Below are 114,432 nucleotides of genomic sequence, written 5' to 3' on the forward strand. Positions count from 1 at the left end.
AAGAGTTCGGCGACGCGCCCGAGGGGTTGACGATTCTGATCAACGGTCGACGCGAAGTTGGTGAAAAGCTCGTGGCCGATCCGCGCTCGAACATCGTCAGCGCGACCGGCAGCACCGAAATGGGCCGTGCCGTCGGCATCGAAGTGGCGCGCCGCTTCGGCCGCTCGATTCTCGAACTCGGCGGCAACAACGCCGGTATCGTTTCGAATACGGCGAACCTCGAACTGGCGCTACGCGGCATTCTCTTCTCGGCGGTCGGTACCGCGGGCCAGCGCTGCACGACGCTGCGCCGGCTGTTCGTGCATGAGAGCGTCTACGACAAGACGGTTGAGCGCCTCAAGACGCTTTACGGCAAGGTGGCCATTGGCAATCCGCTGGAGCAGGGCACGCTGATGGGCCCGCTCATCGACGAGCAGTCGTTCGGCCGCATGCAGGCGGCGCTCGCGCAGGCCAGGGCCGAAGGCGGCAAGGTGCACGGCGGCGAGCGCCACGTCGTGAGCGGCAACGAGGAGGGCTTCTACGTGCATCCCGCGATTGTCGAGATGCCGTCGCAAACGGAGATCGTGCTGACGGAAACTTTTGCGCCGATCCTCTACGTGCTCAAGTACAGCGATTTCGACGCGGCCATCGAGGCCAACAACGCTGCGCATCATGGTCTCTCGTCGTGCGTGTTTACGATGGACATGCGCGAAAGCGAGCGTTTCCTCTCGGCCAGCGGCAGCGATTGCGGTATTGCGAACGTGAACATCGGGCCGAGTGGCGCCGAGATCGGCAGTGCATTCGGCGGCGAAAAGGAAACGGGCGGCGGGCGCGAATCGGGCTCCGATGCGTGGAAGGGCTACATGCGCCGAGCGACCAATACCGTGAACTATTCGTCGGCGTTGCCGCTCGCGCAAGGCATCGATTTCAACATCGACTGAAACCGCTTTTAACCGGTGGTTACGCCGTCTGGCTGTTTTCGCCGGACGGCGGAGTGCCGCCGCTCCCATTCATTCACCGCTTCTTCACCTTTCCCGAACGACGCCATGTACGAGTTCACTTCTCCGTTCCAGCAGCCCTCCGGCTCGCCGATTCGCGAGCTCTTCAAATACCTCGGGGAGCCCGGCATGATTTCGTTCGCGGGCGGCTACCCGGCCAGCGATTTGTTCGATGTGGAAGGCTTGCGGCTCGCGGCGCAGCGCGCTTACGACCCGGCGGTTCAGTGCCTCCAATACGGGCCTACCGACGGGCTGCCGGCGCTCAAGCGTGAAATCGTGGCGCTGATGGGCCGGCGCGGCGCAGTATGCGAAGCCGACGAAGTGATGGCGACCACCGGCTCGCAACAGGGGCTCGATTTGCTGCTGCGCGTGCTGGTCGAACCCGGCGACGTGGTGCTCACCGAAGAGCCTGCGTATCCCGCGACCTTGCAGGCGTTCCGGTTGCAGCGCGCGAAGATCGTGACGGTTCCGATCGATGCGCAGGGGATACAGGTGGAGAAGCTCGCGGCGCTGCTGGAGTCGGGCGCGTGCGGCAAACCGAAGCTGCTGTACACGGTGCCGACCTTTGCGAACCCCACCGGCGCGACACTGTCGGCCGAACGGCGGCGCGCGTTGCTCGCGCTGGCAGTCAAGTACCGCTTCGTGGTGGTCGAGGACGATCCCTATGGCGATCTGCGCTTTGCTGGCGCGCCGCTGCGTTCGCTGCTCGCCGAAGCGGAGCACATCGACGGCGCGCGCGACTGGGTCGTGCATTTCGCGAGCCTCTCCAAGATCGTCGCGCCGGGGTTGCGCGTGGGCTGGATGGTGGGCCCGCGAGAAATCGTGAGGCGTTGCGTGATTGCCAAACAGACGGTCGATCTTTGCAGCTCACCCTGGACTCAGGCGGTGGCGGCCGAATACCTCGCGGCCGGCGCGCTCGAACCTCATCTGCCGAAAATAACGGCGGCATACGGCGTGAAATGCCACGAGTTGTGCGCGGCGCTGCGCGAGGAACTCGGCGACGCCATCGAGTTTCAACAACCCGACGGCGGCATGTTCGTGTGGGCCCGCTTGCCGGGCATTGACGCATCGGACCTGCTGGAGCAGGCGATTGCGCAGAAGGTTATTTTCGTACCCGGCAAGGCCTTCTTTGCCGATGCGGCGGATCGCGCCTCGTTGCGGCTTTCGTTTGCCGCGCCAGGCATGGAGGCGATCAGGGAAGGCGCGCGTCGAATGAAGCGGGCTCATGACGCGGTGCAGAGAGCAAGAAGGCCGTCATAGTGGGTTCTAGCGCATTCGCATAATGTCGTTAGCAGACAGCTTGGTGTCGCACGGCGATAAGGTGTTGTCATATTTCCGTCATATTTTCGTGTGCACGCGCACTCGTCCAGCGCGGAGCCGTCATACTCACGGAGAGAGACTATGCAACGCCGCAAGTTTCTGAACACCATTGCCGTCGCCACCGCGGCCGGTGCGCTTGGCACCCGGGCAGGCGCGGCTGAAGCCGGGAAGCCGACGGCCGACGCGCTAGATCCGGCCCGCTGGTCGCCGCTGAACGCGGCGCGCCTGCAGTCGGTGCTCGACCAGCACGGCGTGAGAAGCAGGCAATACAACCCGAATCGTCGTCCATACGCGGTGTTCGATTGGGACAATACGTGCATCATGAACGACTGCGAAGAAGCGTTGCTGATGTACCAGATCAATCATCTGCAGTACAAATTGACGCCGGATGAATTCGTCCAGGTGATGTGGAAGGACGTGCCGAAGGGTCCGTTCATGAAGGACTATACGACGGTGGACGGCAAGCCGGTGACGATGGAGGACCTCGCCGCCGACGTCGAATCCGATTACCGCTGGCTGCATGCGAACTATAAGGGCCTCGCGGGCGACCAGAGCCTCGAAGCGATCCAGGAAACCGATCAGTTCAAGGATTTCCGCGCGAAGCTGTACTTCATGTACGACGCGATCTGCGATACGCATCCGCTCGAAGTCGGCTACAAGTGGATCATCTACTTCTACAGGAACATGACGCCTGCCGAGGTGCAGGCGATGGCGGCCGCGTCGAACGATCACGGGATCGGCGACGCGCTGCGCAAGGTTGCGTATGAAAGCCCGAAGACGCTGCCAGGCAAGGCCGGTGTCGTGTCGGACAAGCATTTTCACGGCCTGCGCATTCATGAGGAAATTCGTGCGGTGATGCATACGCTGCGCGCGAACGGAATAGAGGTGTATGTGAGCACCGCTTCGCTCGACGACATCGTGCGCGTATTCGCCGGTCATCCGAACTACGGTTACGGCGTGCCGCCGGAGAATGTGATCGGCATGCGTCTGGAGATGCAGGACGGCAAATACACGAGCGATTACAAGCGCGGCTGGTACTTCAACTACGGTCCGGGAAAAACCGCGGGCATTCGCGGCGAACTGCAGTCGAAGAAGGGCTATGGCCCGCTGCTCGTATTCGGCGACAGCGACGGCGACGCGTGGATGCTGCGCGACTTCAAGGACACCGCGGTCGGCGTGATCGTGAACCGGATGAAGAAGGGCGAGATTGGCGCGGACAGCAAGCTCGCGGCCGAGCAGATCGGCAACCCCGACGCGCGCTTCATTTTGCAGGGCCGCGACGAGCGCACCGGGCTGATGATTCCGGATGAGAAGTCGGTGAAGTACGGGAAGACGGAACGGAAGCTGCTGGCGTGATGCATGGCAGTCTGCCCCGGTTATGAAGAGGGGCAGACTGCCGCGATACGGCGTTCGAGGTCGACTACGCGCTCAATCAGATCGAGGCGATTACGCGCGCGCGGTTGAATCAGCGGGGGGCTTGAGCGTCCGTGAGCAAGCGTGATCGGCGGGGCGCCTCGGACGGCCGCGTCGATGCGCGGGCCGTCGACATCGGATTCATCGCGTCGTCCGGCCGAACAGGCGTGGATCCAGCGTAAAGGGTTCGGTGCTGATGACCTTGACGCTTTCCATTTCCGGATGCATCGGGTTCAGCAGCAGATTGAAATCGCTTGGACAAACGACCGACGGCACTCGCATCCCCAGTTGCTCGCCCGCTTCGAGCCATTGCCGGCCCAGCGCTCTTGTTTGCGCGGGTTCGTGCGTCAGGTCCGCCCAGCCTTCCGGCAGCCGGGGCACGAACGCGTTGGCGTAGACCGGGTCCGGCACCTCCAGCGTCACCAGGAAATAGCCGCTGGCCGGCAACAAGCCCGCCATGTGCACCAGCGCCTCGAGCAGTGCGGTCGAGGCATGGCAGCAGGTATAGAGCACCCGCATGCCTCGCGGGTTCCAGCGGCCGCCGGCGAGCGCCGCGCCATTGCCGCTCAGGTCGTCGGCACGGTAATAGCCGCGCCTTTCTTTCGCGAGGCGGTAAAGCCTCATGCAGACACGCCGTGGATGACGCGCAGCAGAATTTCGCGCACGCGGTCGTAGCCGGGCTGCGAGTCGAGCACTTCGAGCGGGCAGAGCCCGCCCAGTTCGGCGTTCGATCGCTGCATCCACTCGGCGGCCAGCGCCGCATCCTCAAACACTTCCATCGCGAGTTGACGCACGTACAGCACGCGTGCGACGCGATCCGACTCGGCGGGCGACAGGCGCTCCTCGCGCGCCATTTTGCGCAGGATTGTCGAACTCGGCAGATTGAGATGCGCGAGCAGCGTCTGGACCGGCACGTGCAGCAGGTTCTTCGCCACGCGCTCGATGATGGCCGCTTCCATCCCTTCGCGGATCTGCCGGCGCTGCTCGAGCGGATCGAATCGGACGAGGAACGTTTCGATATCGTCATGGCGGGCGCCGGCGCGGCCCGAGGCGACCAGCGACTTGCGGGCATGGGTCGCAGCCGGGCGTGCGGCCGGCCGCGTGGCCGCCGGGCGGCCAGAGGGTTGATTCAGGGCCATAAGGTGGTTCTCCCAAATGGGAACGGTATTGCTCCCATTTTAGAATTCTCTTGAACGGAGGTCAAGGAACTCTCATTTGAGAAGCCACTATGCCGGCTGTGAGCGGCGCGGGTGTCCACGGCCTCCCGTGACGCGCCACCGCTGCGTTGCACAAAAATTGACATCGGCGCCGCTACGGGGTTTCCCTTATGCAAAAAAGTATCGGTCTGGCGTCTTATTTTTAGTAGCCGATCGGCATGGGGCCGGGTAATTTTCAGGCATGGCGGTCGCTCGTCGATTTCCTGAGCCACACAACAAAGAACGGATCGCCGCAGGAGGAAGACACATGCTATCCAGGCAGGATGCGATGACACACCGGGATGCGGGCCACGCGCGGATCGACCAGCCCAGGATGGGCCAGCCCGACCTGGAACTGGTCGCGGTTCCGGCCGCCGAGTCGTTCAAGGTTTGGGCGCATGGCTATCCCTGGCGCACGGTGCGCTGGCATTTCCATCCCGAGTACGAGATCCACCTCGTCACGGCTACGACGGGCAAGTACTTCGTCGGCGATCACATCGGCAACTTCGCGCCGGGCAACCTCGTGATGGTCGGACCGAACCTGCCGCATAACTGGGTCAGCAGCGTGCCGCAAGGCGAGTGCGTCGACGAACGTTGCCTCGTCCTGCAGTTCGATACCGCGTTCGTGACGCGCACCTTCGATGCGTTTCCGGAATTCCGGCGCGTGGAGCCGCTGCTCGACGCATCGCGCGGCGGCCTGCTGTTTGCGCCGGAGACCGGGGCCGCCGTCGAGCCGATCCTGCGCGAGATGGTTGGCGCGCAAGGGCTGCGCCGCGTCATGCTGTTCATTGCGCTGTTCGAACAGCTGCTGCGCAGTGCCGAGCCGCAAAAGCTCGCGAGCGCCGCGTATCGCGCCGATCCGGCGCGCTATGCCGGTTCGCGCATCAATCACGTCCTGACGTTCATCGGCAAGAACCTCTCGCAGGAACTGCGCGAGACCGATCTGGCCGCGCTCGCGGGGCAGAGTGTCAGCGCTTTCTCGCGCTATTTCCGCCGGCACACCGGCGTGCCGTTCGTGCAGTACGTGAACCAGTTGCGCATCGATCTCGCGTGCCAGCTGCTGCTGTCCGACGAGTTGAGCATCACCGATATCTGCTATCGGGTCGGCTTCAACAATCTCTCGAATTTCAACCGGCAGTTTTTGCTGATCAAAGGGATGTCGCCGTCGCGCTGGCGCTCGTGGCAGCGCCTGAACGTCGCCAGCGTGGCGAGCGTCGCCAGCGCCGCCTGATGACCGGCTGCATGCGCGCGGCGCCGTGACGGCGCAGGTTTCGTGCAGGTTTGGCGTCTCATTCGCACCGTCCCGCCGGGCCCGCGCGCCCGGCGTGGAAAAGCTTTACCGGTGGTCCACCGGCGCTGCGCCGGCATATGTCAAATCATGGAGACAAGCAATGACCCGACTCTCGACCCATCTGATCGGCGCCGCACTGTCTGGCCTGGCGCTGACCAGTGCGACCGCGTCCTTCGCCGCGCCCAGCGGCACGGTGGCGTTCCTGATGCCCGACCACGCGTCGACGCGCTACGAGCAGCATGATTTCCCCGGCTTCAAGGCGGAAATGGCGAAGCTCTGCGCCGGCTGCAAGGTGCTGTACCAGAACGCGAATGCCGATGCCTCGACCCAGCAGCAACAGTTCAATTCGGTGATCGCGCAGGGCGCGAAGGTGATCGTGCTCGATCCGGTCGACTCGACGGCGGCGGCTTCGCTGGTGCATATGGCGCAAAGCCAGGGGATCAAGGTGATTGCCTACGATCGGCCGGTGCCGTCTACGCCCGCGGACTATTACGTCTCGTTCGACAACGAGGAGATCGGCAAATCGATTGCGCAATCGCTCGTGCAGCACCTGAAAGACGTGGGCGTGGCGGGCGGCAAGGGCGGCGTGCTCGAAGTCAACGGCTCGCCCACCGATGCGGCGGCGGGCCTGATCAGGAAGGGCATACACGAAGGGCTGGAAGGCGGCGGCTACAAGACGCTGTCCGAATACGACACGCCGGAATGGGCGCCGCCCAAGGCCCAGCAATGGGTGAGCGGGCAGATCACGCGTTTCGGCTCGCAGATCGTCGGCGTGGTCGCCGCCAACGACGGCACGGCGGGCGGCACCATCGCCGCGTTCAAGGCGGCCGGCGTCAATCCGGTGCCGCCCGTGACCGGCAATGACGCGACGCTCGCTGGCCTGCAGCTGATCGTGGCGGGTGACCAGTACAACACGATCCTCAAGCCGAGCGAGATCGTCGCGGCTGCCGCGGCCAAGGTCGCCGTGGGCTTCCTTTCTGGCGAGAAGCCCAAGGGCGAAACGACGCTCTTCAACACGCCGTCGCAGCTCTTCAAGCCGGCCGTCATCACCGCGAAGAACCTCAAGGCCGAGGTGGTCGACAAGGGCTTTACGAGCGCGAAGGAGTTGTGCGCCGGGCGCTACGCAGACGGCTGCAAGAAGCTTGGCATCGCGAATTGATTAGCGATGCAGACCGATGGGGGCGCGGTGGCAGCCGTCCCCCGGGCTTTACAGAGAGCAGGCAAGTTCATGACTGAGTCCATGATCGAGAATTCCGGTGCCGCGCGGGGCGAACTCGTGCTGAGTCTGCGCGGCATCTCGAAGCACTTCGGCGCGGTCTCCGCGCTCACGGACATCGAACTCGACGTCCACGCAGGCGAAGTGGTGGCCCTCGTGGGCGACAACGGCGCCGGCAAATCGACGCTCGTGAAGGTGCTGGCCGGCGTCCATCAACCGAGCGCGGGCACGATCACGTTCCGCGGCCAGCCGGTCACGCTGACCGATCCGGCCACGGCGCTCGACCTCGGCATTGCGACGGTGTTTCAGGACCTCGCGCTGTGCGAGAACCTCGATGTCGTCGCCAACATTTTTCTTGGCCGCGAGCTGAGTCCGATGCGCCTCGACGAAGTGCAGATGGAAGTGCGCGCGTGGACGCTGCTCAACGAACTGTCGGCGCGCATTCCCGATGTGCGCGACGTGGTGGCCTCGCTCTCCGGCGGCCAGCGCCAGACGGTGGCGATCGCGCGTTCGCTGTTGCTGGACCCGAAGCTGATCATGCTCGACGAGCCCACGGCGGCGCTCGGCGTGGCCCAGACGGCCGAGGTGCTGAACCTGATCGAGCGCGTGCGCGAGCGCGGCCACGCGGTCATCATGATCAGCCACAACATGGAGGACGTGCGCGCCGTGGCGGACCGCATCGTCGTATTGCGGCTCGGCCGCAACAACGGCGTGTTCTATCCCGATTCCTCGAATGCGGAGCTGGTCGCCGCCATTACGGGCGCCACCGAAAACGCGGTGTCGCGCCGCGCCGGACGGCGGGCAGCCGAGCAGAACGCCAGGCACGACGCGCAATGAAAGGAACGATCATGAGCAAGGAAACACAGGGCGCCACGCCGCCCCCGCTGCTCGACCGCAGCGATGTGCGTGTCAAGCATGCGAGCGGCGTGGGAGAAAGCCTCTCCGCTTTCGTCGACCGGATCCGCTCGGGCGACCTCGGGTCGCTGCCGGTCATCGTCGGCCTCATCATCATCTGGACGGTGTTCACGAGCCTGAACCCGGTTTTTCTGTCCGCCAACAACCTCGTGAATCTGCTGTTCGATTGCTCCACGGTCGGCGTCATTTCGCTTGGCATTGTCTGTGTGCTGCTGGTCGGCGAAATCGATCTTTCGGTGGGGTCGATGAGCGGTTTCGCTTCGGCGCTGCTGGGACTGTTGTGGGTGAACGAGGGCTGGCCGGTGTGGCTGACCATTGCCGCCGCGATCGTCGTCGGCGGCGTGATCGGCGCGCTCTACGCGCTGCTGCTGAACCGCCTGGGCATGCCGAGTTTCGTGTCGACGCTTGCCGGGCTGCTGGCGATACTCGGCATGCAACTCTACGTGCTCGGCTCGGATGGCTCGATCAACTTGCCATACGGCTCGACCATGGTGAATTTCGGTCAACTGATGATCATCCCTGCCGTTGTCTCGCACGGGCTGGCGTTGCTGCCGGGGCTTGCGATGGTGGTGCTCGGACTGCGCACGCGTGAACGCCGCCGCGCCGCCCGTCTCTCGGCTCCGTCGGTGAGCGGCCTGCTCGTGCGTGCGGCGCTCATGACGCTGTTTCTCGAACTCGTGGTGTCCTATCTCGACCAGGGGCGCGGCGTGCCGCTGATGTTCGGCGTGTTTCTCGGGCTGACGGTCGCGATGAACTACGCGCTCACGCGCACGCGCTGGGGGCGCTCGATGAACGCCGTGGGCGGCAATCGCGAAGCCGCGCGGCGCGCCGGCATCAATGTGCGGCGCATCTATACGAGCGCCTTCGTGCTGTGCGCGGCGCTGGCGGCGCTGGGCGGCGTGCTCACGGCGGCGCGCCTTGCCTCGGCGAGCCAGCAGGCCGGCACCGGCGACGTCAACCTCAACGCCATCGCGGCGGCCGTGATCGGCGGCACCAGCCTGTTCGGCGGGCGCGGCAGCGCCTGGTCCGCGGTGCTCGGGATCATCGTGATCCAGTCGATCGCAAGCGGTCTCACGCTCCTCAATCTGTCTTCGTCGCTGCGTTTCATGATCACCGGCGCGGTGCTCGCCATTGCGGTGATCGTCGATTCGCTGGCGCGCCGCTCGCGTGTCACGCACGGCCGCGCGTAATCCCATGCATCCTGGAGAGTCGTTCATGTCTGAATCCATGAAGGGGAAAGTGGCCGCCATTACCGGAGCGGCGTCGGGTATCGGCTTCGAGTGCGCCCGCGCACTGGTCGGGGAGGGCGCAAAGGTCGTGTTGATCGACCGCGCGAAGGACCGGCTGGATGCCTGCTGTGCGGAGCTGGGGCCGAATGCGCTGCCCTTGCAGGTGGATCTGCTGCAGGGCGCCGAGGTGTCGGGCATGCTGCCGAAGATCCTTCAGCTAGGCGGCGGACTCGACATCTTTCACGCGAATGCGGGCGCCTATATCGGCGGCGAGGTGGTGAGCGGCAACCCCGACGAATGGGATCGCATGCTGAACCTGAACATCAACGCGGCGTTTCGCAGCGTTCACGCGGTGCTGCCGCACATGGTCGCCCAGCGCACGGGCGACATCCTGTTCACGAGCTCGATCGCGGGCATCGTGCCGGTCGTGTGGGAGCCGATCTATACGGCGTCCAAATTCGCCGTGCAGGCCTTCGTGCACACCACGCGCCGCCAGGTCGCCAAATATGGCGTGCGGGTGGGGGCGGTCGCGCCCGGCCCGGTCGTCACGGCGCTGCTCGACGACTGGCCGCAGGCCAAGATGGAGGAAGCCCTGGCCGCCGGCAGTCTGATGCAGCCGAAGGAGGTCGCCGATGCGGTCGTCTTCATGCTGACGCGGCCGCGCAACGTGACCATTCGCGATCTCGTGATCCTGCCCAACAGCGTGGATCTCTGAGCGGCCCCGCTCATAGCATCGCTTCCTCACCTCATCGGACAGACCCACTGCAATGACCTCAGCGAACCTGGAGAGTGCGGCATCGGGCGCTGCGCGCGGCGCGCGCTACGTGATCGGCGTGGACGTGGGCACGGGCAGCGCGCGCGCCGGCGTTTTCGATGCGAACGGCGTCATGGCGGCGTCGGCGAAGCACGACATCAGCGTGTTTCATTCGAGCGGCTCGATCGTCGAGCAGTCGAGCACGCAGATCTGGCACGCCGTCTGCAGCGCCGTGCGCGATGCGCTGGCGGCGGCTGCGCTCGCGCCGGACGCCATCGCCGGCATCAGCTTCGATGCGACCTGCTCGCTGGTCGTGCTGGGCGAAGGCGGGCGGCCGTTGCCCGTCGGGCCCACGGAAGACGTCGAGCGCGACATCATCGTGTGGATGGACCATCGCGCCGTCGATCAGGCGCACCGCATCAACGCGACGCGCCACGAGGTGCTGCGCTTCGTCGGGGGCACGATCTCGCCGGAAATGGAGACCCCGAAGCTGCTGTGGCTGCTGGAGCATCGCCCGCACGTGTTCGAGGCCGCGTGGCAGTTCTTCGACCTGACCGATTTCCTCACGTGGCGCGCGAGTGGCGATCTGGCGCGCTCCACCTGCACCGTGACCTGCAAATGGACCTATCTCGCGCACGAGCGGCGCTGGGACGAGAGCTACTTTCGCACGGTGGGGCTGGGCGCGCTCGCCGACGAGGGCTTCGCGCGCATCGGACAGCGCGTGGTCGAACCGGGGACGTCGCTCGGGAGCGGGTTGACGCCGCAAGCCGCAGCCGAGCTCGGTCTGCTGGCGGGGACGCCGGTGGCCGCCGGCGTGATCGATGCGCACGCGGGCGGCATCGGCACGGTGGGCGCCGATGGCGCGCCCGAGGCCTGTCTTGCCTACGTGTTCGGCACCTCGTCGTGCACGATGACCACCACGCGCGAGCCGGTCTTCGTGCCCGGCGTGTGGGGGCCGTATTTTTCGGCGATGGTGCCGCAGACCTGGCTGAACGAAGGTGGGCAATCGGTCACCGGCGCGGCGATCGAGCGGCTCATCGGCATGCATCCGTTGGCGCACGAGATGCAGGCTCGCGCGGCACAGGCCGGCCAGTCGCTGCCCGCCATGCTCGCGGGGCTGGCGGTGCAGGCGTCCGACTCGCTTTCGGGGGCGGTGAGGCTGGCACGGGACCTCCATGTGGTGCCCGAATTCCTCGGCAATCGCGCGCCGTTCGCCGACCCGCACGCGAGGGCGGTCATCGCGGGCCTGGGCATGGAGACGGACCACGAGAGTCTCGTCGCGCTTTATGTGGCGGGTGTCTGCAGCATTGGTTACGGCCTGCGCCAGATCATCGAAGCCCAGGCGGCGGCGGGCGCGCCGGTCGAGCGCATTGTGATCAGCGGCGGCGCGGGGCGGCTGGGGCTGGTGCGCCAGTTGCTGGCCGACGCGACGGCCACGCCGGTGCTCGTGACCGAGGCGGAGGAACCCGTGCTGCTGGGTGCCGCGATGCTGGGCGCGGTGGCGGCCGGCCTGTTCGACGACCTGCAACAGGCGATGTCGCGCATGTCGCGGATCGGCACGATCCATTCGCCCGCGACCGGCGAGATTGCCGCGCTGCACGACGCGCGATATGCGGCGTTCAGGCAGTTGCAGGACCTCGCGAGGGCCATTCGCCAGACGCCGGCCTGATTGCTTCATAGGCGCTGCAAGGCCGCAGCTTTGTGTGATCGGGCGATAGACGCCCAGACAGGATTGTAACTGATGTTGTCATGATTATTTCATCGGTATAGGATCGATGAGAGAAAGCTAACGCTATTTGATGTGCATCCCACAAATTCACGCCCTGTCCATGTCAGAAGCTTCAACGAATTCGCTTGTCGCGTTGCATAGCGCAGTTGCCGGGCGCGCCGCACGCAATGCCGGTGTGGCGTTCGATGCGGCGTGGCTCGATGGGTTGCGCGTCAATCAGTCGGCTGTCGAGCGGCGCACCGCCACGCTGGGCACGCGCCGCGCCGTCAAGAAAGACGCCCAGGCCGCCTGGCTCCTGAAGGCGGTGACCTGCATCGACCTCACCACGCTCAACGGCGACGACACCGAAGGCCGCGTGCGCCGCCTTTGCTCGAAGGCGCGCCGTCCCGTGCGCGCAGACCTGCTCGCGGCGCTCGGCTTTGCGCCCGAGGCGATCGCCACCGGCGCCGTGTGCGTCTACCACCGGTTCGTGGCCGCCGCCGTGGATGCGCTGGCGGGCAGCGGCATTCCTGTGGCTGCGGTCTCCACGGGGTTTCCGGCAGGCCTCAATCCGCACGCGCTCAAGCTCAGGGAAATCGAAGCTTCGGTGGCGGACGGCGCGCGGGAGATCGATATCGTCGTGACGCGCGAGCATGTGCTGACGGGCAACTGGCGAGCGCTCTACGACGAGGTGCGCGAGTTTCGCGCCGCCTGTGGCGATGCCCACCTCAAGGCGATTCTCGCCACCGGCGACATTCGCGTGCTGTCGAATATCGCCAGGGCGTCGATGGTCTGCATGATGGCGGGCGCGGATTTCATCAAGACGTCCACCGGCAAGGAAGGGACCAACGCGACCCTCGACGTGTCGCTCGTCATGGTGCGCATGATCCGCGAGTACCGCGATCGCACTGGCGCACGGGTGGGCTTCAAGCCTGCGGGCGGGGTATCGAACGCGAAAACCGCGCTCGCGTACCAGATCCTCATGAAGGAAGAGCTGGGGCGTGCGTGGCTTGAGCCCGAGCTGTTCCGTTTCGGCGCGTCGAGCCTGCTCGCCGATATCGAGCGGCAGCTCGAACACCATGTGAGCGGCCGCTATTCGGCCTATCACCGCCACCCCCTAGCCTGAGCAGATCAGACCGATGAGCGTAGCCGAGTATTTTCGAACCATGGATTACGGTCCCGTGCCCGAGGACGATCAGCCCGTGCGCGCGTGGCTGGCGCAGCACGAGGCGCAATTCGGGCATTTCATTGACGGCGAGTGGCGCGGGCGCGAGTCAGGCGCGCGTTTCGAGGTGCGCGCGCCGGCCACGGGCGAAACGCTCGCGGCGGTGGCGCAGGGCGATGCGGCCGACGTGGCCGCCGCCGTTGCCGCGGCGCGCGCGGCGCAGTCCGGATGGTTCGCGATGGGGGGAGCGGCGCGCGCGCGGCATCTCTACGCGCTCTCGCGCATGGTGCAGCGGCATAGCCGGTTGTTCGCGGTGCTCGAAGCGCTCGACAACGGCAAGCCGATTCGCGAAGCGCGCGACATCGACGTGCCGCTGGTCGCGCGTCATTTCCTCTATCATGCGGGCTGGGCACAACTTCAGGATGACGAACTAACGGGCTGGTCGCCGCATGGCGTGATTGGCCAGATCGTGCCGTGGAATTTCCCGCTGCTGATGCTCGCGTGGAAAGTGGCGCCCGCCATCGCGCTTGGCAACTGCGTGGTGCTCAAGCCCGCCGAGTACACGCCGCTCACCGCTCTCCTGTTCGCGGAGCTGGCGCATCGCGCGGGGCTGCCGAAGGGCGTGCTCAACGTGGTGACGGGCGATGGCAGCACGGGCGCCGCGCTCGCCGCGCATCCCGGCGTCGACAAGATCGCCTTTACCGGCTCGACCGAAGTGGGCCGCGCCATCCGCATCGCGACGGCAGGCACGGGTCAATCACTCACGCTCGAACTGGGCGGCAAGTCGCCGTTCATCGTTTTCGACGACGCGGATCTCGACGGTGCCGTGGAAGGCGTGGTGGACGCCATCTGGTTCAACCAGGGGCAGGTGTGTTGCGCCGGTTCGCGCCTGCTGGTGCAGGAAGGCGTCGAAGCGCGCTTTCTGGCGAAGCTCAAGCGCCGCATGGCGACGCTGCGCGTGGGGCCTTCGCTCGACAAGGGCATCGACATCGGCGCGATCGTCGATCCGGTGCAGCTCGAACGCATCGAGACGCTGGTCGAGGCAGGAAGGCGCGAGGGCTGCGGCATCTGGCAGCCGCACGAAGTCGAACTGCCCGCTGTCGGCTGCTTTTATCCGCCCACGCTCGTGACCGGAGTCGGGCCCGCATCGACGCTCGCGCAGGAGGAAATCTTCGGACCCGTGCTCGCGGCCATGAGCTTTCGCACGCCCGAAGAGGCGGTGGCGCTTGCGAATAACTCGCGTTATGGACTTGCCGCGAGCGTGTGGAGCGAGACCATCGGCCGCGCGCTCGACATCGCGCCGCGGCTGCAATGCGGCGTGGTGTGGATCAACGCGACGAATCTGTTCGACGCGAGCGTGGGCTTTGGCGGCTACCGAGAGTCGGGCTTCGGCCGCGAGGGTGGGCGAGAGGGCGTGTACGAATATTTGAAGCCCGCTGCCTGGAGCCAGTTGCCGATGCGCGTGCCGCGCGAAACGAAAGCGGACGTGCTGTACGCTACGGCAGCGAGTTCGGGATCGGAACTGGATCGTACAGCCAAGCTTTTCATTGGCGGCAAGCAGGTGCGGCCCGATAGCGGCTACTCGCATGCCGTGTTCGCGCCGCGTGGCGAATGGGTGGGCGAAGTCGGCGCGGGCAGCCGCAAGGACGTGCGCGATGCGGTAGCGGCCGCGCGCGGCGCGAGCAAGTGGACGCAGATGAGCGCGCACGGCCGCGCCCAAGTGCTTTACTACCTCGCGGAGAACCTGAGTGCGCGCGCCGGGGAATTCGCCCGGCAGCTTGTGCGTCGCGCTGGCCAGGACGCGCACGCGGCGCAGCGCGAAGTGGAGGCGGCTATCGACCGTCTGTTCAGCTACGCAGCATGGGCCGACAAATTCGATGGCGCGGTGCGCACGCCGCCCTTGCGCGGCGTTGCGCTGGCGATGCACGAACCGCTGGGCGTGATCGGCATTGCCTGCCCCGACGAAGCGCCGCTGCTCGCCTTCGTTTCGCTGATCGCCCCTGCGCTGGCGATGGGCAATCGCGTGGTCGCGCTGGCGAGCGAGGCGTGTCCGCTTGCCGCCACGGACTTCTATCAGGTTGTGGAAACATCGGACGTGCCCGCAGGCGCGCTGAACATCCTGACCGGCGAGCGCGCAGCGCTGCTGCCGGCGCTCGCCCGGCACGACGACGTGGACGCGCTCTGGTGCTTCGGCCCGGCGGCCGACTCGGCACTCGTGGAGCGAGAATCGGTGGGCAATCTCAAGCGGACCTTCGTCGATCATGGCCGTCAGATGGACTGGTTCGAGCGGACCAGCGCCGGTTTGGCGATCCTGCGCCAGGCCGTGCAAGTGAAGAACATCTGGATACCGTACGGCGACTGAGTGCCATCTGAGCGCCAACTGGACGCCAACTGGACGCCAACTGAGCGCCAGCTGTCCGACAAGGAGACAACATGCTGAAGAGTCTGCATCCGCTTCTTGACGCCCGCGCGCCGCGCGCGAAGGAGCCGCGGCGATGAGCGGGCGCGTCGTCATACTCGGCATCTACGTGACCGATCTCGCGTTCCGCGCGAGCCGCATGCCGATGATCGGTGAAACGCTCGCCGGATCGGCGTTCGCGATGGGGCCGGGCGGCAAGGGCTCGAATCAGGCGGTGGCGGCAGCGCGCGCGGGCGCGCAGGTGGTGTTCTGCACGCGGGTGGGCAACGATGCGTTCGGCGAGATCGCGCGCGCCACCTGGGCCGCCGAAGGCATTACGGCGCGCGCAAGGGCCGTGGAAGGCCTTGCCACGGGAGCCGCGCACATCTTCGTGGACGATACGACCGGCATGAACGCGATCATCGTCGCGGCGGGCGCGGCGGGGACGATGGAGCCCGGCGACGCCGACGCGATCGAGGCCGATATTGCGGTCTGCCAGGTATTCGTGACGCAACTCGAGCAGCCGCTCGCGGCGGCGCGGCGCGGTCTGGAGCTGGCACGCCGCCACGGCGTGAAGACCGTGTTCAATCCGGCGCCGGCCATGCCGCTGCCCGACGACATTTTTCCGCTCTGCGATTACGTCACGCCCAATGAAACCGAGGCCGCAGCGCTCACGGGCATCGAAGTCCACAACGCCGAAGACGCGCGCCGCGCAGCCGACGTGCTGCTTGCGAAAGGCGCGGGCACAGTGATCGTGACGCTGGGCGAAGCGGGTGCGCTGCTCCATGCGCGCGATGCTTCGGTGCTGCTGCCGGCATTCCATTGCGGCCCGGTAGTGGAAACCGCGGGCGCGGGCGACGGATTCACGGGCGGCTTTGCCGCCGCGCTCGCGCGCGGCGAGGATCCGCTCTCTGCCACCCGCTTCGGCTGCGCGCTCGCCGGCATTTCCGTGACGCGGCCGGGCACGGCGCCCTCCATGCCGCGACGCGAGGAAGTCGACGCGATGCTCGCGCAGTGCAGCGCCGCGGCGCATTGAGCATCGAACGCTGCAATTTCACAGCAAAGGACGAGGTCCATGAAGCCTGCTCTCCTGGCCCGCTGGTTCGGCGACCGGCAGTTGAACTTCCTGCTGGTGGTGAACCTGCTCGTCGTGCTGGTCGCGGTGTGGGTGTCGCGCGGCCAGTTCGTCGGCATCGACAATCTGCAGTCGATGAGCGCGCAACTTCCCGAAGTCGCCCTGCTCGCGCTCGGCATCATGCTCTCCATGCTCTCGGGCAATGGCGGCATCGACCTCTCCGGCGTGGGGCTCGCGAACCTCTCCGGCATGATCGCCGCGCTGGTGGTGCCGCGCCTCGTGAGCGGCGACGACTCGCCCGCGCTCTATACGGCGCTCTTTTGCGCAATCGTGGTGGGCATGGGGCTGCTTGGCGGCTTGCTCAACGGCGTGGTGATTGCGCGCCTCGGGCTCACGCCCATTCTGTGCACGCTCGGCACGCAGCTGCTTTTCACGGGCTTTGCCGTGGCGCTCAGCAATGGCGCCTCGGTGCACGTGGACTATGTCGAGCCGCTTGCGGATATCAGCAACGGCACGTTTTTCCAGGTGCCGATTTCGTTCCTGCTGTTCGTCGCCGTGGTCGTGCTGCTAGGGTGGCTCCTCAGGCGCACGCCGTTCGGGCTGCGTCTCTATCTGATGGGCACGAATCAGCGCGCGGCCTTTTATGCGGGCATTCCGCGCGCGCGCATGCTGATCACGACCTATGCGATGTGCGGCGTGCTCGCCTCGCTCGCCGGCCTCGTGAGCGTCTCGCACACGCTCAGCGCGAAATGGGACTACGGCAATTCGTATCTGCTGATTGCGATTCTGATTGCGGTGATGGGCGGCGTGAATCCGGCGGGCGGCTACGGACGCATCATCTGCGTATTTTTCGCCGCGACGGTGCTGCAGTTCCTTTCGAGCCTCTTCAACCTGATGGGCGTGTCGCAATTTTTTGGCGACTGCGCCTGGGGCTTTCTGCTGCTGCTCTCGCTCGCGTTCGCGGGCGGCGAGCGCGTGCGCGCGATTTTCGGCTTCACGGGGTCGCCGCCCGCCGCGCGGTCCGGCGAGAAAGGGCAGAAAGGACGGGCATCGGGCTGACCGGCTGGACCGTGCCGCAGGCGGGCCTCGCGCCTCGGAGGTCCGTCGCCAATCATTTCGGGGCGACAGCGAACAAAAAAGGAGACATCCGACATGAACTTCAAGAGACTCAGCGTGGCACTCACGGCTTGCGCGCTCGCGGCGAGCGCCGCGGCCGTTGCGTATGCGGCGGAAAATCCGACGATCGTGACCGTTGTGAAGGTGACCGGCATCAGCTGGTTCAATCGCATGGACGACGGCGTCAAGGAGTTCGGCAAGGACAATCCGGGCATCACGGTGTACCAGACAGGCCCTGGCCGCGCGGATGCCGCACAGCAGCTCAAGATCATCGACGACCTGATCGCGAAGAAGGTCAGCGCGATCGCCGTCGTGCCGTATGATCCGCCCACGCTCGAGCCGGCGCTGAAGAAGGCGATGGATCGCGGCATCAAGGTGGTCACGCACGAGGCCGACAACGCGAAGAACACGATGGTCGACGTGGAGGCGTTCGACAATTCTGCCTACGGCGCCGCGCTCAACGACCGCCTCGCCGCCTGCATGCACGACGAAGGCAAATGGGCGACTATGGTCGGCTCGCTCGGCAGCCGCTCGCAGGTGCAATGGGCCAATGGCGGCATCGACAACGCGAAGAAGAAGTTCGCGAAGATGCAGCTCGTCGAGACGAATCTCGAGACCAACAACGACGGCGAGCACGCCTACGAAGTAGCCAAGGAAGTGCTGCGCAAGCACCCGGACCTCAAGGGCTTCCAGGGCTCGTCCTCGCTCGACGTGATCGGCATTGGCCGCGCCGTCGAGGAAGCGGGCCTGCAGGGCAAGATCTGCGTCTATGGCACGGGCTTGCCGACGGAGGCCGGAAAGTACCTCGAAAGCGGGGCGATCAACGGCATTGCGTTCTGGGACCCGAAGCTTGCCGGCGAGGCGATGAACAAAATCGCGAAGATGCTGATCGACGGCAAGACGGTGGAGAACGGCGCGAATCTCGGGCTGCCCGGCTATGAAAAGGTCACGGTGTCGAAGGGGCCGGGCAAGGGCATTATCGTGCGCGGCCAGGGCTGGGTCAGCGTCGACAAGTCGAACTACAAGCAATACAACTTCTGATCGGGAGAAGGTGGCGCGCGCAACGTTCGTCGAACGGGCGCGTGCCTCACCATCACGCCAAAACCCACTCGCGAAGAGTCAGCATATGGCTTCAGAACCGTTATTGCAGGTGCTTGACGTGCACAAGCGCTTTACCGGCGTGTACGCGCTGCGCGGCGTGACGCTCACGTTCGAGCGCGGCCAGATCTACCACCTGCTCGGCGAGAACGGATGCGGCAAGAGCACGCTCATCAAGATCATCTCGGGCGCGCAGCCGCCCGATGAAGGCGAGCTCGTGATCGACGGCGAGCGCCATGCGCGGCTCTCGCCGCTCGAATCGCTCGCGGCCGGCATCGAAACCGTCTATCAGGATCTATCGCTGCTGCCGAACATGAGCGTTGCCGAAAATGTGGGGCTCACGGCCGAACTGGCCGAGCACGGCGGACGCCTTGCCCGCACCTTCGACCGCCGCGAACTCGCGCAAACGGCCGCGCGCGCGCTCAAGGCCGTTGGCCTGCCGGGCGACGCCGACTTCCAGGCCACGCTCATCGAGCAGCTGCCGCTCGCGACGCGCCAGCTGGTGGCCATCGCGCGGGCGATAGCGAGCGAGGCGAAGTTCGTCATCATGGACGAGCCGACCACCTCGCTCACGCAGAAGGAAGTGACCAACCTGATTGCCGTGCTCGGCCAGTTGCGGGCGCAGGGCGTGACCGTGCTGTTTGTCAGCCACAAGCTCGACGAGTGCTACGCGATCGGCGGCGAGGTGATCGTGCTGCGCGATGGCCAGAAAGTCACGCAAGGCCCTATCGCCAACTACACCAAGGCGCAGCTGAGCGAACTGATGACGGGGCGCGCGCTTTCCCTCGAGCGTTATCGAGCCGCAGCGCCGGCTGCAGAAGTGCTGCTCGACGTTCGTGGCCTGGGCCGCGCGGGTCAGTTCGGCGAGGTGTCGTTCACGCTCCATCGGGGCGAGATTCTCGGCATCACGGGGCTGCTCGACTCGGGCCGCAACGAGCTGGCGCGCGCGCTTGCCGGCGTGGCGCCCGCCGACGCCGGCGAGATCGTGCTGGAAGGCCGCATCATCAAGCTTGCGACACCGGGCGACGCGCGGCGCGCGCGCATAGGCTATGTCCCGGAGGACCGTCTCAACGAAGGACTCTTTCTCGACAAGCCGATTCGCGACAACGTGATCACGGCAATGATCGCAGGCTTGCGTGATCGCTTCGGGCAGATCGACCGCGCGCGGGCTCGCGCCCTGGCGGAAGACACCGTGAAGGAATTGCAGATCGCCACGCCGGACGTGGAGAAGGCGGTGCAGTCGCTCTCGGGCGGCAACCAGCAGCGCGTGCTGATCGGCCGCTGGCTCGCCATCGACCCGCACGTGCTGATCCTGCACGGCCCGACCGTGGGTGTGGACGTCGGCTCGAAAGACATTATCTATCGCATCATGCAGCGGCTCTCGCAGCGCGGCATCGGCATTCTGCTCGTGAGCGACGACCTGCCCGAACTGCTGCAGAACTGCGACCGCGTGCTGATGATGCGTAAAGGGCGCCTCGCAGATGCTTACCGCGCCGAGGGGCTGACCGAGGCCCAGTTGTATCGCGCGCTGCTTGCCGAAGCGGCTTGAAGCAGCGGTTTGAAACAGCTGGCCGAAACACTTGCCGAGACTCGCATAACGTTTGACGGATCCCGCACGAGCATGAATCAGACAATGAGCACGCCATCCAACACCGTCGAAGTCGCGCGCCAGACCTTGCCGCTCAACTGGCGTGCAAAACTCGCCCGCAATCCCGAGTGGTTCACGCTCACGCTGATCGTCCTGACCTGCGTGATCGTCGCGTCGATCAACCCGCGCTTTCTCCAGTGGGCCACGCTGTTCGACCTGCTGCACTCGGCAACCATCACCTCGCTGTTCGCGCTCGGCACGCTTGTCGTGCTGGCATCGGGCGGCATCGACGTGTCGTTTACGGCCATCGGCGCGCTCACCATGTACGCGATCACGAAGGCCGTGTTCGCCTGGTGGCCTGATGCCCCGTTCGTGCTCATTCTGCTCACGGGCGCGGTGGGCGGCATCGTGCTCGGCGTGATCAACGGCGTGCTCGTGCACCGGCTGCAGGCGCCCTCGCTGATCGTGACGATCGGCACGCAATATCTCTATCGCGGACTGCTGCTGACTTTCATCGGCACGACCTTCTTCATGAACATTCCGCACAGCATGGACCACTTTGGCCGGACGCCGCTCATCGCGTACCAGACGGCCGACGGGCTGCATGCGGTGCTGCCGGTCTCCGCGCTCGCGCTCGTGGCGGCCGCGATTCTCACGTGGTGGCTGCTCAATCGCACGATGATGGGGCGCGGCGTGTATGCGATGGGAGGCAGCACGGCAATTGCGGAGCGGCTAGGCTTCAACCTGCGCGCGATACGGGTCTTCGTATTCGGCTATACGGGATTTCTGGCGGGCGTGGCCGGCATTCTGCACGTGTCGAATACGCGGCTGGCGAATCCGTTCGATCTCGTGGGGTCGGAGCTCGATGTGATTGCCGCCGTGATACTCGGCGGTGCGCGCATCACGGGCGGCAGCGGCACCGTGGCGGGCACGCTGCTGGGTGTCGCGCTGGTTACGCTAGTCAAGAATGTGCTCATTTTGATAGGCGTGCCGAGCACCTGGCAGAAGGTGATTGTGGGCGCGTTCATTCTGGTGGCCGGCACGCTGTTCGCGTTGCGCCGGCGCGGCTGAGCCTGTGCGTTGCAGCGCGCGGCCCGTGTAGTGAGTGCGTGGCGCGGGTAGTTATTCCGCGGGTAGTTGGCCTCACGCGCCGCGCGCGCGCAGCGTCTGGCCTTTCTCGGTGATGATCGAAGCGAAGTCTTCCATCTGCGAGAAGCGCCACGCTTTGACCACGCCATATTTGCTTGCGTCAACAACGAGATGGCTTTCGACGGCGCTGCTCATGGCGGCCTGCTTGAGCGGCACTTCGTGGGCGTTCCAGCACGTCACGCCGCGCGCGGCGTCCACGCCGCCGGCCGAAATGAACGCTTTGTTGATACCCATGCGCTTCAACATTTCGAGGCTTTCTTCGCCCGAGAACGAATCCGATGACGGCACGTACACGCCGCCCAGCAGAATCATGCGCACGTTCGGCATGCGTCGCAAAATCTCGGCCACGTTGAGCGAATAGCACACGGCCGTGATCTGCAATTGCGATGGGAGGAGCCGCGCGAGCGCGGCGAGCGTCGTGCCGCAGTCGATAAAAATGGTGTCGTTCTGCCCGATGAGCCGTGCCGCGTGCGCGGAGGCCTTTGCCTTCGCCTGCGCGAAGTGGTCTTTTTCGTGTTCGAGCGAATAGCCGCCCGTGTTCGGCACATCCTGGGCGCTCACGATATAGCCGCCCAGGTACGTAAAACGTTCCGGATGGGCGGCGATATCGCGCCGCACCGTCATTTCGGAGACGCCAAGCACGCTGGCTGCATCCCGCAAATGCATGACGTTATGCTTGGCGAGCGCGTCGGCAAGGGTGCGCAGCCGGTCGGTTTTGGTCATGAAGTAGGTGGTTCGGCAGAGCGCGATGGCAATCGTCGGCAACCGCCTGCAAATGCCGAACGTTACATTTGTGTCGTGCGCGTGATCGAATTATAACAAGCAAGCCGGACGGTTGCCAGGCGATTTGGCCTTGCCTGTGTGTGGCTACGCTGTCGTCACGCTCCCGAAGCCCTCAGCGCCGCGAGAATGCCTTTCATCAGTTCGAGCGGCGCAGGCGGGCACCCCGGAATGCTCACGTCCACGGGAACTAGCTGCGAAAGCCCACCGCAAACTGCATAGCTATCCTTAAAGATGCCGCCGGTGCAGGCACACTCGCCAGCCGCTACAACCAGCTTGGGCGCGGGCGTGGCCTCGTAAGCCAGCCGCACCGCTTCGCGCATATTCAGCGCGAGCGGCCCCGTCACCAGCAGCATATCGGCGTGGCGGGGGCTCGCTACAAACCGGATCCCCAATCCCTCGATGTTGTAGTACGGGTTGCCGAGCGCGTGAATCTCCAACTCGCAGCCGTTGCACGAGCCCGCATCGATTTGCCGGATGCACAGCGCGCGGCCGAGCACGTCGAGAATCTGCTGATGCAGTTGCTGGGCCTGGGTGCGCCAGTCGTCGCCGCCGTCCGGCAGCGATTGTGCGGGAGCGCGGGTGTTGGCGATCCGCTTGAGAAGTTGCCACGTCACAGGTCGTGCCCCGCGTAACAGAGGTTGAACGATTTGTTGATCAGCGGGAAGTCGGCCACGATGTTGCCGATGATCGCCACTTCGATCGCGGGCCAGTTTTGCCACGACGGATCATGGCAGTGGCAACGGGCCAGCATGCCGTCTTCCGCGGTTTCCAGCGCGACGAACACCTCGCCGCGCCAGCCTTCGATCCAGCCCGCTCCGAACGAGGACGTGCGGGTGGTGCGGGGCTGCACGGCAACGCCGCCGTCCGGCAGTCCCGCGATGATGGCGCGAATCTGCCGTAGCGATTCGTCCACCTCGCGAAAGCGCAGCGCCACGCGGGCGGCCACGTCGCCGCGCTCGTCGCTGGCGTGGCGCGCGCCGATTTCGCGGTACGGCGTGGGGCCGTGGTCCACGCGCAAGTCCATCGTCGATCCGCTTGCCCGCGCGGCGAGGCCACATACGCCAAGCCGTGCCGCCACGGCGGGCGCGAGCGTGCCGGTTTTCGCGAAACGGTCCTGCAATCCGGCGTGATCGTCATAGATGCGCTGCATCGAGTGAACTTCGTGCTCGATGTGCTCGCACTGCGCGACGATCGCGCTGGCTTGTTGCGCGTCGAGATCGCGCGCCACGCCACCGGGCGCGATCGCGTCGAATAGATAGCGGTGGCCGAATGCGCGCTCGTTCAGGCGCAGCCAGTCCTCCTTCAGACGCGAGAACTGCGCGAGCCCGAGTGCGAATCCGGCGTCGTTGCCGAGCGCGCCCAGGTCGCCGAGATGGTTGGCGACGCGCTCGCGTTCAAGCAGCAGCGCGCGCAGCCATTGCGCGCGTGCGGGATTCGTCGTGCCGAGCGCGCGTTCGAGCGCCATGCAATACGCCCATGCAAACGCGACACTGCTGTCACCGGCAATGCGGGCCGCCACGCGATGGCCGGAAAGCGCCGGCGTGCGCTCGAACAGGCGCTCGATGCCGCGATGCGCGTAGCCGAGCCGCTCTTCCAGCCGCAGTACTTTTTCGCCGACCACGGAGAAGCGGAAGTGTCCGGGCTCGATGGTGCCCGCGTGGATCGGCCCCACCGCGATTTCGTGCACGCCTTCGCCCTCCACGCGCGTGAAGGCGTAATCGGCCTCGTTCGATTCGAAGCGCTCGGTGCCCGATGCGGCCCGGCGCAGCGGGAAATAGTCGGCGGGCCAGTTGCCGTGATTGAGCCACGGTCGCACGTCGCCGGCGCCATGGGCGCGCAGGCCGGTCAGATCGTGGACGGCGCGCTGCATGCGCACCGCGCAGGGAAACAGCGCCGAAAGGTCGGGGTACGCGGCGGCCCCCGACGATGCATCGCAGGCGGTCAGCCGGACCCATAGCAAGCCGTCTTCGACGGCGTAGGCGGCGTTGACGGAGAGGGTGCCGTCGTGGCGCTCGTCGCCCCAGATCGAGATCAGGCGGCCGCCGCTTGCGTCGACTTCGGCGGCCAGGCTCAACCATGCAGCGGCGTCGACTTGCGCGATGAGCGCCGCTGGCGCATCGGCGAAAGTGGCGAGGCGTGCGAGCCCGCGCGAGTGGAGTGTATCGATGCGCATCGCTCAACCTGCGAGTACGGCGCCGGCCGCGCGATACCACGCCGCAAGCCAGGGCGGAATGTAGAGCCCGAGCATGAGCCCGATGCCCAGATGAACGAACACCGGCAGCAGCGCCGGGCGGTATTCGAGCCGCCGCGCCGTGGGTTCGCCGAACGCCATGCCCTGCATGCGCCGGAAAATGACCGCGAAGGCCACGACGAGCGCCAGCATCAGCAAGGGCACGGTCCACGGCAGCGTTTGCAGCGCCGTGGTGAGAATCAGGAATTCGCTCGCGAATACGCCGGACGGCGGCATGCCGAGGATCGCGAGCGTGCCCAGCACCATGCCCCAGCCGACCACGGGGCTCGTGCGCACGAGGCCGCGAATGCCAGCGATCGCCTGGGTGCCGGTTTTTTGTGCGGCATGGCCGACGCTGAAGAAAATCGCCGATTTGATCAGCGCGTGCGCGCTCATGTGCAGCAGCCCCGCGAACGTCGCCATCGGGCCGCCCAGGCCGAACGCGAACGTCATCATGCCCATGTGCTCGATCGAGGAGAACGAGTACAGGCGCTTGGCGTCGGTCTGCCTGAACAGCGAGAACGTCGCGAGCAGCACGGAAACGAGTCCGAAGCCCACCAGCAGGTGTCCGGGCAAACCGTTTTGCAGCGCGCCGTCGGCGAGCACCTTGCAGCGCAGCACCGCGTAAAGCGCCACGTTGAGCAGCAGGCCCGAGAGCACGGCGGAGATCGGCGTCGGGCCTTCGGCGTGCGCGTCGGGCAGCCAGTTGTGCATCGGCACGAGGCCGACCTTGGTGCCATAGCCGATGAGCAAGAACACGAATGCCAGCGACACGATGGCGGGGTCGAGGCTCGCCTTGGCGGCGTTCAGGCTCGTGAGCAGCAGCGCGTCGTCGCCGCCCAGCACGCGGCTCGCGGCGAGATACAGCAAGATCGTGCCGAACAGCGCCTGCGCGATGCCCACGCCGCAGAGGATGAAGTACTTCCAGGCGGCGTCGAGACTGGCCGCCGTGCGATAGACCGCCACCAGCAGCACGGCCGCGAGCGTCGCGGCTTCCATCGCTACCCACAGGACGCCCATGTTGTTGGTCAGCAGCGCGAGCAGCATTGCGAAGACGAACAGTTGGTACATGGCGTGATAAAGCCGCGTGCGGTTCGCGCTCATGCGGCCGCGTTCGCGCTCGACGCGCATATACGGCTTCGAAAAGAGCGCCGTGGTCCAGCCGATCAGCGCGGTGAGCGCCACGAGAAACGCATTGAACGAGTCGACGTGAAACGCATGGCCGAACGCGAACGACGGGCCTTGCGTCATGGTTCGCTGTGCGAGCCAGAGGGCGGCTGCGAGCGTGAGCAGGCTGAAGGCGGCGTTCAGGTCCGGCGCGAGGCGGCGTGCGCCCACGAGCGCGAGGCTTGCTCCGGCGAGGAGCGGCAGGCCGAGCACAGCCGCGAGTATCCAGGCGCTATTCATCTTTGCGTTCTTCCAGGCGGTGAATGTCGAGGCTGTCGAACTGCTCGCGGATCTGGAACATGAACACGCCGAGGATCAGCATGCCGACGAGCACGTCGAGCCCGACGCCGAGTTCGACGATCATCGGCATGCCGTTGGTGGCGGCCGCCGCCGCGAAAAAGAGTCCGTTCTCCATCGAGAGAAACGCAATCACCTGCGGCACCGCCTTCGCGCGCGTGATCATCATCATGAACGAGAGCAGCACGCAGGCGAGCGCGATGCCGAGCGTGCCGCGCGCCACTGACGCGGCGAACTGCGTGACCGGCAGCGCCACGTTGAAGGCCACCACCACGAGCACGATGCCCGTGAGCAGCGTGGCGGGAATGTTGAGCAGCGGCTCCACGTCGCTCGTGACGTTCAGCCGTCGCACCATGCGGTAGAGGAGCCAGGGAATCAGCCCGACCTTGAGCACGAACGTGAGCGACGCGGAAATATAGAGGTGCGTGTCGGCGGTCACGTAGCCGAGCACGAGATTGGCCAGCACGAGCGTGACGCCCTGCAGCGTGTAGAGATGGATCAGCGCGAGAATGCGCCGCTGGCTCAGCATCGCGAACGAGATGAGCAGCAGGATCGCGGCGAGGAAGTTGATGATCTGCGTGGCGAGGGCGTGCATTCAGGCCCCCAGCAGGAAATGGACGAGCATGCCGATCACGGCGAGCAGGTAAGCCGTGGCGAGAAACTCGGGCACGCGGAAGAGCCGCATTTTCGCGTTGAGCGTCTCCACCAGCGCGAGCAGCGCGCCGCCCGCGAACAGCTTGGCGAACAGCGCGGGCACGGCCAGCAGCAGCGCGAGCGGGTTGCCCGTTTCGGCAATGCCCCAAGGCACGAATAGCGCAAGGCCGATGCACGAATAGGCGAACAGCTTCAGGCTCGCGGCCCACTCGATCAGCGCGAGATGGCGGCCCGAGTATTCGAGGATCAGCGCCTCGTGGATCATCGTGAGTTCGAGGTGCGTGGCGGGGTTGTCGACGGGCAGGCGCGCGTTCTCCGCGAGCGAGACCATGGCGAACGCAATGCCCGCGAACGCGAGGCTCGGGTAGATGGCGAGCTGGCCGTGGCTCAGCGTGGCGACGATGCGCGTGAGGCCGGTCGACTGCGTGATCAGCGAGGCGGAAAACAGCACCATGAGCAGCGCGGGTTCGGCGAGAAAGCCCACCAGCATTTCGCGCCGCGCGCCGAGCGTGCCGAATGCGGTGCCGGTGTCCATGGCGGCGAGCGAGATCGTCACGCGCGCGAGTGCGAACAGGCCCACGAGCGCGATGGCATCGGCGGCCGGCGAAAGCGGCAGATCGGTCGAGAGCGTGGGCACGATCGCGCAGGCCAGCGTCATGCAGCCGAGCACGACATAGGGCGCGAGACGCGTGATCGGGCTCGCGTGCAGCGCGACCACCGACTCCTTGTTGAAGAGCTTGTGCAGCGTGCGGTACGGCTGCCACAAGCTCGGCCCGCGCCGGCCCTGGAGCCGCGCCCGGCAAACGCCGATCCAGCCCGAGAGCAGCGGCGCGGCGGCTAGCGCCACCAGAATTTCGAGCCCTTGCGAGAGCGCTCCGGATAGCGTGATCATCGGCGCACCAGAATGAGCAAGGTGATGAGCGCGAGAAAGCTGCACGTGAGGTAGACCGCGATGCGGCCCGCCTGCAATCGTCCCGCGAGCGCGCCCATCCAGCGCAGGCCGCGCGCGAGCGGCGCGTAGATCCAGGCCCACGTGCGATCCGAGGCCGTGACGCGGTAAGTGGGCTGTGCGTCGAACGGCGACGGCACGCTGCGCTCGACGCGGAACAATGGCGCGAAGATTTCGCGGATCGGCTGCCCGAAGCCCTCGGCCGAATCCTGCATGCGCGCGGTCACGAACGGATTGCCGCACGCCCATGGCGCGGCGCGGCGCAGCCGTCCGTGATAGAAGCGGCGCACGAGCAGATAAGCGAGCCCGCAGCAGCCCACGAAAAACGCGAGGAAAACGGCGGGCATGTAGCTCGCGCGCTCGACACCGGTGGGCGCGAGCAGCAGCCAGCTACCCGCCTGCATCGCCGCGCCTAGATCGGCGCCCGCTAGCTGCCGCACGACGGGCGTGAGCGCGCGCACCGTCTGCACCGGCATGAGGCCGAGCAGCACGCAGGCCGCGACGAACCAGCCAAAGCCCGCGCGCTCCCAGCGGCCGGCGTCGCGCGCGCGGGCCAGCGACGCTTCGCGCGGCTGCCCGAGGAACACGATGCCGAAGAACTTGACCATGGTGTAGCCCGCGAGCGCGGCGACCAGCGCGATCAGCGCGGCAATGAGCGGTATCGCCATGTTGAGGAACGGGTTCGGCAGCCCCGGCGTAAACAGAAAGCTTTGCAGCAGCAGCCACTCAGACACGAAGCCGGAGAGCGGCGGCAAGCCGGCGCTCGCGAGCGCGCCGACGAGCGCGGCCCAGGCGGTCCAGGGCATGCGGTGAATCAGGCCGCCGAGGCGGCCGAGATTGCGCTCGCCGGTGGCGTGCAGCACGGCGCCGGTGCCGACGAACAAGAGGCTCTTGAACGCCGCGTGGCTCGCGATCTGATAGAGCAGCGCCGTCATGGCCAGCGCCGCGAGCCCGTTCATGCCGAACGCGCGAAACAGCACGGCCAGCCCGAGGCTCACGAACATCAGGCCGATATTTTCGATCGACGAATACGCGAGCAGCCGCTTCATGTCCGACTGGATCGCGCTGAACACCACGCCCAATAGCGCGGTGAAGAGGCCGAGCGCGAGCATCAGTACGCCCCACCAGGCGATCTGCAGGTGCAGCAGGTCGAACACCGTGCGCAGCATGCCGTAGAGGCCGGCTTTCAGCACGAAGCCGCTCATGAGCGCCGAGACCGGCGAGGGCGCGGCGGGATGCGCCTCGGGCAGCCAGACGTGGAGCGGAAAAATGCCGGCCTTCGCGCCGAAGCCGGCCAGCGCGAGCAGGAAGGCCACCGACGCCCAGAGCGGCGAGAGGTGCTGCGCGCGCATGGCGTCGAAGGTGTAGTCGCCCGTGCCAGCCTGTAGTAATCCGAACGAAATCAGCAATGCCAGCGCGCCGGCGTGCGAGATCAGGAAGTAGAGAAACGCCGCGCCGCGAATCTCGGCGATGCGGTGATTGCTCATGACGAGGAAGGTGGCCGAGATCGTCAGCATTTCCCATGCGACGAGAAAGCCGTACGCGTCGTTGGCGAGCAGCACGAGCGCGAGGCTCGCGAGGCACACGTGGTACTCGAAGCACAGCAGGCCTGGCGGCGTGCCTTCGCCCTTGCGGAAATAACCCGACGAGAACGCGCTCACGCCGGCGCTCACGAGGCCGAGCACGGCGAGAAAGTAGGCCGAAAGCGCGTCGATGCGCTCGTGGAACGGCAAACCCGGCAACCCGATGGGTAATACGAGGGTTTGCGCCGGGCCGCGCATGGCATAGACGCCCAGCCCGAACAGCAGCACGCCGAGCAGCGCGCCGGCGGGAAAGAGGCCATGCGCCACCACGCGCGTGCGGCGCGCATACGCGAGCCCCGCGCAACCGATCGCCAGCCAGCCCGCAACGATGCAGAGCGCGAGCTGGATCACGATACGAGATTCCATCGAGCCGGGTCTCCGCTGGGCTGGGCGAGTCGTGGGTGGGCGCTGGGTGTCATGCGGCTCTCGGGACGAAGCGCCGGGCTGAATCACACGTTGAATCGCATGTTGTTAACAGAGAATGTTAACAACATTAACATGCTATCAGAATCGATTTTGCGTTTCCAGAGGGTGTCGAAATGCCCCTGGCGCGACCTCACGCACGTTTAAATGAGATGTTAAGATGATTAACATGCTATTACACTTGGTTGGATCAGGTGGGAGCGTTGCAGGGGAGTAGGCGCATGATTGAAGTAGATGTTCCATTGCTGACCCATGAGAGCAAACGGATCCGCTTGCGGGACGCGGGCGGCGAGCGTGGGCTCGTGGCCGTGGGCGTCGGCCGGGCAGGCGGGCGTGGGTTTCAGCTGCTGCACCGCTTTGCGGCATTGAGCGAGCGGCTCGACGCGGCCGGCGTGCATCTCGTGTTCGTGTATCCGGCGCAATCGGCGCGGCATGTTCAGGACGCGCTTTCGGTGATGGCGGCTCGCTACCGGAACAAGCCTTGCCTGCTGCTGGACGAGGCGGGCCTGTTCTTCGGCGATACGCTGCCGCTCCAACGTCACAGCGTCATGCGCTTCGACGGGCGTATGGCCTGCGTCGAAACGCTGGAGATCGACGCGCGGGAAACGGACTGGGACGCGCGGCTGGGCGAGTTTCTGGCTGGCGTGCTTGCGGATGGCGCGTGAGCGCTGCGGGGAAAACGGGGGGCGGGTCAATCCGTCGCTACGATCCGGTCAATCCGGAAGCAGGCCGGGCCCCACGATCCACTACGGGCGTCCGGATTCGATTATAATTTGATTAACATATCTGGACTGGACTCCCAAGACCCGCGTGATGGAAACCAAGAGCGCCCGACTGACGATTCTGATCGACCCCGCGAAGAAGGCGGCATTTGAAGAGCTGTGCTCGGCACAGGATTTGACGCCCTCGCAGGTGGTCCGCCAATTGATCCGCGACTACCTCGCGCAGCATGGCGTGACCTACAAGACGCAGAGTACCGTCGGCACGCGCGCGCGCCGGTGAATGCCGGCGTCGCCCGCCGACTACGTAATAACCGCTTTAAACAGGCTTGAGAGTTGAACATGACCGCATTACCGCCGTGCCCGCAATGCAATTCCGAATTCACCTATGAAGACGGCGCCGTTTATATCTGCCCCGAATGCGGCCACGAGTGGGGCGCGCATGCCGAGGCTGCCGCAGCCGAGCCCGCGGGCAAGGTGTATCGCGATTCGGCGGGCAATATCCTGCAGGATGGCGATACCGTTACCGTCATTAAGGACCTGAAACTGAAGGGTGGTGGCGGCGTGATCAAGATGGGCACCAAGGTGAAGAACATTCGCCTCGTCGATAGCGATCACGACATCGACTGCAAGGTCGACGGTTTTGGTGCAATGAGCCTGAAGTCGGAATTCGTCAAGAAGGCCTAACGAAAAAACGCGGTAAAAACGCGGTAAAAACGCGGGAAAGAGGCGGATCGACATGGACCAGACTCCCGGCAGTTCCGCTTCACCCATCACCATAGCGCGCGCCGACTTCGGCCGCGTTTCCGTGCTGTTCGGCGCGATGAGCGGTAAGTATCCGGATGGCAATCAGGTGCTCATTCGCGGCTCGGACACGCGCGCGGCTTTCGATACGCCGCTTGTCTCGAACCACATCGGCGCTGAATTCGAGGCAACCGAACTGGTGGTGATGGGGCACGTGCACGAAGACCATATGGCGGGCCTCCATCGCATTCCTCGCGCCGCTGTGCATGTGCACGAGGCCGATTTGCCGGCGATTCGCAGTTGGGACGGCATGATCGGCGCCTATGGCATGCTTGGCGCCGGCGTGAAGGGCGAGGCGGCATTGCTGGCCATGCTCCAGCGCGACTTCTTCTATGCGCCGCGGCCGGACGCGCAGGGCTATGTGGACGGTGCCTGCTGGGATCTCGGCCAGTCGCGCATTCGCGCATTTCATCTGCCCGGTCATACCGCCGGCCACTGTGTTCTGCTGGTCGAGCCCGAGGGCGTGGCCTTCACCGGCGATATCGACCTGACGGGTTTCGGGCCTTACTACGGTGACGGTAGTTCGAGCCTGCGCGATTTTCGCCGCAGCATCGCGCGGCTTGCCGACATTCCGGCGAAGGTTTGGGTCACTTCGCATCATCGCGGTGTGTATACCGACCGCGAGCATTTCTTGCGCGACCTCCAGGCGTTCGGCGCAAAAATCGATGAGCGCGAACAGCGCCTGCTGGCGTGGCTCAGGGAATCGCCAAAGACGCTGGAGCAACTCGTCGAGCAGCGGTTGCTCTATCCGCTGGGCTACGAAGGGCCTTGGGTGGTGTCCGCCGAGACGCGGACGATTTCGCAGCATCTGGCCGAGTTGCTGGCCGATAGGCGGGTCGTTGTGGATGAGGAAGGCGTTTACCGGCTTGGGTGACGGGGCAGTGCCCCGTGTCACCACTTGGTCAATTGCCAGAATGCACCAACGCACCCAAAGAATGAGCACGTCGCGGTCAAAGTGACGGCCAGCGAACAGCCCGTCCAGATTCTTCAGTTTGCTCATGGCAGGCCCTGAAATCGGTCAGGTCCGGACTCTAATCAATTCGTTGATTGCTGTTTGCACCACAACCGCTACGCCTTCATCGCCGCGCAACCGTCAGGTTGCGTAAAAGACTAGAGCGGGGTTTCCGGATTTGCGACCAATGGGTTGCCAAATGCCGGGAGCGCCTACAATCTAGCCGTACGGATTAAAGGACGAGCGGCAATGCGGATTCTCGTGATCGAAGACGAACCCAAGACGGGTGCCTACCTGAAGAAGGGTTTCGAGGAATCGGGCTACGCCGTCGACGTGGCTACGGATGGCGCCGAGGGCCTGATTCTCGCGAGGGAAGAGACGTACGACGTGATCGTGCTCGACGTGATGCTGCCGGCCATGGACGGCTGGTCGGTGCTCAAGGTGCTGCGCACGACGCACACCACGCCGGTGCTGTTCCTTACCGCGCGCGACGACGTGAGCGACCGCGTCAAGGGGCTGGAGCTGGGCGGCGATGATTACCTCGTCAAGCCGTTTGCGTTCGTCGAACTGCTCGCGCGCGTGCGCACGCTCGCGCGGCGCGGCCCTCCACGCGAGAGCGACGTGATGACGCTGGGCGACCTCGAGATCGACGTCACACGGCGGCGCGTGAAACGCGGCACCGCACGCATCGACCTCACGCCGCGCGAATTTTCGCTGCTGCAACTGCTTGTGCGCCGCCAGGGTGAGGTCCTCACGCGCACGCAGATCGCCTCGTACGTGTGGGACATGAATTTCGACAGCGACACCAACGTAGTCGAAGTCGCCATCCGGCGCCTGCGCGCCAAGGTCGACGACGAGTTTCCCGTGAAGCTCATCCACACCGTGCGCGGCGTGGGCTACGTGGCCGAAATCAAAGAGTCCGCCTGATGGCCGCGCGCTCGCTGACCGCTACGCTCGCGCTCAGTTTCGCGGGCACCACGCTTGCTGTGTTCGCGTTGGTGGGCAGCACGCTCTATTTCACGCTCGGCCGCGAAATCCGGCAGCAAGACGATCTCGACATCGTGCTGATCGCACGCCACACGCGTCGGCTTGCCGGGGAGCTGCACAACGCGCAGGACGTAAGCGCGCATGCGCCGCGGCTCACGAGCCAGGTGCTCGGCAATTCCGCGCTGGCTATGGAGATACTCGGCGCCAACGGTGCGAGCCTGGTGGAGCACAACACGCAGCGCGTTGCCGACGAAAAGTTTCCCGCCACGCCGCTGGCGTCGCGCCTCGTTGCAACACAACGCATCACGGAAGACGACGTGCGCGAGTGGCGCAACGCGCGCGATGTGCCGGTGCGCGGGCTCGCCGCTGACGCGACGCTCGCCGACGGCATGCCCGTCACCGTGGTGATCGCGCGCGACATGAGCGACCGCTGGCGCGTGCTCGACCACTATCGCGAGCGGCTCTACGGGTTCGGTTTTGCAGGCATGCTGCTCGCATTCCTGATGAGCTGGCTGCTCGTGCGCGAATCGCTGCGCCCGCTACGCGAGATGGCCGCGCGCGCGGAGACGGTCACAGTCGACCGGCTCGATACGTCCATCGAAGTGGACGGTGCGCCACGCGAGCTCGATGCGCTCGTGAAGTCGCTCAACGCGATGCTCGAGCGGCTGCACGGCGGCTTTGAGCGCATGTCGCAATACACGGCCGATCTCGCGCACGACATGCGTACGCCGCTCGGCAACCTGCGCGGCGCGACCGAGGTGGCGCTCGCACGCGAGCGCACGTCGCCCGAATACGAGGCGCTGCTCGAATCGAGTCTGGAGGAATGCGCGCGGCTCTCGCGCATGATTGAGAGTGTGATTTTCCTCGCGCGCGCGGAGCATCCGCAGTTCATGACGACACTCGCAGAATTCGACGTCGTTGAGGCACTCACGCAGATCGCCGACTACTTCGAAGGTCTCGCCGACGAGGCCGGCGTGCGCATCCGAGTGACGGGTGAGGGGCGTCTGCGCGCGGATCGAGAGCTGTTCCGGCGTGCGGTCAGCAATCTGCTCGCCAACGCGCTGCGCTATACGCCGCACGGTGGCGAGATCACTCTGAGCGCCGGGCAAACGCCCATGACGCTTGACGTCACGGTGGCGAATCCGGGCCCGCCTATCGATGCCGCGCTGCTTGAGCGCATCTTCGACCGCTTCTACCGCGTGGATGCCTCGCGCCACAGCGAGCCGCAAGCGGCGGGCTCGGCCGGGCTTGGGCTCGCGATCGTGCGCACGATCATGACACTGCACGGCGGCACGGCGCGTGCGGAAAGCGACGCCGCCGGCACGCGCTTCATCCTTTCGTTTGCGCGGCGCTGAGTGGCTTGCCGCCGCTGTTTGCGTTGCCGTTGGCGTTACCGTTGCCACTCGACGATTCGCTTTTTCCCTTCAGCACCTCGCGATCCCATCCGCCGCCGAGCGCTTCGAGCAGATGCACGCTCGCGTCGAGCCGACGCTGCGCGATCTGCTCTTCGTTGCGCTCGTTTTGCAGCGCAATGGTCTGCGCCGTCACCACGTCGAGATAGTTCACGGCGCCCGCCTGATAGCGATTGGTCGTGAGTTTCAGCGACAGTTGCGCGGCGGCTGTCGCGCGCTTCTGGCTGTCTGCTTCGCCCGCGAGCGTGCCGAGTGCGCTCAGGTTGTCCTCGACCTGCTGGAACGCCGTGAGCACCGTTTGCCGGTAAGCGGCAACGGACGCGTCGTATTGCGCGTTGGCGCCCTTGAGCGTGGCCTCGCGCCTGCCGCCGTCGAACAGCGTGCCCGCGAGTTGCGCACCGAGTGACCAGAAGAGGCTGGGCGCCGTGAGCCATGGCGCGAAGAACGTGCTTTCGAGTCCGGCCGATGCCGATAACGTGAGGTCAGGATAGAAGGCCGCATGCGCCTCGCCGATGCGTGCGTTGGCGGCGGCCACGCGCCGCTCTGCGGCGGCGATGTCGGGGCGCCGTTCGAGCAACGCGGACGGCACGCTCGGGGGAATCGACGGCACATCAGCTGGCTCGACCAGCGGTGGCAGGGCGAATGTCGAAGCGGGCACGCCGATCAACGTCGCGATCGCATGCTGAAGCTGCGCGCGCCGCACGTCGATGTCCTGGTCTGCCGTGCGCGCACTTTCGAGCTGCGTCTGCGCCTGCGCGACCGCCGAGGCATCGATGGCGCCGTCCGCGAGCTGCTGCTGGACAATGCGCAGCGCGGCGCTATACGCGGTTACGGTATCGTCCAGCAGCTTCTTTTGGCGATCGAGCGAGCGCAGATCGAAGTAGTCGGAAGCTAGATCGCTCGCCACCGAGAGGCGCACCGATTCGAGATCGGCCTGGCTCGCCTGGGCGTTGTCGCGCGCCTCCACCGTGGCGTCCTTCACACGGCCGAACAGATCAGGCTCCCAGCTCGCACCCACGCCCACCGAATAGTCGGGAATCGTCTTGCCCGCAAGCGAGCGGTCCACGACGTTCTGCGAGGTGCGGTAGCGCTGCACAGTAGTGCCCGCCGTGACGGTGGGCGAGTAACCTGCGTGCTGATAATCGACCATCGCGCGGGCGCTCTGAAGCTGTGCGACAGCCTGCTTCACGGTCTGGTTCGAAACGTCTACGCGCGCTTCGAGCTGGTTGAGCTCCGCGTCGTGGAAAATGGTCCACCAGGGACCGCGCGGCTTGCCGTCGGCGGGCGCCGCAACGGCCCAGCCGGACGTGGACTGTGGCGCGTTCGCGTAGCGCGCGGGCACGGCGACTTCGGGCGCGCTGTAATGCGGCAGCGTCGTGCAGGCGGCAAGCATTGCTGCGGTGCAGGCCGCGACGATCTTGCGAATCGTGCTTACAGGGGCGGCACAAATGTCGAACATGATGGACCTCGCTTATGCCTTGCCGTGCGGCGAACCCGTAGCCGTGCTGGGTGTGCCCGTGGAACTGACCGCCATGCGCACGCTTTGGCCGTTCGCGATGGCATCGCCGGGATTGTTGATGACGCGGTCGGTGGGGGCGAGTCCGGTGGCGATTTCAACGTACGTGCCGAAGTCGCGGCCGATGCTCACCTGATGCAACTGCACTTTGGTCTGGGTATCGACCACGGCGACGGTCACGCCGTCGGGGCGGAACAAGAGTGCGCTCACCGGCAATTCGAGCGCGGGCGTGGCGGTCGTGAGCGCGAGATGGACCTGGGCATAGGCGCCAGGCATGAGCGCCCCATCGTGGTTGTCGACATCGACTTCCACGTGCAGCGTGCGGCTCACCGGATCGATTGCGTTGGCGCTGCGTGCGACTATCGCCGGAAAGCGGCGCCCTGGATACTGCTGCGTTGTGATCCAGACAGCGGTGCCTGGCGTGACGAGGCCCGCGTCATCCTGCGGCACGTCTACGTAGACGCGCAGCCGGTCGGTCTGCACTATGTGGAAGAGTTCGCCGGGCATCGTGGCAAGACCGGGCGTGCCGCCAGCGGTCACAAGCGCACCCACCTGGACGTTGCGCACAGTAATGACGCCATCGAACGGCGCCGTCACGTCCTGGTAAGCGACCAACTCCTGAAGCCGCGCAACATTGGCCTGCGCGGCCTGCAGCGTGGCGAGCTTTGCGGCGGCGTCGCTCGTTTTCGCATCGGCGTCCTGCTGCGCAACCGACTGCGTCTGCAGCATCGTCTGCCAGCGCTGTGCGGTGCTGCTCGCAAAGCGGTAGTTGGCCTGCGCCGTTGCCTCGTCGGCGCGCGCCTGCTGCAATTGCGCGTCGAGCTCGGGCGTGTCGATCTGCGCGAGCCTCTGGCCTGCCTTCACGTGCGCGCCGATATCGGCGTACCAGTGCTGCACATAACCGCTCGTGCGTGCGTAGATCGATGCGTCGGCCCACGGCGTGACCGCGCCGGGCAGCAGCAGGTCCTGAGTCGCGGGCGCGGGCTTGGGCGTAATCGTCGAGACGATCAGCTCGCGCTGGACCGCCACCTGCGCGGCCTGCGCCTTGTGCGCGGAGAGCTTGGGTACGATGCCAGCCGCGAGCAGCGCGAGAACGAGGCAGCCCGCGCCGAGCACAAGTGCACGACGTTTGCGCCTGCCCGACGAAGGCGCTGTAGATGATGAAGGCGAGGGCGGCATTGCGGAGCCGGCATGCGCATCCGGGTCGTGCGCGGCGCCGCGATCCTCGGGCGGAGGTTGCGTGGTCATTTGAATTCCTTATTGAACGTGAGTGACGGTATCGGTGTTGGAGTCGGCATCGGAGTTGCCGGCCCGCGCCGCGCGGCGTTTCGCGAGCCAGCCGTGGACCATGCCGAACACGACGGGAACGAACACGAGCGTTGAAAGCGTGCCGATCGCAAGGCCGCCGATCACGGCGCGTCCGAGCGGCGCGTTCTGTTCACCACCATCGCCGAGACCGAGCGCCATCGGCAGCATGCCGATCAGCATCGCAAGCGCCGTCATCACGACTGGTCGAAAGCGGTTAAAACCGGCTTCGAGCGCGGCGTCGAGCGGCGCCATGCCTGCGGCGAGCGACTCGCGCGCCGCGTTGATCACGAGAATGCTATTGGCCGTCGCGATGCCGATGCACAGGATCGTGCCAGTGAGCGCGGGCACGGAAATCGTCGTCTGCGTGACGAAGAGCATCCAGGCAATGCCGGCCATCGAGGAGGGCAGGCCGCTGATGATGATGAGCGGATCGAGCCACGACTGGAAATTCACGACCATCAGCAGATAGACGAGCGCGATCGCGAAGATGAGGCCGAGTACCAGGCCGCTGAACGAGGCATTCATTGACTGCACCTGGCCGCGTATCACGATCGAGGAGCCCGGCGGCAACTGGGCGCGCGCGGCATTCACGAGCTTCGTCACATCGGAGGCCACGCCGCCGAGGTCGCGCCCCTGCGTGGAGGCGAAGATGTCGAGCACGGGCTGCACGTTGTAGTGCGAGACCACCGCTTCCTGTTCGCTGCGCGAGACCGTGCCAAGCGAACCGAGCTGGTTCTGCGGATTGGCGGTGACGGGCTGCGTCGTGATGGGAATATTGGCGAGTGTCTGCAGCGAATGAATGTCGTACTGCGGCACCATCGCCATGAGCGGGTAGCTCACGCCGTTCTTCGGATCGAGCCAGAAGTTCGGCGTGGTCTGCGAGCTGCCCGAGAGCGCGATCAGCAGATTTTGCGCGACATCGCGTTGCGTGAGCCCGGCCTGCATGGCCTTGGTGCGGTCCACATTCACATTGAGCGTGGGTTCGTCACCGGGCTGCTGAATGCGCGCATCCACGAGACCGCGCACGCCACGCATCTGATCGAGCAGATGATTCGCCACAACGCGGTTCTGCGCCAGCTTGTTGCCCACGATCTGCACGTCGATGGGTGCGGGCAGGCCGAAGTTGAGGATCTGACTCACGATGTCGGCCGGCAGGAACGAGAAGGTCACGCCCGGAAACGACGTATCGAGCACGTTGCGCAGCGTCGCCACGTATTGCGCGGTGGGCTTGTGTTTGGGCGTGAGCGTGACGAGGATGTCCGCGTCCTCGGGGCCGATCGAGTCCGAAGAGTCGTACGTGAGGTTGATGCCGCTTACCGGCAGGCCGATGTTGTCGAGCACCGAAGCCTGTTCGGAGGCAGGAATCACGGTGCGGATCTTCGCTTCCACTTCGTCGGTGATGCGTGCGGTCTCTTCGATGCGCGTGCCAGTGGGCGCGCGCAGATGCAGGCGGATTTCGCCCGAATCGACAGCGGGGAAGAAGTCGCGTCCCGTGAATGGCAGGAGCACGAGCGAGCTCAGGCAGATGACGAGCCATATCACGACGAAACGGCGGCGACGAGCAATGGCCCCTTGCAGTACAGCGCAATAGCGGCTGCGCACCGCTTCGAAACGTTGTTCGAAGCCCTGCTGGAATCGGCTCAGCTTGCCGGCGAGCCCTCGTGCAGGCTCGCTGTTGTGGGAACGGCCGCGCAGCAGATACATCGCGAGCGTGGGAATGAGCGTGCGAGAGAAGAAGTACGAAGCACACATGGCGAACACCACGGCTTCGGCCATCGGCACGAAAAGATAGTGCGCGACGCCCGTGAGCAGGAACATCGGTATGAACACGATGCAGATCGAGAGCGTCGAGACGAAGGTCGGCACGGCAATCTCGCCTGAGCCGTTGAGGATCGCATCGTGCAAGGGCGCGCCGCGTTCGAGGTGATGCGTGATGTTCTCGATCGCGACGGTGGCATCGTCCACGAGGATACCCACCGCGAGTGCGAGCCCGCCCAGCGTCATGATATTGATGGTCTGGCCGAGCGCGGAAAGCGCGATCAGCGAGGTGAGCACGGAAAGCGGAATCGTCACCGCGATAATCAGCGTGGCACGCCAGCTACCGAGAAAGAGCAGGATCATCGCAGCCGTGAGGCACGCGGCAATGAGCGCCTCGCGCACCACGCCCGAAATGGCGGACTTCACGAACAGCGACTGGTCGGAGAGCGGCGTGATCTTGAGCGCACTGGGCAGGCCTGCGGAGATTTTCGGCAGCATCGCTTTGACCTGCTGAATGATCGTGAGCGTGGAGGCGCTGCCGGTCTTCTGCACCGTGAGCAGCGCGGCGCGCTTGCCGTTCGCGCGCACGATATTGGTCTGCGGCGCATAGCCGTCGATCACGTGCGCAACGTCCCGCACATAGACCACGTCACCTTTCACGGTCTTGATGGGCAGGTCGTTGAGCGCCGCGACTGTCTGCGTGCTGCCGTTCATCTCCACGTTGTATTCGCGCGTGCCGATCTTGGCCGTGCCGCCTGGGAGGATCAGGTTCTGTGCGTTGACGGCGTTCACGACGTCGATGGGCGCGAGGCCCTTGGCCTGCAACGCCTTCGGATCGAGCTGCACCATGATCTGGCGGATCTTGCCTCCATAGGGCAGCGGCACAGCCGCCCCCTGCACCGTGGCAAGTTGTGTGCGGATGAAGCTGTTGCCGAGGTCATAGAGTGACTGCTCGGGCAGCCTATCGCTGGAGAGGCCGAGTTGAAGCACGGGCACCGTCGAGGCGCTGTAGGTGATGATGTTCGGCGGCAGCGTGCCGGGTGGCAGTATCCGCAGGATCGATGCGGAGTTCGAGGCTGCTTCGGCAATGGCGCGATTGATGTCGGCGCCCGGGTGGAAGAACACCTTCACGACCGACACGCCGTTGAGCGACTGCGATTCGATGTGCTCGATGTCGTCGACGTCCGAGGTAAGGGCGCGCTCGTAGTTCGAGGTGATGCGATGCGCCATGTCTTCGGCCGAAAAGCCGTTGTACGTCCACACGATGCTGACGACCGGAATGTCGATGTTCGGAAAAATGTCCGTGGGCGTGCGCATGATCGCGAGCGGCCCGAGGATGAAGAGCAGCACGGCGAGCACGATGAACGTGTAGGGGCGCCTGAGCGCCAGTTTGACGATCCACATGACGGTGTCCGGTTTGAGGCTGAAGCAGGAACTGAAACGCCCGGGGCCGCAGGTGTTGGCGCTGCGTCTGGCCGACGGGCGGCGCAATCGGTGAAAAGCGGGTGCAAGTATGGGAATGGGGCGCTTACCTCGTGCTGACCCGCACATTACGGATTTGTCATCTGCGCAGATAACAAAGTCGTAATGCGCGCGTCAGCTTTGGGTCAGCGCCGGGTGGCCAGAATGCAGTCAACCTTCGCGGGGGCCGGCCATCCTGGTGCCGGCCAACCTGTTTATTCGAAGGCGGGCCGGAGCTGTCTCACTTCCAGATGCAGCGGCCACTCATGCAAAGGTGAACATCATGAAAGCACTCATTTCCGCATTGCTCGTTTCCTGCGCGCTGGCCGCCCCGGTTTGCGCGTTTGCCCAGTCGAACGCCGTAGCGAATACGGCCAGCGCGAATAACGGGCCGGTCACGCGAGCTCAGGTCAAAGCCGATCTCGTACGTGTCGAGCAGGCTGGCTATCGCCCAGAGGCGTCGGATATCAATTATCCGAACGACATCCAGCACGCCGAGGCCATCGTCGCGCAAGAAAATGCAAATCACAGTGCGGGTGCGGTCGGCGGCGTAGCCATGTCAGGCACGTCGGACTCGGGCAGATAAGCCGCGACCGGCGCCGATGGACAGTCATCAACGCCGGCAATTGAGCCTGGTGGCGCCGTGCAAGTGCTGCGCACTTGCGGGTGCCAACCCGGAATTCGGCGGCGCTCATTTAGATGGATATGGTGCAAATAGGTGGCGAGTTCGCGATAGCTCGTGTAGAAATGGCATCGCATTCGCAAGGGGCAGTTCGATCTCTCCGCTCTCGCGTGACCGTCTCCGGCGGCCGGCCCTGATGCTTGATTGCCTTGCTGAAAAAGGCCTTCGCCGCTGCCACTTCGCGCTTAGCCAGGAGCATGAAGTCTACCGTCTGGCCGCTCCGATCCACCGCCGCACGAAGCCGCCATTGAATCCATGACACAGGCGAGCACAAGCGCGTAACGCTTGCGCCCGCCCCATCGCACACTCAATCCAGCAGTTCCCGCACGCCCTGCGCCGCATCACGGCGCAGCGCCTCGAGATCGAGGCCAGGAATCTCGCCGTTCTCCACCACCACGCGACCATTGACGATGCTGTGACGCACGCGCACCGGCTCGCCCGCCGCGACGGGGGCGACCGCGAGGTCATGGAAGCCGTCGAAGCGCAGCGCGTTGAGGTCGTAAAGCACGAGGTCGGCGGCCTGGCCCGGGGCGAGCATGCCCACGGCATCGAGCCCGAGCACGCGTGCGCCGCCGGCCGTGCCCCAATGGACCACTTCTTCCACCGTGGTCGCCGCCGCGCCATGCGCGGCACGATGCACGAGCCACGCGAAGTTCGCCTCGTGGGTCATGCTGCCCGATTCATTGGACGCCACGCCGTCGACGGCGAGCGACACCGGCACGCCCGCAGCGGCCATGCGCGGCGCGGGGGCGATGCCGCTGCCGAGGCGCGCGTTGCTGACCGGGCAATGCGAGACCCCCGAGCCGGATTCGGCGAGCATCGCAATCTCGCTGGCTTCGAGATGGACAAGGTGCGCGAACCACACGTCGTGGCCGAGCCAGTCGTGCTCGGCCACGAACTCCACCGGCAGCTTGCCGAAGCGCTCGCGGCAGAAGTCGACATAGCGCGTGGTTTCCGAGAGGTGCGTATGCATGCGCAGCCCCATCCCGCGCGCGGCGCGCGCAAGCTCCGGAAGCAGTTCGGGCGGCAGTGAGAAGGTGGGCGTGGTGGGCGCGACCACCACACGGCGCATCGAGGCCGCGCTGCCATCGTGATAGCGGGACTTGAGGCGCTCGATATCGGCGAGCATCTGGTCGAGTGTTTCCGGATGCAGCACGGTCTTCGAAAAGCCCGGGTGATCGCCCGCCGATTGCAGCGCGCCGCCTCGGCACAGCACGAAGCGCAGGCCGAATGCATCGGCTTCCTCGAACAGCAGGTCGCCGGTTTCCGTGGTGCCGTGCGCGTGATACAGGTAGTGATGATCGGCGCAGGTGGTCACGCCCGAGAGCAGCATCTCGGCCATGCCGAGCCGCGCAGCCGTGCGCGCGAGCTCGGGCGTGAAGCGCGCGAGACGCGGATACGGCACGGCGGCGAGCCAGTCCTGAAGATCGGCGTTGATGCCAGAAGGCACGGCCTTGAGCAGGTTCTGGAACAGGTGATGGTGGGTGTTGACCCAGCCCGGATAGACGACGCAGTCGCGCGCATCGATCACGCGTTCGCTGGCAAGCGGCGTGAGATTGGGCGCGATCGATTCGATCCGGCCGTTGGCGATCCGCAGATCGGCCTGGCCGAGGCGGGCCTGGTCACCGGCGCGGCCGCTCATGACGGCGGCGGGGTTGCGGATCAGAATCGACTGGGGCGGCGGCGTTGTTGGGTTCACGATCAGGCATCCTTATTATGTGTGTTGAGGGCGAAGCGCGAGCACGCGTAGCGCTCGCGCGAGCCGGTGAGTGTCAGGCGCGCATCAGTCACGCGCCATCGTTGCACAAGCCGCATCGGCGTGCTCGTGCCCGGTGCGTTCGGCGGGACGTACGCCGTTCAGCAGCGCATTGAGCATGACGGAAACGAGGCAGGCGATCACGACGCCGCTGTGCAGGAAGGGCAGCGACCATTCGGGCATGTGGCCGAACACCTGCGGCATCATCACCGGAATCAACGCGGTTGCAATCGTGAAGCCTACGATCAGCACGTTGTAGCGATTGTTCTCGAAGTCCACTTTCGCGAGCGTTTGCACGCCAGCGGCCACCACCACGCCGAACATGGCGATGCCCGCACCGCCGAGCGCGGCCGAAGGCGTGGCCGCCACGACGGCGCCGACCTTGGGCACGAGCGCGACAGCGCACATCAGCACGCCGCTCGTCGCGACGATCCAGCGGCTGCGCACGCCGGTCAGGATCACGAGGCCGACGTTCTCCATGAAGGCGATGAACGGAAACGCAGCGAACATGCCGGCAATCGCGCTGGCCACGCCATTGGCGCGCAGGCCGCGCACGACGTCTTCCTCGCTCACTTCCTTGTCGACGATGTCGCCGATCGCCACGAACAGCCCCATCGACTCGACCATCTGCACGATCATCACCACGGCCATGGTGGCGATGGGCACGATGGAGAATTCGGGCCTGCCGAAATAGAACGGCACGGGCAGCGTGAACCAGGGCGTGGCGGCGACGTTGCTGTAATGACCCATGCCGAGCGCGACGGCGAGCCCGGTGCCCACGACAAGCCCGATCAGCACCGAAAGATTGCGCACGAACGGCGAGCCGAAGCGGTTGATCAGAAGAATCACCGTGGCGACCAGCAGCGTGACGCCGAGGAACGGCAGCGAGCCGAAGTCCGCGCTCTTGGTGTCGCCGCCGCCCACCCATTGATACGCGACCGGAAAGAGCTGCATGCCGATCACGGTGACGATGCAGCCGGTCACCACGGGCGGGAAGAAGCGCCGCAGCCGGCCGACCAGCGGCGCGGCGAATGCCGTGAACAGGCCCGCGCCGATCACCGCGCCGCACACTCCCGTGAAGCCGATGCCGGGCGTGAGGCCGATGGCGATCACGGGCCCGACGCTGCTGAACGCCACGCCTTGCAGGATCGGCAGCTTCACACCAAGCTTCCAGACGCCGACGGTTTGAAAGATCGTCGAGATGCCGGAGCAGAACAGCGCGGTGCTGATGAGCACCGTGGTGTCCGCGGGCGACATCTTGAGCGCCGAGGCCACGATCAACGGCACGGCAATCGCGCCGATGTAGGCGACCAGCATATGCTGCATGCCGAGCGTGAGCATCTGGCGCCAGGGGAGAATTTTATCGACGGGATGTGAAGCGGTGTTCATGACATGTCTCCTGATTTTCGATTCCGGCCGATTCCGTGCCGGCCAGTTAATTCGGACTTCTAGTCATGCTGCGATTGCAATAAACTAATCGGGCCGCGGTCTCCCCAGAGAGAAACGGGTGCAGCTTGCGACGAAGTTTCACAAGACGAAATCGCTCTGTACAATATTTTTTCCCTTCGATCTTGATACGTTTGCGATATGGACCCCCATGGATTTGCGTCTCTTGCGTTACTTCGCGGCGCTTGCCGACGAGCTCCATTTCGGCCGCGCAGCCGCACGGCTGCACATTTCCCAGCCGCCGCTGAGCCAGCAGATTCGTTTGCTTGAGGAGGAGCTGGGCACGGCGCTGTTCATCCGCTCGCAGCATCGCGTCGAACTGACCGAGGCAGGGAAAACACTGAGCAAGCAGGTGCCGCTGATCTTCGCGCAGTTCGAGCGCGCGATCGATCTCACGCGCTGTGCGGGCCGGGGCGAAATGGGCAATCTCGCGGTGGGCATCATCAGCTCGGCCATGGTCGCGCCCATTCCGCGCGCGCTGCGCGTGTTCGCGAGCCGCCATCCGCAGGTGCGCTGGACGCTCAACGAAATGACGCCGGTGGAGCAGATCTCGGCGCTCAAGGAGAAGCGGCTCGACGTGTGCTTCTTTCGTCTGTATCAGGACGATCCCGCGATTCGCTGCGAAGCGATCGGCCGCGATACGGCGATGGCCGTGCTGCCGGCCGATCATCGGCTGGCAGCGCGCAAGCAGATCGCCCTTGGCGAGCTCGCGCACGAGCGCTTCATTTCATTCGGCTTGCGCCAGTCGCAGCTCGCGCGCGCGCTTCAGGACGCTTGCGTGAAGGCGCGTTTCACGCCCCAGATCGTGCACGAGGTGGTGGAGGTGCATACGCTGCTTTCGCTCGTGAGGGAGGGGCTTGGCGTGGCGCTGTTGCCGACCTCCGCGCAGCAGATCTCAACGGGTGGCGTGGTGTTCGTGAAGCTTGCCCAGACCGATCTCGACGTTTCGCTGCACGCGCGCTACCGCGCCGACGACACCTCGCCCGTGCTGCACGCGTTTCTCGACACGGTGCGCGAAGTGGCCGCCGAGATGGAGCGTTGAGGCTCGATCCAGAAGCGTTCCGGAGTTCCGGATGGACGACATTCATGCGAGCGTGCGCGCCACCAGCTCGCCGATCACCTTCACCAGCGGCGCCACGAGGACCGCGCGCTCGCGCGGCCACAGCGCGTAGAGGTTGTAGTGGGTGGGCAGCTCCACCGCGTTGAGCGTCACGATGCGCCCTTCGCGGCGCGCATCGGCGGCGAGCAGGCCGCGCGCAAGCCCCGCGCCCATCCCCGAGCCTAGCGCGGCCACCAGCCCCGCCGCATTGTCCAGCACCGCGATGCTGTCGGGCTCCACGCCCGGCAGGCCGGACTCTTCCAGCCAGGGAATCCACGAGCGCTTGGTGTAGCCGAGCAGCGGCAGCGTCAGCACCTGCTCGGGCGTGAGCGGCAGCGTGAGGCCGTGGCGCTCGAGCAGCGCGGGCGAGGCCATGGCCGCGAGCCGGTCGTGACACACCAGCGTGCTGTCCACGCCTTCCCATTCCCCATACCCGTAGCGCAGCGCGAGATCGACATGCTCGAACGCGAAGCGGTCGTAGCGCGACGCGGAGAGCACGGTCAGCGAGACACCGTCGAGCGCCTCGACGATCGCGGGCAAGCGCGAGGGAAACCATCCCTGCATGAGTTCGGGGTCGACGTCGAGCGTAATGGAAGGCCCGGCGGGCCGCCCCTTGACGGTCGAGATCGCGCGGTCGATCTGCTCGAGCCCCGCCGAAAGCTGATTGGCGAACAGCGTGCCCGCGTCGGTGAGCGCGATGCGCCCGCCCACGCGCGCGAACAGCGGCTGGCCGATGAAATCTTCGAGCGAGCGGATCTGCTGGCTGATCGCGCTGTGCGTGAGCGAGAGCTGGCGCGCGGCGCTCGAGAAACTGCCGACTTTCGCCGCTTGCAGGAAGGCCTGCATCGACTGGATCGAGGGGTAGCGCTTGAGCATGTGTTAGTCCGGCTAACAGAGGATCGACGAAATGATCGCTGGCTTCTGGCGCGGCGGCTTTCAATAATGCAGCCGTGTCTGCGGGCACGCGCTGGAAAACGCGAAGCGATTTGAAAGCGTCCCGAAGCCGCAACGATACGGGAAAAATCCAGCGGGAAAAACCTGGCGGAAAAAACTTCGGGAATAACATGGAAAACGTGGGAGACAGCGCGTGATTTCGATAGTGGTGAACTATACCCGGCATACGATCGACGATGTGCCGGACGACATGCCCTTGCTCTGGGTGCTGCGCGACCGCCTCAAGCTCACCGGCACGAAGTTCGGCTGTGGCAAGGGTCAATGCGGTGCGTGCACGGTGCATCTGGAAGGCGCTGCGGTGCGCTCGTGCATGCTGCCGGCGGTGGCGGCGGACGGGCGGCGCATCACGACCATCGAAGGCTTGCCTCACGACGGACGCCATCCGCTGCAACTCGCGTGGATTGCCGAAGACGTGCCGCAATGCGGCTATTGCCAGTCGGGCCAGTTGATGCAGGCAGCGGCGCTGCTCGCGCAGGATGGCAAGCCCGACGACGCCACCATCGTGTCGACGATGTCGGGCAACGTGTGCCGCTGCGGCACGTATGGACGCATTCATCGCGCGATCAAGCGGGCCGCTTCGGGCGACCCCACGCTGAACGCGGTGGTGACCTCCACCGCCACGCCCACGCCGGAACACGCCGGCAAGGAGGCGTGAAATGCGCCACGACGATCAACGCGGCGCGGCGCGCCGACGCTTCCTGAAGCAGGGCTCCGCGCTGCTGGCCGCGGGCCTCGCGGTGGGTTTCGTGCTGCCCGAGGCGCACGCCGCTGCGGCAGCAGAGCCGACCATCAGCGGCGACCCGCACCCGCAGCGCGGCGAATTCGAGCCCAACGCATGGGTGCGCGTGCTGCCCGACGACACGATCAAGCTCGTCGTCCACAAGCACGATTCCGGCACCGGCACGCGTACCGCGCTCGCGGCGGTGGTGGCCGAGGAACTCGACGTCGATCCGTTCCGCGTGGAGGTGATCACGCCCGAGGATCCGTTCTTTGCGCAGTACATTCATCCGCTCTGGAAAGTGTTTTCGACGGGCGGCAGCACCAGCGTCTCGCTCGAATACGAGCGTTTGCGCCGCGCGGGCGCGACGGCGCGCGCGATGCTGATCGAAGCTGCGGCGCAGCAGTGGAGTGTGCCGGCATCGGCATGCACGACCGACAACGGCAACGTGGTGGAAGCCGCGAGCGGCCGCCGCGCGACCTACGGTTCGCTCGCCGCCCGCGCGGCGAAGCTGCACGCGCCAAAAGACGTCGCGCTCAAGGCGCCCGGCGAGTTCAAGTATGTGGGCAAGCTGCGCAAGAAGCGCGATGCCGCGCAGAAGACCACCGGCAGCTTCGGGTACAGCATCGATGTGTCGCTGCCAGGCATGCTCGTGGCCGTGGTCACGCGCGCGCCCATGATCGATGGCCGCGTGCGCAGCGTCGACGCGAAGGCCGCGCTCGCCATTCCGGGCGTGCGCGACGTGCTGCGGATTCCCGCGCGGCCCGATATTCTCGGCGGCAATCAGGCCGGCGTGGCCGTGCTAGCGGACGATTACTGGGCCGCGCATCGCGGCCAGGCGGCATTGCAAATCGAATGGGACGACAGCCCCTTCGAGTCGTTCGACAGCAGCACGCTGGCGGCGCGCCAGGCCGCATGGCTGAATGATCCCGCTGCGCGCGTGGTGCCGACCGTCCAGAACGGCGACGCCAAAGCGGCCCACGCGGCCAAAGCGGCGGGCGGGAAAATGATCGAAGCGTCGTACTCGATGCCGTACAAGGCCGCGAATCCGCTCGAACCGGTCAATGTGACTGCCTGGGCCAGAAACGGCGGCATCGAATATTGGGGCGGATTGCAGGTGCCGTCTTCGGCGCGGGAGGCTGCCGAGGTTATCGGTAGCATTCCTGAGGATCGGGTGACGCTGCACGAACTGGTTTCGGGCGGCAGCTTCGGCGCTCGCGAATCGAAGTACTGGCTGCTGGAAGTGACGTGGCTCGCGATCAAGACCGGCAAGCCGGTCAAGCTGATGAACAGCCGCGAGGACGAAATGCGCGCGCTGTATTACCACGCGGCCACGCATCACCGTGCGCGGGCCGTGGTCGATTCGAAGGGGCAGCTTGCGTCGCTGGAACTGCGCGCGGTTTCGCCGGCCTCGCCCGAGCAGTGGGAGCCGGGATACCTCGACCGCGCGGACCGCATGGACTACAGCACGACCGAAGCCATCAACAAGTGGGAGTTCGCCTATAGCGCGCCGCATCGCGACATCGGCTGGGTGCGCCATGAGACGGGCGTGCCCACGGGCTGGTATCGCGCGGTGAGCTATATCCCGAACGTGTTCGCCGTGGAATCCATCATGGACGAAGCCGCGCATGCCGCGCGCCGCGACCCGCTGGAGTTTCGCATCGCGCATATGCGCCAGCGGCCGCGGCACGTTGCGGTGCTGCGCGAAGCCGCGAAGCGCGCGGGCTGGGGGCAGCCCCTGCCGGCCGGCACGGCGCTCGGCATCTCGACCAACGAGGCCTATAGCAGTTACATCGCCGTGATCGCACGCGTGGCGCGCAAGGGCGATGGCATGGTGGTCGAGAAGCTCACCTGCGTGACCGACTGCGGCATTGCGGTGTCACCGGGCGGTGTGGAGGAGCAGATTTATGGCGGCCTGATGTGGGGGCTCGGTCATGCCACGAGCGATCGCATCGACATTCGCAACGGCCGCGTGCAGCAGAGCAACTTCGACACCTACCGCGTAATGAGGATGAGCGACATGCCTGACATCGACATTCATATCGTGCAGGGCGACGTGAGCAAGCCTGGCGGCGTGGGCGAACTGGCGGGCCCGTCGGTTGCGCCGGCCATTGCCAACGCGGTGTTCAGCTTGACGGGCAAGCGCCTGCGCGAGACGCCATTCGATTTGCAGATGCACGCGTAGGGGAATGCACTCAAGGCAAGGAGAACCCTTGCCTTGAGCACGCATGCCAGCCGTTCTCAGCCATTCTCGCGGGTCTGCGCACGCGCGAAGGCGGGGCGGCTGGTGACGCGCTGGACGTAATCCTCCAGCAATGTCGTGCGTTCGAGCAGCGGGCTGCCCATGAACAGCGCGAAGGTGGTGGCGACCAGAATATCGGCGGCGGAAAAGGATTCGCCCAGCAAATACGGGCCATTTTGCAGCGTGCGGTTGACGTGCACCATGACTTCGTCGGGATCGACCCAGCCCGCCGTGCCGCGCGGCGGCGTGATGCCCATGAACTTGCCGACCCACGCGGGTTCCATTACGCCCGCGTAATAGGCCAGCCAGGTGAGATACGCGCCGCGCAACGGCGAGCCCACCACCGGGCCGATGCCCGCATCCGGGAATTTGTCCGTGAGATAGCAGGCAATAGCGGAGCTTTCGAACACCACCGCGCCATTGTCTTCGATAACCGGCACCTTGCCGTGCGGATGCGGATTGGCCGGGTCAACGGCGCCTGTGCCGTTGCCCCGGCGAATATCGACGGACTTGATTTGATACGGTGCGCCAAGTTCTTCGAGCAGGAAAATCATGCGCGACGAGCGCGAATGCGGAGCATGGAAAAGCGTAATCACGGCTTGTCTCCGGAGCAGGACGGGAGTCGAAATAGTACCGGAAGGCGGGATTTTGCGGCGATTCAGGCAAACGCACCGAAGTATGAAAATGTCGATTGCAAGATAGAGCGCGCGAGTCCATGCCTCTGAGGGCATGGTGCGCGCGAAATGGCCAATCAACGAGCTTCTTTCTTGATTGGAGCGTCGCTGTTGAACTTGTGGGAAGTGACAAAGACGTCCACGCTCCCCATCGAACATTCTTCGGAGGACGCCTTGCTTGACGTGATGACCTCAATCGTGCGGCCGCCCGTCTCATGAAACGTGATGTCATAGACCTGCTGATACAGATTCTTGCCTGTCTTTTCCGATGCGAGTCGGACTGCTGTTGTCTTCGAGTCGTCCAGCTTTTCGGGAGTGAGCAGGCCTGCATCAATGAGCACAGTTTCGGCCATTTTAGTCGGCCAATGAGCGCAAGGCGGCGACTTCGCCACGCACAGCGCGGGCACGGTGAGAACAAACGCAAAAATTATGCGTTTCATCGCGTGACCTCCAGCGTATGATCTCCACTGGACCAAATCTGGTTGCGCAGAGCACGATTCAAAACGACACAGCCCTCCGATGCCGTGCCTGGGCGCGCAACGCTGTCGCCGTGGATCATCAAGCCGGACCGACCGTGCGTGTTCGTCCCGTTGTTTGGCGTTAGCCGCATCGTGTAGCTCCCGGAGTGCGGGTGGATGAACGGCGCGCTAATCGAGTATGTTCCTGCGGGAATCGGGCCGGTATTGGCTATTCGTTCCATCGTCGGGTTATCGCGGCCGATACCATGACCCGAATAGCCTCGCCCATAAAGCGTGCCATTGCGACTCAATTCACCCGTTCGCTGATTGTATGTCCACGGCATCAGCAGTTCCAAATTGGTTCAGGAGCGGAAATAATACGCCGCAGCGTATCTCAAAAGATGCTCAGTCTGCCAGTTTGCACCGTCACATGAGCCACGGGGAGGGCGAAACTCAATGCGCATACTCAGTTTTTCGCAATGCGATTCAGGCAAACACACCGAATCACCTGCCCGTGAACAGAGACTTCCTGATAATCGCATGCACGCCCCAGTTGCCATTGACCACCTGCGTGATGCCAAAGTCGACGGCAACCGAAATGAGCGTGACGGCCTCGTCCTCGCTGAGCTTCTTGACGGACATGAGAAACCGGCGGGCCTTGCGAAACGCGTCGCGCATGGCTTCGTCGAGCGTCGACTTCATGTAGATGTGACTTTGCGCCTTTTGCCCGAACTCGGTCAGATGATTCGGAGAACTGAAGCCATGCAGAATCCACTCGTTCGCGGTTTCAACGAGCGGGTAGGTCAAGTCGGCGAAGGGAGCGTTCGGGTCGATCTCGCCGTTCTTGTGCAGCACCAACTGGAAATCGCCGGTCAGCGAGCATTCGATGGCGGTGCCGCATAGCTCGGAGTCGCCCTGGGACGCATGCGGGTCGCCAATCGAGAACAACGCGCCAGGCACGGCCACGCGCAGAAACACGCTGGCCCCGCGCGTCACGCGCCAGTTGTCCAGGTTGCCCGCGAAGCTCGAAGGCGGAATGGAGTCGATCAACCCATTCTGGGCCGGCGCCACTGCAATCACGCCAAAGTGCGGGCGAACCGGTATTTCGATATCGCTCAGGACGTCGTGGTTTTTCTCGATGGTGGAATGGTCGACCGGCACGCCGGGATAGTCGATCGTCGGATGCAGCACGCCAGACGGGTCGCGTTGCGGCGTCCAGCGGAAGTTGTAGAGCGCGCGCGCCTTGCCGTCGGAGCGTTCGCAGTCGATTTCGAAGATGGTCACGACTTCGCGCTCGCGCGGCTCCGTGAGCAGGTCGCGGTAATGAAACCCCCACCACGTTGCGGCGTTGCTGCCGAAGGCCTTGCCGTGAAAGCAGGGGTTCGCGCTCATGCGCGGGCGGATGTCCAGAATCCTCACTTCGAGCACGTCGCCCGGCATGGCGTCGCGCACGGCCACGGGCCCCGTGCAGATATGGACGCCGAATCCTTCGCCCGCGCCGCGCCCATAGATCGATGCATCGAGCGGGCCCGCGCCGCGCCGGTCGACGTTCTTCTTCTGCGCGGTCCAATGGAACACGCTTTGCGCGCCGGCATCGCCTTCGATCATGCGCTCCCAGTCATCCGATGCGTGCTGTGTGAGCGTTTCGATCGTCACCTTGTCGCCCGACTCGACTTCGAGCACCGCAGGCAAGTCGCGGCTCAAATAGCCCCAATGGACGGTCTTGTCGGTGGCGTTGAGCCGGTGATGGCGGCGTCCGAAGCTATCGGTGGCATGGCCCCAGCGCGAAACACGGCCGGGGTGGCCCGGCGTGCTCGCCGGCGCGGTGCCGTCGTTGGCCGGAAGCTGGTCGCGCGCGATGGGCTGGATCCGCACGTGTTCGGGCCGGCCGCGCGAGATGCGTTGCGCAACGACCTTGGCCGGCGCGGGCATCATCTGGTCGCGGTAGGAACTGGGCGAGATGCCGAACTGCTGCCGGAACGCGTGGCTGAAGTACGAGGGATCGTTAAAGCCCCATCGATAACAGATATCCGAAACCGTGAGCTTGCTGTAGAGCGGATTCGCGAGATCGGTACGGCAACGTTCGAGCCGCCGCGTGCGCAGATAGACCGAAAAATTCGTGCCCGACTTTTCGAACAGCTTTTGCAGGTAGCGCGTGGACACGTGCTCGTCCGAGGCGATGGAGGCCACGCTCAAGCCGGGCTCGGCCAGCCGCGCGTCCACGCGTTCGCAGATGCGCGAGAAGATGGCGGTGCGCGACTGCGTGAGCCCCGCGAGGTCGGGCGGCTGGCTCGCGATCAGGGCCGTGGCGAGAAACTCGGTGATCGTGCTGTCGATGGGCTGCAAGGCCTTGGGGTCGGCGGCCACGACGGTTTCGAAGGTGTCGGCGGCCGCGCACAGCATTCTCGCGAAGAGCAGTCCTGCATCGCCCGTGAGCTTGATCGCTTCGGTGGGCAGCGGCGCGGCTACGCGCGCGGCGAGCAGCGCGGGGCCGATGTGAACGGTGAGCAGGCGAAACGCGGTGGCGAGCGACAACTCGGCGTGCGCGCCCGCGGGCACGCAGACAATTTCGTTCTCACGCAGGCTGTCGCTCGTGCCCGTGGTGGCGAGCCCGGCCTCGCCTTCGAGCAGCATCAGCAACACGAGGCCACGGTCCTTGCCCGCGGCCACGGCAACCGATTGCGGCACTGAAGCGATGCACGCGAGCTCGATGCCGGCACTGGTGGTTCTGGACTGCACCGTGCCATGCAGCGAGTGATCTGCGCACAGGTTCTGGCAGGAGAGCCGCGCGACCATGAGCTCGGCGCGCCAGGCAGCGGCACGGCCGGGTTGCGGCCAGGCTTCAGTGGAAAAGTGCGATTGACGCAAGGCCTGCCTCCCTGGCGCGTGCATGCAGCAGTGGTGATGGCGGACCCACCGGCTGGGCCCGCCTGACTTCAATCCAGCACATGCGTCGAGCCGTTGTGGCGGCTAGCCGAAATGCAGCTGCCCTCGCATGGCCGCCACCAGGACGAAGCCCGCGAATGTGCCGACGATCGCGAAGATGCCGCCGAGCACATTGGGCGCAGGTATCGGAGCCCGTACCGCAGTGTAAACAACCCCTGTTACCAGGCCAACGGCTGCGGCCTGAATTTCCGTTTGACCTAGCATGATTTCAACCATGTCATTCCCCTTTATCATGAATCGGCCGCGATCGATCCGCTTGCTGGTGGACGACCGAAACTGACACTCTTGCGCCATGCGTTCACGACCAGGTAGCCGAGATAGGTGAAGAGAATGGCGCAAATGCCCCCCGTGACGTTGGGTGCGGGAATGGGCAGATCGAGCCACGAATACAGCGTGCCGGTGACGAGACCGACTATGAGCGCAACCAGTTCATTGCGCCCCACGTAGACATAGTGCATGTGAGTTCCTCACGCTTGTTCGCTTGCGTTATCCGGGTGTCCGATTTAGGCCTTGTTTTGGCCTGATCTGGCGTTTAGCCCTTGGTTTTCGGTGGGAAGATGGCACGCGGCATCGTGCAATGAATGCCCTGGGTGCCGTCGACCACCTGCGTGACGCCGAAATCCGCGGAGACGCTCATGAGCGAGTAGGCGTCGTCGCGCGAGAGGCCTTGCTGCTCGGTCAGCAGATGGATCATGTCGCGCGCCGCATTCCTGCCGGCTTCGTCGAGATCCTCATGGAAACCGTGGACGACCCAGCAGTCCGGCGTTTCCAGCAGCGGCGAGGGGAAGTGGAAATCTTTTCTCAGGACTACCTGGAAAAGCACATTCAATGAGGCCTCGATCGCGGTGCCGCTGATTTCGCCGTCGCCCTGCGAGATGTGCGGGTCGCCGATCGAGAACAGCGCGCCGTCCACCGCAACCGGGTAATACATGGTGGCGCCCGCGCCAATACGCCAGTTGTCGATGTTGCCGCCGTGCAAGCCCGGCTCCACGGTCGAGACGCGGCCTGCCTTGTCGGGCGCCACGCCCGCCGTGCCCAGATGCGGGCGCACCGGAACGCGCACGCCTGCGAGCGCTGGCTGGCGGCAGCATTCGCGCTCGTCGACGATTTTTCCGGGCGTCGTCATCTTGTTCGGGTAGTCGTAGGCGTACAGTGCGTGCGCGGTGTTCGACGCGGTGTCGAGTTCGTAGATGGTGATGCGTTCCTTGTTGAATTCGCGGTACAGCTGGCCCCAGTGCGCGGCAGCATTTGCGCCGTAGCGAAAGCGCGGAATCATTTGCAGGTAGCGCACTTCGAGCACGTCGCCGGGCTTGGCGTCCTCGATGTAAATCGGGCCTGTCATGATGTGCACGCCCGGATTGCGGTCCTCGTGCGGGATCTTTGAATAGATTTCGCGCACGGCGTTGTCCATCATCAGGTCCGGCGCATCGCCGGCATGGTGGGTGATCGCTTCGGCGCGAATGATGTCGCCGCTTTTCACGGTCAGGGCCGGTGCTTTGCAGGCGTCGAAATAGCCCCAATGAACGGTCTCGGGACGGGCGGGCAGATCATGCAGCATGGTTGTCTCCTTGATTTATGGGTAGCCGCGTCCGACGGCCGTGCATGATTGAACGGTCGTGCGTGAAGCGGTTATGGCCAGGTGCAATGCTGATGGACAGCCACCTCATTGATCGTGGCCATCCATGACTTGCGGGAATCGCTCGGTGCTTAGCCGTTCGACTTGATGTCTCGCGGTGACTTGATATTAGGTATTCCGGATTCTTGCAACATAGGGCGATGCGCCCCAATCGCTTGTGTTCTCGCGAACTAGCGTAAACCCGCTGCAAATGCGGTATGAAATGCCCGCTTCAATGCGTAACCGGAACGCGCACGCGCGCCAGCCACGTGCGTGACGGCATGCAGATCGCGTTAAGTCCGTTGTAATCGGGGAAGTGGCGCGGGCGAGAGAATTCGCGCGATCGCACGTGATGTGTGCGCGTTATTGATACTTCATGAGCGCAATATCGGTCGATGCAAACAAGATGTGGACACAACCAATCACACCAGCCGACGCAGTCGCTGGTGACGCGCGGTCCGCGCGTCAGCTTCTGAAGATCTCTTCGAGATCGACCTGCTCGCTTGCCGACTCGAGCTTCATGCTGCCTTGAATGTGGTCCAGGTGCTCGAGCATCAAACGCTCGGCGCGCGCGGCGTCGCGCTTCGCGATGGCATCGACGATATGCGAGTGCTCGTCGGCGCGGCAGCAGGTTGCTGTAGGCGCGTCGTAGAGAGAGATCATGAGACACGTGAGCACGGAAAGCTCACGCATGGTGCGGGCGAGCGCCGAGTTGCCCGCGAGATCCGCCGCGAGCGAATGAAACTCGCCCGAGAGCCGGATCACGGTGCGCTTGTCCTCGCGCTTGCGCGCATCGGCTTCGAGTGCTTCGTGCTCGCGCAGGCGCTTGAGCTTTTCGGCCGTCAAGTTCTCGACAAGCCGCCGCATGATCGCGGGCTCGATCAGGCGGCGCGCTTCGAAAACGTCGAGCGCCTGCTCGATGGAAGGGCGCGCGACATACGCCCCCTTCTGCGGAATCAATTCGACCACCTGCTCATGCGCGAGCCTCGCCAGCACTTCGCGAATGCGTCCGCGACTGGCATTGAAAATTTCGGCCAGGCGCTCTTCCGCGAGTTTGGTGCCGGGGTGCAGCCGGTGCTCGAGGATCGCCGCGTAGATGCGCTCGTAAATCTCGTCCTGACTGAGTTCCAGCGGCGCGCGCGCCGGCGCAGCGGATTTGCGTTTGCGTGGAGCGGATTTCCCGGCAGGGGGCGTGGCAAGTTCGTCGATTGCAGGCACGGCAATGGCCTCTCGTATGCGGTGTAGCGGGCGCGCCAGCCGCGCTGCGCATCGCCCAGAGTCAGGATACCGGCCGCCTCGCGGATTGTCGACACTCATGTAAACACTAGTTTTGTAAACATAATTGTTGACTATTATGTCGACAGCAAAGACGTCATGGTTGCCATTGATTCATAAGATAATTTTCGAGTCGGGAGATTTCAGGTGACAGGTTCGGCGCTAGATCTGGTTATCCGCAATGCGCGTGTCGCGACGGCCAGCGACACCTTCAAGGCTGACATCGGCATCGCGGGCGGGCGCATCGTTCAGCTGGGCATGGGCTTGCCGGCGGGCGCGCGCGAGATCGATGCGGCGGGGCGCGTGGTGACGCCGGGCGGCGTGGATGCGCACTGCCATTTCGATCAGCCGATGGCGCCGCCGCTGCGCATGGCCGACGACTTCGACACCGGCACGCGCGCAGCGGCATGCGGCGGCACGACCACCGTGATTCCGTTCGCGGCGCAGGAGAAAGGGCAGTCGCTGCGCGCCGCCGTGGACGACTATCACGGCCGCGCCGAAGGCAAGGCGCACATCGACTACGCGTTCCATTTAATCGTGAGCGACCCCACGCCGAAGGTGCTGGAAGAGGAGTTGCCGGCGCTGATTGCCGAGGGCTACACGTCGTTCAAGATCTACATGACCTATGAGGATCTGAAGCTCGACGATGGCCAGATCCTCGACGTGCTGGCCATCGCTCGCGAATACGGCGCGATGGCCATGGTTCACGCGGAGAACGCCGATTGCATCGAATGGCTGACGAAGCGTCTCGAAGCCGCGGGCCGCAAAGCGCCGCGCTTTCATGCGCATGCTCGCCCGCTGCTGGTGGAGCGCGAGGCCACGCATCGGGCCATTTCGCTCGCCGAACTGGTGGACGTGCCGGTGTTGATCGTGCACGTCTCGGGGCGCGAAGCGGTCGAGCAGATTCGCTGGGCGCGCTCGCGCGGCCTCAAGGTTTATGCCGAGACCTGCCCGCAATACCTGTTTCTGACCGCCGCCGATCTCGGCATCGACGACACCTATCAGGGCGCGAAATGCGTCTGCAGTCCGCCGCCGCGCGACAAGGCCAACCAGGAGGTGATCTGGGACGGCCTGAACGACGGGCTCTTTACGCTTTTCAGTTCCGACCACGCGCCATTCAACTACGACGCGCCCGAAGGCAAAAAGCCCGGCGGCGAGGAAGTCTCGTTCAGCCACATTCCGAACGGCATTCCCGGCGTGGAGACGCGCATGCCGCTGCTCTATTCCGAGGGCGTGCTGGCGGGGCGCATGACGCTGAACCGCTTCGTGGAACTGACGTCTACCAATCCGGCCAAGACCTATGGCCTGCACCCGCGCAAAGGCACTATCGCCATCGGCAGCGACGCCGACCTCGTCATCTGGGGCGAGCGCGGGTTCGTGCTGCGCAACGCGGACCTGCATCATGCGGTCGACTACACGCCTTACGAAGGTCAGACGCTGCGTGCCTGGCCCGACATCACGCTGATCGGCGGGGCGGTAGTGTGGGATGGCGAGTTCCATCCGCGCCGCGGGCGAGGCCGCTTTCTGCGTTGCGGGAAACCGACGATCGGGCCTCGAGGTGCGCTCGACTAACGCGTTGTGGTTGTGGTGATTCCATTCATGGAGTGCCCGCCGTTTCACTAAAAACTCACAAACAATTCACTGAACTAATGTGAGCGGCGGAATTATGCGAGGAGAGAGCATCGTGGAAAGACAGGACAGGAAACTGGCCGAGCTGGACCCGACAGGCCGGCTGTATAACGACGACCTGGCGCCCGCCACCGAGCGGAAGTGGACGTCCTATAGCTTCTTCGCGGTCTGGATGTCGGCGATACACAACATCGGCACCTATACGTTCGTGGCGGGCTTGTTCGTGCTCGGCATGACGGGGTGGCAGGTGCTCGCGTCCATTCTGATCGGCACCGGCATTCTGTTCTTCGGCATGAACTGGGCTGGCCGCATGGGGCAGCAGACCGGGGTGCCGTTTCCCGTGATGGCGAGACTCAGCTTCGGCATCTGGGGCGCCAACGTGCCGGCGCTGATTCGCGCGGTCATCGCTATTTGCTGGTACGGCATTCAGACCTATCTGGCTTCGACCGCCGTGGTCGTCCTGTTGCTGCGCATGAATCCGGCCTTGCAGCACTGGGAGGACCAGAGCCTGCTCGGTCTCTCGTATCTCGGATGGGCCTGCTTCGTGTTTCTGTGGGTCATGCAGCTGCTCGTGATCACGCGCGGCATGGAAGCGGTGCGCCGCTTCCAGGACTGGGCAGGACCGATCGTGTGGGTCGTGATGCTGCTGATGGCGCTGTGGCTCTTCGCGATGGCCGACTGGCATCTGCCGATGAATCTGTCCGTCAAGCCCTTGTCGGGCAGCGGGGTGGTGCAGGGCATTCTCACCGGCGCATTCCTGCTGGTCTCCACTTACGCGACCATGCTGCTCAACTATTGCGACTTCACGCGTTTCGCGAAATCGGAGCGTGCCGTGATCGTCGGGAATTTTTGGGGAATCCCGATTAATTTCGCGGCGTTCGCCGCCATCAGCATCACCATGACGGTGGGCACCGTGGTGGTGTTCGGCAAGGCCATCACCGACCCGGCATTGATCCTCGCCAGAGTGCCCAACACCTTCGTGCTGGTGGTGGGCGCACTGATGTTCATCGTGGCGACCATCGGCGTGAACGTCGTGCTCAACTTCGTGTCGCCTGCCTATGACCTCGCCAACGTGTGGCCCAAGCGCATCACGTTCCGTCGCGGCGGCATCATCAGCGCGGTGCTGGCGCTCGTGGTCATGCCCTGGAACCTGTACTCGAACCCGGTGGTCGTGAACTACTTCCTGGGCGGGCTCGGTGCGTTTCTCGGGCCGCTGTTCGGGATCATGGCCGCCGACTATTTCCTGATCCGGCGCGGTGTGGTCAAGCTCCAGGACCTGTATCGCTCGGACGAAAACGGCGAGTACTTCTATCGCAATGGTGTCAATCCGAAGGCAATGGCCGTGTTCGTGCCGACCGCGGGCGCGGCGGTTGCGGTTGCGCTGCTGCCCGCGCTCTCCGCGGTTGCAGCGTTTGCGTGGCCGATAGGATTCGTGGCGGCGGGCGCGGCGTACTTCGTGGTGATGGGCGGAGCGGGCGCGCGCGCCAATGCCGGAGTGGGCGCGCTGGAGTAACGGTGTACGCCGCGCGGGCGGGGCGGTCACGCGCCCGCGCGGCAGCCCCGCATCCTGAATATCAGGGCGTGAAGGTATCGCCGAGCACCACGCCTTCGCGGCGCGGATCGGTGCCGCCCTGCAGCACGACAGACTGGCCTCGCGTGACACGCATCACCGTGTTGATGCCGCTAGCCTGCGAGGCCGTCGACACCTTATGGCCGAGTGCGGTCAGGCCTGCGATCAGCGGATCGTGCACGCCGTTGTCGGTGAGATCGAGATCGGGATGCTCGCCGCCGATCGTCGTGGTCGGGCTGTTGCCCGCGCCGAAGTCCATCAGCCCCGCCGACTGCTGCGCGTCGAGCCCCCAGTCGAGCACACCCACCAACGTCTTCACCACATATTGCGGAATCGTGCCGCCGCCGGGCGAGCCGGTGGCCATCACGAAGTCGCCCCGCGAACCGTCGGCCGCAACCTTGAACACGAGCGTCGGCGCCATCGAGCTGCGCGGCCGCTTGCCGGGCTGCACGCGGTTCGCGACCGGATTGCCGGCGCTGTCGGTCGGGCTCGCGGAGAAGTCGGTCAACTGGTTGTTCAGCAGGAAGCCGTGCGTCATGTGGAACGAACCCATGCTCGACTCCACCGTGGTCGTGGCGGTGAGCACGCTGCCGTCGCCGTCGACGATCGTGAACTGGTTCGTGCCGTGCTCGATCTGGTTGGCGGCAATGCCGACCGGCGCCGCGCCGAGATTGCCCGCCTGCGCCGTGCCCATACTTTTCGACATGCTAATCAAATTCGCACGGCTCTTCAGGTAGGGCTTGTTGAGCAGGGTGTCCCATGTGCCGCCTGGCAGCGGAACGAAATCGGTATCGGCAACATACTTGTCGCGATCGGCATACGCGAGCCGTTCCGCTTCCGTGATCAGATGCACGCCATTGACGGTGGGCTTGCCGCCTTCGAGGTCGATGGCCGTGGGCGGGAGCGATTTCAGGTCGAAATTCTCGAGAATGCCCAGCGCGGACGCAACCGCGATCCCGCCCGAGGACGGCGGCGGCATCCCGCAGATCCAGTACGTCGCGCGATACGTCGTGCAAACCGGCTTGCGCACTTTTGCCTGATAGCCGGCGAGGTCGGCGAGCGTGGTCTTGCCGGGCGTGAGCGTCGAGCCGTCGGCGCCCGTGGTGGCGGCGATCTTCGCGACGATGTCCTGCGCAATCGCGCCAGTGTAGAGCGCGTTCGCGCCGGATTGCGACATCTGCGTGAGGGCATCGGCGTACGCGGGGTTCCTGAGCACCGTGCCGAGCGTCTTCGGCGAGCCGTCCGCGTTCAGGAAATACGCGGCCGCTTCGGGATCGCGCTTCAGGTTCGGCGCGTTCGAGGCGATGGCCGCGGCGAGACGCCCGCCGATCGGAAAGCCGTTGGTGGCGAGCGTTATCGCATCGCCGAACAGGCCGCGCCAGGGCAGCTTGCCGTGGTCGTGCTGCAAGGCTTCGATCAGGCGCGGCACGCCGATCGTGCCGATCGAGCGGCCGCTCGCGCGCGGGTTCGGCAGCGGCGTCGTTTGATCGGTCGTGTCGTCGATATAGCGCAGATAGTTTTCGGTCGCGGCGGCGGGCGCCGTTTCGCGGCCATCGTAGGCTTGCAGCGTCTTGCTGGGTCCGTCGTAGTACAGCAGCACGCCGCCGGAGCCGAGGCCGGTCGCTTCGGGAACCGTGAGGCCGAGCACGGCCTGCACCGCGACGGCCGCATCGGCGGCGGTGCCGCCGCGCCTGAGCACGGCGCAACCGGCCGCGCTCGCGTAGGCGTTCGAGGTTGCGACCATGTAGGTCCGGGCGTAGCGCGGCTTCAGTCCCGTCCGGTAGCCCGACGCGGCTTCGGGCAGCGACGGATCGCCCGGCTGGTTCGAGCCGACGACGACGGTCGAGCTGTTGTTGTCCACCGCGAGGCAGGCGCTGGCGCCCGTGGCAAGCGGCGGAGCTGACGATTGCGGCGGCGGGTTGTTGCTGGAATCGCCGCTGCAGGCGCTTATCAATGCCGCAGCGAGCACCACGGAAATGTAAGGCCGGATCGTGGTGATTTTCATCGTCGTGGACCGGAGTTGTCGTTCGAGGAACGGGATGTGGGGCTGAATCAGCAGCTGAATGGTTTCTTAAAACATTCAGAAAGGCAAACGGAATTCATTCAGGTTGTGGGGAGGAGGCGCTAAAGTTCGCGCGGCCGTTGCCGACAATCTGGGCATGGCATGCGAACCACTTGAACCTTCCGGGAACCATCCGATCTGGGCCGAAGCACGGGCACTGGAGGCCAGCATTCGCGCGATCCGGCGCGCGCAGGGCAAGAAGAACCCCGAGGACTTTCCGCCGCATAGCCCCGAATGCTTCGCCGCGATGAACGAGTTCGTGCGCGATGTCTGCCGGGTGCTAGAAATCGATCTGAATGAGCCCGATGTCGAAGACGATGACTAGCAGCGCCAGGCGAATTGCATGGCATATCCGGCTTCGCTAGATCGCGCTGTCATTCCCGATACCGGAAGAACTCGATGAAAGCCCGCAGCGCAGGCCGCATTTGCCTGCGCGAGGGGTAGTAAATATAGAAGCCGTCGAATTGCGGACACCATTCCTGCATGACCGGAATGAGACGTCCAGCACGAAGATCCTCGTCGATCGCTTCCTCGAAGAGGAACGCGAGCCCCAAACTGTCGAGCGCCGCCTGCCGCATCAGGCTCTGCTGCGGCAAGATCAAATTGCCCTTCACCTCGACGCTGATCGGGCGTCCATCCTTTTCCAGTTCCCAGCGGTAAATGCGCCCGCTTTCGAAGCGTCGCCGGATGCATGGGTGATCGGCGAGATCGCGTGGATGCATCGGCTGCGGATGGCTTTCAAAATAGAAAGGCGTCGCGACGATCAGACTCCGGCGCGGGCTACTCGCTCGCACGGCGATCATGTCCGCCTGGAGACTCTCGCCCAATCTCAATCCCGCGTCGCAACCGCTTTCGACGATGTCCTCGAACAGGTCGGACGTGCGAATGTCGAGTTCGATCTGCGGATAGCGCGTGCTGAAGTCTCGCAGGCGGGGCATGATCAGTTCTTCCGCCGCCAGCATCGGCATCGTGATTCGCAGCGGCCCGGAAGGGGCCTCGCGCTGTTCGGCCGCCTCGGCCAATCCCGCTGCGATGTCCGAAAGCGGCGCGCCAACCCGGTCGAGCAATCGTTGGCCCTCCTCGGTTGGCCGCGTCGAGCGGGTCGTGCGCGCCAGCAGCCTGACGCCCAGACTGGCTTCGAGCGTCGAGACCGCATGACTGACCGCCGAGGGCGCAATGCCAAGGTGATCGGCCGCCGCGCGAAAGCTTCCAAGCTGCGAAACGGTCACAAAGACGGTGAGTTGTGAAAGCTGCGTTCGGTCCATTGTTCTATCGGATAGATTGAGGCAATCGAATCCGGACATATTATCGAATGATCGATCGGCGACTACGATACCTGCATCCCGACACGTTCGCGAAAGGAGAGAAAGATGCAGATGCGCAGACTTGGACAATTCGATATTTCCGCCATTGGCTTCGGTTGCATGGGGCTGAGTCAGGCCTATGGGGTGCAGGACGAAGCAGCGTCGACCGGTACGCTGCACCGGGCGGTCGATCTGGGTGTGAGCTTTTTCGACACCGCCGAGGTGTACGGGCCGCATCGCAATGAGATCCTGTTGGGGCGCGCGCTCAAGCCGTATCGGGACAAGGTGGTGATCGCGACGAAATTCGGCTTTACGTATCGCCGCGACCGTGACGATTTCGGCGAGATAACCGGCACCGATGGCCGCCCGGAAAATGCCCGCGCCGTGGCGGAGGCGTCGCTCAAGCGCCTGCAAACGGATGTGATCGATCTGTATTACTTGCATCGTGTCGATCCGGCCGTACCCGTCGAAGAAACCGTGGGCGCGATGGCGGACCTGGTCGCGCAAGGCAAGGTGCGGGCAATCGGCTTGTCGGAAGTTTCAGCCGAGACCTTGCGCCGGGCGCATGCGGTCCACCCCATCACAGCGCTTCAAAGCGAATATTCGCTCTGGACGCGCGATGTCGAGCGCAATGGCGTGCTGGCTGCTTGCCGGGAGCTCGGGGTCGGCTTTGTGCCGTTCAGCCCGCTCGGGCGCGGCTTCCTGACGGGCACGGTAGCGTCGCTCGCGACGCTGGACGAGCAGGACTTTCGCCGCAGCCTGCCGCGCTTCCAGCCTGGCCATATCGAGGCGAATCGCAAGCTCGTTTCGGCGGTCGAGGCCATGGCGCTCGAGAAAGGCGTGACGGCGGCCCAGCTCGCGCTTGCCTGGGTTCTGGGGCAAGGCGACGACATCGTGCCGATCCCGGGAGCCAAGCGCATTGCGCATCTGGAGCAGAATGCCGGCGCAGCCGATATTCGATTGAGCGCGGACGAATGCGCGAGGCTCGAAGCCATCTTCTCGCCCGAGCAAATCTCTGGCGGACGCTACCCGGAGGTGTTCGAGAAGATGGCGCAGAACTGACGCATGCGTACCGAGCCGGGGGCAGATCTGCTCACGCATTTCAGCGCCCGGTTGAACAACTCAGAAAGAATGTCTGATGGCGACGCGACTGACGAATTGCCGGTTCGACGACGAGGAATTATCCGCACCGGTAATGAATGCCTGATCCAGGAACGTCCCCGTATTGCCGTCCGCAACCTGCTGAAATACCCCTTGAAGATAGACATCCGTGCGCTTCGAGAGGTTGTAGTCGAGCATCAGGCCCACCTGGTGCCATTTGGGCCGCGCGCTGGCATTGCTTCCCTGGTACTTGCCAAGCGTGTACGTGTACATGGCCTGTGCGAAAAGCGCCGGCGTGAAGTCGTACTTCGCATTGATCTCAAAGTTATCGAAGTCCAGCGAACTAACTGTCACACCCGCTGGAAAGGTGCCGGGCATCAGGTAGCCGTTGCCGACAGGCGCGTCCAGCGACGTGTGGCTATAAACAAAGCCCAGCGTCGCGCGGGCCATCGTATAGGTGACCCCCGCCCCATAGGTTCGCTGATGCCCCGCGACAAAACTTGCGTCGTTCGTCGCCACCGCGCCAACGCTATTGGCACCGACGTTATCGATGTCCATGTAGGCGAGAGCCAGCGACAGCGAACCTGTGCTATAGGCCGCTCCAATGCTATAGAGCCGGTTATTGGCGAACGCACCGGCGGCATTGCTGAAACCATAGACGCCACCGAATGTAAAGCCCGCGATATTCGGGCTGGCGTACTTCACCGAGTTGCTGACCCGAAACGAATTATCCGTATTGTCATGGTCGTACGGATGAGCGAACAGGTATCCCGAGTACCCGCCGTTTGCCGTGAGCGGCGCGAGATAGTCCACGACTGAGTCATATTGGCGTCCGAAGGTCAGGCCGCCCAGCTTGTCGCTTTGCACGCCGACGTAGGCTTGCCGGCCGAACATCCGTTCCCCCTGGCCAGCGCGTCCGCAATTGACGTCGAAACCGTTCTCGAGCGTAAACAGTGCCGCGAGCCCACCGCCGAGATCTTCTTTGCCGTTGACGCCCCACCGGCTACCTGCCGCGTAGCCACTTTCCATTTCGTACGCGTGCTTACCTCCGGTATTCGTCGTGAAGTTGAAGCCCTCGTCGATAATCCCATATAGAGCGACGGAGCTTTGCGCGGACGCAATCGACGAAATGAATACGAACCCCCCGGCTACGAAAACCTTCTTTATCATCGATGTCTCCATATTAATAATTGGCATTACAAATTATTTATTTCGGCAGGAGATGGTATTCGGGCAGTGCCGCATTGGCTGGACTGCCCTATATCGCCATACTCACGCCATCATGGTGTGATATTGATGCTGAACCACTTCTGTGACAGTTTCTTCACGGTGCCGTCCGCGAGCGCGGCGGTAAGCGCGGCATCGAATTTCGCCTTCAGATCGGCATCACTCTGACGGAATGCGAGTGCTTCCCCTGGACCCCAGATTGTTCCCCCGATCTTCGGACCCACGAAGGCAAGCGACTTGTTTTCCGGCTGCCGAAGGACCGCCGAAAAATAACTCACGTCATCGAACGCGACGTCGATCCGGCCCGAAGCGAGATCGAGATCGCGCTCAGGAGACTTCTTGTACTCGCGAATCGTGGCGACGTCCTTGAAGTTCCTGTTGATGAAGTCGGTGTACGCGGTGCCGATCTGAATGCCGATGGAGCGCCCCTTCAATGCCACGCGAAGGCGGTCAATGGCGGTTTTGTCCGCTTTCGGGTCACCGGTCAGCTTGAGCACCTCCGCAGTACCGCTAATGCCGGAGAGAATTTTTGGGTCGGCTGAAACGAACGCTCCCGGCGTCAACGCATAGGGACGCGAAAACGCGATCACTTTTTCGCGCTCCGGCGTCACCATGATGGCGTCCATCAATACATCGAACTTGCCCACCCGCAGACCCGGAATCATCGAATCCCAGTCCTGCGCAACCAGCTTGCATTCGATTTTGATGCGTGTGCATAGATTCTGCATCAGTTCCGGCTCGAAGCCACCGAGCTTTCCGCCGGGCAACGTGATATTCCACGGCGCGTAGGCGCCTTCAGTAGCGATGGTGACCGACGTCCACTCTTTCGCGTCGGCAGACGAGGACAATGTCACAGACGCACTCCACACGGCCAACGCGACAAGCCGGCCCAGCACCCCACGCTTGATAAGCATCATTCGTCTCCGTTCGAGAATTTCTCGTGATTTAATTTCGTTATCCAAATTGAATTGATCTGACCGTTGGCTCACGTTTGCCGATAACCGCTAGGCCGCGCGCCCGTAAAACCCGAGCTTTTCTTCGTCGCTAAACACGACGCCCGATTTTTCATAGTAGGAAAAGACAGCAATCATCCTCTCGCGAATTCCGCGCACGCTCGTGACGCGGTGCGCCGTGTTCTTGCCTCTGAACACGTTGAGGTTCCCGGCCTTGAGCCTGAGGTTTTTGACGTGCGGGTCACGTCCTTCCAGAAGCCTGGCGACACCGTCGTAGTTCGGATCGTCGTCCGAGCGCAGGTCTGAGCGGTATTCGAATTCCCCGCCCGCTTCCGGCTCTTGCAACAACAACGTGGTCGTAAATTCGGCACGGTCAAAATGCCAGTTCAAAGTCTCGCTCTCGCGGTACGACATGACATTCACACGCGCGAGCGGGTCCTGCATCACGTGAAGCGAGCGCTTCCCCATGGTCGCCGCGAGAAAGTGAGCAAGGGGTGCGTACTCGTAGATCGCCAGCACGATGCTCGCGGGAATCTGGTCGGCGCAAACGGTGTGGCTAACGGTTTCAACCTCGCGAAGCGCCGGGTGGCCTGCATAGAGCTCCGGAATTTCGGGCTTGAAGTAGATATTGTGCGACCGTTTGTGGGTATGGGACTTCGTATCCATCACGGGCTGAATCTCGGCAACGGCTTTTTCCGCCACGCCGGGCAAAAGCAGTCCTTCGAGATTGAACATTCCGTTCGCTGCCAGATCGGCAATCGAGCGGTTAACCAGATTCTGCCATTCGGGGCTTCCAATTCGATCCAGCGGGTAACGATCAAGATTCAAAATGTGCCGCATATTCGCCTCTTCAGATAGTGAGAGGAAAAGATATATTGAAAAAATCTTTCTTTCAACGGCGTAAATTGTTAGCCTACAAATAGAAAAACTTTTGCTGGAGACGCGAGATGTCGAGACTTCCTCCCTTGAACGCGGTCAAGGCATTCGAGGTGGCGGCGCGTATGGGTGCGTTCGCCATGGCGGCGACTGAACTCGGGGTGTCGGCGGCGGCCGTGAGTCAACAGGTGCGAAATCTCGAGGAGTATTTGGGCAAGCAGCTTTTTGTGCGCACCGGCAATCGCATTACGCTAACCGATGCCGGGCTCGCGATTTATCCCCAGACCGCGCGTGCGCTGAATGATATCGCTGCAATGACCGTGCGTATCCTGGAGGGCGAGATGCGTATGCGACTCGCCGTCAGCGTACCGGCCTCACTCGCGGAAACCTGGCTGGCGCCCAAACTCGCCGAGCTGCTCCATCATTTTCCGCAGATGGCGATCGATATTCGCGTCGAGGACGATCCGGTCGACGTGGTGCGCCAGGATATCGATCTCCGGATCAGCTATGGCGACTACCATTACCCGACGCTCGCGGCGATCCCGCTCGTCCACGACGAGGTGCTGCCGGTTTGCGCGCCGGACTTCTGGTACAAGCATGGCAACAACGAATTCGACCTTGCTCTGATGCACGAGAGCATGTTTATCCACACCAACTGGGGACCGAATTACGCCTCTCATCCCACATGGAGCGACTGGTTCGGGAAGTTTGGCAACGGCACGCATCCCGATCCCTCGCGTGGGCGGCGGGTCGGGCTTTCCAGTCTGGCGATTTCGTCGGCGAGGTTAGGGCTGGGCATCGCGCTCGGTCAGCGGGTCATGGCGCGAGCGGACCTGGAGGCGGGCCGCTTGATTGCGTTGTCGTCGATGTCGCTTCCACTGGGGCATCCATACTGCGCCTTCGTTTCCGGCGCCAAGTCGGAGCGTGCCGACATCAAGCGGCTGGTGGCGCTGCTCAGCGACAACCCGCGGTGACAGGCGTCTCAAACCGCGCCGGCGAGGTGAAATCGTGACGCCGGGTGCCAGAGCTGCACGGCGGTCGCGACCGCATCGCCCACCCAGGTACGGCGCCAGAGCAACAGGCAAGGCTCACCGATCTCCATCGCCAGATGACGGCGAATCTGCGCATCGGGCTTACGTGCATAGATGCGGAACTCCGCGCGCTGGATCGGCGCGAGGCGCACCATGTAATTGTTCGGTGTCTCCAGTGTGAAGTCCTGCTCCAGATACTGTGGGAACACCCGCGGATTGACGTAACGGTCCTCGTACTGGATCGGCTCGCTTTCCTCCATGTGCACGATGACGGAATGAAAGACCGGCCCCTTGGCCAGATCGAGCTCGCCAATCGCGGTTGGCGCGCTGCTGGCTTCCAGCGCGATCACACGCGCATCATGGCGATGCCCGCGTGAAGCGATCTCGTTCGCGATGTTGCGAACATCAAGCACCGTGGATTCATAATCGCGCGGCGCGACATAGGTGCCCGAGCCCTGCACACGCGTGACCACGCGTTGCGCGGTCAATTCGCGCAACGCGCGCGAGACCGTCATGCGCGCGACGCCGAATTCCTTGACGAACTCGGTCTCCGACGGGATGGCATCACCGGGCCGCCACGTGCCATCGGCGATGCGCTCGATGACGTATCGCTTGATCTGCTCGTACGGGGGAGCGATCTTGCGCTGCGTCGCCGCCTGGTTTGTCTCGGCTTCTACCCGCATTGTTGTGCTCATGGCTGCCGTTGCCCCCTCGGTTAAATCGCGGTGAATCGTTCCTTCGTCATCCTCAAGACCTGCTCAAGTGCCGACCGCACCAGGAAGCGCATCGTTGGCTGGCGCGGCGGTTCCGTCTGCCACCGGCTCGATCGGAGCCGGCGTCCAGCGTTCAGTCGTCGCGGGCACTGGCAAAGGGTCGGGCGGCGTTGGCGGGCCGCCATCGGCGATCATGTGAAACGCCAGCGTCATGTCCTCCGCAAGCGGGCGGTCGTCGCGATACGTCGGCAAGAGGCCGCGAACCTGTGCGTAGAGCCGCTCCGTGTACGGCGCGCGCGCGGCCGAAACGGACTGCAGATCGTACGCTTGCGCGGCCGCCAGCAGTTCGATGCCCAGAATGCGGCTGCTGTTTTCGATGACCGTGAGCGCTTTGAGCGCGGCCGGTGTCGCATGACAGAGGTGGTCCTCCTGCAGTCCCGACGTCACACCGCCATCGAGGCTCGCGGGGGCGGCTTCGCGCCGGTTCTGCGCAACGAGTGAGGCCGCGGTGTACTGCGCAATCATGAAGCCCGAGCGCGTACCGCTCGCATCGGTAAGAAACGCGGGCAGTCCGCTCACGAGCGGGTTCACGAGACGGTCCAGACGTCGCTCGGCCATGGCGGCCACCTGGGCGAGCGCGGCGGCGAGACTGTCCATCGCGAGCGCGATCGATGCGCCTACCGCGTGCGCCTGCGAGTACACCTGTGGCTCTTGCTGCGTTCCCACCACGATGGGATTGTCCGTCGTGGAGGCCAGTTCGCGGTTCACGACTTCTTCGGTGGCGGCCAGCACGTCGCGGGCGGCGCCGTGGACGTGCGGAATGGTCCGCATACTGAGCGGGTCCTGCGTACGGCGACCGAGCGACGCGGCCAGCAGGCCGCTGCCAGCCAATGCCGCACGCATGCGCGCGCCGACCAGGGCGAGCCCCGGCGAGACCCGAAAGGCAAGCGATCCGGCGTCGAAGGCCGCCATTTGTCCGCCAAGGTTCTCGAAGCTCATCGCCGCCACGGCGTCCGCCCAGTCGAGCAGCCAGTGCGCGCGCTGCAGCGCGAGCGCCGCGAGCCCGGTCACGCAGGGCGTGCCGTTCACGAGGCTCAGGCCTTCCTTCGCCTCCAGCTTCAGGGGCTCGAGGCCGAGCCGTCGCAGCGCCTCGCTGCCGGCCATGCGCTCGCCGCGCCAGTTGACGTGACCGGCGCCCACGCACACCAGCGCAATATGCGCCATATGGCTCAGATAGCCGACCGAGCCGAGCGCGGGCACTTCGGGCAGGCAATCCGCCTCGAGCAGCGCCGCGAGCCGCTCGACCACCTCGACACGCACGCCTGAGTGCCCATGCGCATAGTTGTTGATGGCCGCAGCCATGATCGCGCGCGTTTCCTGCGGGCCGAGCGGCGCACCTACGCCCACCGCGTGACTCATCAAGATGTTATGCGAAAGGTCGTGCTGCTCGATCGGCGATACCACGACGTCGCACAATGCGCCGACGCCCGTGTTCACTCCATAGGCCCGGATGCCACGGGCAATGATCTGCTCGACCAGTGCACGCGCGGCGCCGATACGTTCCCGAGCTTGCGCCGAAAGTTCGAGCGGCGCGCCTGCAGCAACTTCGCAGATTTCGCGCCAATCCAGAGGGCGGTCTGAACGAGTGACGGACATGGATGATCCTTGTGGGTAGCTCAATGCGCGTTGCGATCCTGATGGCTCGACACGAACTGGCGAAAGCGCTCCGACTTCAGCTCGCCGAAGACCTCCTGCGGCGTGCCGTCCGAATCCACCTGGCCCTGATGCAGGAACATCACGCGATTGGAGACATGTTTCGCAAAGCCCATCTCATGCGTGACGACAAGCATCGTGCGCCCTTCGTCGGCGAGCGCGCGCATCACGCGGAGCACTTCGCCGACGAGTTCGGGATCGAGCGCCGAAGTCGGTTCGTCGAACAACATCACCTTCGGATGCATCGCGAGCGCGCGTGCGATCGCCACGCGCTGCTGCTGGCCACCCGAAAGGTGCGCCGGATAGTGGCCGCGCTTGTCGGCAAGCCCCACCTTCGCGAGCAGCGCCTCGGCCTCTTCGACGGCTTCGGCACGGCTGCGCTTTTGCACGCGCATGGGACCTTCAATCAGATTTTCGATCACGGTCATATGCGACCAGAGATTGAAGTTCTGAAAGACCATGCCGAGCTGCGAGCGCACGCGGTCCACCTGGCGGCGGTCGTCGGGTTGCAGCTTGCCGTCGCGGCGGCGTTTCATCTTCAGCTCTTCGCCCGCGAGCGAGACTGAACCATCGTCGGGCATCTCCAGCAGGTTCAGGCAGCGCAGGAAGGTGCTTTTGCCCGACCCGCTCGCGCCGAGGATCGAAATGACATCACCTTCATGGGCGTCGAGCGAAATACCCTTGAGAACATGATGGTCGCCGAAAGACTTGTGGATGTTTTTCACGGACAAGGCGACCGGTGCGGCTGCGTTCATACGTTTCTCCGGATGGAATGGCCGATCACGAGGCGGCGCGGCGGGTTTCGAGGGCCGTGGCGGGACGGCTGGCGACCGTCGGCGCGGCACGCAGGTGGCGCGACAGGCGATGCTCAAGGAAGCCGATGATTCGGACTACGAGGAAATTCAGGAGCAGATAAATCAGTGCTGCGCAGGTGAAGACCTCCGTCGTGCGGTAGGTCTGCTGGATGATCTGCTGCGCGACGCCGGTGACTTCCCACACGGTGACGAGACTCGCGAGCGCCGTCGACTTGACGAGCAGCACGGCTTCGGTCGAATACGCGGGCAGGCACTGGCGCAGAGCGATAGGTCCAATCACGCGGCGCAACAGCGCGAAGCCCGAGAGGCCGATTGCGTAGCCCGCCTCGATCTGGCCCACCGGCACGGCCATCAGGCCTCCGCGAATGATCTCCGCCGTGTAGCCGGCAGTGCAGAGCGCGAGCGAGAGGACGGCACAGACATATGGCTCGCGGAGCACGGGCCACAGGAAGCTCTCGCGGATTACGCCGAATTGCCCGAGCCCGTAATAGACGAGAAACATCTGGATCAGGAGCGGCGAGCCGCGGAACACCAGAATGTAGGCGCGTGCGAAGCGGTTGGGCAGCCAGTGCGGCGACACGCGCATCGTGACGATCACGAGCGACAGAAGACCGCCTATGACGAGCGAGGCGAAAAACAACCCCAGCGTGGTCGGCACGGCACCGATTAACTGGCGCAGGGTGTCGAGAAGGAAATCGAAATCGATATGCATGACGATGGGATCCGTGCGTCAGTTGCGCGCGAAGTTGCGCTTGAAGGAGCGGCCCACGTACGCCTCCGCACGGCCGAACACGCGGTTCGACACACCGGTCATGGCGAGGTACAGCACGCCGCCCACCACGAAGAAAAGGAAGTACTGATGCGTCGATCCCGCCGCCACCTGGCTTGCGCGCAGCAACTCGGCGAGCCCGGTGACGGAAATGAGCGCGGAGTCCTTGAGGCTGAGCTGCCAGACATTGCCGATGCCTGGCAATGCGAAACGCAGAACTTGGGGAATCAGGATACGGCGCGCCATGACAAGCGTCGGCATGCCGATGGACCGCGCCGCCTCCAGCTCTCCACGCGAAACAGCCAGCACGGCGGAGCGATAGACCTCCGCCTGATACGCGCCGGATATCATGCCCACGGCGAACGCACCGATCACGAACGGTGGCACGCCGATGAAGCCGTCGGCACCGAACCATTGGCCGATCGAAGACACGAGCGTCGAGCCTCCGAAATAGAACAAGTAGATGACGAGCAGTTCCGGGACGCCGCGAAACACGGTCGTATAGAAGTCCCCAATCACGCGAGCCGTGCGAAAGCGCGAGAGCTTCGCAGCCGCAACGAGCGCCCCGAACACCGCGCCGATCGCAAGTGCCGCGAGCGTCAGCACCACCGTCATCAGTGCGCCGAGCAACAGCACGTTGCCCCAACCTTCGGTCCCGAAGCCGAGCATTTCAAAGAGAGCCATAAACTCCATCCCACGCAAGCCAGATAAACGATGCCGCGCAACATCACATCGTGGATGCGATGGGCGCGGCGAGGCCGTAAGCGCCGCTCAGGGCGTCACGTCGGTCTTGAACCACTTGATCGAGAGTTTTTTCACGGTACCGTCGGCAATCGCCGCGGTAATTGCCGCGTCGAACTTTGCTTTCAGGTCGGCGTCCTGCTTACGGAACGCCAGGCCTTCGCCCGGTCCCCAGATCGGACCGCCAATCTTCGGGCCAACCGTCACGGTGGGCACGGCTTCCTTCTTGTCGGCGTTCGCGGCGTAGTAGGTCACGTCGTCGAACGACGCGTCGATACGGCCGTTGGCCAGATCGAGGTCGCGTTCGGGCGAGGTCTTGTACACGCGGACCGACGCGACGTCCTTAAAGTTTTCATTGATGAAGCGCGTATAGACGGTGCCGGACTGAATCCCGATCGTCTTGCCCTTGAACGCGGTGCGCAGCGTCTGTATCGCGGGCGCATTGGACTTTGCGTCGGTATCGAGTTTCAGCGCCGGTGCACCGGCCGCCGCATTGGGGAGAATCTTGGTATTGGTGACCGCGAAAGTTGCCGGCGTGGCCGCATATGGCTTCGAGAATGCAATGATCTTTTCGCGCTCGGGCGTGATCGAGATCGCATCCATCAGGACATCGAACTTACCAGCCTGCAGGCCGGGAATCATGCCGTCCCAGTCCTGCGCCACCAGATTGCACTTTAACTGTGCTCGTGCGCACAGATTCGCGGCCAGTTCCGGTTCGAACCCGCCCAGCTTGCCTCCCGGCAAAGTCATATTCCATGGCGCATAGCCGCCCTCCAGGGCGATCGTGACGGTTGTCCAGTCTTTGGCTTGCGCGCCACCGCCGAAAATCGCAGCGCCGAGCGCAGCACTAATTAATCCCTTAGCCAACTTGCTGTACTTCGCCTGCATATCGACACTCCTTTGATCGCAAAAGACGGGGGCCAGGTGCGCAGCATTGTGTCGCGCATCTTGTCTAGTCAAGATGCGGTAACAAATTAATAGATGCAAGCGGTTTCCCAGAAATTGCCATCAACCCAGGGTATATCCCTGGGCGTCCAAAAGGCCATGTAGCATGGGGCTATTGGATATTTACTCCCGCCCCGGCAAGCTTCCCGGTGTAATGCGCAGTCTTCCCCGAAAGAAAGGGCGGTATTGACTAGACGACATTGGCTTCTGAGTTGATGGTGGTAATAGAACGGACAGCGATGACAATGCGCGAACTGGGCAGATTCAAGGTCTTCGGCAAAGGGGACGTTACAGGTCGATTGTGGTGCCGGATCCGCTGGTTGATCTTCGCGGCGAAGTAGTTCATATTCAATATGAATTTTTTGACGCTATCCGTCGTTTCACGGCGCAGCATTCCTATGCGTAAAGAGCCAGGCTCCGGCAACGCTGGCCCGCGGCAGTGTTCCAGTTGTGGGGCCAGGCTTGCAGGGCCGCTGAATTTTTGCCCCCATTGCGGCGCGAGCCAACTGGGCGCGTCGCCGCGCGAGCCGATGCGGGCCGATCGTCCCTATGAGGAACGCGAGGCCCATCACCGGCGTTCGTATCTATATGCGTTCGCGACCGTGGCCGTGTTCGTGTCGGTTTTCGCCGGCTACGTGCTTTCGCATCGCAATGGCGGTGACGGAGCCCCCGAGGCTCAGGTGGCTCAGGGGGCCGTTGCGGGCACGCCGCAGGAATCCGCGACGGTGGCCGCCAACGAGCCCGCTCACGCCCCGCCCAGCGCCGCCGCGCCGCCCGCGTCCATGCCGTCTCCGGTGGCCGTGCCCATGCCGTCCGCGCAGACCGCGCCGCCGCCACCCGCTGCCGCGCCGGTGTCGCCGCCTCGTCACGCAGTCGCTTCGCATACGGAAACCGCGCCACGGGGCGCCGCATCGCTCAAGAGCCTGCGCGACGAGCGCGCGGCCGCCATGAAGCACGATGCGAGTCTGCGCGCGGACATCTCCCGCAGTCTTGCCGGCGCGCGAGCGAGCCTCGACAAGAACAATCTCGGTCCGGCCCGCAGATCCATTATGAGCGTGCTGGCCGAGCAGCCCGGCAACGGCGAGGCGCTGCAAATGCAATCCGAGCTGCTTGCCCGCGAGCAAGATCGTGACTTGCTGCTGGGCAGTGCGCGGCTGTGCGCGCGCCAGGCCGACTGGGTGTGCGCATGGCGCAACGCGGGACGTGCACTGACCGTCGATGCATCGAGCGGCGAAGCGAGGGACTTGCTCTCGCGTGCGATGGCCGAGCAAAGCGCAAAGGGCGAACGGGAGTTCGATCCTAGTCTGGATAATCAGTAGCGACGTCTTCCTGCCGACGCCGCCTGCCAATCGAAATAATCAGTCATCCTTAGTAAATGGCGTCGCAGCCATTGCAAGCGCGCCTGGTTACCGCGCTTGCCGCACTGAACGCGGATGCCACAACCGTGCGCCACCTTCAATGCCGCGCTCGTTCGGCACGATTGCCACGTTCGGCGGCAGCTCGAAGGTGAGTCGCGCCGCATTGCCGCCGCCAATCCACAGCTTGTCGTAGTGCACGAGCGATTCGAGAATGCCGATGACTTTCTCGATGCGCTTGTTCCAGCGTTTGTTGCCGACCTTGCGGCGCGCGGCATCGCCGATATATTCGTCGTACGCGTGCTTCTTGCTAACCGGATGATGCGCGAGTTCGAGATGCGGCATCAATTCGCCGTCGCGGAACATCGCTGTGCCCGCGCCCGTGCCGAGCGTGAGGACAAATTCGAGGCCGCTTCCTTCGATGGCGGCGAAGCCCTGCATTTCCGCATCGTTGATCATGCGCACCGAGGGATTGCCCAGGCGTTCGCCAAGCATTTGCGCGAGCGGCATGTCGCTCCAGCCTTCTACGCCGAGATGCGGCGCCGTGAATACACGGTTGTCGCGCACGAAACCTGGAAAGCCGATCGACACGTGCGTGGGCGGATACTGTTCGACCAGCGGCTTGACGAGTGCATCGAGCGTGTCGACGAGCAGCGCTGGCGGGCAAGGATGCGGCGTCGCCACGCGCACGCGTTCGGTGCGCATCTTGCCGTCCGCATCGATGATCGCGGCCTTCAGGCCGGTGCCGCCTATGTCGATGGCAAGAATGTTTTCGAGGCGCGGCGATGTGGGCGCGGCATGTTTCGTGCTGGCTCGAATGCTTTTCGACGTGTTTTTTGTGCTGATCACTATTCGGCTCTCCATTGATCGCACGACGCGGTGCGATGTCATTGCGTCGCTCGCCCGATGCAACCGTGCTTCGATCGAGCCCTCGCTGTGCGCAGCGTAGCACGGCACCGTTTGCACGGCCGATGGCAGGGATCTGACGATCGTTAAGGCGGTGTTAAGGCTGGGTTGAATAGAATTCGGCGGTATTCACTCAGGAGAGCTGCCCATGAATTCCACCGCCAAGGGCGTGGCAGAGCACGCGCTTAGCAAAGTTCCCGAACTCACGCTCGGGTTCTGGATCGTCAAGATTGCCGCAACCACGCTCGGCGAGACCGGGGGCGATTGGGTCACGATGTCGCTGAACCTCGGTTATCTCGTCGGCACGCTGATCTTTTTCGCGGCCTTCGTGGTTCTGGTTTCGGCGCAGGTGCGCGCAAAACAATTCCATCCGTCACTGTATTGGGCCACGATTGTTGCAACCACCACGTTGGGCACGACGCTGGCCGACTTCTGCGACCGCTCGCTCGGTCTCGGCTACCCCGGCGGCGTGACGATCATCGTCATTCTGCTCGTCGCGAGCCTGGCTATCTGGTACCGGGTGGAAGGAACCGTCTCGATCGAGAGTGTGGCGACGGTGCGCGTAGAGTGGTTTTACTGGACCACGATTCTGTTCTCGCAAACATTGGGCACCGCGCTCGGCGATTGGGTGGCGGGCGAGGACCGTGGCGGCATCGGGCTCGGCTACGAAATGGGCGCTGCTATCTTCGGCGCGGGGATCGCCGTGGTTGGACTGCTCTGGCTGTCCCGCCGCGTTTCGCGCACGACGCTGTTCTGGGCGGCATTCGTGCTGACGCGCCCGCTCGGCGCGACGCTCGGCGACTTGCTCGACAAGCCGATTGCGCAGGGTGGTTTCGAGGTCAGCCGGTTCTACGCCTCGGGCATTCTGTTTGCGTTCATGGCGGTTTGCATCATGCTGCTCCCGCAACGCGCGGCGCGCTTCGTATCGGCAAAGTAGTGCGCGCGGTGTCGAGGTCACGCGGCCGTGCGGTGCTCATGGCACGACCCGCTCATTCGAGCGGGAAGCCGCCCTCGAACGACTGTCGCAGAAACTCGATAAAGCGCGTGACGGCTCGCGGCACGTGCACGCCATAAGGGCGCACCACGTGCAACTGCGGGGCGAACCCCACCGGCCGCCAGCCGGGGAGCAGCACCACGAGCTTGCGCGCCTGCAACGCGGATTGCGCGCTGAAGTCCGGCAACAGCACGATGCCGAGATGCTCGAGCGCGGCGTCGCGCAAGGCCTCGCTGTTGTTGGCCGCGAGCGGGCCGTTCACGGTCACGCTCACGCGCGACTGCACCGCGCGGCGGCCCGTCTTCTCGAACGACCACACGCCCGAACCCACGGTGCGCGGGTAATAGAGGCAGTCGTGCGCCGCGAGATCGGCCGGCGTTTTCGGAATGCCGTGCTTCTTCAGATAGGCGGGCGTTGCGGCAATCACCGAACGGATGTCGCACAGCTTCCACGCCACGTGCGTTTCCGGCACCTGTGAGCTATGGCGGATCGCGAGGTCGAAGCCTTCGCTGGAGATCGAAGTGAGCCGGTCGGAGAGCTCCAGTTGCACGCGCACCTCGGGGTTCTCCCGCGAAAAGTGCGCGAGACGCGGGACGAGTTGCTGGCGTGAGAACGCGACCGGTGCGGTGACGCGCACGGTGCCGCGCGGCACCTCGGCCATTTCGCGCACGCTCGCGAAGCTGGTCGCGATGCGCTCGAATTCCTCGCGCGTCTCTTCCACGAGACGCTGCCCTGCCTCGGTGAAGCGCACGCTGCGCGTGGTGCGCTGCACGAGCGCGACGCCGGCCACGCGCTCGAGTTCGGCAATGCGCTGGCTCATCGCGGCCTTGCTCACGCCCAGACGCGCGGCGGCCGCCGTGTAGCTGCCCTGTGCCGCAAGCACATTCAGCCAGTGCAGATGCATCCAGAGCGCTTCGACCTTCTGCGTATCCATGAAAGCGGATCCTGCCTTCCAGACCGGAAAATGTCGTCGATGATAGCACCGCGCGTGCGCACTTTTTATCGGCGGCGTCGAGGATTGTTCGCTTCAGCAAACAATCGACGCCGAAGGTGCGCCGCCAGTGCGACGGTGAAAACAGCCGCGCGCCTGCGCGTCACGCGCCTGCGTCGAGCTTGCGCAGGCGCCAGATCAGGCTGGACGTATCGAAGCGGCTGCCGCCGAGGCGCTGCACATCGCTGTAGAACTGGTCGACGAGCGCGGTGACCGGCAGCGCCGCGCCGTTGCGCTTCGCTTCGTCCAGACACACGCCGAGATCCTTGCGCATCCAGTCGACGGCAAAACCATAGTCGAACTTGCCCGCCATCATGGTCTGTCCGCGGTTGTTCATCTGCCAGCTCGCCGCCGCGCCCTTGCCGATCACATCGAGCACGAGCGCCATGTCGAGGCCCGCGCGCTCGCCGAAGTTGATTGCTTCTGAAAGCGCCTGAACGAGGCCGGCCACGGCAATTTGATTGACCATCTTCGCGAGCTGCCCCGCGCCCGCCGCGCCGATCAGCGTGACGGCCACCGCGTAGTGGGCGAGCGTGGGCTCCACGCGCGCGAAGCTCGCGGCTTCGCCGCCGCACATGATCGTGAGCTTGCCGTTTTGCGCGCCCGACTGGCCGCCGGACACCGGCGCGTCGATGAAATGCAGGCCAAGCGGTGCGGCGCTCGCGGACAGCTCGCGCGCCACGTTGGCCGAGGCGGTCGTATGGTCGACGAACACGGTGTCGCGCGCCATGCCCGCGAATGCGCCGTCCGGGCCGAGCACAATGCTGCGCAGGTCGTCGTCGTTGCCGACGCAGGCGAACACCAGCTCGGCGCCCTGGGCCGCTTCGCGCGGCGTCGAGGCCGCGCGCCCACCGTGCTCGGCAACCCATTGCGCAGCCTTGGCCGCGGTGCGGTTGTAGACGGTGACGTCGAGCCCGGCCTTCGCGAGATGACCGGCCATCGGATAGCCCATCACGCCGAGACCCAGAAACGCGACGCGGCGCACCGGGTGGGGCGGGGTCGAGGTTGCGGTTTGGCTCACAGTGGCTCCTTGGGATGGGGGGGAGGGGGGCTCATTATCTCAGCCAGGTTGTGCGAGCGGTCGACGAGGCTGTTTCGAAGGGTGCGAAGGTCCTCGTCGGTAATGCTCAGGCATCGGACCCGCTCTTCACCACGCTTGCCAGATATTCATAGTGCTCCGTGTTGATGTGCGAGATTCGGTGCTCGACGGGTTTCTGGTTATAGGAATGTGCTACCCGCTCAACTTCGAGAACCGGCGCACCCGCCTCAAGCGCGAGCAAAGTCCCTTCGAGCTCGCTCGCTTGAGACACGCGCACGCGCTCATCGGTGTCCACTACATTGATGCCGAACGCATCCTGGTAGAAGTTGTAGAGCGTATCTTTCCGGTCCCGCAGCGTCGCTTCGGTGAGCGTCGGGAAGAGGGTTTCGGGCAGCGTAATGGTCTCGACAATCACGACCTTCTCATGCAGCGCAAGGGCATTGATGAACGTGAAGACGCGCGCGCCTTCCGCGATATTGAGCTTTGCCGCGATCACGCGTGAGGCCTTGCCCTTTTTGAAGTTCACCAGCTTGACCACCGGGTAGCTGCGCTCGCCATCGCGACGCACCACGCGGAAGTAGCGAAAGAAATGTCGGTCGCGCCGATGCGTCGCGACGAATGTTCCGAGCCCTTGATGACGAATCAGAATGTTCTCGGCGCAAAGTTCGTCGATGGCCTTGCGCAGCGTGCCGATCGACACGCCGAAGCGCTCCGCCAGACGCTTTTCCGATGGAATCGCCTCGCCGCCTTTCCATTCCTTCGCAGACAGCGCCGCCAGGATGCCCTCCTTGACCTCCTTGTACCGTGTGCCGCCCAACGTGGCCGGCATGGCCGTGATCGTGTTCATCGCGCCTCCCTGTAGTCGTTTTGCGACGAGCCCTCGAATGGATCTTCGAACGGCCTGATTGTACCCCGGGAAAACCTTATGTAACACATATATATGAGTTAGTTGACATGGATGGGATGCCGGCCTAGTATCCGCTTCAACGGGGGCATTGATGAACTCCCCCGATCTCACCAACCAGGAGGAGCACATGAGTTACGTGACAGCAGGAGCAAGCGGAGCGGCGAATGAGTCCGGTGTGGGCGAACGAAAGACGATCCATATCGTGCTGCACGAAGCGAAAGACACGGTCGGTGTCGCGGTGGTGGAGGGCATCAAGGCCGGTTCACAGCTGAACGCGTGGATCATGGATGAGGATGAGATCGTCACGGTCAACGCGAAGCAGGACATTCCGATCGGTCACAAGGTGGCGCTGAAAGACATGAGCGTGGGCGACACCGTGTTCAAGTACGGCGTGGATATCGGCAAGGTGGTCGCGCCCATCACGGCCGGCGAGCATGCGCACGTGCACAACATCAAGACGAAGCGCTGGTAAGCGCAATCGCCGGTCAGCCTTCTTCCACCCCACATCGAGAGAGACACCATGAGCGTGATTCAACTGGACACCACTTTCCGCGGTTACCGCCGTGAAAACGGCCGCGTCGGCGTGCGCAACCACGTCATCATCCTGCCGGTGGACGATCTGTCCAACGCAGCGGCGCTTGCAGTCGAAAGCGCCATCAAGGGCACGATGGCCGTGCCGCATCCCTATGGGCGCCTGCAGTTCGGCGCGGACCTCGACCTCCATTTCCGCACGCTGATCGGCGCTGGCTCCAATCCGAACGTCGCGGCGGTGGTTGTCATCGGGATCGAGGAAGGCTGGACGAAGCGAGTCGTGGACGGCATCGCGAAGTCGGGCAAGCCCGTCATGGGTTTCGGCATCGAGTTGCACGGCGATCACGACACCATCCTGCGTGCATCGAAAGCTGCCAGGGAAATGGTGCAGTACGCAACCGCCCTTGAACGCGAGGAATGTCCGATCAGCGAGCTCTGGGTGTCGACCAAATGCGGCGAATCGGACACGACCTCGGGCTGCGGCGCGAATCCGACCGTCGGCAATGCGTTCGACAAGCTTTACGGTCTCGGCAATACCCTCGTGTTCGGCGAGACGTCGGAACTCACCGGCGGCGAACAGATCGTTGCAGCCCGCTGCGCGAACGACAGCGTGCGCGAGCGCTTTCAGTTCATGTTCGACCGCTATCAGGACATGATCAACCGCTGGAAGACCGACGACCTCTCCGAGTCGCAGCCGACAAAAGGCAATATCGCCGGCGGGCTCACGACGATTGAGGAAAAGGCGCTTGGCAATATCCAGAAGATCGGCAAGAAGTGCATGGTCGATGGCGTGCTCGACAAAGCCGAGGAACCGACGCATTCGGGCCTGTGGTTCATGGATTCGTCTTCTGCTGCAGCGGAAATGGTCACGCTGTGTGCGGCCTCAGGTTTCGCGCTTCACTTCTTTCCCACGGGGCAGGGCAATGTGATTGGCAACGCAATTGTGCCCGTCATCAAGATCTGCGCAAATCCTCGCACCGTGCGGACGATGAGCGAGCACATCGACGTGGACGTTTCGGGTCTCCTGCAACGCGAGCAGAACCTCGATGAAACGGGCGACAAGCTGCTCGAATGCATGCTTGCTACAGCGAATGGACGCTGGACCGCAGCGGAAGTGCTCGGCCATCGCGAGTTCGTGATGACGCGTTTGTTCGAGAGCGCGTGACGTCATAGCAGGACAAGCAGGGTCGTAGAAGCAGGAGGCAGACAGAAGTCCCCGTCCGGTGCGCGCGCCGGTTCACAAGCCGACCCAGAAGCGGCGTGCGAACCGCAAGCGCACGCCCGGTTTGTCATCGTGCAGCAAGTGGAGGAGATACCATCTTGCGCGTACTCAAACATCTCTACGTCCAGGTTCTGATCGGCCTGGCCGCCGGCATTCTTGTTGGCTATTTCTCACCCAAATTCGGCGTTCAGTTCAAGCCGCTCGGCGATACATTCATCCGCCTGATCAAGATGTTGATCACGCTTCTGATTTTCTGCACGGTGTCCATCGGCATCGCACGGATGGAAAGTTTGAAGCAGGTCGGGCGCGTTGGCTTCAAGACCATCCTGTACTTTGAAGTGGTGACGACGATCGCGCTCGTGATCGGCTTGATCGTCGCGAATGTCGTGCATCCCGGCGTGGGCCTCAACATCGACCCGAAGACACTTGATGCCGGTGCGGTATCGCATTACGTCACCGAAGTACACACGGTAGGGCAGAAGAGCTTCCTTGAAGAGATCGTGCCTAACTCCGTTGTGGGCGCTTTCGCACGCGGTGACCTGTTACAAGTACTGTTGTTTTCGGTGCTATTTGGCGTCGCGCTCTCGCTCATGTCCGAGCGCAGCAAGTTTCTCACTCAGGGCATTGAACAGTTTGGCGACGCGCTGATGCGCATCGTTGAAATGATCATGCGGCTCGCACCACTTGGTGCATTTGGCGCGATTGCATTCACGGTCGGCAAGTACGGAATCGGCGCATTGCAGCAACTCGGCCTGCTCATTCTGTGCTTCTACCTGACGAGTATTTTGTTCGTTGCGATCGTGCTCGGTACCGCATGCCGGTGGGCCGGCGTCGGGCTTTGGCCTCTCCTCAGATATCTGCGAGAAGAATTGCTGATCGTTCTCGGTACGTCGACGACGGAATCCGTGTTGCCACGTTTGATGGAAAAGCTCGAACGCCTGGGATGTCCGAAGTCGGTCGTAGGTCTCGTGTTGCCCACGGGCTATTCATTCAACCTCGACGGCGCCGCGATCTATCTCACGATGACCTCGCTTTTCATTGCGCAGGCCACCAACACGCATCTGACGCTGATGCAACAGATCGGTCTTCTGGCGATCCTGCTCGTTACTTCGAAAGGCGGTGCAGGTGTCGCGGGGGCAGCTCTTGTTGCACTGACGGCCACCTTGTCGTCGCACAACATCATTCCGGTTGCGGGCATCACGCTCATCATCGGTATTGACCGTGTCCTCAATGAGATTCGCGCGATTGTCAACATGATCGGCAACGCCGTTGCAACGCTGGTGGTTGCTCGTTGGGAAGGGGTGCTCGACGTCGACGCAGCGCGTGCGACACTCGCCTGTCCACCTGCGGCAGCCACGAAAACCGACGACGTGTGCATCACGATCGAACCTGCACAGGACATTCAAAAATGAACGGACAAGACGAGATCAACGTCTCGGTCGATGCCCTCCAGTCACTTGCCTGCAAGGCGCTCCTCGAGGCGGGTACGACGAAAGCTACGGCACACGCTGCCGCAAAAGCACTCGTTTATGCAGACGCGCGTGGCCTTGCCTCGCATGGCGTGGCGCGCTTGCCGATGTACCTCGCACAGTTGCGCAACGGTCGCGTTAGCGCGACTGCGGTGCCGCGCGTCGTGAGCGACAAGGGCGCGGCGATTCTTGTCGATGCTGCCGATGGCCTCGCGTTCGGCGCCTGCGAGATGGCGATCGAGGCAGGCATCGAACGGGCTCGCAATTTCGGCACGGCAGTCGCAAGCGTGACGCGCAGTCATCACTTCGGGGCGGGCGCGTACCATCTCGAAGCGGTTGGCGAAGCAGGGCTCGTAGGGCTCGCGTTCAGCAACGCGCCGGGCGCAATGCCCGCGTGGGGTGGCACGCGCGCACTGTTCGGCACCAATCCGATTGCCGCGGTCTTTCCGCGTGCCAATGGCGCACCGCTTTTGATCGACCTTTCGCTCTCGCACGTTGCCCGAGGAAAGATCATGCTGGCGGCGCGTCAGGGCGCGTCGATTCCCGAGGGCTGGGCGACTGCCGCTGACGGAAGTCCGACGACTGACGCCCGGGCAGCTCTCGAAGGCATGATGCTGCCTTTCGGTGGTGCTAAAGGCGCCATGCTCGCATTGATGGTCGAACTACTCGCCGTCTCGCTTTCGGGCGCGCAATTTGGCGCAGAGGCCGGTTCGTTCCTGACGGAGGAGGGGCCGCGCTCGGGCGTGGGGCATCTGTTCTGGCTGATTGATCCCAACGCGCTGGCAGGAACCGAAGTCTACCAGGAGCGCATTGAGACGTTGATCGAATTGATGCTCGCTGACCCTGAGGTGAGACTGCCAGGATATCGCCGACGCGAGATCGCGACGCGCAGCGAGCGCGCTGGCATCGCGGTGAATCGCGACCTGCTGATTCAGCTTAAGGCCCTCGCGAACGAACCCGCTGCCGCGCAGTGAAGGCCATCAAACAACAGGTCCTTCACGTTGTTCCGCTTGATGATCACCAAGCCATAACAGATCGGCATCGTCGAGGTGCCAGGAGACGAGCATGCGAAAGATTTTCCGTCAAATTTACGTGCAGGTCCTTATCGCAATCGTTGCGGGCGCGCTGCTTGGACACTTCTATCCGCACCTCGGCCAGAGCGTCGCACCTTTGAGCACAGCGTTCATCAAGCTGGTCAAGATGGTGACGGCACCGCTGATCTTCGTCACCATCGTGCTGGGAGCGAAAGAGATGGGGGGTGCCGGTGCCCTGGGCCGTATCGGTGGCAAGGCCATCATCCTGTTCGAACTGACGACGACCATCGCTCTTCTGGTGGGACTATGGGCCGTCAACCTGATTCAACCCGGGGCGGGACTGAACCTCACGCCATCGTCTATCGATTCAAGCGTGCTTACTGGATATGAACGCTCGATGCATGCGTCGGGCGGACTGACCGAATTTTTTCTGAACATTATTCCGGATAGCGCCGTGTCTGCCTTCACGCACGCAGACATGTTGCAGGTCGTGCTGTTCTCGACCTTGTTCGCTATTGGGCTGTCTCATGCGGGCCAGGTTGGAGAGACGGCGTTCAAGTTCTTTGAAGGTATCAGCAGTGCTTTGTTCGGCATTGTGCGAATCGTTATGCGTCTGGCGCCGATCGGTGCGTTTGGCGCCATGGCCTACGCCGTTGGCAAGTTCGGCTTCGCCACGATGAATTCGCTGATGATGCTGCTCGTCACGGTCTATGCGGCAACGCTCGTCTATATCGTCGTGATCCTCGGCGGCATTTGCGTGATGTGCGATGTCAGTCTCTGGCGCCTGCTCAAATATATTCGGGGCGAGATTCTGCTTGTCATCGCGACCGTGTCGTCGGAAGCCGCCTTTCCGCAACTCGTGAAGAAGCTCGAAGCCTTGGGATGCCCGACCGGCGTGGTGGGCGTCGTGATGCCGATGGGCTATACCTTTAATCTTGCTGGAACCTGCGTGGCGCAAGTGATTTGCGCGGTGTTTATCGCGCAGGCATTCGGTATTCATTTATCGCTGACGGAGCAGGCAGTGCTGGTCGGAATATCGATGCTCACATCTAAAGGCATGGCGGGTGTCGCCGGTGCGAGTTTCATTACCTTGCTCGCGACCCTGGCCGCTTTCAAGCATATCCCGATCGAAGGCGCGGCGATCGTACTCGGCGTCGATCGCTTCATCGCGGAGATCCGCGCTACCACCAACATGATTGGCAATGCCGTTGCTACCGTTGCGGTCGCGCATTGGGAGCGTCAGCGTGACGATGCCTGCATGCGTAAGACCTTGGGGATGCGGCCGAAGATGCCGGCTGCCGTGGGACCTCGGACATAACGTTGGCTCGCCCGGCTGGCGGCACGGCTCGTTCGTACAGTTTGCTGAGCTGCGGTCGTAGGACGAAGATGGCCGGGGTGGTATGGGGAATGCGGTGCGACCGAGCATGCAGGATATGAAGGAAGAGTACGAGCGCCAGATCGAGGAACTGCAAGAAGTGCATGGCTGATGCAACGCCGGGCGCGCGAGTTGCTCCGTCCGAACTACCAGACACGCTTTATCGCGAGGTTCGAAATGACGGGTACTGCATCGCGACTGACGCGGCGCGCGGCGGCATGCGCAATGCTGCTTGCGTCTTCAATTGGCATCGCTTCGGTGGCGCATGCCGAACCTGTGGCCACGGGGCCGCTCAGCATCACTGGGTCGCTCGTCGTGCGCGGGCCGTTGACCGTTGATGGGCCGCTCGCGGTGGCCGGCGATATCCATGCTAAAGGGCCGATCAAGGCAGCCCGCATCGAGAGGATTGCGCCCGATGATCCCGCCGTGGACAGACGCCAGGGAGCCAACACGTTCTATGGCCCGCTTACTGTGCATGGTCCGTTGATTGTGCATGGCGATCTCGAAGCGCGGGGCCCGATCGACGTCGGCGGCCCGTCGGGCGCGGTCGGGCGCGTGGACGCCGACGGCCCGATTACCGAGCGGCGCTGAACGGCTGCACGATAAATCCGCGCGATGGCTGCGTGCCGCGAGTTGCAGAATAATTGAATGGCGGCGCTCAATGCCGATGGCGACTAGCCTCTTCACGTCGGTTATTTGCGCTATGGCTCGGAGGTGGAACTCTCAGCGGCCCAATTCGAGCACATCGAACGCTTGTTGCTCGCCGCTCATGCAAAGATCGCTGAATATATAATCGCCTCATTATGATTGGGGATTATCCGCATGCAAGTGCTGGTCGACGCTGATGCGTGTCCTGCCGTGATCAAGGACATGTTGTTTCGGGCCGCGCGCCGCGCCGAAATCGTGGTGACGCTGGTTGCCAATCAATATTTGCGCACGCCGCCGTCTCCCTTTATCAAAGCGATTCAGGTGCCTGCGGGTTTCGATGCAGCCGATGCTCGTATCGTCGAGCTCGTCGTGTCGGGAGATCTGGTGATTACCGCGGATATGCCGCTCGCCGCAGCGGTATTGGAGCGGGGCGGCCATGCGCTCGATCCGCGCGGAAACTGGTTCACGCGCGAGAATATTCAGGAGCGCTTGACGATGCGCGACGTCATGGACCAGCTGCGCAATGCGGGTATCGATACTGGTGGTCCGGCGCCCTTCAGCACGCGCGACAGCAAGGCGTTCGCGGGCGAACTCGACCGGTTCCTCGCACGGCATGCACGTAACCGCGCACATAACAAAACGCCGCCGCGCGGGACTGATTAATGTCCGGTGCCTGGCTGGATTTCATTGGATGTGGGCCGCAAGTCAAACGCAGCGCCGCGCCGTATGCCAGTCGGGCGTGCGTTTGAGGCCCTCGCGCGCTTAGCGGCGGCGAAAACCTGCTTGCGGCGCTCCAGAAGGAGCGCGCTCATCCTTGTGGCGGAAGTTGATCCGTCCTTTCGTCAGATCGTAGACCGACAACTCGAGCGTGACCCGGTCACCGGCAAGAATGCGAATGTGGTTCTTGCGCATGCGTCCCGATGCATACGCGTTCACCACCACGCCGTTCTCGAGCGTAACGCGGTATTTGCTGTCCGGCAGCACTTCGTCGACGATCCCGTCCAGTTCCAGCAGTTCTTCTTTTGCCAAATCAATGCCTCCAGAGAGCGTGATGCCGCGTCGATGCAATACATGAGCGAACTGCGCCAATCATTGCGCTTGCAACGATCGCAGCTTTTGCACGCGGGGTGATGTTGAGCGTTGTCCGGCGCATGTTGCGAATGCGTCGCATAACGGCGTGCCAGCTGGCTGATATCGAGTAGCGGGCGCGAAGACCGGGCTCGCTATGGACATCATCCGCACCGTTGACTTGCGGGCGCGGCGGAAGCGGAAATGCAAGAAATGCAGCTGACTACAACGGACAACCGTGACATGCAGTGGCATGCGAGTGCCACGACAAGGCGGGAGAATCGCGTCCACCCCAACGGGCGGACGCGACCCGAAAGCGTTACTGCGGGGTGATGTTCGAAGCCTGGAGGCCCTTCGGGCCGCGCTTGGTTTCGTAGCTGACCTTCTGGCCTTCAGCCAGCGTCTTGAAGCCCGTCGAGCGCACTTCCGAGAAGTGTGCGAACAGGTCGTCGCCGCCCTTGTCCGGGGTGATGAAGCCAAAGCCCTTGGTGTCGTTAAACCACTTGACGGTACCAGTTTCCACTAGATATTCCTTAAACAGACGAATAAAGTTGCCCGCCCCGAAAAAAGAAGGGGGCGAATAAAAAAAATCAAAAAGGAGAGGTCAACGAGAGCCGCCGATCAGCGGCAAATGATGAGCAATCAAGCATTTTGGACATTTTGGTGCATGACAGTACGCGGTACGCGGTGCCAAGTCAAGCGCTTTCTCGCCTGATTTTACTTTCCGAATCGCGCCTCGCCGATATTTGCTTCACGCGCTTTCCCGTACCACCAGCTCGAAACCCAGATCGACCGCCGGTCTGGCAATCGGCTCGCGATCGATCATGGCAAGCAGCAGATTGGCTGCCACGCGTCCCATTTCCACCCTTGGCGTGCGAATCGTGGTCAGGCGCGGCACGCAATCGGCGGCGCCCGCCAGATCGTTGAAGCCAACAATAGCCACGCGCGAAGGCACCTCGATGCCCTGGCGGCGCGCCTCGAAGAGCGCCCCCTGTGCGAGATCGTCGTTGCCGAAGAAAATGCCGTCCACGTCGGGCCGGCGTTGCAGCAGTTGCCGGAACAGGTCGCAGCCCAGCCCGATCGACGATGGCGATGACGTGAGCACTTCGAGATCGGGGTCGTAGAGACCCCGATGCCTGAGCGCTTCGCGAAAGCCCTCGGCGCGCTGCATCGTGCGCGCATCGAGCTGCGCGCCGACAAAGGCATTGCGGCGGCAGCCGCGCCCCACCAGATGCTCGGCCACGGCCTGGGCCGCGCGCGTCTGCGAGAAGCCCACGCAGTGCACGCCCGCGGCTTCGTCCAGCTCCATGATGTGCACGCAGGGCACGCCGCTCGCGTCGATCAGGCGGCGAGCGCTTTCGGTGCGGTCGAACCCGCTCACGATCAGGCCGCCCGGCGACAACGCCAGATAGTGGCGGATCAGGTCCTCTTCCGCATGGCGCGAATAGTGCGAATTGCCGATCAGCACTTCATAGCCGCGCGGGCGCAGCACGCTGTGGATTGCTTCGAGCACGTCCACGAACACCGCGTTGGAGATCGATGGAATCACCACGGCGACGGCGTCGCTGCGCGAGGACGCGAGGGCCCGCGCAGCGGGATTCGTGACGTAATTGAGCTCCGCCGCGGCGGCCTTGACGCGTTCCACATAGTCGGGCCCCACGGAGCCCATGCCGCGCAGCGCGCGAGAAGCCGTAATCGTGCTCACGCCAGCGCGCCGGGCGACCTCTTCGAGCGTGGGCCGGCCTGTGCTGCGGGTTTTCCTGAGTGTCGAGGTTGCCATGATCGATTTAGGATAGCGCTGTCTCGCACCTCGCGCAACGGTAATGTCCCCAATTGAACGGGAATTGGACTCGATGCGGCGGGTGCATTTTTTTGATGGCAAGAGATAGCGCTATCTCAGCATTCAGGGAGATTCGAATGACCCGGCAAATTTCATCCGTCGTTGTCATGGGCGTGGCGGGCTGCGGCAAGAGCAGCGTGGCGCGGGCCGTTGCCGAACGCGTGGGCGGCGTGCTGATCGAGGGCGATGCGTTCCATCCGCCAGAGAATGTCGACAAGATGGCGCGCGGCATCCCGCTCACCGACGAGGACCGCGCGGGCTGGCTCGACCGTCTCGGCGCCGAGCTCGAGCGCGCCGCCAGCCGGGGCGAGCGTGCCGTGCTGGCGTGCTCGGCGCTCAAGGAGCGCTACCGCGACCGGCTGCGCGCGGCCACGGCTTCGCTGGGTTTTGTGTTTCTCGATCTGCCGCAGTCGGCGGCGCTTCAGCGCGTGGCGCAGCGTGACGACCATTTCATGCCGGTGTCGCTGGTCGAGAGCCAGTTCGCCGCGCTGGAGCCGCCCGTGACCGAGCCGCTGACCCTGACCGTCGACGGCACGCGCTCGCTAGCCAGCATCGTCGCAGACGCGGTGGCGTGGTGCACGAGCAACCACACGCCGGCGAGCTTGATGCGGACAGTGTGAGATAGCGCTGTCTCATGCTGCGGCTTCGCCGCCGCAGCAGGCGCGCAGCGCCCACACCCCGTGCGGCTAGTATGCGACGGGGTGGGAATGATGAATCGGTCCGGCAGTCTATCGAGCCTGCGGTTTAGTAGCGGCGTTGCGCTTCCGCGAGCAACTCGCAGTATTCCAGGTGGCGATTGAGCGCCTTGACACTGAAGCGGCCAATTGCTTCGAAAGCTTGAGCGGCGGTAGACGAAATGATGCCGATGAGTGCGGCCATGATGTCCTCGTGCTTGGGATGGTTGCCTAGGGTAGTTACCTAAGGGTTAACCCTATTATAGGGGCATTCCACGAGAAAGCAAGACCTGATGCGGGGGGCGGTATCGTGATCGTGCTTTTTTGGCCCGATTTCCTGAGTTTCACAATCTCGCGTTACGATTTCGCGTTCCGACGGGCTATTCAATGGATTGAAGGAACATGAAATACGAGAACGCCTTGCAAAAGGCGATCAAGGGACGTCTTGAGCGCGCGATGGAGCTTGCCGAACTGTTCGGCCTCGGGATTATCGGCATCGGCACGGTTGCGGCGATGATCCATCTGATCTGGAAGATGGTGAATTCCGACGGCGTCACGCTAACCGATTTGCTGCTGATGTTCCTCTATCTGGAAGTCTTCGCGATGGTCGGGCAGTACCTGAAGGCCGGGCAATTGCCCGTACGCTTTCCGCTTTACATCGCAATGGTGTCGATTGCGCGGGATTTGATCCTGCGCTCGGGATCGAATACGGAGTTGCATTTGCTGGCGTCGGCGGGCGCTATCGTGCTGATTGCACTGGGCGTCTTGCTGATTCGCTACGGCCGGGCGAAATATCCGAGCGAGCCGGCCGAGTCGAAGGGCGAAGGGGCGAGCTAGAGGCAGTGAAGGCGGGCGCGCCATGGGGAACCAGCGTGCCCGCTATGTTCAATCCGGCGCTCAATCGAGCGCCTTGCCCCCCGTCTCCTCGAACATCGACACCGCGATCAGCGAAATCAGCACGCACACGATCATGTACCACGCGGGCGCCATCTTGCTGCCCGTCGCGCGGATCAGCCACCCGGCGACGAGTTGCGCGGTGCCGCCGAACACCGAGACCGCGATCGCATACGCGCTCGACATATAGCCCGCGCGCAGATGCTTGGGGAAGTTCTCGGGCATCAGTGCGTAGGCGGGTGCGGAACCCATCGTGTAGCAGAGCATCAGCACGATCAGCGTGACGAGCACCACCGGCAGCGACGGAAAGTGCGTCATGATCCAGAACGCCGGATACAGCAGCAGGATCAGCGCGACGCGGCCGATGATCGTGAGCGGCTTGCGCCGGCCCATGCGATCGGACCACGCGCCGTAGATCGGGCACATCACGAGCGAGATGGTGCTCGACGCCACGCCTGCGAGCATCGACATCTTCGGCGGCAGGCCCAGGTACTGGATGCAGAAGGTGGGCATGTAATACATCATCACGTAGGTTGAAACCGACATGCCCATGATCGCGAAGATCGTGAGAAACCAGTTGCGCACGTAGAGGCCGCGCTTCGGGTCGTCGCGGGTGGCCACGGCTTTTGCGGCCGGCGGCTCCTCGCGGATATGCCGGCGCAGATAGATGCCCACCGGCGCGATCAGCGTGCCGACCAGAAAGGGAATGCGCCAGCCCCAACTGTGCATGGTCGCGGCCGGGAGCAGGAAGCCGAGGCTCGCCGCAAGACCCGAGCCGAGCAGCGCCGCCGCGCCCTGGCTCGCGAGCTGCCAGCTCGCGCGAAAGCCGCGGTTCGCTGTGCTGCCCATCTCCAGCAGCGTGGCCGTGGCCGCGCCGAATTCGCCGCCTTGCGCGAAGCCCTGCACGAGCCGCGCGACCACGATCAGCACCGGCGCGGCGAGGCCGATTTGAGCGTAAGTGGGCGCAACGCCGATGGCCGCCGAGCCCAGCGCCATCAACAGGATCGTGAGCGTGAGCGCGGGCTTGCGTCCGGCGCGGTCCGCATAGCGGCCGAGCACGATCCCGCCGAGCGGTCGCATCACGAAGCCCACGGCGAACACCGCGAAGGCGAGCAGCGACGACGTGACGGGGTCGTCGGAGGGAAAGAACTGCTGGCCGATCGTGAGCGCGAAGTAGCTGTAGACCGTGAAGTCGAAGAACTCGAGCAGATTGCCGATCACCGCCGCAACCACGATCTTTCTTTGCTGCCCCGGCGTCATCTCGGGCGCTTGCGCGTGCGCGGGGGCAAGTGTCCTGGCGGCGATGTTCATGCGCGCGCCTCGCTCAGGAAGCGCTCGACGAGGCGCGTCCAGAACGCTGCGCCCACGGTGAGGTTCTCGTCGTTGAAGTCGTAGCGCGCGTTGTGCAGCATCGGCCGGCCTTCGCCGTTGCCAAGGCGCACGAAGCAGCCGGGGCGCTCCTGCAGGTAGTACGCGAAGTCCTCGCTGCCCGCGATGGGCGGGAACGGCGCAATGATGTGCTCCGGCCCGACCAGCTCCTCGGCCACCTTGCGCGCAAACTCGGTCTCGGCTTCGCTATTCACGAGCACCGGATAGCCGCTGATGTAGTCGATTTCCGCGCTTGCGCCATAAGCCTCGGCCTGCGACTGGACCAGCGCGCGGATGCGCTTTTCGAGCGTCTCGCGCACCGCCGGCGAGAACGAGCGCACGCTCATTTCCAGCACGGCATCCTCGGGAATCACGTTGGGCGCGAAGCCGGAGCGGAACGAGCCCACGGTGATCACCGCGGCTTCATTCGGATCGACGTTGCGCGACACGATCGATTGCAGCGCCATCACGATGCTGCTGCCCACCAGCACCGGATCGACTGCCAGATGCGGACGCGCGGCGTGGCCGCCGCGCCCCGCAATGCGCACCTTGACGGTGTCGCAGGCGGCCATCAGCGCGCCGCTGCGAAAGCCGAAGGTGCCGGCCGCCACGCCCGGATGATTGTGCAGTCCGAAGATGGCCTCGCACGGAAAGCGCTCGAACAGGCCATCGGCAATCATGCGCACGGCGCCGCTGTCCGAGCCGGCCTCTTCGGCGGGCTGGAAGATCAGATGCACGGTGCCGTCGAAATTGCGCGTCTTCGCGAGCTGCTGCGCCGCGCCGAGCAGGACCGTGGTGTGCCCATCGTGGCCGCAGGCGTGCATCTTGCCGTCGTGAATGCTCGCGTAGGCGAGGCCGGTCTGCTCGTGGATCGGCAGCGCGTCCATGTCGGCGCGCACGCCGACGGTGCGCGCGCTAGTGCCTGCCTTCAGCGAGCCGACCACGCCATGGCCGCCGACATTGCGCGTCACGTCGTAGCCCCATGCCTTGAGCTTTTGCGCCACGAATTCCGCGGTATTGGCTTCCTGGTAAGACAGTTCGGGGTGCTTGTGAATGTGATGGCGGATCTCGCTCAGTTGCTCGCGGGCCTGGGCCAGGTCGGCAACTTCGCAATAACGGCTTTCGCTCATGGGGTGGTGGCTCCTGATATTGGCGTGGACGCGCGGGGCGTCGAATCGTGTGTGCTTGGGGGGGCGTGCCGGACCTGGGCTGGCGCCGTGCACCCGTGCAGCGCCGAGTATTGCATCGACGAAATGCTCGACCCATGACAGAAACGCATCGAAAATGTTGCTTTCAGGTCAACGATTCGACGGTCCGCGAGTGGCCGTCGGGAAAAGGGGCGAGATGGACGAGACAGGCGGCAGCGCCGACGCGCCGATGGGCCGTTGGATCGACGAAATCGGCGAGCGCTCGCTGCGCTACCTGGCCGAGATTGCGGCCAGCGGCGGCGTGCGCCTGGCGGCCGATGCGCTGGGCGTCAATGCTTCGGTGATCAGCAGGCAGGTGGCGGCGCTGGAGCGGCGGCTGCGCCTCCCGCTGATCGAGCGGCGCGGACGCCAGGTGGTGGTGACCGAAATCGGCCAGGTGCTCATCGATCACTATCGCGACGGTCAGCGGCGCGAGCGCGACCTGATCGCTCGCCTCGAGGAATACCGGCACCTGAAACGCGGGCGCGTGGCGCTCGGCGTGGGCGAGGGCTTCATCGGCAATCTGATTGCGCGTGCGCTGCAGCGCTTTTCGATGACCTATCCGGACATCCTCGTCGAGATTCGCTCGGGGCCTACGCCGGCCGTGCTGTCGCTGGTGCGCGACGACATCGTCGATATCGGCCTGTGCGCGCGCTCGGCTGAAGATCCGGTGATGCGCGTTCATCCGTTCGCGGCGCGGCCGTTGTGCGCGGTGGTCGCGCCTTCGCACCGCTTCGCGCGCATGACCAGGGTGCCGCCCGCGGAGCTCGCTCACGAGCGCCTGATTTTCATGACCGAGGCGTTTGGCGTGCAGCATTTCGTGCAGTCGCTGCTCGACGACGTGCGCCTCACCGTGATGCCCGCGTATCGCGTGGACCTTTTCAACACGGCGCAGACGCTCGCGGCTGCGGGCCTCGGCGTGGCCTTCATGTCGTCGATCACCGCGCGGCGCGGCATCGATCTGGGCGAGCTGGTGGCGGTGCCGCTCGATCATCCGATTGCGGCGGGCTTCGCCAGCCAGATGCTCACGCGCGTGGGCCGGCGCCTGTCTCCCGCGGCCGATCACTTGTGGAAGCAGCTTGCACAGAGTTTCTTGCAGGACCACGCGCCGTAGAATTGCAACTAACCGCCAATCGAATCCCGTCCCAACCAACGCCTAATGGCGCATGACAATCTGGCCGCCGCGTACGGCCACGATATGATTGCAACGGTGACCAGCACGATTCTTTCATCGACATCGACGAAGTAGACAGAGGAGACACGCATGCTGAAAAATCTGGACCCGCTGCTGAACGCCGACGTGCTGCACGCGTTGCGCGCCATGGGACACGGCGACGAAGTCGTGGTTTGCGACGCGAATTTCCCCGCCGATTCAGTTGCGCGCGCAACTGTTTCGGGAAAGCTCCTGCGCATGGATGGCGCCGATTCGCCGCGCGCCGTGCGCGCGATCCTCTCTGTATTGCCGCTCGATACGTTCGTGGAAGCGCCCGCGATGCGCATGGAAGTGGTGGGCGAGCCCGATACGATTCCCGCCGTGCAGCGCGAGGCGCAGGCCGAGGTCGATGCCGCCGAGGGGCGCGCGGTGCCGTTCGCGCCGATCGAGCGCCATGCGTTCTATGCGCGCGCACGCAAGGCGTACTGCGTGATCGCCACGGGCGAAACGCGCGGCTATGGCTGCTTTGTGTTTACCAAGGGCGTGCTGCTCGCACCGGATGCGCCGCGCACAAGCGAGTAAGCCGGAGCGGCGGGGCGTGCGGCAGGTGTCGCCGCTGTCCGCTCAGCCCGTTTCGATCCCCAGCGCCGTAATGAGTCGTTCGCGCCGCGCCAGCGCTTGCAGCGACTGCTTGCCCAGGTGCGTCGCGACGAGATTGAGCAAGCCCTCGCAGAAGATCAGATACGCGCCCATGCTATTGCTGAAGAAGCTGCTCTCGTGCGGAATCAGAAAGGTATGGCGCGCGGGCGGCACGAGCGGCGATGCGAGCGTGTCGGTGATGGCGATCACGGTCATGCCGGCGGCGGCGGCGGCCACGGCGGCATCGGCGACGCTGCGGGTGTAGGGCGCGACGCTCGACACGACGACCACGTCGCCGGGCTGCAACTGCGCAAGGCCTTCGGCCACGCCCAGGCCGTGCGCGTCGAGCAGGGCAACGTCGGCGCGAATCATGCCGAGGCCATAGCAGAGAAAGCTCGCGAGCGCGCTGAATTGGCGCAAGCCGTGCACGCGCACGCGCGGCGCGCCGGCAAGCAGCGCGGCCGCACCGCGCAGGTCGGCGGGCGAGAGCCGCGTGAGAAATGCGTCCACGTTGGTGATCGATTCGCGTGCAAGCTGGGCGACCACCTCGACCTCGGGCGAGGTGTGGTTGGCTTGCGCCGATTGTGCCCGCGACTTCTTTCCGGCAACCAGTTGCTCGGCCTGGTGCGTATAAAAATGCCGATGCTGTTGGGCAAGGCTGTCACGGAAGACGCTCTGAAAATCGGCGAAACCCGTGTAGCCGATCTTCGTCGTCAGGCGCGTGAGCGTCGATGCATTGACGCCCAGCGCCGTGGCCAGATCCGTGATGGTGCGCACGGCGACTTCCTCGGGCTGCTCGAGCAGGTGCGCCAGCACCGAATGCGCCTTGCCGCCGAGCGAAAGATTCGCCTCGCCGCGCCCGATGCGCACCATCAGTTCGCGCAGGCCGTCGACCGTGCGCGGCGCGCCGGGCATGGCGTCAGACGCCGGTGCCGCGTCGCGGCTGCTGCTCGGACGGCGCGTCTTGTGCTTGTCTGTATCCATCGATCAATCGATACCGGGGCGGCGTCCCGGGCTGTTCGTAAATGTCCCATTCTATGTGAGACGTCTTGATCGCGATATCGGCGGTAGCGAGCGTGTTCTCTCCATCGGGGTCGTGGGGATCGGTGCGGTAGATCGGCAGCGCCGCGAGATTCCCGCCGTTCGTGTCGGCGAGCACCGCAAGCGGGTCGACGGCGCTGCACGCCTGCTCCAGCAGTTGCTCGCCGCGCCGCTGCCGGTCGCGCGAGGAGTCCGTCACGACCTGCGGATCGTCGCGCATCGTGGGGTGGATCGCATGATTGGCGTGCAGCGACGGCGCCGTGATGGCCAGCACCGAGCATTGGCGCGCATTGAACTCGACACTGAGCAGATCGGGGCTCGCGCGATGCCCGAGCGTGAGGTGAAACGCTCCGGCGCGAGGGGTATCGCGCAGCGTTGCGACCGCGGCGTCGAGGTCGGGCGCATCCAGCACGGCGCGCGTGAGCACCATGCGCGGCACGCCCGCGTCGGTGTGGAGCGGGCGCAAATTGTTGACCGTGACGGCGAGGCCTGCCTCCGTGACTGCGAACGTGTGCCCCGGCAGCGAGCCAGGATAGACGAACGACACAAAGCCCGGACTGCCTTCGATGCGGCACTCGGCAATCGCGCAATGTCCCGCAAAGCCGGGATCGCCGTCTTCATTGTGGCTGATGCGCCGGGTCTCGCCGCGCCCGAGTTGCACGGTCGTGCAGCCGTCGTGCGTTCCGGCTGCATGCGGGTCTAGCCGCAGGTCGCCACGGCAGTTCCATAGCAAGACCTGTTCGAAAGGCACGCCCAGCCCATCGGCGAGCCCGCACAGTTCCTGCCAGATGCGCGGGAAGCCCAGCCGGACGTGCTTCGCCATCGCCTCGGCCAACGGGCTGCCGCGCCATTGCATCACTTGACGCCAGGCGCGAGTCTGGAGCAAATGTCCCTGTACGGCGCTCGACCCGAAACGGCCCAGCGCCTGGCCGGCTTCGAAGGGTGTGCCGGAAACCTTGATGAAATCGAGTGCTGGCATAGCCTGAGAATTTGCCTGAAAATTCATTCGACATGCTGAAGAAAATCGCGCAGGCGCTGATTCGGCGGCGCGTCGAGCAGCGCGGTGGGCGGCCCGTCGACGGTGATATGGCCGTGCTCCATGAAGATCAGCCGCGTGCCCACTTTACGCGCGAAAGCCATTTCATGCGTCACCACCACCATCGTCATGCCTTCTTCGGCGAGCGACTGCATCACGCGCAGCACTTCTTGGCGCAGCTCGGGATCGAGCGCTGAGGTCGGCTCGTCGAACAGCATCAATTTGGGCTTCACGGCGAGCGCGCGCGCGATCGCCACGCGCTGCTGCTGGCCGCCGGACAACTCGCTCGCATAGTGGTTGACTCGCTCTGCGAGACCGACTTTTGCGAGCAGTTCGCGCGCGAGCGCCTGGGCCTCGTTCTTGCCCATGCCGCGCACCTGGCGCGGACCGAACGCGACGTTTTCAAGCGCCGTCAGTTGCGGAAACAGGTTGAACTGCTGGAACACCATGCCCGCTTCCTTGCGGATCTCGCGAACCTGGCGCGAGCCGTCGCGCACGCTGATGCCGTCGACGACCAGATCGCCGCCGTCGATATGCTCGAGCGCATTGATGCACCGCAGGAGCGTGGATTTGCCTGAGCCGGACGGCCCGATCAGAACCACGACTTCGCCCGCATGAATGGTCAGGTCCACCGCGTCGAGCACGGTCGTCTGGCCGAAGCGCTTGGTCACGCCCTTGAACTGCACCATGGTTTTGCCGGTGCTCATAGTATCCGCATCCTTTTTTCCATCGTGCGCAGGCAGAAGGTCAGCGCGCCGATCATGCACAGGTAGATGATTGCCACGGCCGTCCAGATTTCGACCGCGCGAAAATTCGAGGCCATGATCTCCTGGCCCTGACGCGTCAGTTCACCCACGCCGATCACGATAAAGAGCGACGTGTCCTTGAGGCTCACGATGAACTGGTTGCCGAGCGACGGCGTCATGCGGCGCACCGCGACGGGCCCCACCACGAATGCGAGCACGCGCCACATCGGCATGCCGAGCGCGAGCCCCGCCTCCTTGAGGCCGCGCGGCACGGACAAAAAGGCGCCGCGCACGATCTCCGCAATATAGGCGCCCGAATTGATGATGATCGAGACGATCGCGGCAGTGAGCGCGTCCACCCGCACATGCAGCATCAACGGGAGTGCGAAGTAAATGAACATCACCTGCACGACGATCGGCGTGCCGCGCACGAATTCGACATAGACGAAGGCGATTTTCTGCATGAGCGCGTTGCCATAGGCGCGCATCAGGCCAAACAGGAAGCCGACGAGCAAGCCGCCCGCGAGGCCCACGGCGGCTATCAGCACCGTGAGCCGCGCGCCCTGGAGCAGGGCGGGGAGCGCGTCGACAACGACCGAAAGATCGAACTGCATGGGGCTCTCCGGGTTCCGGTGGATCAGGACTTGGCCGGTTCGACGCCGAACCACTTCTTGTAGATCGCGGCATAGCGGCCATCGGCCTTGATCTTCGCGAGTGCCGCGTTGACTTTGGGCACCAACGCGCTGCCTTTCGGGAAGGCGATGCCGTATTGCTGCGCCATCATCTGCGGGCCGACGGCCTTCACGCGGCCGTTGCCGGCAGTGTGAATGTAGTAGAGGACGTTGGGCGTGTCGTGCATGGCCGCGTCGACGCGCCCGGTTTGCAGTTCCAGATAGGCATTGTCGATGTTGGGGAACTGACGCAGGTCGGTGCCGCCGAAATGGGTTTTCGCGTAGTCCGCCGCCGAGGTGCCGGTCTTGATGGCGAGCGATTTGCCTTTCAGGTCGTCCGGGCCCTTGATCGTGCTGGCCGTGGGGACCATCAGCATGAAGCCGCTGTCGTAATAGCCGTCGGAAAAGTCGATGACCTTCCTGCGCTCGTCCTTGATCGTGATGCCGGCGAGCGCGACGTCCACGTTATGAGTTTGCAGTGCCGGCAGGATGCCGCTGAAATCCATCGGCTGCAGCTTGTAGTCGAGCTTCAGATCCTTGGCGATGGCGGCCCACAAGTCGATGTCGAAGCCGACGTACTTGTCGCCCTGCTTGAATTCGAACGGCACGAACGCGGTATCGCAGGCGACCAGCAAGGTCTCGGCTCGCGCCGCTTGACCCGTAATGGACACGGCGACGAGTGCGGCCATGGCGAGCTTTGCTATGAGTTTCATGACAACCCCTTCGGTGGTGGATGGAGCCAAAAAGCAATTGGATTTGCGATTAGTATTTGCGCGCAAAATAATTTGCGCAATAGGGAAACACGCATTTTTGCGCCGAAGCGGGTTTACCCTATGGCCGATTCCATCGGTCAATGGCTCGATGTGGACGATCACGTTCGAGCTGCGCTGCTATCTGATGCTGATATCGGGCTGTGCGGTGTCATGAAACGCCGCTGGGTGGTGCTGGCAGTCGCACTCGCCGTTAACTTCGCCGCAATGTACGGTGCGCCGCATCAACGCGGCGAGGAGGGTTTGGCGTTGTTCGGCGTGACCGGCTTCATGATCTGGTTCGTATCGATGTACCTGGCCGGCGTGTGTTTTTATGTATTCCGCGGGCGCATTCCGTTGCGCGCGCCGTTCGCCGTTTGCGCGCTCATCGTGTTTGTCGCCGCCCTGTTCGCGACGCAGAGTGTGACGCGCGCCGTGACACCGACGATGGGCGCTTATCTCCTGTTCTACGTCGGGCAGTTGCAGTCTCCCTGGCTCGCAAAGCTGCGCACGCGCGATGACCTTTCCTATGGCCTGTATCTCTACGGCTGGCCCGTCACGCAACTGATCTCGCATGGGTTGCCAGCGATTGTGCCGCTGGCGGCTTTCGCGTGCGTGACGGCCATTTGCGTTCCGCTTACATTCGCAAGCTGGCGAGGCGTGGAAGCGCCCGCGTTGCGCCTCAAGCGCACGATGGTGTCACGCAGCGGTCCGCTAGTACAGTGATTGAGGTAGTCTGGCGGCTGTCACCATCAGCCTGTGTCGGGAGGTCTTGAGATGTCGCTGGCGCTCTACGGTCATCCTTTTTCTTCATACACGCAGAAGGTGCTCGTTGCGTTATACGAGAACGGCACGCCCTTTGAATTTCGCGTTATCGCGCCCGATTCGCCGCATACGGCCGATTGGCTGCAACGCTGGCCGCTGCGCAAGTTTCCCGTGCTGGTGGACGGGGCGCGCAATGTGGCGGAGACGAGCATCATCATCGAATATCTGCAACTCGCGCATCCGGGGCCGGTGCGCCTGCTTCCCGCTGATCCGATGGCCGCACTCGAGGTGCGTTTTCTCGACCGATTCTTCGATCTGCATGTGATGACGCCAGTGCAGCGCGCCGTGGACGGCGCCTTGACGGGCGACGCCGCGAAGCGTGCCGATGGCCTCGCGTTTGCGCGGGAAAAGCTGGAGTTGGCCTATGCATGGCTCGAAGCGCGGCTGGCGGACAGCGCCTGGGCGGCCGGTGCGGATTTCACGCTGGCCGATTGCGCGGCGGCGCCGTCGCTGTTCTATGCGGACTGGACGCACCGCATCGCCGAGACGTTTCCGGTGCTGCGCGCCTATCGCGCGCGCTTGCTCGCGAGGCCGTCGTTTGCGCGTGCGGTGGAGGAGGCCAGGCCCTACCGTCCACTCTTTCCGCCAGGCGCGCCCGACAGGGATTGAGGTCCGGCGCAGCGGCGCGCGGCCAACGATCCCGACTCGGCATTCAGACCAGCGCGGCCGTGCCGGGCAGCAACTGGCCACGCGTGAGTTCCGAGCCGTTGCGCGCCGAAATGAGCACGACTTGCACAAAGCTATGCGCGGGGGCATACCGGACGAATACGCTTTCCAGCACGCGCGTGAACGTGCTGAGCGAGTAGCCCGCGAGGGCCGCATCATCGACGGAGAGTCGAACGCGCAGTCCCCGTTCGAGCCGCGATTGGGGCTTTTCGATCATCCACTCCACCGCGACTTCGCTCGCCAGCCCGACGATCGCATCGATATGCGTGGTCGCGGACGGCGAATTGTGCGGAACGTGCCCCGACAGCATGGCTTTCAACGCGGGTAGTCCCGCCTGGTTCAAAGTGAACGTTCCGGGCGAAAGCAGGCTCACGAGATTCCAGTAGCGGCCGGGCTTTTTCGGTCGGGGCAGGCTGGTGGTTGGCTGCCGTAGCATGACGATGCGGCTTGCCGGCACCTCCCCCGCAAAGTCGAAATCTCCTCTGCTGTCGCCCGGTTCGATGGCGGACGGGAGATTGCCGTTCGTGCATCGCAGGTCCGCATGGATCTGATCGATGCCCTCTGGCTTGAGGGGCCGGCTGTCGAGGCCAACGAACGAAAGCAGCGTGTCCTGCCCAGCGACGAATTCCGTGAAGCGCTTGTCGCGCTCCATGATCCAGAAAAATGGTTGGCGCGTGCCCGGCCGGCCCGTGTGACCGTGATGAGCCAGCGACTCGAAAGCAGGAACCGGCTCGATTGTGGTGTCGTTGCCTTTCTGCACGCTGACCCGGACGGCATCCACGATCCAGACCGATCCATTGTCCGGCTTCAGCGTTTGTGGCACGAGCGGCCAGGCTGGCGTCACCGCGTCCTTGGGCGCAACCGGATCCGCCGGACGCCGGAACAGGTTGACTACCGGCGTGCACGAGAGCCGGAAGCTCGTCGGGCCCAGTTTGTCCAGCGCGCGCGCGGCGAATGAGTCTGGGTGCACGCCGCGCACCGGGACGTGAAGGGCAAAGCGCCTGTGCGAGCCAGCGCTGCGTAGCAGCGCCGCCATGTCGATATCGACGAAATCGAACTTATGCGGGAATGCGAAATATTCCAGCAGAAGTCGGAACGGCGAGCGCCTGCCGTCGGCGCGCTCGATTATTGCATCGTCGTCATCGAAGCCGGCGAGGCTGACTGGCACGTGCGGCAACGCGGTCCATCGCCCTTTTCCATCAACCTCGACGAATGCGCCGGGTGCGCGTTGCAGCAGCGCATCGATGGCGGCCGCAACGGTGGACGGGGCGCCCTTGACGAACACGCGGATCGTAGCCGGTGCGATAGCTCGCAGATCGGCATTGGCGTTGAATGTGTCGAAGACGATGGACAGAATGCCGGTCGTCTCCTTGGGCAAGCGGATATTCGATGGCGCGGTGGTGGGCAGGCGATACCCGGCATCCGCGATCCGCAGTGGCGCCAGGGTGACATCGTAGACGGTCTCGAAGACGCATTCTCCGGTCATGGTTTTCAGTTCGGCGCGTCGCTCGATGACTTGCGGTTTCGTCATTTCCGCGACTTTCTGGCCGCTCTCGAAACAGGCAATCGTGCAGGAGGGAAACGCACGAAGGTATTCCGGATACGCGACTTCAAGCAGCGGCTTCGTGAACTCGGGGACATCGTCTTCAAGACGCGCGATCGTGCGTGCATTGAGCAGCGCTGCGGACTCGATCATGCGCTCGACGTGCGGGTCCTCGGAATGCTGGCCGCTGAGTGACAGGTGCGCGGCGGCCTCGGGATATCTCGCGGCGAATTCCGCAAGCGAAGCACGCAGATACCCGAGCTCGCGTTCGTAGGAGGAAATTAGATCGTCCATTTCTTTGCGTGAAACTGATAATTAGCATGTCCAAATTTAAATATGCCAATACCGATGGCCGTCCGTTGTTGTCTTGATGGCGGCAACGGGAAGGGGGACGCTTTTCAAGTCCGCCCGGAGGACAGCCGGCTGGAAATCAATATTGCGCCACACGAGGTCTTATGGCAGTCGAACGCGGCGGGCTTGCCGTCGACCATGAAGGCTGGATCGCCTTCGATGATCATGCAGTTTTCGTGTCCCTTTATGGGGCAAATACAGCGATCGCCCTTGCGGGCAACCGCGCTGCCCATTACCTCGCTGTCTTTGCTGCCGGTCTCGACCCGGCCACCGTGGCTGGTTGTGTCGCCTACTCGAATGATGCCTTTCATGACTTGCGTTCCCGGTTCACCAAGACCAGCCCTGCTGGCCATACTTCGAGTCGTAGCGCCGGCCCCACCACGGCAGATAGGCGTTGTTTTCGCCGCGCGCGCGGAACCAGTCCGCGTCTGGATCGATTGGCACGACCTGGGGCGGCGGTGTCACGACGACCGCAACGGGATGGTCCGCGTCCGTGGTGCCGGCCACGAGCACGGTCTCGCCCAGATGGTTCGCCCGGCCGATTGCCAGCACCACATCGGTGAGCGCCGTGCCGGCGCCCATTTCGCCGAGCAGCTCCGGCGTGTTGAAGGTCTGCTTCTGGAAGTCGAAGTCGGGCATCGTCTCGGTCAGGGTGCGGCCGAGCGAGCCGATGCGCGAGGAGGAGGCTTCGCTGCCCCTGCCCGCATCGTGGATCGTGTAGTGGATATCGGGCACCGATACGTTCGCATTGTGCGCGGCGGCGGCGATCGTGGCCTTCCATGCTTCGACCGCGCGCGTCGTGCCGGGCTTTCGTTCGAAGTCCTGTACGTTTCCCGTGGCCGCGCGGCCGATCCAGGCGAGCGGGGCGCGTTCGGTCTTCATCTGCGGGCCGGCGAGGAACAGCAGCACCATGTTTTCGTTGAGCTGGCCGTCCTTTGGCGGAAAGCTCGGGGCGTCCCAGTTCATCACCCAGACGCTTTTGTCTGGGTTCGCCTGGAGGTAGTCCAGCGCGTTGTTCAGCGAGGTGAAGCCCGCGTTCGCACCGCCGGGGGTGACGTGCACGTCGGGAGGCGTGTCGCGGCTCCAGAGGCTGGTGAACTCATCGTTTCCGATATTGAACATACCGATGATATTTTCGCGCAAGTAAGTTTGCGCTTCGATGGGATCAAGGCGGGTGGGAATCGCGAATTCAACATGAATCCCCGCTAACTCCCGCCACTCCTTTTTGTTGTCGGGCTTGACCGTGTAGAAGTATTTCGCGTTCGTCACGTAGCGGGTGTCGAACTTGACGAGCAACTCGTCCATATATTTTTCATAAAAGCCGTCGAAAGTTTCCTTGCCGTGATTGCCGTAGGCGACCCCGGCCACCGACTGCAACGTGGCGAATGACTTCGGGTCTGTCCGCACCATGTCATCGTTCTTGTTCGGCTTGACGAGCCCCATGGCCCACAACACCTGCCACTCGGTCGGGTAGTCGCGCCGCTGCAGCGGATTAAGCCATTCGAGCCCGACAACCTGCACCATGAAGGGTTTGGCGGGATCCGTCTGAGGTGTGCCGGTGTGGGATGAGGCGGCCCGGGCGGGCGTTGGCATCATGGCGGCCGTCGTGAATGCAAACGTTGCAATGGCCAGCAGGACGGGTATGGCAACGAGTCGTTTCATCAACGCTCCTGTAGTTAATTCAGCGGCCGGCGGGTAGCCAAGAGCGTCGCGAAGACCAGCACGGCGGGTACAGTAACGAGTCGTTTCAGAATGATGCTTTTCATGGCCTGCGCTCCGGACTCACCAAGACCAGCCCTGCTGGCCATACTTCGAGTCGTAGCGCCGGCCCCACCACGGCAGATAGGCGTTGTTTTCGCCGCGCGCGCGGAACCAGTCCGAGTCTGGATCGATTGGCACGACCTGGGGCGGCGGTGTCACGACGACCGCAACGGGATGGTCCGCGTCCGTGGTGCCGGCCACGAGCACGGTCTCGCCCAGATGATTCGCCCGGCCAATTGCCAGCACCACATCGGTGAGCGCCGTGCCGGCGCCCATTTCGCCGAGCAGCTCCGGCGTGTTGAAGGTCTGCTTCTGGAAGTCGAAGTCGGGCATCGTCTCGGTCAGGGTGCGGCCGAGCGAGCCGATGCGCGAGGAGGAGGCTTCGCTGCCCCTGCCCGCATCGTGGATCGTGTAGTGGATATCGGGCACCGATACGTTCGCATTGTGCGCGGCGGCGGCGATCGTGGCCTTCCATGCTTCGACCGCGCGCGTCGTGCCGGGCTTTCGTTCGAAGTCCTGTACGTTTCCCGTGGCCGCGCGGCCGATCCAGGCGAGCGGGGCGCGTTCGGTCTTCATCTGCGGGCCGGCGAGGAACAGCAGCACCATGTTTTCGTTGAGCTGGCCGTCCTTTGGCGGAAAGCTCGGGGCGTCCCAGTTCATCACCCAGACGCTTTTGTCTGGGTTCGCCTGGAGGTAGTCCAGCGCGTTGTTCAGCGAGGTGAAGCCCGCGTTCGCACCGCCGGGGGTGACGTGCACGTCGGGAGGCGTGTCGCGGCTCCAGAGGCTGGGGAAGCTCCTGCTTCCGATGTTGAATCGCCTGACGATGCTTTTGTGCAAAAAAGTTTGCGCGTCGATGGGATCAAGGCGGGTGGGAATCGCGAATTCAACATGAATCCCCGCTAACTCCCGCCACTCCTTTTTGTTGTCGGGCTTGACCGTGTAGAAGTATTTCGCGTTCGTCACGTAGCGGGTGTCGAACTTGACGAGCAACTCGTCCATATATTTTTCATAAAAGCCGTCGAAAGTTTCCTTGCCGTGATTGCCGTAGGCGACCCCGGCCACCGACTGCAACGTGGCGAATGACTTCGGGTCTGTCCGCACCATGTCATCGTTCTTGTTCGGCTTGACGAGCCCCATGGCCCACAACACCTGCCACTCGGTCGGGTAGTCGCGCCGCTGCAGCGGATTAAGCCATTCGAGCCCGACAACCTGCGCCATGAAGGGTTTGGCGGGATCCGTCTGAGGTGTGCCGGTGTGGGGCGAGGCGGCCAGGGCCGGCGTTGGCATCATGGCGGCCGTCGTGAATGCAAAGGTTGCGATGGCCAGCAGGACGGGTATGGCAACGAGTCGTTTCATCAACGCTCCTGTAGTTAATTCAGCGGCCGGCGGGTAGCCAACCTCCACGGTCAAATAAAACATGAAGAGCGCGCCCAGCACCATTGCCAGCACGGCGAGCGCCAGCCTGCGCGGCCACGTCGAGATCAGCGCGCTCATGCCACAACTCCCAGATTCAGATAGAACTGGCCCTCACGTTCATCGGCGATCTTCTCGGGCCGGCGGCCCTCCGGATCACTCGCAAGCCATTTGGTAATCGCGTCGCCATTCATCGTCCCGCTATCAAAGTATTCCCAGTACTTCTTGTTTGGATTCGTCTTATCCATGCCCTTCCCCAGCCTCCAGTCCGCCTCGATCCTCAAGGCAGCCATCTGCTCCGGCGACAGGTAGCACAACCCAATCGCCACGTCATAAGCAAGCGCCTTTCGCGCATGCATCGGGTTCGTCATGATGGTCGAGTGGTTGGTCGGGTTGTTCGTCCGGCTGCCATCCAGGATCTCCGTAACCTGCTCGTTGCGCCACTGCGCGTACCCCTCGGGCAGGGCGCTCCTGCCGTCCTCGCCGATCACGTTGCCTTCGCCGTCGATCCACTGCGAATTGCCGTCCCTGCGCACGCGCATGCGCAGGATCGCGTGGTCCTCGTAGCGCTGTGACGCCTCGCTGCCGACGTCGCCGGCCGCTTCCTGGTCGGCTTGTTTGAGCTTGTAACTGTCGTAGGGGTCGTCGGCGTTCCTGTCCTGCTTGTCCGCATTCCGGGCCGCGGCCAGCGGGTCGTTGCCCTCGTTGAAGTTGCTCGTGAATTCGCCATCGGTGATGTGAACTTCCTTGCCGTACCGCAGGGCCTGTGGCGCAAACGGCTCATCGAGCGGCGGCGCATCGGCCGTGACCGTCCAGCCCTTCGGCGGCTCGGCGTTGACCGGACACAGGCCGAAGGCTGACGTCGCCATCGTCACGAGATAAAGCATGGGCGCGGTAGCGGTCGTGGCGAGCTTCGCCACGTAGTTCTCGTTGGCGCTCCATGCATGCTTGATGCCGTATCTGGCCGGCGGCGAAGGCGGAAACCAGAACCCCGACGTCTTGCCCTCCCTGTAGCGCCAGTCGTTTTCCCAGTAGTGATAGTCAGCCTGTCTGCCGACCTCGAAGCCGCTTGCGAAGACGCGCTGGGTCAGCACCCCATGGGCGCCGACGTCGGCCAGTTCGTCGTTTGGCATCCCGTTGCGCGCGCGCGGCCCGCCTTGGGCGGGATCTTCAACGACGCGGCCCAGCCCGCGCCAGCCGATGCCCTGAACCGTGGCGGCGGAAATCACCTGGTCGTGCGGGCAGCAATACAGCGTCACCCGGCCATAGGTGTAGCCGTTCAGGCCGTGAGCCGTACGGTCTTCGCCGGCGGTGTAGGGCTTGCCGCCCGTCTCCGAGGTACGCGTGTTGGCCATGTCATCATCGACCTTGGCGGCCGGCATTTCGAATGCCGTGCGCGCGCGCATGATGTCGAAGAAGCTGCGCAGGGTCTGGGTGCGCGCCGCGTAGGTCTGCCGGCCGCCCCGGTTCCGGGCGTCGCGCATTTCGCGCTGGGACCAGTTCTCCAGGAAGGTGTCGGTGTTCGCCAGGCTGTAAGGTGGATTCGCGAGCACGTAGGCATCGGCGACGCAGCGTCCCGTGTTGCCCCACGGGTCCTGAACCTCCGGGAACGCGTCGCCGAAGAACGCAGCCGTGAGGCCCACCATGTTGCCCTGACTGTGGCAGACGATCGTGATCGGGACATTGGCCTGCATCCGGCGGATCGACTGCACCAGCCTGGCAAGACGTAACGCGGCCAGCACGCCATAGCCGCGCGGCGGCGTGCGATACAGGGGACGTTGCGTCGGATTCAGGGCCTGCACGGAGAGGAATCCGAAAATGCGGTCGTCGATGCCTTCGTGCCACAGGTCAGGCAAGCTGGTGCAGCCATTGGCGAATGGGCCGCCGCCCCAGTAGTCCTGCTCGTTCAGGAAGATTTTGTCGCCGTACTCCTTCAGTTCTTCCTTGTTGGCCTTGTAGCCCCAGCGGAAGTGGATGACCGGCGAGAACGACGGATCAGGCTTGATGTAGGTTCCGGCCCACAGCTTCGGATTGAGAAAGCCATCCGGCGTCAGGCTTTCGGTGTACGAGACGGGGGAAAGCTGCCCACCGACGACACCCCTGTGCGCCATCTGGTCGTCCAGCCTCGCGAGCCGGCGGTTGAGGCCCTGGCACAGCCCTTCCTCGGCGGCTTCGAACCATTCGCCCTCGGAGTTCACGCCGTGCACGAAAATGACGACGCCGGGCAAGGGCTGCTGCTTCACGCAGATCAGTTCGCTCGTAACATCGAAGACCATCGGACCTTGGCCCGAGCCCACGATTATGCGCGGTGGCAAATTCGGCGCCGGGGCCGTACCGGAATGGGAGGCGCCAGCGCCCGGCGATGGAGTGCCGGGTGTGTCTGGATTCAGGAATGAGTCAGTCATGTTCAAACGCTCTTCTTGATGAATTGCACCGCCAGTTGCTCGAACTGGTTGCCGCTGAGCGGCGTAAGCCTGCCTGCGCTATCCGTCTTCTGGTTCAGCAAGTCGCCGGAGGCCTTCCTGACCTCGGCGTCGAAGCCGCTCGCCGCCTGATCGTCCGTTGCGCGCACAAGCTTCGGCACGCGTCCCAGCGGCGCATGATCGAACTTCGGCATATCGGCGCTCATGCTCGCGGGGCCGCTCCACCTGTGCCCGGCGGCCTTGACCGTGAACGTGCCCGGACCGCCGAGTTCGATGTCGCCGTCGTGCAGCTTCAGGTAAGCGCCGCCCGAGGTGACCAGCAACACCTCATCGCTCGCGGCGCCGGTGAGCTTGCCGCCAGCGGCGGTCAACTGAACGTTCTTCGCGGAATCGACTTGCGTGTCGTCGCCCTGGCTCTGCAATCTCACCTTGCCTTGATTGGCTAGCGCCGAGATGTCGTTGGCCTGCGCGAACAGTGCAACCCCATGGCCCGCCTGCAGATTGATGCGCTGCCCACTGCTCACCTGAACGTGCTGCTGCGCCACCTGATCGATGTTCTCGCCCGCATAGGTCACATGCGTTTTCGGCGTCACGTTCACGAAGCCGGCCTCGGCGCCGAGCGCCATCAGCGGCTGACCGCCCGAGGCCTGCCAGCCTTTGAACGCCGACGCCAGCGCGCCTTGCCCCGCGGTGTCCATCGCCTGGCTGCCGTGCTGCCCCGCGTAGTCGCCCAGCGACTTGAACAGCTCCGTGCACTCGCCCAGCAGCTGGATGAGTTCGTCGCGATCGAGCTGATTGCCGCTCGCCTGGCCGCGTGCGTACGTCGTCAGCAGGATGCCATGTGCGGCCCGCAGTGCTGCTGCGGCGTCCGTGCGCAGTTCCGCGCCCTCGCCACGGTTGGCGCCTTGCCCGTTCTCGCGCGGCTGCGTGAGATAGCCCAGATTGAGTTCGGACGTCCCGTGCTGGCTGCTCAACTGCGCGCTGATTTGAGCTGGCGTGTCGTCCAGCCGGAGCTGGTTGTACCGCGCGCCATTGATCTCGCGCGAGCGCATGCCCGATAGATACCGGTTGCCAGGCAGCGCACCCTTCCGGCTGAAGGTCGCCGGCATGTTGTCGCTGTTGCTGAACACGCCGGCGATGTACATCTTGTCCGGGTCGCCGTTGGCGAAGTCCAGCAGGACTTCCATGCCGGCGCGCAGCGGCGTCTGATGGCCGAGATTGTCTCCCGCCCAATTCGACAGCGCGCGCACCCATGCACTGTCCGAATCGGTGTCGCTGGTGCCCGCGCCTTTGGCGTGCGCGTGGTCTGCCGCGTCGAGCCCCTGGATCTGCACCTTGTGCCTGCCGTACTCGTCGGTGTAGACCTGCTCGCCATCCGGCGTCATGACCTTTCCGGTGACCGGATACACGCGCGGCAGGTCGATGCGCGGATCGTACGCGGGCGTGAGTGGCGTGCCCTGCGGGACGCCGCTGAACGTGTTTTCGTAGCGGCTCGGCGACGAGCCATCGAATGCCGTCGGTCGTGCCGGCGTGTCGACCGACAGCGGCGCGTGAGCCGCCTGCCAGCGATTGGCCTCGAACAATGCCTGCGCCCGCTCATTCAGTGCCTTCGGCATGTTGTTCTCGCCGACATGGTGCAGCGAAGTGATAACGATGCGGCGTTGCGGCTCGGGCAACGCGTCCAGTTCCGGGTGCCCCGTCACCTGGATCCAGAATCCGACTTCAAGGTCACGCGCGCCGCTCGCGCCGCTGACGCTTGTCGAGCGCGCGCCGTGGGCGAGCAGCCGCGCGATGCCGAGGCGCTCATAGTCTTTCGATGTATCGGCACAATGTGGCGAATCGATCCGTGCGTCGGACAGCAGGGCCGCGAGATCATTGCCTGCCGGCCCCTGGTCGACTCGCGTAGGCGCGTCCAACTGGTCGACCCTGCTACGTTTGAGGTCCCAGCTTGCCCGCCGGATCGAGCCCGCGACGAGCTGGCGATTCATCGCGAGGAGCGTGATCGAATCGCGCTTTCCGGTTGCCGCGTCGGGACGGTAGGGAACGCCGCCCACGCTCGCCCGCTGGAGCGAGATCGCGTTGTCGAACAGTACGAGCGTGTGGAAGGGCTGCTTCGCGAGATCGGTGCTGTTGCGACCGTCGCCCGCGCGGATAAACCAGGCGATGCCTTCGCGGCGGCACAGACGGCGGATAAAATCCGCATCGCTTTCATCGAACTGGAGCGTTTGCTCGCGCACGGGATATTTTGATGCATCGAGACCAGACATATCCAGATCGAAGCTTGCGCCCAGTGTCGAGCTTCTACGTCGCCATTCCTGCACGAGCGTATGGAAAATATCGATGACGCTTTTGCCACGAAATATGCGCGTATTGATGCGCCGTTCCATGATCGACAGCGCGTCACGGATCACTAGTTGATACGTCGCGAGCGATCCATCGGATTCCCCCTCGAGGGCATCGGTGACGATTGCGCAGATTGAATGCAATGCTCTCCGGTCGGTAACCATCTGGATCGTCAGCGGCTGGCCGAGAAACATCGATAGCGGTGCGCCGATCGTGGTGGAGATGCAGGAAATGCGTCCTTCGATGCCGCCGCACAGATTCTCGCGAATATCGAGGCGCTGGATAAGCAGCAGACCAGCCAGATCCTTTTGCGAACGGCGCCAATGTAGCCGGAACGGGCGGTGGTCCTGAGAAGGCAGGGCGCCGGAGAAAACGCGTGGGAAGGCTGGGTGGTTCACGGTCTGTTCACCGGATTATCAATAATTCAGTTGTGCAGAATGGAAATCCGGATTGAGCGATGAAATAATGCGCGTTTTAAAGCCGGATTCTTAAGATTGAAATCCTGCGAAAGCAGCAAAAACGGGATTTTTTGCCAATGCGATCGAGCAGGGGTTATGAGGGCGTCAATTGGCGGGAGACGTTATCACGCCAGGCATTAATCGTTATTGATCCGACGCAGGAATCCCGCAATAGTGGGAGCGCGATTGGAGTACGGGGGGAACGGGGGGGCCGCAAATGAGTGCCCACGATTCTTCGCGTTGGCGACTCGCATTTCGATCAATTGTTAGTTGGATCGGCTATACCTGGCATCGGTCGGATTGTATATGCCACGAGTGAATCATCCACGCCTTTTGATGCTCGACGAACCGACACCGATGCACCCGCATTCGCGAGCGCCCACCTTGCGGGCATAGAGCCGCACGCGGTCACGCGCGTGCGCGTTTTTTCCGATGCACGCGGCGTGGCGTGGGGCGCGCATAACAGTGATTGCATTATTTGAAAGGCACGCCTCCCGCTGCCGCGAGTGGCGTGTCGAAAAGACGCTCAGGGACCATTGTTCAGGTCGAAGCAGCCACAACGAACGTCACCTGGCCAACCGGTGCGATCTGTTGGGGCCCGACACCTACCGTCGGCGCAGCTTGCGCATACCGCGAGTCGAGCACGCCAAGCGTCAGCGCTCGAGCATATTTTTCTTGCGGCACCACGTAGTTCACGCTCAGGGTAAGGGTGCTGCCCGCTGCAGGCACCAGACCCGATGTATTCCAGTACTGGAGTGCGACGGACGAATTGAAGCCAGGGTCCACGTCGAACTGGATGCCGGCCACGTAGCTGTTGCCAGTGGTCTTGATCGGCTGCAGCAGGATGGACTTCATCTCCGGAGTGAAGCAGTCGCCGATCAGGCCGATGGTGTCGCCAGCCGGGATGCCCTGGGTGGATATCGTGAGCTGCAACGTCGCGGATTCTCCGACGCTCATGGGAATGTTGAATCCCATCCGGGCGAGCAGGGGGCCGGTGACCGGGTCAAAGGTCATCATGTTGCGAAACCCGATGCCCAGTTGCTGGGTCAGCAGTTGAGACATTTCCAGCCAGCTGCTGATGGTGGGGATGGGCGCTGCATTGTTCTGGGCGACGAAGCTGTAGAAGGCGTTCGGGTTGGACAGTGACACGGTGCCGGTGTCGAGCACGAAGCCGTCGTTGCCCACGCCGACGAAGCCCGGCGCTGCCTGCACCTTTACGCCTTCACTGCCCGATGCGGTCAACAGTGGGTTGTTCTTCCAGGTCGAAGGAAACAGGATCAACTGTGCAGGAGTCCAGAACAGGCTGATCTGGCCTTCGAAGTCTTCAGACGAGCCGTTCAGGCCGCGCACGTAGTAGTAGTTTTTGCCAGGCGCGGGAGAGGTCGGGTAGATCGTGTTCCAGCTGCTGACCGTGCCGAATGTCTTCTGAGGATCTGCAACCGGCATGCTGCTCTGAATGATGTCGGGGCAGGCGTTGAACGGCGCTACGGCCGGAAGCGTGCCCTGCGACTTGAGGTTGTCCCGCAGGTACAGGCCATCGTAGGTCGATGCGGTTCCCGGCAGCGCCGGCGCTGCGTCGTGCGCAAATGCTGTGCTCATGGAGTATCTCCTTGCTCTGGGGGGCGACGAAAATCGCCGGGGCCGTCACTTGATGGCCGGGTTGTTCGTGACTTGCCAGTTGTAGGTGCCCTGAATGATCCAGGCGGTGGGCTCCACCGCTACTAGCTCAGGGCAGCTGCGGCGCAGTCGCAACATGAATTCGGTATCGATGAGGTTGCGCGAGATGGCTTCGAGATAGCTCTGCGCACCGGCCACGTAATTGACCGACATCGGCACACGAGCCCCCGGCGCCGGACCGCGGCCGTCGGGGCTGTACATGTTGACCGTCATGAGTGACTGGTAGCCGGGCTCCAGAACGGCGGATGCCACGCCCAGCAAAATGCCGTCCTGCGTGACCTTCGTGCGGCCGAGCTTGATCGGATTGCCCTGGGAGTCCGGGCGGCTGCTGTAGAACTCCGCATCCCAGCCCACGTAGCCCGTGGGCGCGATGAAGATGGAATAGCTATTGGTGGTGGGATAGTCGCTCGGAATGTTTAGCGGCGTCGTGTACTGCCAGGTCGGCGTGGCCGAGATCATCGACGTGTTGCGCCATCCCCAGCCCAGATTGTTCATGATCAGGGCGCCCATGTCCAATGCGGTATCGACGCTCGGGAAGGGATTGCTGTTGTTGGCGTCGTTGAACTGGGCGAACACGCAGTAGTGGTCGCTGCCCGGAGGGGGAGGGGCGACATTGGTCCACACGAAGGTCGCATCGCACACGCCCACGGTGCCGGGAGCCAGGTTGGCGATGTTGCCGTAGGTGCCTCCGGTGTCCGTCTTGATGACGTTGTTCTGCCACTGGCTCGGTGCATTGATGATGCCGGAGGGGGCGTAGTACAGCTGCACCGTGTTGGTCCTGTTCGCGGTGGCGCCGTTCTTGCCGCGCACGTAGAGGATGTTGGTCTGGCCTGAGTAGATGTTGTTGTTCGACGACGTGGCGTAGCTCGCGTCAGTGGCGAGCGCTGTTTGATAGTTCGCGATGGGCGTGCTGCCGGCGAACCAGATGTCCGGCGAGGCGGAGTATGGCCCGCCGGCAGGAACGGTTCCGGTGTTGCCCGAATTGGGCCGCAGGTAGGTCCCGTTGAATTCACTCGTGCCCTGGACCAGCACCAGAGGCAGGCCCACAGGCGTGCGGCTCACGAAAGCGGAGCTCTTAGGTATACGAACGAGCATGACGGTCTCCTTGTTGGGAGGGGTGAGAAAGTCGGTGGATAGCGATGGTTACGAGGCGCGGGCAGAGATGCCGACGGTTGCCGGCATCTCTGGTTCAACTGGATCAGACGGCGAGCGCCGGCACGGCTTCGGGCACAGCGCCGGGTGCGGGGTCGCGCGTGGCCGTCAGCATGGCGTCGAGTCCGAGGCGAGGCACGGCGCCAGGCACGGCGGCTACGCGAAGTGACGCGTTGCTCGAGCTGTTCAGATCGACGAAGCCCAGGATGCCGGCAGACGTGAGGCATAGCGCATCCGCCGCTGCGATCACGACCAGCGAGATCCCACTGGTGGCGGTTTCGACAGCCGGCAGCTTGAGCAACTTGCCGATCTCGGGGATGAGCATCACGATGTTGCCGGCCTGCGAATAGCCCGACAT

104 protein-coding genes and 1 pseudogene (2 of these 105 running past the window's edge) are annotated in these 114,432 nt (G+C 64.0%); 46 read left to right on the plus strand and 59 right to left on the minus strand.

All coding sequences use genetic code 11. The features are described from left to right. From amaB to P5W98_RS25305, 3 genes are all read left to right on the plus strand, one after another. A protein-coding gene (amaB, locus tag P5W98_RS25295) for an L-piperidine-6-carboxylate dehydrogenase (protein ID WP_421027511.1) crosses the window boundary here: on the plus strand, positions 1–920 show its 3' portion. The gene continues 580 nt to the left of window position 1, outside the view; only the last 920 of its 1,500 coding nucleotides appear in the window; the start codon falls outside the window, past its left edge; it ends in the stop codon at positions 918–920. A gap of 105 nt (positions 921–1,025) precedes the next feature. Continuing rightward, positions 1,026–2,237 carry a PLP-dependent aminotransferase family protein gene (locus P5W98_RS25300; protein WP_421027512.1) on the plus strand — a complete coding sequence of 404 codons (1,212 nt, stop codon included), beginning with the start codon at positions 1,026–1,028 and terminating at the stop codon, positions 2,235–2,237. Between the two features lie 141 nt (positions 2,238–2,378). Continuing rightward, complete coding sequence (locus P5W98_RS25305) at positions 2,379–3,653, plus strand: haloacid dehalogenase-like hydrolase (protein WP_421027513.1); 1,275 nt, start codon at positions 2,379–2,381, stop codon at positions 3,651–3,653. Between the two features lie 198 nt (positions 3,654–3,851). Here P5W98_RS25305 and P5W98_RS25310 read toward each other — a convergent pair whose 3' ends face one another. Further along, positions 3,852–4,334, minus strand: coding sequence for an RES family NAD+ phosphorylase (locus tag P5W98_RS25310; RefSeq protein ID WP_421027514.1), 483 nt, complete (start codon positions 4,332–4,334; stop codon positions 3,852–3,854). Further along, positions 4,331–4,849, minus strand: coding sequence for a type II RES/Xre toxin-antitoxin system antitoxin (gene parS / locus P5W98_RS25315; RefSeq protein WP_421027515.1), 519 nt, complete (start codon positions 4,847–4,849; stop codon positions 4,331–4,333). Before parS ends, P5W98_RS25310 begins: the two co-directional genes overlap by 4 nt. 391 nt (positions 4,850–5,240) lie before the next feature. On the opposite strand from parS, the gene P5W98_RS25320 reads away from it, so the two are divergent. The 13 genes from P5W98_RS25320 to P5W98_RS25380 all read left to right on the plus strand — a co-directional run bounded on the left by P5W98_RS25320 (position 5,241) and on the right by P5W98_RS25380 (position 21,530). Beyond that, positions 5,241–6,137, plus strand: coding sequence for an AraC family transcriptional regulator (locus P5W98_RS25320; protein ID WP_421028017.1), 897 nt, complete (start codon positions 5,241–5,243; stop codon positions 6,135–6,137). A 160-nt stretch (positions 6,138–6,297) separates the two neighbouring features. Continuing rightward, the gene (locus P5W98_RS25325; protein ID WP_421027516.1) at positions 6,298–7,356 is read left to right on the plus strand and encodes an ABC transporter substrate-binding protein; all 1,059 of its coding nucleotides are present in this window, start codon (positions 6,298–6,300) and stop codon (positions 7,354–7,356) included. Between the two features lie 69 nt (positions 7,357–7,425). Continuing rightward, a complete protein-coding gene (locus tag P5W98_RS25330) occupies positions 7,426–8,250 on the plus strand; it encodes an ATP-binding cassette domain-containing protein (RefSeq protein WP_421027517.1) in 825 nt (274 codons plus the stop codon). Between the two features lie 11 nt (positions 8,251–8,261). After that, the gene (locus P5W98_RS25335) at positions 8,262–9,518 is read left to right on the plus strand and encodes a sugar ABC transporter permease (RefSeq protein ID WP_421027518.1); all 1,257 of its coding nucleotides are present in this window, start codon (positions 8,262–8,264) and stop codon (positions 9,516–9,518) included. Between the two features lie 25 nt (positions 9,519–9,543). Then, positions 9,544–10,272, plus strand: coding sequence for an SDR family oxidoreductase (locus tag P5W98_RS25340; RefSeq protein ID WP_421027519.1), 729 nt, complete (start codon positions 9,544–9,546; stop codon positions 10,270–10,272). 52 nt (positions 10,273–10,324) lie between these two features. Then, complete coding sequence (locus P5W98_RS25345; RefSeq protein WP_421027520.1) at positions 10,325–11,980, plus strand: FGGY-family carbohydrate kinase; 1,656 nt, start codon at positions 10,325–10,327, stop codon at positions 11,978–11,980. Positions 11,981–12,140: 160 nt separating this feature from the next. Continuing rightward, positions 12,141–13,145 carry a deoxyribose-phosphate aldolase gene (deoC, locus tag P5W98_RS25350; protein WP_421027521.1) on the plus strand — a complete coding sequence of 335 codons (1,005 nt, stop codon included), beginning with the start codon at positions 12,141–12,143 and terminating at the stop codon, positions 13,143–13,145. A 13-nt stretch (positions 13,146–13,158) separates the two neighbouring features. Continuing rightward, entirely contained in the window at positions 13,159–15,546 is a 2,388-nt protein-coding gene (locus tag P5W98_RS25355) for an aldehyde dehydrogenase family protein (protein ID WP_421027522.1), read from the plus strand. A 133-nt stretch (positions 15,547–15,679) separates the two neighbouring features. Beyond that, a complete protein-coding gene (rbsK, locus tag P5W98_RS25360) occupies positions 15,680–16,618 on the plus strand; it encodes a ribokinase (RefSeq protein ID WP_421027523.1) in 939 nt (312 codons plus the stop codon). 39 nt (positions 16,619–16,657) lie between these two features. Then, positions 16,658–17,716 carry an ABC transporter permease gene (locus tag P5W98_RS25365; RefSeq protein WP_421027524.1) on the plus strand — a complete coding sequence of 353 codons (1,059 nt, stop codon included), beginning with the start codon at positions 16,658–16,660 and terminating at the stop codon, positions 17,714–17,716. 93 nt (positions 17,717–17,809) lie between these two features. Then, a complete protein-coding gene (locus P5W98_RS25370; RefSeq protein ID WP_421027525.1) occupies positions 17,810–18,814 on the plus strand; it encodes an autoinducer 2 ABC transporter substrate-binding protein in 1,005 nt (334 codons plus the stop codon). A gap of 85 nt (positions 18,815–18,899) precedes the next feature. After that, positions 18,900–20,420 (plus strand): sugar ABC transporter ATP-binding protein, encoded by a 1,521-nt coding sequence (locus P5W98_RS25375; protein WP_421027526.1) that lies wholly within the window; start codon positions 18,900–18,902, stop codon positions 20,418–20,420. Between the two features lie 72 nt (positions 20,421–20,492). After that, on the plus strand, positions 20,493–21,530 hold the full coding sequence (locus P5W98_RS25380) for an ABC transporter permease (protein ID WP_421027527.1): 1,038 nt from the start codon (positions 20,493–20,495) through the stop codon (positions 21,528–21,530). A 72-nt stretch (positions 21,531–21,602) separates the two neighbouring features. On the opposite strand, the gene P5W98_RS25385 is transcribed toward P5W98_RS25380, so the two are convergent. The 7 genes from P5W98_RS25385 to hyfB form a co-directional block, all read right to left on the minus strand. Then, entirely contained in the window at positions 21,603–22,331 is a 729-nt protein-coding gene (locus P5W98_RS25385) for a DeoR family transcriptional regulator (RefSeq protein ID WP_421027528.1), read from the minus strand. A gap of 155 nt (positions 22,332–22,486) precedes the next feature. Then, positions 22,487–23,005: an NADH-quinone oxidoreductase subunit B family protein gene (locus P5W98_RS25390; RefSeq protein ID WP_421027529.1), complete on the minus strand. Its 519-nt coding sequence runs from the start codon at positions 23,003–23,005 to the stop codon at positions 22,487–22,489. Then, a complete protein-coding gene (locus P5W98_RS25395) occupies positions 23,002–24,564 on the minus strand; it encodes an NADH-quinone oxidoreductase subunit C (protein WP_421027530.1) in 1,563 nt (520 codons plus the stop codon). Before P5W98_RS25395 ends, P5W98_RS25390 begins: the two co-directional genes overlap by 4 nt. A 3-nt stretch (positions 24,565–24,567) precedes the next feature. Then, positions 24,568–26,028, minus strand: coding sequence for a hydrogenase 4 subunit F (locus P5W98_RS25400; RefSeq protein ID WP_421027531.1), 1,461 nt, complete (start codon positions 26,026–26,028; stop codon positions 24,568–24,570). Next, positions 26,021–26,680, minus strand: coding sequence for a formate hydrogenlyase (locus P5W98_RS25405; RefSeq protein ID WP_421027532.1), 660 nt, complete (start codon positions 26,678–26,680; stop codon positions 26,021–26,023). Before P5W98_RS25405 ends, P5W98_RS25400 begins: the two co-directional genes overlap by 8 nt. Continuing rightward, the gene (locus P5W98_RS25410; protein ID WP_421027533.1) at positions 26,681–27,631 is read right to left on the minus strand and encodes a respiratory chain complex I subunit 1 family protein; all 951 of its coding nucleotides are present in this window, start codon (positions 27,629–27,631) and stop codon (positions 26,681–26,683) included. It lies immediately after the preceding gene. After that, positions 27,628–29,637 (minus strand): hydrogenase 4 subunit B, encoded by a 2,010-nt coding sequence (gene hyfB / locus P5W98_RS25415; RefSeq protein ID WP_421027534.1) that lies wholly within the window; start codon positions 29,635–29,637, stop codon positions 27,628–27,630. Before hyfB ends, P5W98_RS25410 begins: the two co-directional genes overlap by 4 nt. Before the next feature lie 278 nt (positions 29,638–29,915). Between hyfB and P5W98_RS25420 the strand changes: the two genes are divergently transcribed. From P5W98_RS25420 to P5W98_RS25445, 6 genes are all read left to right on the plus strand, one after another. Beyond that, positions 29,916–30,359, plus strand: coding sequence for a hypothetical protein (locus P5W98_RS25420; protein ID WP_421027535.1), 444 nt, complete (start codon positions 29,916–29,918; stop codon positions 30,357–30,359). Positions 30,360–30,507: 148 nt separating this feature from the next. Next, positions 30,508–30,696, plus strand: a complete 189-nt coding sequence (locus tag P5W98_RS25425) for a ribbon-helix-helix protein, CopG family (protein WP_421027536.1) — start codon at positions 30,508–30,510, stop codon at positions 30,694–30,696. A 59-nt stretch (positions 30,697–30,755) separates the two neighbouring features. Next, positions 30,756–31,100, plus strand: coding sequence for a zinc ribbon domain-containing protein YjdM (locus tag P5W98_RS25430; protein ID WP_421027537.1), 345 nt, complete (start codon positions 30,756–30,758; stop codon positions 31,098–31,100). 52 nt (positions 31,101–31,152) lie between these two features. Further along, complete coding sequence (locus P5W98_RS25435; protein WP_421027538.1) at positions 31,153–32,091, plus strand: MBL fold metallo-hydrolase; 939 nt, start codon at positions 31,153–31,155, stop codon at positions 32,089–32,091. 327 nt (positions 32,092–32,418) lie between these two features. Next, positions 32,419–33,096 (plus strand): heavy metal response regulator transcription factor, encoded by a 678-nt coding sequence (locus P5W98_RS25440; protein ID WP_421027539.1) that lies wholly within the window; start codon positions 32,419–32,421, stop codon positions 33,094–33,096. Further along, on the plus strand, positions 33,096–34,511 hold the full coding sequence (locus tag P5W98_RS25445) for a heavy metal sensor histidine kinase (protein ID WP_421027540.1): 1,416 nt from the start codon (positions 33,096–33,098) through the stop codon (positions 34,509–34,511). The genes P5W98_RS25440 and P5W98_RS25445 overlap by 1 nt, the downstream gene beginning before the upstream one ends. Here the strand turns inward: P5W98_RS25445 and P5W98_RS25450 are convergent. The 3 genes from P5W98_RS25450 to P5W98_RS25460 are packed head-to-tail and all read right to left on the minus strand — an operon-like array spanning position 34,486 to position 40,554. After that, a complete protein-coding gene (locus P5W98_RS25450; RefSeq protein WP_421027541.1) occupies positions 34,486–36,027 on the minus strand; it encodes an efflux transporter outer membrane subunit in 1,542 nt (513 codons plus the stop codon). The two genes, P5W98_RS25445 and P5W98_RS25450, sit on opposite strands and share 26 nt — an antisense overlap. A gap of 12 nt (positions 36,028–36,039) precedes the next feature. Then, positions 36,040–37,332, minus strand: a complete 1,293-nt coding sequence (locus tag P5W98_RS25455; RefSeq protein WP_421027542.1) for an efflux RND transporter periplasmic adaptor subunit — start codon at positions 37,330–37,332, stop codon at positions 36,040–36,042. A 9-nt stretch (positions 37,333–37,341) separates the two neighbouring features. Then, complete coding sequence (locus P5W98_RS25460; RefSeq protein ID WP_421027543.1) at positions 37,342–40,554, minus strand: efflux RND transporter permease subunit; 3,213 nt, start codon at positions 40,552–40,554, stop codon at positions 37,342–37,344. Positions 40,555–40,894: 340 nt separating this feature from the next. Here P5W98_RS25460 and P5W98_RS25465 point away from each other — a divergent pair, with 340 nt between their 5' ends. Further along, a complete protein-coding gene (locus tag P5W98_RS25465; protein ID WP_421027544.1) occupies positions 40,895–41,197 on the plus strand; it encodes a DUF4148 domain-containing protein in 303 nt (100 codons plus the stop codon). Between the two features lie 205 nt (positions 41,198–41,402). Here the strand turns inward: P5W98_RS25465 and P5W98_RS25470 are convergent. The 3 genes and pseudogenes from P5W98_RS25470 to P5W98_RS25480 form a co-directional block, all read right to left on the minus strand. Beyond that, positions 41,403–41,534 (minus strand): annotated as a pseudogene (locus tag P5W98_RS25470) (DDE-type integrase/transposase/recombinase); the annotation flags it as partial. A 66-nt stretch (positions 41,535–41,600) separates the two neighbouring features. Continuing rightward, entirely contained in the window at positions 41,601–42,995 is a 1,395-nt protein-coding gene (locus tag P5W98_RS25475; RefSeq protein WP_421028018.1) for an amidohydrolase family protein, read from the minus strand. Between the two features lie 81 nt (positions 42,996–43,076). After that, the gene (locus P5W98_RS25480) at positions 43,077–44,438 is read right to left on the minus strand and encodes a nucleobase:cation symporter-2 family protein (RefSeq protein WP_421027545.1); all 1,362 of its coding nucleotides are present in this window, start codon (positions 44,436–44,438) and stop codon (positions 43,077–43,079) included. 208 nt (positions 44,439–44,646) lie between these two features. On the opposite strand from P5W98_RS25480, the gene P5W98_RS25485 reads away from it, so the two are divergent. Next, positions 44,647–45,537 (plus strand): LysR substrate-binding domain-containing protein, encoded by an 891-nt coding sequence (locus P5W98_RS25485; RefSeq protein WP_421027546.1) that lies wholly within the window; start codon positions 44,647–44,649, stop codon positions 45,535–45,537. Between the two features lie 42 nt (positions 45,538–45,579). Here the strand turns inward: P5W98_RS25485 and P5W98_RS25490 are convergent, their stop codons facing one another. After that, entirely contained in the window at positions 45,580–46,470 is an 891-nt protein-coding gene (locus P5W98_RS25490) for a LysR substrate-binding domain-containing protein (RefSeq protein ID WP_421027547.1), read from the minus strand. 211 nt (positions 46,471–46,681) lie between these two features. On the opposite strand from P5W98_RS25490, the gene P5W98_RS25495 reads away from it, so the two are divergent. Both P5W98_RS25495 and P5W98_RS25500 read left to right on the plus strand, forming a co-directional pair. Continuing rightward, positions 46,682–47,203: a (2Fe-2S)-binding protein gene (locus P5W98_RS25495; protein ID WP_421027548.1), complete on the plus strand. Its 522-nt coding sequence runs from the start codon at positions 46,682–46,684 to the stop codon at positions 47,201–47,203. Position 47,204: 1 nt separating this feature from the next. Next, positions 47,205–49,451: a xanthine dehydrogenase family protein molybdopterin-binding subunit gene (locus P5W98_RS25500; RefSeq protein ID WP_421027549.1), complete on the plus strand. Its 2,247-nt coding sequence runs from the start codon at positions 47,205–47,207 to the stop codon at positions 49,449–49,451. 56 nt (positions 49,452–49,507) lie between these two features. Here P5W98_RS25500 and P5W98_RS25505 read toward each other — a convergent pair whose 3' ends face one another. The 8 genes from P5W98_RS25505 to P5W98_RS25540 all read right to left on the minus strand — a co-directional run bounded on the left by P5W98_RS25505 (position 49,508) and on the right by P5W98_RS25540 (position 56,311). Next, positions 49,508–50,104: a glutathione S-transferase family protein gene (locus P5W98_RS25505; RefSeq protein ID WP_421027550.1), complete on the minus strand. Its 597-nt coding sequence runs from the start codon at positions 50,102–50,104 to the stop codon at positions 49,508–49,510. Positions 50,105–50,259: 155 nt separating this feature from the next. Further along, on the minus strand, positions 50,260–50,622 hold the full coding sequence (locus tag P5W98_RS25510) for a hypothetical protein (protein WP_421027551.1): 363 nt from the start codon (positions 50,620–50,622) through the stop codon (positions 50,260–50,262). Further along, complete coding sequence (locus P5W98_RS25515) at positions 50,619–50,984, minus strand: tlde1 domain-containing protein (RefSeq protein ID WP_421028019.1); 366 nt, start codon at positions 50,982–50,984, stop codon at positions 50,619–50,621. Before P5W98_RS25515 ends, P5W98_RS25510 begins: the two co-directional genes overlap by 4 nt. A gap of 160 nt (positions 50,985–51,144) precedes the next feature. Beyond that, entirely contained in the window at positions 51,145–53,436 is a 2,292-nt protein-coding gene (locus P5W98_RS25520) for an acetamidase/formamidase family protein (protein WP_421028020.1), read from the minus strand. Positions 53,437–53,610: 174 nt separating this feature from the next. Further along, positions 53,611–53,802, minus strand: a complete 192-nt coding sequence (locus P5W98_RS25525; protein WP_035525667.1) for a XapX domain-containing protein — start codon at positions 53,800–53,802, stop codon at positions 53,611–53,613. Positions 53,803–53,816: 14 nt separating this feature from the next. Continuing rightward, positions 53,817–54,044, minus strand: coding sequence for a XapX domain-containing protein (locus P5W98_RS25530; protein ID WP_421027552.1), 228 nt, complete (start codon positions 54,042–54,044; stop codon positions 53,817–53,819). Positions 54,045–54,118: 74 nt separating this feature from the next. After that, the gene (locus P5W98_RS25535; RefSeq protein ID WP_421027553.1) at positions 54,119–55,144 is read right to left on the minus strand and encodes an acetamidase/formamidase family protein; all 1,026 of its coding nucleotides are present in this window, start codon (positions 55,142–55,144) and stop codon (positions 54,119–54,121) included. A 522-nt stretch (positions 55,145–55,666) separates the two neighbouring features. Next, positions 55,667–56,311 carry a GntR family transcriptional regulator gene (locus P5W98_RS25540; RefSeq protein ID WP_421028021.1) on the minus strand — a complete coding sequence of 215 codons (645 nt, stop codon included), beginning with the start codon at positions 56,309–56,311 and terminating at the stop codon, positions 55,667–55,669. A 312-nt stretch (positions 56,312–56,623) separates the two neighbouring features. Here P5W98_RS25540 and hydA point away from each other — a divergent pair, with 312 nt between their 5' ends. Together hydA and P5W98_RS25550 are read left to right on the plus strand one after the other, a co-directional pair. Next, entirely contained in the window at positions 56,624–58,048 is a 1,425-nt protein-coding gene (hydA, locus tag P5W98_RS25545; protein WP_421027554.1) for a dihydropyrimidinase, read from the plus strand. A 112-nt stretch (positions 58,049–58,160) separates the two neighbouring features. Next, complete coding sequence (locus P5W98_RS25550) at positions 58,161–59,618, plus strand: NCS1 family nucleobase:cation symporter-1 (protein ID WP_421027555.1); 1,458 nt, start codon at positions 58,161–58,163, stop codon at positions 59,616–59,618. Between the two features lie 61 nt (positions 59,619–59,679). Here the strand turns inward: P5W98_RS25550 and P5W98_RS25555 are convergent, their stop codons facing one another. Next, positions 59,680–61,680, minus strand: coding sequence for a gamma-glutamyltransferase family protein (locus tag P5W98_RS25555; protein WP_421027556.1), 2,001 nt, complete (start codon positions 61,678–61,680; stop codon positions 59,680–59,682). A 154-nt stretch (positions 61,681–61,834) separates the two neighbouring features. On the opposite strand from P5W98_RS25555, the gene P5W98_RS25560 reads away from it, so the two are divergent. Beyond that, positions 61,835–62,062, plus strand: coding sequence for a hypothetical protein (locus tag P5W98_RS25560; RefSeq protein ID WP_421027557.1), 228 nt, complete (start codon positions 61,835–61,837; stop codon positions 62,060–62,062). 49 nt (positions 62,063–62,111) lie between these two features. Here P5W98_RS25560 and P5W98_RS25565 read toward each other — a convergent pair whose 3' ends face one another. After that, positions 62,112–63,278 (minus strand): LysR family transcriptional regulator, encoded by a 1,167-nt coding sequence (locus P5W98_RS25565; RefSeq protein ID WP_421027558.1) that lies wholly within the window; start codon positions 63,276–63,278, stop codon positions 62,112–62,114. Between P5W98_RS25565 and P5W98_RS25570 the strand changes: the two genes are divergently transcribed. Beyond that, positions 63,162–64,103 carry an aldo/keto reductase gene (locus tag P5W98_RS25570; RefSeq protein WP_421027559.1) on the plus strand — a complete coding sequence of 314 codons (942 nt, stop codon included), beginning with the start codon at positions 63,162–63,164 and terminating at the stop codon, positions 64,101–64,103. The genes P5W98_RS25565 and P5W98_RS25570 overlap by 117 nt on opposite strands. A 60-nt stretch (positions 64,104–64,163) precedes the next feature. Here P5W98_RS25570 and P5W98_RS25575 read toward each other — a convergent pair whose 3' ends face one another. The 3 genes from P5W98_RS25575 to P5W98_RS25585 all read right to left on the minus strand — a co-directional run bounded on the left by P5W98_RS25575 (position 64,164) and on the right by P5W98_RS25585 (position 67,162). Continuing rightward, complete coding sequence (locus P5W98_RS25575; RefSeq protein WP_421027560.1) at positions 64,164–65,312, minus strand: porin; 1,149 nt, start codon at positions 65,310–65,312, stop codon at positions 64,164–64,166. A gap of 110 nt (positions 65,313–65,422) precedes the next feature. After that, positions 65,423–66,283 carry a transporter substrate-binding domain-containing protein gene (locus P5W98_RS25580; protein WP_421028022.1) on the minus strand — a complete coding sequence of 287 codons (861 nt, stop codon included), beginning with the start codon at positions 66,281–66,283 and terminating at the stop codon, positions 65,423–65,425. A 90-nt stretch (positions 66,284–66,373) separates the two neighbouring features. After that, the gene (locus tag P5W98_RS25585) at positions 66,374–67,162 is read right to left on the minus strand and encodes a HalD/BesD family halogenase (protein WP_421027561.1); all 789 of its coding nucleotides are present in this window, start codon (positions 67,160–67,162) and stop codon (positions 66,374–66,376) included. A 125-nt stretch (positions 67,163–67,287) separates the two neighbouring features. Here P5W98_RS25585 and P5W98_RS25590 point away from each other — a divergent pair, with 125 nt between their 5' ends. Beyond that, a complete protein-coding gene (locus P5W98_RS25590) occupies positions 67,288–68,172 on the plus strand; it encodes a LysR substrate-binding domain-containing protein (protein WP_421042747.1) in 885 nt (294 codons plus the stop codon). Between the two features lie 8 nt (positions 68,173–68,180). On the opposite strand, the gene hutC is transcribed toward P5W98_RS25590, so the two are convergent. From hutC to P5W98_RS25620, 6 genes are all read right to left on the minus strand, one after another. Beyond that, positions 68,181–68,912: a histidine utilization repressor gene (gene hutC, locus P5W98_RS25595; protein WP_421027563.1), complete on the minus strand. Its 732-nt coding sequence runs from the start codon at positions 68,910–68,912 to the stop codon at positions 68,181–68,183. Positions 68,913–68,987: 75 nt separating this feature from the next. After that, a complete protein-coding gene (locus tag P5W98_RS25600) occupies positions 68,988–70,598 on the minus strand; it encodes an HAL/PAL/TAL family ammonia-lyase (RefSeq protein WP_421027564.1) in 1,611 nt (536 codons plus the stop codon). A gap of 20 nt (positions 70,599–70,618) precedes the next feature. Further along, positions 70,619–71,410, minus strand: coding sequence for an ABC transporter ATP-binding protein (locus P5W98_RS25605; protein ID WP_421027565.1), 792 nt, complete (start codon positions 71,408–71,410; stop codon positions 70,619–70,621). Positions 71,411–71,435: 25 nt separating this feature from the next. Then, positions 71,436–72,182 carry an ABC transporter permease gene (locus tag P5W98_RS25610; RefSeq protein WP_421027566.1) on the minus strand — a complete coding sequence of 249 codons (747 nt, stop codon included), beginning with the start codon at positions 72,180–72,182 and terminating at the stop codon, positions 71,436–71,438. Positions 72,183–72,200: 18 nt separating this feature from the next. Further along, complete coding sequence (locus P5W98_RS25615; RefSeq protein ID WP_421027567.1) at positions 72,201–72,923, minus strand: ABC transporter permease; 723 nt, start codon at positions 72,921–72,923, stop codon at positions 72,201–72,203. An 87-nt stretch (positions 72,924–73,010) separates the two neighbouring features. Continuing rightward, positions 73,011–73,868: a transporter substrate-binding domain-containing protein gene (locus tag P5W98_RS25620; protein WP_421027568.1), complete on the minus strand. Its 858-nt coding sequence runs from the start codon at positions 73,866–73,868 to the stop codon at positions 73,011–73,013. Between the two features lie 587 nt (positions 73,869–74,455). On the opposite strand from P5W98_RS25620, the gene P5W98_RS25625 reads away from it, so the two are divergent. Beyond that, a complete protein-coding gene (locus P5W98_RS25625) occupies positions 74,456–75,244 on the plus strand; it encodes a hypothetical protein (RefSeq protein WP_421027569.1) in 789 nt (262 codons plus the stop codon). 87 nt (positions 75,245–75,331) lie between these two features. Here the strand turns inward: P5W98_RS25625 and P5W98_RS25630 are convergent, their stop codons facing one another. Then, complete coding sequence (locus P5W98_RS25630; protein WP_421028023.1) at positions 75,332–76,099, minus strand: ROK family protein; 768 nt, start codon at positions 76,097–76,099, stop codon at positions 75,332–75,334. A 235-nt stretch (positions 76,100–76,334) separates the two neighbouring features. On the opposite strand from P5W98_RS25630, the gene P5W98_RS25635 reads away from it, so the two are divergent. Beyond that, on the plus strand, positions 76,335–77,123 hold the full coding sequence (locus P5W98_RS25635; RefSeq protein WP_421027570.1) for a COG4705 family protein: 789 nt from the start codon (positions 76,335–76,337) through the stop codon (positions 77,121–77,123). Between the two features lie 52 nt (positions 77,124–77,175). On the opposite strand, the gene P5W98_RS25640 is transcribed toward P5W98_RS25635, so the two are convergent. The 3 genes from P5W98_RS25640 to P5W98_RS25650 form a co-directional block, all read right to left on the minus strand. Beyond that, the gene (locus P5W98_RS25640; RefSeq protein ID WP_421027571.1) at positions 77,176–78,114 is read right to left on the minus strand and encodes a LysR family transcriptional regulator; all 939 of its coding nucleotides are present in this window, start codon (positions 78,112–78,114) and stop codon (positions 77,176–77,178) included. A gap of 160 nt (positions 78,115–78,274) precedes the next feature. After that, on the minus strand, positions 78,275–79,192 hold the full coding sequence (locus tag P5W98_RS25645) for an NAD(P)-dependent oxidoreductase (protein ID WP_421027572.1): 918 nt from the start codon (positions 79,190–79,192) through the stop codon (positions 78,275–78,277). Positions 79,193–79,298: 106 nt separating this feature from the next. Continuing rightward, positions 79,299–80,057: a GntR family transcriptional regulator gene (locus P5W98_RS25650; protein ID WP_421027573.1), complete on the minus strand. Its 759-nt coding sequence runs from the start codon at positions 80,055–80,057 to the stop codon at positions 79,299–79,301. 262 nt (positions 80,058–80,319) lie between these two features. Between P5W98_RS25650 and P5W98_RS25655 the strand changes: the two genes are divergently transcribed. The 7 genes from P5W98_RS25655 (at position 80,320) to P5W98_RS25685 (ending at position 87,059) form a co-directional block, all read left to right on the plus strand. Continuing rightward, positions 80,320–80,589 (plus strand): UxaA family hydrolase, encoded by a 270-nt coding sequence (locus tag P5W98_RS25655; protein ID WP_421028024.1) that lies wholly within the window; start codon positions 80,320–80,322, stop codon positions 80,587–80,589. Positions 80,590–80,637: 48 nt separating this feature from the next. After that, positions 80,638–81,813: a UxaA family hydrolase gene (locus tag P5W98_RS25660; RefSeq protein WP_421027574.1), complete on the plus strand. Its 1,176-nt coding sequence runs from the start codon at positions 80,638–80,640 to the stop codon at positions 81,811–81,813. A gap of 155 nt (positions 81,814–81,968) precedes the next feature. Continuing rightward, positions 81,969–83,282 carry a C4-dicarboxylate transporter DctA gene (dctA, locus tag P5W98_RS25665; protein WP_421027575.1) on the plus strand — a complete coding sequence of 438 codons (1,314 nt, stop codon included), beginning with the start codon at positions 81,969–81,971 and terminating at the stop codon, positions 83,280–83,282. Then, on the plus strand, positions 83,279–84,313 hold the full coding sequence (locus P5W98_RS25670) for an Ldh family oxidoreductase (protein WP_421027576.1): 1,035 nt from the start codon (positions 83,279–83,281) through the stop codon (positions 84,311–84,313). The genes dctA and P5W98_RS25670 overlap by 4 nt, the downstream gene beginning before the upstream one ends. A gap of 91 nt (positions 84,314–84,404) precedes the next feature. Then, positions 84,405–85,691 (plus strand): cation:dicarboxylate symporter family transporter, encoded by a 1,287-nt coding sequence (locus P5W98_RS25675; RefSeq protein ID WP_421027577.1) that lies wholly within the window; start codon positions 84,405–84,407, stop codon positions 85,689–85,691. Positions 85,692–85,925: 234 nt separating this feature from the next. Next, positions 85,926–86,339: a hypothetical protein gene (locus P5W98_RS25680; RefSeq protein ID WP_421027578.1), complete on the plus strand. Its 414-nt coding sequence runs from the start codon at positions 85,926–85,928 to the stop codon at positions 86,337–86,339. A gap of 231 nt (positions 86,340–86,570) precedes the next feature. Next, positions 86,571–87,059: a YaiI/YqxD family protein gene (locus tag P5W98_RS25685; RefSeq protein ID WP_421027579.1), complete on the plus strand. Its 489-nt coding sequence runs from the start codon at positions 86,571–86,573 to the stop codon at positions 87,057–87,059. 99 nt (positions 87,060–87,158) lie between these two features. On the opposite strand, the gene infA is transcribed toward P5W98_RS25685, so the two are convergent. From infA to P5W98_RS25700, 3 genes are all read right to left on the minus strand, one after another. Next, positions 87,159–87,425, minus strand: coding sequence for a translation initiation factor IF-1 (gene infA, locus P5W98_RS25690; protein ID WP_421028025.1), 267 nt, complete (start codon positions 87,423–87,425; stop codon positions 87,159–87,161). 358 nt (positions 87,426–87,783) lie between these two features. Further along, complete coding sequence (locus P5W98_RS25695) at positions 87,784–87,987, minus strand: cold-shock protein (RefSeq protein WP_035525294.1); 204 nt, start codon at positions 87,985–87,987, stop codon at positions 87,784–87,786. A 228-nt stretch (positions 87,988–88,215) separates the two neighbouring features. Next, on the minus strand, positions 88,216–89,244 hold the full coding sequence (locus tag P5W98_RS25700) for a LacI family DNA-binding transcriptional regulator (RefSeq protein ID WP_421027580.1): 1,029 nt from the start codon (positions 89,242–89,244) through the stop codon (positions 88,216–88,218). Between the two features lie 137 nt (positions 89,245–89,381). Between P5W98_RS25700 and P5W98_RS25705 the strand changes: the two genes are divergently transcribed. Continuing rightward, the gene (locus P5W98_RS25705) at positions 89,382–89,924 is read left to right on the plus strand and encodes a gluconokinase (protein WP_421027581.1); all 543 of its coding nucleotides are present in this window, start codon (positions 89,382–89,384) and stop codon (positions 89,922–89,924) included. Between the two features lie 124 nt (positions 89,925–90,048). Here P5W98_RS25705 and P5W98_RS25710 read toward each other — a convergent pair whose 3' ends face one another. After that, entirely contained in the window at positions 90,049–90,183 is a 135-nt protein-coding gene (locus tag P5W98_RS25710; RefSeq protein WP_421027582.1) for a hypothetical protein, read from the minus strand. A gap of 197 nt (positions 90,184–90,380) precedes the next feature. Here P5W98_RS25710 and P5W98_RS25715 point away from each other — a divergent pair, with 197 nt between their 5' ends. Continuing rightward, positions 90,381–90,815 carry a phosphate-starvation-inducible protein PsiE gene (locus P5W98_RS25715; RefSeq protein ID WP_421027583.1) on the plus strand — a complete coding sequence of 145 codons (435 nt, stop codon included), beginning with the start codon at positions 90,381–90,383 and terminating at the stop codon, positions 90,813–90,815. Positions 90,816–90,875: 60 nt separating this feature from the next. Here P5W98_RS25715 and P5W98_RS25720 read toward each other — a convergent pair whose 3' ends face one another. Next, positions 90,876–92,183, minus strand: coding sequence for an MFS transporter (locus P5W98_RS25720; RefSeq protein WP_421027584.1), 1,308 nt, complete (start codon positions 92,181–92,183; stop codon positions 90,876–90,878). Further along, positions 92,180–93,370, minus strand: a complete 1,191-nt coding sequence (locus tag P5W98_RS25725; protein ID WP_421027585.1) for a M20 aminoacylase family protein — start codon at positions 93,368–93,370, stop codon at positions 92,180–92,182. The genes P5W98_RS25720 and P5W98_RS25725 overlap by 4 nt, the downstream gene beginning before the upstream one ends. A 214-nt stretch (positions 93,371–93,584) precedes the next feature. On the opposite strand from P5W98_RS25725, the gene P5W98_RS25730 reads away from it, so the two are divergent. After that, the gene (locus P5W98_RS25730; protein WP_421027586.1) at positions 93,585–94,541 is read left to right on the plus strand and encodes a LysR family transcriptional regulator; all 957 of its coding nucleotides are present in this window, start codon (positions 93,585–93,587) and stop codon (positions 94,539–94,541) included. A gap of 150 nt (positions 94,542–94,691) precedes the next feature. Continuing rightward, a complete protein-coding gene (locus P5W98_RS25735) occupies positions 94,692–95,162 on the plus strand; it encodes an RbsD/FucU family protein (protein WP_421027587.1) in 471 nt (156 codons plus the stop codon). 42 nt (positions 95,163–95,204) lie between these two features. Here the strand turns inward: P5W98_RS25735 and P5W98_RS25740 are convergent, their stop codons facing one another. The 5 genes from P5W98_RS25740 to glnH are packed head-to-tail and all read right to left on the minus strand — an operon-like array spanning position 95,205 to position 99,426. After that, positions 95,205–96,203, minus strand: a complete 999-nt coding sequence (locus P5W98_RS25740) for a MurR/RpiR family transcriptional regulator (protein WP_421027588.1) — start codon at positions 96,201–96,203, stop codon at positions 95,205–95,207. Beyond that, the gene (locus P5W98_RS25745; RefSeq protein ID WP_421027589.1) at positions 96,139–97,239 is read right to left on the minus strand and encodes a C45 family autoproteolytic acyltransferase/hydolase; all 1,101 of its coding nucleotides are present in this window, start codon (positions 97,237–97,239) and stop codon (positions 96,139–96,141) included. Before P5W98_RS25745 ends, P5W98_RS25740 begins: the two co-directional genes overlap by 65 nt. Positions 97,240–97,262: 23 nt before the next feature. Continuing rightward, positions 97,263–98,003, minus strand: a complete 741-nt coding sequence (gene glnQ / locus P5W98_RS25750; protein WP_421027590.1) for a glutamine ABC transporter ATP-binding protein GlnQ — start codon at positions 98,001–98,003, stop codon at positions 97,263–97,265. Further along, complete coding sequence (glnP, locus tag P5W98_RS25755) at positions 98,000–98,656, minus strand: glutamine ABC transporter permease GlnP (RefSeq protein ID WP_421027591.1); 657 nt, start codon at positions 98,654–98,656, stop codon at positions 98,000–98,002. Before glnP ends, glnQ begins: the two co-directional genes overlap by 4 nt. A 23-nt stretch (positions 98,657–98,679) precedes the next feature. Beyond that, positions 98,680–99,426, minus strand: coding sequence for a glutamine ABC transporter substrate-binding protein GlnH (gene glnH / locus P5W98_RS25760; protein WP_421027592.1), 747 nt, complete (start codon positions 99,424–99,426; stop codon positions 98,680–98,682). Here glnH and P5W98_RS25765 point away from each other — a divergent pair. Both P5W98_RS25765 and P5W98_RS25770 read left to right on the plus strand, forming a co-directional pair. Further along, on the plus strand, positions 99,367–100,188 hold the full coding sequence (locus tag P5W98_RS25765; protein WP_421027593.1) for an acyltransferase family protein: 822 nt from the start codon (positions 99,367–99,369) through the stop codon (positions 100,186–100,188). The two genes, glnH and P5W98_RS25765, sit on opposite strands and share 60 nt — an antisense overlap. 51 nt (positions 100,189–100,239) lie before the next feature. Next, complete coding sequence (locus P5W98_RS25770; RefSeq protein ID WP_421027594.1) at positions 100,240–100,896, plus strand: glutathione S-transferase family protein; 657 nt, start codon at positions 100,240–100,242, stop codon at positions 100,894–100,896. A gap of 43 nt (positions 100,897–100,939) precedes the next feature. Here the strand turns inward: P5W98_RS25770 and tssF are convergent, their stop codons facing one another. The 9 genes from tssF to P5W98_RS25815 form a co-directional block, all read right to left on the minus strand. After that, positions 100,940–102,790, minus strand: a complete 1,851-nt coding sequence (tssF, locus tag P5W98_RS25775) for a type VI secretion system baseplate subunit TssF (RefSeq protein WP_421027595.1) — start codon at positions 102,788–102,790, stop codon at positions 100,940–100,942. Positions 102,791–102,894: 104 nt separating this feature from the next. Further along, positions 102,895–103,158, minus strand: a complete 264-nt coding sequence (locus P5W98_RS25780; RefSeq protein WP_421027596.1) for a PAAR domain-containing protein — start codon at positions 103,156–103,158, stop codon at positions 102,895–102,897. A 16-nt stretch (positions 103,159–103,174) separates the two neighbouring features. Continuing rightward, the gene (locus tag P5W98_RS25785; protein ID WP_421027597.1) at positions 103,175–104,512 is read right to left on the minus strand and encodes a virulence factor; all 1,338 of its coding nucleotides are present in this window, start codon (positions 104,510–104,512) and stop codon (positions 103,175–103,177) included. Positions 104,513–104,629: 117 nt separating this feature from the next. Then, positions 104,630–106,102, minus strand: coding sequence for a virulence factor (locus P5W98_RS25790; RefSeq protein WP_421027598.1), 1,473 nt, complete (start codon positions 106,100–106,102; stop codon positions 104,630–104,632). After that, the gene (locus P5W98_RS25795; RefSeq protein ID WP_421027599.1) at positions 106,099–108,297 is read right to left on the minus strand and encodes a T6SS effector phospholipase Tle3 domain-containing protein; all 2,199 of its coding nucleotides are present in this window, start codon (positions 108,295–108,297) and stop codon (positions 106,099–106,101) included. The genes P5W98_RS25790 and P5W98_RS25795 overlap by 4 nt, the downstream gene beginning before the upstream one ends. 131 nt (positions 108,298–108,428) lie before the next feature. After that, on the minus strand, positions 108,429–111,185 hold the full coding sequence (locus P5W98_RS25800) for a type VI secretion system Vgr family protein (protein WP_421027600.1): 2,757 nt from the start codon (positions 111,183–111,185) through the stop codon (positions 108,429–108,431). Positions 111,186–111,785: 600 nt separating this feature from the next. Further along, entirely contained in the window at positions 111,786–112,844 is a 1,059-nt protein-coding gene (locus P5W98_RS25805) for a hypothetical protein (RefSeq protein ID WP_421027601.1), read from the minus strand. Positions 112,845–112,889: 45 nt separating this feature from the next. After that, positions 112,890–114,017: a hypothetical protein gene (locus P5W98_RS25810; RefSeq protein ID WP_421027602.1), complete on the minus strand. Its 1,128-nt coding sequence runs from the start codon at positions 114,015–114,017 to the stop codon at positions 112,890–112,892. A gap of 103 nt (positions 114,018–114,120) precedes the next feature. Next, positions 114,121–114,432 carry the 3' portion of a hypothetical protein gene (locus P5W98_RS25815; RefSeq protein ID WP_421027603.1) on the minus strand. 3,375 nt of this gene lie beyond the right edge of the window, so the window shows 312 of its 3,687 coding nt (coding positions 3,376–3,687); the start codon falls outside the window, past its right edge — the gene reads right to left on this strand; it ends in the stop codon at positions 114,121–114,123.

This window comes from Paraburkholderia sp. A1BS-2L, from assembly GCF_051125205.1.
GTDB lineage: Bacteria > Pseudomonadota > Gammaproteobacteria > Burkholderiales > Burkholderiaceae > Paraburkholderia.

What these genes read in the sequence shown, in the direction of transcription:
- P5W98_RS25560 (WP_421027557.1), top strand. Translation starts at nt 61,835, where the DNA reads ATGGCATGCGAACCACTTGAACCTTCCGGGAACCATCCGATCTGGGCC.
- P5W98_RS25790 (WP_421027598.1), bottom strand. Translation starts at nt 106,102, where the DNA reads ATGAGCGCGCTGATCTCGACGTGGCCGCGCAGGCTGGCGCTCGCCGTG.
- P5W98_RS25455 (WP_421027542.1), bottom strand. Translation starts at nt 37,332, where the DNA reads ATGACCACGCAACCTCCGCCCGAGGATCGCGGCGCCGCGCACGACCCG.
- P5W98_RS25685 (WP_421027579.1), top strand. Translation starts at nt 86,571, where the DNA reads ATGCAAGTGCTGGTCGACGCTGATGCGTGTCCTGCCGTGATCAAGGAC.
- P5W98_RS25795 (WP_421027599.1), bottom strand. Translation starts at nt 108,297, where the DNA reads ATGGTCTTCGATGTTACGAGCGAACTGATCTGCGTGAAGCAGCAGCCC.
- P5W98_RS25620 (WP_421027568.1), bottom strand. Translation starts at nt 73,868, where the DNA reads ATGCAGGCGAAGTACAGCAAGTTGGCTAAGGGATTAATTAGTGCTGCG.
- glnP (WP_421027591.1), bottom strand. Translation starts at nt 98,656, where the DNA reads ATGCAGTTCGATCTTTCGGTCGTTGTCGACGCGCTCCCCGCCCTGCTC.
- P5W98_RS25770 (WP_421027594.1), top strand. Translation starts at nt 100,240, where the DNA reads ATGTCGCTGGCGCTCTACGGTCATCCTTTTTCTTCATACACGCAGAAG.
- P5W98_RS25305 (WP_421027513.1), top strand. Translation starts at nt 2,379, where the DNA reads ATGCAACGCCGCAAGTTTCTGAACACCATTGCCGTCGCCACCGCGGCC.
- P5W98_RS25610 (WP_421027566.1), bottom strand. Translation starts at nt 72,182, where the DNA reads ATGCATATCGATTTCGATTTCCTTCTCGACACCCTGCGCCAGTTAATC.
- P5W98_RS25650 (WP_421027573.1), bottom strand. Translation starts at nt 80,057, where the DNA reads ATGAACACGATCACGGCCATGCCGGCCACGTTGGGCGGCACACGGTAC.
- P5W98_RS25465 (WP_421027544.1), top strand. Translation starts at nt 40,895, where the DNA reads ATGAAAGCACTCATTTCCGCATTGCTCGTTTCCTGCGCGCTGGCCGCC.
- P5W98_RS25680 (WP_421027578.1), top strand. Translation starts at nt 85,926, where the DNA reads ATGACGGGTACTGCATCGCGACTGACGCGGCGCGCGGCGGCATGCGCA.
- P5W98_RS25710 (WP_421027582.1), bottom strand. Translation starts at nt 90,183, where the DNA reads ATGGCCGCACTCATCGGCATCATTTCGTCTACCGCCGCTCAAGCTTTC.
- P5W98_RS25585 (WP_421027561.1), bottom strand. Translation starts at nt 67,162, where the DNA reads ATGCGGCACATTTTGAATCTTGATCGTTACCCGCTGGATCGAATTGGA.
- P5W98_RS25325 (WP_421027516.1), top strand. Translation starts at nt 6,298, where the DNA reads ATGACCCGACTCTCGACCCATCTGATCGGCGCCGCACTGTCTGGCCTG.
- glnH (WP_421027592.1), bottom strand. Translation starts at nt 99,426, where the DNA reads ATGAAACTCATAGCAAAGCTCGCCATGGCCGCACTCGTCGCCGTGTCC.
- P5W98_RS25600 (WP_421027564.1), bottom strand. Translation starts at nt 70,598, where the DNA reads ATGTCCGTCACTCGTTCAGACCGCCCTCTGGATTGGCGCGAAATCTGC.
- hyfB (WP_421027534.1), bottom strand. Translation starts at nt 29,637, where the DNA reads ATGGAATCTCGTATCGTGATCCAGCTCGCGCTCTGCATCGTTGCGGGC.
- P5W98_RS25490 (WP_421027547.1), bottom strand. Translation starts at nt 46,470, where the DNA reads ATGCTCAAGCGCTACCCCTCGATCCAGTCGATGCAGGCCTTCCTGCAA.
- P5W98_RS25400 (WP_421027531.1), bottom strand. Translation starts at nt 26,028, where the DNA reads ATGAATAGCGCCTGGATACTCGCGGCTGTGCTCGGCCTGCCGCTCCTC.
- P5W98_RS25725 (WP_421027585.1), bottom strand. Translation starts at nt 93,370, where the DNA reads ATGAGCGAAAGCCGTTATTGCGAAGTTGCCGACCTGGCCCAGGCCCGC.
- P5W98_RS25570 (WP_421027559.1), top strand. Translation starts at nt 63,162, where the DNA reads ATGGGGCTGAGTCAGGCCTATGGGGTGCAGGACGAAGCAGCGTCGACC.
- P5W98_RS25805 (WP_421027601.1), bottom strand. Translation starts at nt 112,844, where the DNA reads ATGAGCACAGCATTTGCGCACGACGCAGCGCCGGCGCTGCCGGGAACC.
- P5W98_RS25385 (WP_421027528.1), bottom strand. Translation starts at nt 22,331, where the DNA reads ATGACCAAAACCGACCGGCTGCGCACCCTTGCCGACGCGCTCGCCAAG.
- P5W98_RS25435 (WP_421027538.1), top strand. Translation starts at nt 31,153, where the DNA reads ATGGACCAGACTCCCGGCAGTTCCGCTTCACCCATCACCATAGCGCGC.
- P5W98_RS25740 (WP_421027588.1), bottom strand. Translation starts at nt 96,203, where the DNA reads ATGGATACAGACAAGCACAAGACGCGCCGTCCGAGCAGCAGCCGCGAC.
- P5W98_RS25660 (WP_421027574.1), top strand. Translation starts at nt 80,638, where the DNA reads ATGAGCGTGATTCAACTGGACACCACTTTCCGCGGTTACCGCCGTGAA.
- P5W98_RS25700 (WP_421027580.1), bottom strand. Translation starts at nt 89,244, where the DNA reads ATGGCAACCTCGACACTCAGGAAAACCCGCAGCACAGGCCGGCCCACG.
- P5W98_RS25500 (WP_421027549.1), top strand. Translation starts at nt 47,205, where the DNA reads ATGCGCCACGACGATCAACGCGGCGCGGCGCGCCGACGCTTCCTGAAG.
- P5W98_RS25375 (WP_421027526.1), top strand. Translation starts at nt 18,900, where the DNA reads ATGGCTTCAGAACCGTTATTGCAGGTGCTTGACGTGCACAAGCGCTTT.
- P5W98_RS25575 (WP_421027560.1), bottom strand. Translation starts at nt 65,312, where the DNA reads ATGATAAAGAAGGTTTTCGTAGCCGGGGGGTTCGTATTCATTTCGTCG.
- P5W98_RS25510 (WP_421027551.1), bottom strand. Translation starts at nt 50,622, where the DNA reads ATGAAACGCATAATTTTTGCGTTTGTTCTCACCGTGCCCGCGCTGTGC.
- P5W98_RS25345 (WP_421027520.1), top strand. Translation starts at nt 10,325, where the DNA reads ATGACCTCAGCGAACCTGGAGAGTGCGGCATCGGGCGCTGCGCGCGGC.
- P5W98_RS25405 (WP_421027532.1), bottom strand. Translation starts at nt 26,680, where the DNA reads ATGCACGCCCTCGCCACGCAGATCATCAACTTCCTCGCCGCGATCCTG.
- P5W98_RS25355 (WP_421027522.1), top strand. Translation starts at nt 13,159, where the DNA reads ATGAGCGTAGCCGAGTATTTTCGAACCATGGATTACGGTCCCGTGCCC.
- P5W98_RS25530 (WP_421027552.1), bottom strand. Translation starts at nt 54,044, where the DNA reads ATGCACTATGTCTACGTGGGGCGCAATGAACTGGTTGCGCTCATAGTC.
- P5W98_RS25810 (WP_421027602.1), bottom strand. Translation starts at nt 114,017, where the DNA reads ATGCTCGTTCGTATACCTAAGAGCTCCGCTTTCGTGAGCCGCACGCCT.
- P5W98_RS25730 (WP_421027586.1), top strand. Translation starts at nt 93,585, where the DNA reads ATGGACGAGACAGGCGGCAGCGCCGACGCGCCGATGGGCCGTTGGATC.
- P5W98_RS25445 (WP_421027540.1), top strand. Translation starts at nt 33,096, where the DNA reads ATGGCCGCGCGCTCGCTGACCGCTACGCTCGCGCTCAGTTTCGCGGGC.
- P5W98_RS25735 (WP_421027587.1), top strand. Translation starts at nt 94,692, where the DNA reads ATGCTGAAAAATCTGGACCCGCTGCTGAACGCCGACGTGCTGCACGCG.
- P5W98_RS25745 (WP_421027589.1), bottom strand. Translation starts at nt 97,239, where the DNA reads ATGCCAGCACTCGATTTCATCAAGGTTTCCGGCACACCCTTCGAAGCC.
- hutC (WP_421027563.1), bottom strand. Translation starts at nt 68,912, where the DNA reads ATGCGGGTAGAAGCCGAGACAAACCAGGCGGCGACGCAGCGCAAGATC.
- parS (WP_421027515.1), bottom strand. Translation starts at nt 4,849, where the DNA reads ATGGCCCTGAATCAACCCTCTGGCCGCCCGGCGGCCACGCGGCCGGCC.
- P5W98_RS25380 (WP_421027527.1), top strand. Translation starts at nt 20,493, where the DNA reads ATGAATCAGACAATGAGCACGCCATCCAACACCGTCGAAGTCGCGCGC.
- P5W98_RS25625 (WP_421027569.1), top strand. Translation starts at nt 74,456, where the DNA reads ATGCGGGCCGATCGTCCCTATGAGGAACGCGAGGCCCATCACCGGCGT.
- rbsK (WP_421027523.1), top strand. Translation starts at nt 15,680, where the DNA reads ATGAGCGGGCGCGTCGTCATACTCGGCATCTACGTGACCGATCTCGCG.
- P5W98_RS25480 (WP_421027545.1), bottom strand. Translation starts at nt 44,438, where the DNA reads ATGAACACCGCTTCACATCCCGTCGATAAAATTCTCCCCTGGCGCCAG.
- P5W98_RS25485 (WP_421027546.1), top strand. Translation starts at nt 44,647, where the DNA reads ATGGATTTGCGTCTCTTGCGTTACTTCGCGGCGCTTGCCGACGAGCTC.
- P5W98_RS25395 (WP_421027530.1), bottom strand. Translation starts at nt 24,564, where the DNA reads ATGCGCATCGATACACTCCACTCGCGCGGGCTCGCACGCCTCGCCACT.
- P5W98_RS25300 (WP_421027512.1), top strand. Translation starts at nt 1,026, where the DNA reads ATGTACGAGTTCACTTCTCCGTTCCAGCAGCCCTCCGGCTCGCCGATT.
- P5W98_RS25420 (WP_421027535.1), top strand. Translation starts at nt 29,916, where the DNA reads ATGATTGAAGTAGATGTTCCATTGCTGACCCATGAGAGCAAACGGATC.
- deoC (WP_421027521.1), top strand. Translation starts at nt 12,141, where the DNA reads ATGTCAGAAGCTTCAACGAATTCGCTTGTCGCGTTGCATAGCGCAGTT.
- P5W98_RS25370 (WP_421027525.1), top strand. Translation starts at nt 17,810, where the DNA reads ATGAACTTCAAGAGACTCAGCGTGGCACTCACGGCTTGCGCGCTCGCG.
- P5W98_RS25310 (WP_421027514.1), bottom strand. Translation starts at nt 4,334, where the DNA reads ATGAGGCTTTACCGCCTCGCGAAAGAAAGGCGCGGCTATTACCGTGCC.
- P5W98_RS25705 (WP_421027581.1), top strand. Translation starts at nt 89,382, where the DNA reads ATGACCCGGCAAATTTCATCCGTCGTTGTCATGGGCGTGGCGGGCTGC.
- P5W98_RS25535 (WP_421027553.1), bottom strand. Translation starts at nt 55,144, where the DNA reads ATGCTGCATGATCTGCCCGCCCGTCCCGAGACCGTTCATTGGGGCTAT.
- P5W98_RS25605 (WP_421027565.1), bottom strand. Translation starts at nt 71,410, where the DNA reads ATGAACGCAGCCGCACCGGTCGCCTTGTCCGTGAAAAACATCCACAAG.
- P5W98_RS25525 (WP_035525667.1), bottom strand. Translation starts at nt 53,802, where the DNA reads ATGGTTGAAATCATGCTAGGTCAAACGGAAATTCAGGCCGCAGCCGTT.
- P5W98_RS25440 (WP_421027539.1), top strand. Translation starts at nt 32,419, where the DNA reads ATGCGGATTCTCGTGATCGAAGACGAACCCAAGACGGGTGCCTACCTG.
- P5W98_RS25335 (WP_421027518.1), top strand. Translation starts at nt 8,262, where the DNA reads ATGAGCAAGGAAACACAGGGCGCCACGCCGCCCCCGCTGCTCGACCGC.
- P5W98_RS25330 (WP_421027517.1), top strand. Translation starts at nt 7,426, where the DNA reads ATGACTGAGTCCATGATCGAGAATTCCGGTGCCGCGCGGGGCGAACTC.
- P5W98_RS25450 (WP_421027541.1), bottom strand. Translation starts at nt 36,027, where the DNA reads ATGTTCGACATTTGTGCCGCCCCTGTAAGCACGATTCGCAAGATCGTC.
- P5W98_RS25410 (WP_421027533.1), bottom strand. Translation starts at nt 27,631, where the DNA reads ATGATCACGCTATCCGGAGCGCTCTCGCAAGGGCTCGAAATTCTGGTG.
- P5W98_RS25520 (WP_421028020.1), bottom strand. Translation starts at nt 53,436, where the DNA reads ATGGTCGCGCGGCTCTCCTGCCAGAACCTGTGCGCAGATCACTCGCTG.
- P5W98_RS25635 (WP_421027570.1), top strand. Translation starts at nt 76,335, where the DNA reads ATGAATTCCACCGCCAAGGGCGTGGCAGAGCACGCGCTTAGCAAAGTT.
- P5W98_RS25425 (WP_421027536.1), top strand. Translation starts at nt 30,508, where the DNA reads ATGGAAACCAAGAGCGCCCGACTGACGATTCTGATCGACCCCGCGAAG.
- P5W98_RS25460 (WP_421027543.1), bottom strand. Translation starts at nt 40,554, where the DNA reads ATGTGGATCGTCAAACTGGCGCTCAGGCGCCCCTACACGTTCATCGTG.
- P5W98_RS25615 (WP_421027567.1), bottom strand. Translation starts at nt 72,923, where the DNA reads ATGGCTCTCTTTGAAATGCTCGGCTTCGGGACCGAAGGTTGGGGCAAC.
- P5W98_RS25715 (WP_421027583.1), top strand. Translation starts at nt 90,381, where the DNA reads ATGAAATACGAGAACGCCTTGCAAAAGGCGATCAAGGGACGTCTTGAG.
- P5W98_RS25340 (WP_421027519.1), top strand. Translation starts at nt 9,544, where the DNA reads ATGTCTGAATCCATGAAGGGGAAAGTGGCCGCCATTACCGGAGCGGCG.
- tssF (WP_421027595.1), bottom strand. Translation starts at nt 102,790, where the DNA reads ATGGACGATCTAATTTCCTCCTACGAACGCGAGCTCGGGTATCTGCGT.
- P5W98_RS25565 (WP_421027558.1), bottom strand. Translation starts at nt 63,278, where the DNA reads ATGCGGCCCGTACACCTCGGCGGTGTCGAAAAAGCTCACACCCAGATC.
- P5W98_RS25675 (WP_421027577.1), top strand. Translation starts at nt 84,405, where the DNA reads ATGCGAAAGATTTTCCGTCAAATTTACGTGCAGGTCCTTATCGCAATC.
- P5W98_RS25365 (WP_421027524.1), top strand. Translation starts at nt 16,658, where the DNA reads ATGAAGCCTGCTCTCCTGGCCCGCTGGTTCGGCGACCGGCAGTTGAAC.
- P5W98_RS25640 (WP_421027571.1), bottom strand. Translation starts at nt 78,114, where the DNA reads ATGGATACGCAGAAGGTCGAAGCGCTCTGGATGCATCTGCACTGGCTG.
- P5W98_RS25430 (WP_421027537.1), top strand. Translation starts at nt 30,756, where the DNA reads ATGACCGCATTACCGCCGTGCCCGCAATGCAATTCCGAATTCACCTAT.
- P5W98_RS25555 (WP_421027556.1), bottom strand. Translation starts at nt 61,680, where the DNA reads ATGAAAATCACCACGATCCGGCCTTACATTTCCGTGGTGCTCGCTGCG.
- P5W98_RS25780 (WP_421027596.1), bottom strand. Translation starts at nt 103,158, where the DNA reads ATGAAAGGCATCATTCGAGTAGGCGACACAACCAGCCACGGTGGCCGG.
- P5W98_RS25320 (WP_421028017.1), top strand. Translation starts at nt 5,241, where the DNA reads ATGGGCCAGCCCGACCTGGAACTGGTCGCGGTTCCGGCCGCCGAGTCG.
- P5W98_RS25580 (WP_421028022.1), bottom strand. Translation starts at nt 66,283, where the DNA reads ATGCTTATCAAGCGTGGGGTGCTGGGCCGGCTTGTCGCGTTGGCCGTG.
- P5W98_RS25515 (WP_421028019.1), bottom strand. Translation starts at nt 50,984, where the DNA reads ATGCCGTGGACATACAATCAGCGAACGGGTGAATTGAGTCGCAATGGC.
- glnQ (WP_421027590.1), bottom strand. Translation starts at nt 98,003, where the DNA reads ATGAGCACCGGCAAAACCATGGTGCAGTTCAAGGGCGTGACCAAGCGC.
- P5W98_RS25670 (WP_421027576.1), top strand. Translation starts at nt 83,279, where the DNA reads ATGAACGGACAAGACGAGATCAACGTCTCGGTCGATGCCCTCCAGTCA.
- P5W98_RS25720 (WP_421027584.1), bottom strand. Translation starts at nt 92,183, where the DNA reads ATGAACATCGCCGCCAGGACACTTGCCCCCGCGCACGCGCAAGCGCCC.